Raw genomic sequence first — 114,688 nt, 5'->3', positions numbered from 1 at the left:
GTAACTTAAGCATCACTCAAAATGGCATTTCCAAAAGCTATACCATCCCGACGGGCGCTACCCTGGCGTCGGTGGTCAAGCAGATCAACGCTGACACCAGTACCACCAATATCAGCGCCAATATCATCACCGATGACAAGGGCTCGCGCCTGGTGCTCGGCTCCACGGCCACCGGCGCCGGTTCGGAAATCTCTACCACCAGCGACATCACCGGGTTCACCATTGGCGCGAACACCGCCCTCGACCCGACCTCGACAACCTCGGCCGGCTACATTGGCTCGGCACCTGTCAGTGCGGAAGTGACCATCAACGGTCTGGCGGTGACCAGCAAAAGCAATGTCATCGACAAAGCGCTGGGCGGCATGAGCATGACGCTTGTGGCAGCGGGCACCTCGACGGTCAATGTCTCCACCAACACCGATGGCCTGAAAGCGTCGCTGCAAACCTTCATCGACGCCTACAACACGGTGGTGAAAGCCATCAGCACCGTCACAAAGGCCACGGTCAGCGATACACCTGATCCCACCACCGGCGCTACAGTGACGCCCGCTGCCCTGACCGGTGACTCGATGCCGCGTTCGATTCTGGCGGCCATGCGTAATGAACTGGTCACGACGGGGGCGTCGGGGAGCTTGTCTGTGTTGTCGCAGCTGGGCATCTCCACCTCGCAATCGGACGGTACGTTGTCCATCGACGATGCCAAATTCACGACCGCGATGACCGACAAAGGCCTTGCCGGCGACGTGCAGCAGTTGTTTTCCGGGACCGACAGCACCAATGGCTTGCTTTCCCGGATGAGCGCCGCCATCACCCCGTATGTTCAGACAGGCGGCATCTTCGACACGCGCAAGACCAGTCTCAACAAGCAGCAAAGTGATTTGACCAGTCAGCAGACGGCGCTGGATTTGCGGGTCAAGACATTGACCACGACGCTGACCGCCAAATACAACGCGATGGACTTGATCGTCGGGCAACTGAAGGCTTCAGCCTCCAGCATCACCTCGTTCTTCGACTCGTTGAATGCGCAACAGTCCGGCTGATTTTTCCTTGTAAAACAAAGACCCGGCCACTGCCGGGTTTTTGGCATGTGGACTAAAGTTTGTCGGCGCAGAGTCGATAACAGGGTTATACGAATTTTGAGTTGTGAGGAAAGAACATGAACCGGATGGCAGCCCTTCGGCAGTATCAGAAGGTCAATTCCCACGCCCAGACCTCCGAGGCCACGCCTCATCGCCTGGTGCAGATGTTGATGGAAGCGGGGCTGGACCGGATCGCCCAGGCCAAGGGGGCGATTGCACGCAAGGACGTCCCCGCCAAAGGCTTGCTGATCGGCAAGGCCATTGAAATCGTCGGCGGTCTGCGTGAAGGCCTCGACATGGAAAAGCAGGCCAAGGCATTGGCCCATGTCGACAACCTTTACGTGTACATGATGCAACGTCTGGCGCAAGCCAATATCAAGACCGACCCAAAAATCCTCGATGAAGTCAGCGGCTTGCTGCTCACCGTCAAGGAAGGCTGGGACGCGATCGCCGTCCAATAGCCAGCTGCTTCCCAGGAGATCACCATGACTGCCGCACTCAAGCGCATCGAACAAACCCGTGAAGCGTTGACCCATGCTCTGGCCGAGCGTGACTGGGAGGCGATCGGCAAGCTGGATCTGGCGTGCCGCGCTTGCGTTGACGAGGTGATCAGCGATGCGCCGAAGAACGAACCTGAGCTGCGCAGCAATCTGGAAGAGTTGTTAGGCGTTTACCGTCAGTTGATAGATGTAGCCTCCGGAGAGCGTCAGGCGATTGCCGATGAAATGTCTCAGATGCAGCGAGCGAAAAGCGCGGCAAAGGTTTACCATCTGTTCGGTTGACGCTAGTGATGAAAATTGTGCGCCATAAATTTGACTGTGTACGGTTTTTTGACTTTACTAGTGATGTTCACTAATTTCTTGGTTTCTGACGGGCCATTCGGCCATTGAATGCTGAGCTTGCCCGATCGATGGGCATCGAGTTGACTAGGGAAGTTGCTATTGCATGTGGCGTGAAATCAAAATTCTGCTAATCGATGACGATAGCCAGCGCCGCCGTGATATGGCGGTAATTCTGAATTTTCTCGGTGATGAGAACCTCTCCTGCTCCAGCACGGACTGGCAGCAAGTGGTCGGGTCTTTGACGTCGACTCGGGAGGTTCTGTGCGTCATGGTCGGCACCGTCAGCGGACCGGGCAGTTTGCAGGGTCTGCTCAAGACCATCGCCGCCTGGGATGAATTTCTCCCGGTGCTGCTGATGGGCGATCACGCCGCCGCCGACCTGTCCGAAGACTTGCGCCGTCGGGTGTTGTCCACCGTCGAAATGCCCCCCAGCTACAGCAAACTCCTCGATTCGCTGCACCGCGCCCAGGTCTATCGTGAAATGTACGATCAGGCCCGGGAGCGGGGACGCCAGCGCGAACCCAATCTCTTCCGCAGTCTGGTCGGCACCAGCCGGGCCATTCAGCACGTGCGCCAGATGATGCAGCAAGTGGCCGACACCGACGCCAGTGTGTTGATCCTGGGCGAGTCCGGCACCGGCAAGGAAGTCGTCGCGCGCAACCTGCACTACCATTCAAAACGACGTGACGGGCCTTTCGTGCCGGTCAACTGTGGCGCGATCCCGGCCGAGCTGCTCGAAAGCGAGTTGTTCGGACACGAGAAGGGCGCATTCACCGGCGCCATTACCAGCCGCGCCGGCCGCTTCGAGCTGGCCAACGGCGGCACGCTGTTTCTCGATGAAATCGGTGACATGCCACTGCCGATGCAGGTCAAGCTGCTGCGGGTGCTGCAGGAACGCACGTTCGAGCGCGTCGGCAGCAACAAGACCCAAAGCGTCGACGTGCGCATCATCGCCGCGACCCACAAGAATCTCGAAGAGATGATCATCACGGGCAGCTTCCGTGAAGACCTCTACTACCGCTTGAACGTGTTCCCGATTGAAATGGCTCCGCTGCGCGAGCGCGTGGAAGACATCCCGTTGCTGATGAACGAACTGATCTCGCGCATGGAACACGAAAAGCGTGGCTCGATTCGGTTCAATTCGGCGTCGATCATGTCGCTGTGTCGCCATGCCTGGCCGGGCAACGTGCGCGAGCTGGCCAACCTGGTCGAGCGCATGGCGATCATGCACCCGTACGGTGTGATCGGCGTGGTCGAGCTGCCGAAGAAATTCCGCTACGTGGACGACGAAGACGAGCAACTGGTGGACAGCCTGCGCAGCGATCTGGAAGAGCGCGTGGCCATCAACGGTCATACGCCGAATTTCGCTTCGACCGCGATGCTGCCGCCTGAAGGCCTGGACCTGAAGGACTACCTCGGTGGTCTGGAACAGGGCCTGATTCAGCAGGCGCTGGACGATGCCAACGGCATTGTGGCCCGAGCGGCAGAACGTCTGCGCATTCGCCGCACCACGCTGGTGGAGAAGATGCGCAAGTACGGCATGAGCCGCCGAGACGGTGAAGAACCCCTCGAAGACTGACATCAGATTGACGCGTCAATAAACAAACCCCTGAATTTTCAGGGGTTTGTTTTTGGGCACGGGGATTGCTATGGCTCTTGCAACCTACCGTTTACTGACGGTCCGTCACGCGAGAGATGATTTATGCCCCAGGCCGCCCAGATGTCGTCCGAGCCAGGTTCCGTTCCAGGCCTGGAAGTTGGTTTAGCCGCCAAGCCGTCCCTAGAGCTGGAAAGCCGTCAGGGCCTTGAGCAAGCGTTCTCGCTGTTCAATCAGATGTCGACGCAGCTGACGGACTCCTACAGCCTGTTGGAAGCGCGGGTCACGGAGCTCAAGGGCGAGCTGGCAGTGGTCAGCGCCCAGCGCATGCAGGAACTGGCTGAAAAGGAACGTCTGGCCAACCGCTTGCAGCATTTGCTGGAAGTGCTGCCCGGTGGCGTGATCGTCATCGACGGCACCGGCCGGGTCCGCGAGGCCAACCCGGCGGCCTGCGACCTGCTGGGTCAGCCGCTGATCGGCATGCTCTGGCGTGAGGTGATCGCCCGCTGCTTCGCCCCCCGCGAAGACGACGGCCACGAAGTCTCACTCAAGGACGGCCGTCGGCTGTCTATCTCCACCCGTTCGCTGGATGCCGAGCCCGGCCAGCTGGTGCTGCTCAACGACCTGACCGAAACCCGACAGCTGCAAGGGCAGCTGGCGCGTCACGAACGCCTGTCTTCACTGGGCCGGATGGTGGCCTCGCTGGCTCACCAGATCCGCACGCCACTGTCGGCCGCCATGATTTACGCCAGCCACTTGGCCGAGCAGGTGCTGCCGGCCGAGACCCAGCAGCGCTTTGCCGGACGCTTGAAAGAGCGTCTGCACGAGCTGGAGCATCAAGTGCGGGACATGCTGGTGTTCGCCCGTGGCGAATTGCCGCTCAACGACCGCGTCACACCCGCCGCCTTCTTTGAGGCGCTGCAAGCCGCCGCGCAGACTCACGTGCAGACGGCGACCGTGCGCTGGCAATGCGACAGCGACGACGGCGAATTGCTGTGCAACCGCGACACGCTGGTGGGCGCTGTGCTCAACCTGATCGAAAACGCGGTGCAAGCCAGTCCCCCCAATGCCCGGATCAAGGTCCACGCGTACAGCCGCGGCGACACCCTGCGCCTGTGTGTCAGCGACAACGGCAGCGGTATCGACGCTGCGGCACTGGCGCGGATCGGCGAACCTTTCTTCACCACCAAGACCACCGGCACCGGCTTGGGCCTGGCGGTGGTCACGGCGGTCACCCGCGCCCATCAGGGCCAGGTGCAATACCGCTCGCGCCCGGGCCGTGGCACCTGCGCCATGGTCTCGCTGCCGTTGATTCCGGGTGCCCGCACGGCGAGTAACTTCACATGACCCTCAAGGTGCTCTTGGTCGAAGACGACCCCTCGTTGCGCGAAGCCCTGGGCGAAACCCTGCTGCTGGCCGGCTACGAATACGAAGCCGTCGGCTCGGCGGAAGACGCGCTGGTCGCAGCGGGCAAGCAGGCCTTCAGCCTGGTGGTCAGCGACGTCAACATGCCGGGCATGGACGGTCACCAATTATTGAGTCAACTGCGCAGCCGTTACCCGCAATTGCCGGTGCTGTTGATGACCGCCCACGGCGCGGTGGAACGGGCGGTGGACGCCATGCGCCAGGGCGCGGCGGATTATCTGGTCAAGCCCTTCGAGCCCAAGGCGCTGTTGGCCTTGGTCGCACGGCATGCGCTGGGCAAACTCGGTCCGGCAGACGGCGAGGGCCCGATTGCGGTCGAGCCGGCCAGCGTGCAGCTGCTGAACCTGGCCAGTCGCGTGGCCAAGAGTGATTCCACGGTGTTGATTTCCGGCGAGTCCGGCACCGGCAAGGAAGTGCTCGCGCGCTTCATTCATCAGCAATCCCCCCGTGCAGACAAACCCTTCATCGCGATTAACTGCGCGGCGATTCCGGACAACATGCTGGAAGCGACCTTGTTCGGCCACGAGAAGGGCTCGTTCACCGGTGCTATCGCGGCCCAGGCCGGCAAGTTCGAACAGGCCGACGGCGGCACGATCCTGCTCGATGAGATTTCCGAAATGCCCATGGGCCTGCAAGCCAAGCTGCTGCGGGTCCTGCAAGAGCGAGAAGTTGAGCGGGTCGGCGCGCGCAAGCCCATCGCCCTGGACATCCGCGTGCTGGCTACCACCAACCGCGATCTGGCGGGTGAAGTGGCGGCGGGGCGCTTTCGCGAAGATTTGTTTTACCGGCTGTCGGTGTTCCCTCTGGCGTGGCAATCGCTGCGCCAGCGCCCCGCCGACATTTTGCCGCTGGTGGACCGCTTGATGGCCCGGCACGTCAATAAAATGAAGCACGCGCCGGTGCGACTGTCGGCGCAAGCCCAGGCGTGTCTGGTGGCGTACGCCTGGCCGGGCAATGTGCGTGAGCTGGACAACGCCATTCAACGGGCGCTGATCCTGCAACAGGGCGGGGTGATTCAGGCTGAAGACTTCTGTCTGGCCGGTCCCATCACCTTTGCACCAGCTGTCAATGCGGTGGCGCCTCCATCCCCGGCGGCGCCTGCGTACGCTGTCAGCGAATCGGCACCCGCCGAATCGATGAACGGCGAAATGGCTGGCGCGCTGGGTGAAGACCTGCGCCGCCGCGAGTTCCAGATGATCATCGACACCCTGCGTGCCGAGCGCGGTCGTCGCAAGGAAGCCGCCGAACGCTTGGGTATCAGCCCGCGTACATTGCGCTACAAACTGGCCCAGATGCGCGATGCAGGCATGGACGTTGAAGGGTATTTGTTTGCCAGTTGATGGGCGCGGTTCATGCCCTTGTAGGAGCGCGCTTGCCCGCGATGGCGGTCTTCCAGGTAAAGAATAGTCGCCTGAAACATCGCCATCGCGGGCAAGCGCGCTCCTACACAAAGTCCTTCATTTGTAACCCTCCCTCTACTTTCTCGTACCCGTGGCATTGCGCCGCTACGCGACTGGCACTCTTGTTGCTACTACACAGATAACCGATGAATCAGTGTCAAAAATTGCGCGCCCTTTGAGAGAAACGTCCATGAGCCAAGGTGTTGAATTTAATCGCTTGATGTTGGACATGCGTTCCATGCAGATGGACGCCATGGCCAAGCCCAAGGCTGTGCAGGCTCCGGAAGTGGGCGCCAGCAGCTTCTCCGACATGCTGGGCATGGCCGTGAGCAAGGTCAACGACACCCAACAGGCCTCCAACCAGTTGTCGAGCGCTTTCGAAATCGGCAAAAGCGGCGTGGATCTGACCGACGTGATGATCTCCTCGCAGAAAGCCAGTGTGTCGTTTCAGGCGCTGACCCAGGTACGCAACAAGCTGGTTCAGGCGTACCAAGACATCATGCAAATGCCGGTTTGAGGGCGATTTAAGTCATGGCTGAAGCCGTCGTCGACAACGTACCCGCCAAAACGGGTACGCCAGGAAGCAAGCCTCCGGTGTTCGGGCTGGCGTTCCTGCAAAATCTTTCCGAGATGACCATGCTGCGTCAGGTCGGCCTCATGGTCGGTCTGGCCGCGAGCGTGGCGATTGGTTTTGCCGTCGTGCTGTGGTCACAACAACCGGACTACAAGCCGCTTTATGGCAGCCTGACCGGCATGGACACCAAGCAGATCATGGACACCCTGGCGCAGGCGGACATTCCGTACACCGTCGAGCCGAACTCCGGCGCGCTGCTGGTCAAGTCCGACGACCTGTCCCGTGCCCGCATCAAGCTGGCCGGCGCCGGTATCGCGCAGAACGACGGCAACGTCGGCTTCGAAATTCTCGACAAGGATCAGGGCCTGGGCACCAGTCAGTTCATGGAAGCCACGCGGTATCGCCGGGGTCTGGAAGGCGAACTGGCGCGTACGATTTCGAGCCTGAACAACGTCAAGGGCGCCCGCGTTCACCTGGCGATTCCCAAGAGTTCGGTGTTCGTCCGTGACGACCGCAAGCCCAGCGCTTCGATTCTGGTGGAGCTGTACGCCGGCCGTTCGCTGGAGCCGAGTCAGGTGCTGGCCATCGTCAACCTGGTGGCGACCAGCGTTCCCGAGTTGAGCAAGTCGCAAATCACCGTGGTCGACCAGAAGGGCAACCTGCTGTCGGACATGGGCGAGAACTCCGAGCTGAGCATGGCCGGCAAGCAGTTCGACTACACCCGTCGCATGGAAGGCATGCTGACCCAGCGCGTGCAGAACATCCTGCAACCGGTACTGGGCAACGACCGCTATAAAGCCGAGGTCTCTGCCGACGTTGATTTCAGCGCCGTGGAGTCCACCGCCGAAAGCTTCAACCCTGACCAGCCTGCACTGCGCAGCGAGCAATCGGTCAACGAACAACGCAGCAGCAGCAGCGGTTCACAAGGCGTCCCTGGCGCCCTGAGCAACCAGCCGCCAGGCCCGGCCACCGCGCCGCAGGCCCCGGGCGCCGCTGCCGGTGCCGCCGGAGCGATTGCCGCAGGCCAACCGCTGCTGGACGCCAACGGTCAACAGATCATGGACCCGGCCACCGGTCAGCCGATGCTGGCGCCGTTCCCGGCCGACAAGCGTGTGCAGTCCACCAAGAACTTCGAGCTCGATCGCTCCATCAGCCACACCAAGCAGCAGCAGGGCCGTATCAATCGCCTGTCGGTTGCGGTGGTGGTCGACGATCAGGTCAAGCTCAACCCGGCCAACGGCGAAACCACGACAGTCCCGTGGACCGCCGATCAATTGGCGCGCTTCACCCGTCTGGTCCAGGACGCCGTCGGTTTCGACGCCAGCCGTGGCGACAGCGTCAGCGTAGTCAACGTGCCGTTCTCCACCGAGCGCGGCGAAGTGATCCCCGATATTCCGTTTTACTCGCAGCCCTGGTTCTGGGACGTGGTCAAGCAGGCCATGGGTGTGCTGTTCATCCTGGTGCTGGTCTTCGGCGTGCTGCGTCCGGTGCTCAACAACATCACCAATCCGAAAAGCAAATCGGCTGACAGTGATGTGGAACTGGGCGGCATGGCCGGTCTGGATGGCGAGCTGGGCAGTGACCGCGTCACCCTCGGCGGGCCGCAAAGCATCCTGCTGCCAAGCCCGAGCGAAGGCTATGACGCTCAGTTGAACGCAATTAAAAGTCTGGTGGCAGAAGACCCGGGTCGTGTGGCCCAGGTCGTAAAAGAGTGGATCAACGCTGATGAGTGAGATTCGTGCTGCGGTCAAATTGACCCGTGTCGACAAGGCTGCGATTTTGCTGCTTACCCTGGGCGAGACCGATGCGGCGCAGGTGCTGCGGCACATGGGGCCCAAAGAGGTTCAGCGCGTCGGTGTGGCGATGGCGCAGATGCGCAACATTCACCGCGAGCAGGTCGAGCAGGTGATGAGCGAGTTCGTCGACGTGGTCGGCGATCAGACCAACGTCGGCGTCGGCTCGGACACCTACATCCGCAAAATGCTGACCCAGGCCCTGGGCGAAGACAAAGCCAACGGCTTGATTGACCGCATTCTGCTGGGCGGCAACACCAGCGGCCTGGACAGCCTGAAATGGATGGAGCCGCGCGCCGTGGCCGACGTCATCCGTTTCGAGCACCCGCAGATTCAAGCCATCGTGGTCGCGTACCTCGATGCCGACCAGGCCGGTGAAGTGCTCGGCCATTTCGATCACAAGGTCCGGCTGGACATCATCCTGCGCGTGTCGTCGTTGAACACCGTGCAGCCGGCCGCGCTGAAAGAACTCAACCAGATTCTCGAGAAGCAGTTCTCGGGCAACGCCAACACCTCCCGAACCAGCCTGGGCGGTATCAAGCGCGCGGCCGACATCATGAACTTCCTGGACAGCTCCATGGAAGGTCTGCTCATGGACTCGATCCGCGAGGTGGACGAAGATCTGTCGACGCAGATCGAAGACCTCATGTTCGTCTTCAACAACCTGTCCGATGTCGACGACCGGGGTATTCAGGCGTTGCTGCGCGAGGTGTCTTCGGACGTACTGGTGCTGGCCCTCAAGGGGTCGGACGAGGCGATCAAGGAAAAGATTTTCAAGAACATGTCCAAGCGTGCCGCCGAACTGCTGCGCGACGACCTGGAGGCCAAGGGCCCGGTCCGTGTCAGCGACGTGGAAACTGCCCAGAAAGAAATCCTCACCATCGCGCGCCGCATGGCCGAGGCCGGGGAAATTGTTCTCGGCGGCAAGGGTGGCGAGGAAATGATCTAAGGATTGAAGGTGACCGATGTACAGCTCCGACAAAGAACCACCCAGTGAGCTCATCCGCGCCAAGGACGTGAACACCCTCAATGTCTGGTCGTTGCCCAGCTTCGATCCGCACGTTGATGTCCCTGAGCCGGCGCCGGTCGCTGAGCCCGAGCCTGCCGAAAGCGAAGAAGTGCCGCTTGAGGAAGTCCAGCCCCTGACCCTCGAAGAACTGGAAAGCATCCGTCAGGACGCCTACAACGAGGGCCTGGCACTGGGCGAAAAGGAGGGCTTTCACAGCGCCCAGCTCAAGGTTCGCCAGGAAGCCGAGGTCGCGCTGGCGGCCAGGCTTGAAACCCTGGAGCAACTGATGACGCACCTGTTCGAGCCCATCGCCGACCAGGACGCACAAATCGAGAAATCCCTGGTTCAACTGGTGGAGCATATCGCCCGCCAGGTGATTCAGCGCGAACTGACCACCGACTCGAGCCAGATCGGCAGCGTGCTGCGTGATGCCTTGCGCCTGTTGCCCATGGGCGCGAGCAATGTCCGCATCCTGATCAATTCCCAGGATTTTGCGCAGATCAAAGCCCTGCGTGAGCGCCACGAGGAAAGCTGGCGGATCCTGGAGGACGACACCCTGATGCCCGGTGGCTGCCGCGTTGAAAGCGAACACAGCCGTATTGATGCCACGGTGGAGAGCCGCATCAGCCTGGCCATCGGCAAAATGTTCGATCAGTTGCACGAGCAGGCGCTGCACCCTGCGCTGCCGGACGTGAGCGTGGAGCTGGAAGCGGCGATCCAGAGCGCTGAAAAAACCATCTACCCGCTGGGTGCCACCGATGCTTCTTGAGCGCACCAGCTTCGGCAAACGCCTGAGCACCTACGCCGAGGCCATCACCTTGCCGGTGCAGCCGACGGTCGAGGGCCGTCTGCTGCGCATGGTCGGCCTGACCCTCGAAGCCGAAGGCCTGCGCGCCGCCATGGGCAGCCGCTGCGTGGTGATCAACGACGACAGCCATCAACCGGTTGAAGTCGAAGCCGAAGTCATGGGCTTTTCCGGCAGCAAAGTGTTTTTGATGCCGGTGGGCAGCGTGGCCGGTATTGCACCGGGCGCCCGGGTGGTGCCGTTGCCGGACACCGGTCGCCTGCCCATGGGCATGACCATGCTCGGGCGGGTGCTTGACGGCGCCGGCCGACCATTGGACGGCAAGGGCGGCATGAAGGCCGAAGACTGGGTGCCGCTGGACGGCCCCACCATCAACCCTCTCAAACGCAACCCCATCAGTCAGCCCCTCGACGTCGGCATCCGCTCCATCAACGGTTTGTTGACGGTCGGCCGTGGCCAGCGGCTGGGCCTGTTCGCCGGTACCGGCGTGGGCAAGAGTGTGCTGCTGGGGATGATGACGCGCTTCACCGAGGCCGACATCATCGTCGTCGGGCTGATCGGCGAACGGGGTCGTGAGGTCAAGGAATTCATCGAGCACAGCCTGGGCGAAGAAGGCCTCAAGCGCTCGGTGGTGGTGGCCTCGCCTGCGGACGATGCGCCGCTCATGCGTCTGCGTGCCGCGATGTACTGCACGCGGATCGCCGAATATTTTCGCGACAAGGGCAAGAACGTCCTGTTGCTGATGGATTCGCTCACCCGTTTCGCCCAGGCCCAGCGGGAAATCGCCCTGGCCATCGGTGAACCGCCTGCGACCAAGGGCTATCCGCCGTCGGTGTTCGCCAAGCTGCCCAAACTGGTGGAACGCGCTGGTAATGCCGAGGCCGGCGGTGGCTCGATCACGGCGTTTTATACCGTGCTCTCCGAAGGCGACGACCAACAGGACCCGATTGCCGACTCGGCCCGGGGCGTACTCGACGGCCACATCGTGTTGTCTCGTCGGCTGGCCGAAGAAGGGCACTACCCGGCCATCGACATAGAAGCGTCCATCAGTCGGGTCATGCCATCGGTGGTGGACCCGGCGCACATGGGCCAGGCGCAGCATTTCAAGCAACTGTGGTCGCGTTACCAGCAGGCCCGGGATTTGATCAGCGTTGGCGCTTACGTGGCGGGCGGTGATCGTGAAACCGACATGGCCATTGCCTTGCAGCCGCAACTGGTGAAATACCTGCGTCAGGGGCTCAACGAGAACCAGAGCATGCCCGCCAGCCGTGATCAACTGGCGGCCATTTTCAACCCAGCGGCGAGCGGCTGATAACCCATGGCGCAGACGCGTGCAGGGCGACTGGCCCCCGTGGTCGATATGGCCGAAAGCACCGAGAAGGCTGCGGCGCAGCGCCTCGGGCATTTTCAGGGGCAGGTGCGTCTGGCAGAAGCCAAGCTGGGAGAGCTTGAAAAATTCCGCATGGATTACCAGCAGCAGTGGATCGACAAAGGCGCTCATGGCGTGTCGGGGCAATGGCTGATGAACTACCAGCGCTTCCTCAATCAGCTGGAAACGGCGGTGAGTCAGCAGCGCCAGAGCCTGGCATGGCATCAACAGAATCTGGAAAAGGCCCGCGGCGTCTGGCAGAAGGCCTACGCCCGTGTCGAAGGCCTGCGCAAACTGGTGCAGCGCTACATCGACGAAGCCCGCGCCATCGAAGACAAGCGCGAGCAGAAGTTGCTGGACGAACTGTCCCAGCGCCTGCCGCGGCATGAGCAGTATTGATGCCAGCGCACGCTGGGGGAACAAGACGGGTGGGAGGGCGCTTGCTCGCGAAGGCTGTGTTCCATCCGACACAGGGTAAGCGGTTGGAAACCTATTGCGAGCAAGCTCCCTCCCACCGGTACGGCATCCGCCAGCGCTTCATTTGCCGCACCCACAAACCCCTGCTACACCTTTAAGCGTCTGACGTCGTTCATATAAAAGGATCGTTTTATGTCAGTAACCTCCGATCTCTCCGAAGACGGACAAGAGTTGACCATCAAGATCCGGGGGCGCTTCGATTTTGCGGCGCATCAGGGTTTTCGCAGCGCCTATGAAGACACCAAAGACGTCAGCCGTTTCGTCGTCGATTTGCAGGGCGCCAACTACCTGGACAGCTCGGCGCTGGGCATGCTCCTGCTGCTGCGCGATCACGGCGGGGGAGAGCGGGCCGATGTCCGGCTGATCAACTGCAATGACGATGTCCTCAAGATCCTCGCGATTTCCAATTTCAACAAACTGTTCCGCATAGGCTGATCGGTGAAACCGGCGCCGGAGCGGCTGTGCATTCTCATTGCCGATGACAACGCCAGCGACCGCTTGCTGCTGTCGGCCATCGTCGGTCGTCAGGGCCACACGGTCCTCTGCGCCAGCAACGGCGTCGAAGCGGTGGAGCTGTTTCAGGCTCAGCGTCCGCAATTGATCCTCATGGACGCCATGATGCCGGTAATGGACGGCTTCGAAGCGGCGCGCCGGATCAAGCAGATGGCCGGCGAGTCACTGGTGCCCATCATCTTCCTGACCTCGCTCACCGAAGGCGAGGCGCTGGCCCGGTGTCTGGACGCCGGCGGCGACGACTTCATCGCCAAGCCCTACAACCAGCTGATTCTCGCGGCCAAGATCAACGCGATGAATCGCCTGCGCCTGCTGCAGGACACCGTTCTGCAGCAGCGCGACATGATCGCCCGGCACCATCAATATCTGCTCCACGAACAGCGTGTGGCCAAGGCCGTGTTTGATCAGGTGGCGCATTCCGGTTGCCTGAGCGCGCCCAACATTCGCTACCTGCAATCGCCCTATGCGCTGTTCAACGGTGATTTGTTGCTCGCCGCGTGGACGCCCACCGGCAATATGCACGTGCTGCTGGGGGATTTCACCGGCCATGGCTTGCCGGCGGCAGTGGGGGCGATGCCGCTGGCCGAAGTCTTCTACGGCATGACCGCCAAGGGGTACGGACTGCCGGAAACCCTGCGCGAGATGAACGCCAAGCTCAAGCGCATCCTGCCGGTGGACATGTTCTGCTGCGCGGCGCTGCTGTGCGTGAATTTCAATCAACAGTCGGTGGAGGTGTGGAACGGCGGTCTGCCCGACGGCTACCTGCTGCACGCCGACGGCCGACCGCAGACGCCGCTGGTGTCCAGCCATCTGCCGCTGGGCATCCTGAGTGCCGCCCGGTTTGACGACAACACCCACGTTTACCCCTTCGCCCACGGCGACCGAATCTTCCTGTTGTCCGACGGGGTGGTCGACAGCACCGACAACGACGGAGAGCTGTTCGGCATGGACCGGCTGCAGGAGGTCTTCGCGGCCAATCGTCAGCCGGAGCGCCTGATCGAAGAGGTGCAGTGGGCGGTCACCCGCTTCCGCGGCAAGGCCCGCGATGACGTCAGCATGGTGGAAGTGTCCTTCATTGAACCGGAACTGCTCGGCCCCCAGGCCGTGATTTACTCGGACAGCGGCGCGTCGAGCCCGCTGGACTGGTCGGCCACCTTCGAATTTCGCGGCTCGACGCTCAAGCGTTTTTATCCGCTGCCTTATCTGCTGCAGGTGCTCCAGGAAGTCCACGGCCTGCGCCTGCAAAGCAGCGCGCTGTATATCGTGCTGTCGGAGCTGTACAGCAATGCGCTGGAACACGGCGTGCTGGGCCTGGATTCGTCGCTCAAGCGCGATGCCGAAGGGTTTGCCCGCTACTACCAGCAACGAGGCCAGCGGCTGGACGAGCTGGTCTCGGGTTTCATCCGCGTGCACCTGCAGGTGGTGCCGGAGGGTTCGGGCGGACGCCTGACCCTTCGCGTGGAAGACAGCGGCCGCGGCTTTGACCCCCAGCAAGTGCTGTCCCGCCCGCCTGCGGTGGATGAGCTGTCCGGGCGCGGCTTGTCCCTGGTGCAGCGCCTGAGCAATCAATGCAGGTGGTCGTCGGATGGTCGGACCGCGTGTGTGGAGTTTGTCTGGGAGGGTCTGGCATACTCCAGCGATTCTTGATCAGGGAGTGAACAAGTGTCGGTTATTCATCTGGACGATAACGTCCTGAGCACCTTGCGCGACGTCATGGAAGATGAATTCCCGACGTTGCTGGAAGTGTTCCTCAAGGACTCCGACGAGCGCATCGTCGCGCTCCATCAATCCCTCAACCCCACCGACGCGGCCGCCCCCGCCGCGCAGCTGCCCCTGCCGGACCTCTTGGCGCTGGGCCTCAACGCCCACAGCTTCAAGGGCAGCAGCAGCAACATGGGCGCCGTGCACCTGGCCGACCTGTGCCGCCAGCTCGAAGAACTCGCCCGCAGCCCGCATCCCGTCGCCACCCCGGACCTGCTCGCATCGATCCAGGCGATCGAATCCGAGTACCGGTTGGTGCGCGGCCTTTACGAGGCCGAGCGGCGGTTGTTTGCGGTTCGGGACTGACTTCAGATTTTTGACGTCCTGGATTCGCGCGCTTCGGCTGTTGCTAGCCGCTTGCGCCCAGTTGGCACTTCTTGATGTAGGAATTTGCCCCCGCATTTCACAGACAGCGCCTACCGCGTCAAACGCCTTAAACGCCAATTGATACATCACGCCTGCAATCACCATAGCCGTCTCGACCTCCCTGTGCGCTCGGCGACAGGGACTCAACGTCACCACGGCTATGGACCTTCAACATGCACCCACCCTTGCCCCCGCTGTACACCAACGACGCTTCCCCTGAATTTCTGCGCAACCTGGATGAATCGACGTTCACGGAGGCGGAGGTCGCCGGTTTCGCCGAAGAGTCCCGGGAGGCTTATCGAAAAAACGAAGCCTACATCGCGGCCCATCCTGCCATTGGCATTCACCGACCTGCCACTGAAGGCAGCCAAAGCCGCGAAGGCGGCGTGATTACGCAAGCCTCATCGGCGCTTAGTTTCTCACTCGACGACGGCCGGGAACTGCGCATCGCCCGTAAAGGCGATCGCGTCACGTATCCCGATGGCCGCACGGCGCACATCGTCACCGGTGCAGGTGAAGCCAACAGCGATCTCGCGCTGGTGGGCAGCCGGCTGAGTAACGGTGACGAGATCATCAACACCCTGCACGCAGGCTTTGTGATGGTCGTCCGTGATGGCGTTCCCAAGGCGGCAGACTTTCTGCCACCCGTCGACGCCTAGCCAGCTGAATAAAAAGCTTCAGCGCGGCGCCGTTCAAACGGCTTTGCCGCTGGCGTTCGCTACAACGATCAATCGCATGGACGCGCAAGAAAAGCATGGATGGGATAAGCAATGACGCTCGGATATTTCCTTGGACTGGGTGACAAAACCACCTGCGGTGGCGTGGTTCTCGATGGACACGACGGCATCATGTGGGGTGATCTGCTCCATGCTCGCCAAGGCGACAGGGTGACCTGCGGGAAGGACGGCAAGATTTATCACATTGCCGGAGGCGTTTGGCATTACACCAGTGATGGAATACCGGTGGCCGGTACATTGGATAGCTTCAGCACGTGCCCCTGCAAAGCCGAACTGGTCCCGTCCTATTTCAATGCCACTTACACCCATGACGACGGCCCTGCACCACAAGCCAGCCCGAAGACTTCGGCCGCCGCGCCGCGCTCTGTTTTAGCTGCGCCATCACCCCCTGCAACCGCCCATGCCCGGTCGCCTGCGGAGGATTTGGCCGAGATCGAAGAAGAGGAAGAAGAAGTCGAGCAGGAGCAACTGATCACCGTGCGTATCGGCATGTTCTTCGACGGCACCGGCAACAACCGGGACAACACTGAAAAGGTCCAGGACTGCTTTGCCCGCGACGTGAATCTGGGGGAGTCGGCTCAAGCCATTCGCCAGTTCTGCTTGAACAATGGTTATGACGGCAACGGCGGTGCGCCTGAAGACAGTCATGGGAATGACAGCAGTAATGTGGCCAAGCTGTTTGAGCTTTATACAGATGACCGTCAAAGAAAATTATCCAAGGATGAGGATGAGGCATCACTGCCCGTCTACGTTGAGGGCATCGGTACCAGCAGCACCGCGGCCGACTCTAAATATTCCGGAAGCACTGGGCTTGGCGCACAAGGGGTCAGAACCCGAGTAGAAGAAAGTCCGGCTCGGCTTCTTGAAAGCTTACGGATCTTTCGGGGGAACAATCCCGACAAGCGCATCAAACGCGTCGAGTTCGACATTTTCGGATTCAGCCGGGGCGCAGCAGCGGCAAGGGATTTTGCCAATGAGGTACTAAAAGGTGAACGCAGTATTCTGGGCAAAGCCCTGCCTGCCGGATCGCCCGTTCTTGCGGACAACTTCTCCTGGAAGCCGCAAACAGACTTCTGCATCAACTACATCGGCATCTTCGACACGGTCGCGGCAATTGCCGGCTGGATGCACGGCGACTTCAGCGGCAATAACGGCAACAACCCCGGCATCAATATTCGCTTGTCACCTGGCGCCGCGAAAAAGATCGTCCACCTGGTTGCCAAAGACGAACGCCGCTACAACTTCTCGCTGAACAAAGCAGGTGCTGCCGACATCGTGTTGCCGGGTGTGCATTCGGACTTGGGCGGCGGCTACCGGCCTGACATGGTCGAGCGTGTGCTGCTCAGTAAACCCAGCTACAACGAAGTGCTGCACCCGGCGCCAAAGACCAGCAGCACCAGTTACACAGTCGCCAAGGCGCAATTGGAAAAACTCCGGGCGCGCTATTCCCGTTACGACCTGCCGCTGGAAATAAGCCTGTGGGACGAAGACATCGTTTCAAACGTCAGGGGTGACCGCTCCCGCGCCACACGGGTGCATGCCGCTGTCAGTGTTCAGCGCGAAGTGCGTAACGACTTGTCTTTGGTCTACCTGCGCATCATGCGCGAACTGGCGGTGCAGCACGGCGTGCCTTTTGATGCTATCGACGAAAGCGACACGAGACTGGCACTGCCGGCAGAGCTTGAGCCCATCGCCCAGAAGCTCATGGCTTACGCCCAAGGTAAAGCCAGTACCTACGGCCTGAGCGAGGCAGAAGAGCGTCTGCTTTATAAGCGCTACGTCCACCTTTCTTCGCACTGGAACCCGGTCACTCACCGCAACGCACAAAGGGATCTGGTGTTCATCAACCGCCCCGGCGACAACGACCTGCGCACAGAACATCCCAATGAATAAGCTTCTGTCGGTCATCCTCTGCGCATTGATACTCAGCGGCTGTGCCTCCGGGAACCGAAGCTCGTTGCCCTATGAAGCTTGGCACCTCAGTTTTTTTGCCCCTGATTACATGGAGGTCTGGATCGAGACCGCCGATGCCTATGGCATAAACGGAATGGTCCGCATCCAGGCAGGTAGCGGGATTCCCGCTATAGGCTATCCACGAGCCTTCAGCAAAGGTATCCCGGAAGTATTTAGAGGCGATCCGAAAGGGTGGGATGAAAGTCCGAGTCGGGGCAAAGGCAAATACGTCAAGGGCGCCGACCTGCCCAAGCAGATATACGTCCGCTGGCAATCCCTGGTCGAACCGCAGACCTATCACACGCGCATCGATATCCCGGAATCGACCCGGGAAGTCATGCGCAAGGGAGAAAGAGCGTTTTGTCGTGCTGACGGAAAATGGATCACCGACTACCGCAAAGCTATCGTCATCGGCCTGGCACCAGGTGGTATTGCCAAGGCATGGGTGACGGGCCCCTGCTTGTCGCCCATTGAGGTGACGAGGGTGCACGCCAAGGTCGATCCGACTGGGCCTTATGATGGAAAATCGGGCGGCAAGCATCGGCCGTTGTCTCCTACCTCAAAGGCTTACGTTGAGAAATTCGGCGTTCCCTATGGCTCGTGGTGATAGCTGAATGAATAAGCCTCTATCGCTAGTCTTAATAGCGCTGATACTCAGCGGCTGTACCACCGGCAACCGGAGCTCATTGCCCTATGACGCGTGGCGCTTGGGTTTTTTTGCACCGGATTACATGGAGGTCTGGATTGAGACCGCCGACGCGTATGGCATCAACGGAACGGTCCGTGTCCAGGCAGGTAGCGGGACAGCGTCAATAGGTTACCCACGGGCCCTCAGCAAAGGTATCCCAGAGGTATTTAGAGGAGATCCAAAAGGGTGGCCGGATCGTGTTGGGTGGGGGGCAGGCAAATACGTCAAGGGCGCCGACCTGCCTAAGCAGATATACGTCCGCTGGCAATCGCTGGTCGAACCGCAGACCTATCACACGCGCATCGACATCCCGGAAGCGATCCGAGAAGTCATGCGCACGGGAGAAAGAGCGTTCTGTCGGTTTACCGGAAAAACAGAAGTTCAGTACCGCAAAGCCATCGTCATCGGCCTGGCACCCGGAGGCATCGCTAAGGTCTGGGTGACAGGCCCGTGCCTGGATCCCATCGAGGTGACGAGGGTGCAAGCCAAGGTCGATCCAACCGGGCCAAATGACGGCGAGTCAAATGGCCAATACGATCCACCCTCAGCGGAATCGAGGGCGTACATCGAGAAATTCGGCGTCCCTTATGGCTCGTGGTAAATGTTCCGCCGGGCAAACTACATCGGGTTAAATCAGCGAATTTCCAAAGTGGCCCGGCAATTGCTATGTATCAACGTAATCGTGCTTTTGCGGAGATCATCATGGCCCTTGCCACCAATCCATTGCTTCAGGCTCTGACGGCTGCCAAAGCCCAGAAAGCCAGTGCCGTTAACGCGGCAAAGGCCCCAGACCCCTTGAAGCACAAAGCGTCCAGCTTTTCGGACGTCTACGCCAAACAGGCCAGCGCCAAGCCTGCGGCCTTTGATAACAGCCCGTCGAAGCCGGCAGCCGCCAAATCTTCGGCAGCCGACAACAAGCCTGCCGCCAGCGAAACGTCTGCCGCCCCTGACAAGGCCGTTGCCGGAAGCGGCAATGCATTGCCTGACAAGGCGGTGGGCGGTGCTGCCGACAAATCCACTGCCGATGGCGACGCCGACAAGCAGGACGATGCCGAGGACGCGACGGATCCGGCGCTGGCCCAGGCAGACCCAACCCTCGACCCGACGCTGCCCCCTGTGGCCGTTCAGGCCGTTGCCGATCCAGCAGCAGTGACTGATCCCGCAGCGCAGACGCCACCGGTAGATCCCTCGTTGCTGGTGGCCGGCATGCCTCAGGCAGTGCCCGCGCCGCTGGTGGAAGCGACGACCGATGATCCGGGTTTCGATCCGGACGCCGACCCACTGGAAGGCCTGACGGCGGTTCAGGTGGCGCTGCAAAACAAGGCTGAACAAAGCGCCCAGAATGGCAAAGCCGCTGCTGATGCCAGCAAGACCGGCAAAACCGATGACGCGAACACCGATGCAACGCAGGCGCTTGCCGGGAATCTGGCGGCGCTGGGCGACCAGCCTGTGGACAAGGACGGCACGCAAAGCGGCGATGACAAGGGCTTTGCCGGTTTGATCGCCGATGGCCTCAAGGACGTGAAAGCGGCGGCCGGTGACACGCGCATGGACAACTTCGCGGACCGACTGGCGGCGCTGTCGCAAGCGGCCCAGGCCAAAACCAGTGCGGCGCCGTCTGCCGCCTTGCTCAACCAGCCACTGCCGATGAACCAGAGCGGCTGGACCGAAGGCGTCGTCAACCGCGTGATGTACCTGTCGAGCATGAACCTCAAGCAGGCCGATATTCAGCTGGAGCCGGCGGAATTGGGGCGTCTGGACATCCGCGTCAATATGGCGGCGGACCAGCAGACCCAGGTCACGTTCATGAGCGCCCACGTTGGCGTGCGTGAAGCACTGGAAAGCCAGATGTCCCGCCTGCGCGACTCGTTCACGCAACAGGGCATGGGCCAGGTGGACGTCAACGTATCCGACCAGTCCCGCGGCTGGCAGCAACAGGCTCAGCAGCAGTCTGACGACAATTCCCGTGGCAACGGCAGCCGTGGCACCGGTCGCGCAGGGGGTGTGGACAGCATTGCCGACGGCGCACCGGCCGATGCCGCCGCCATCGCCGCCAGTCAGCCGTTGAGCGTGGTGGGTTCAAGCGCTGTGGATTATTACGCCTGACTTCGTCAGGGAGCTGAAAGCTATAAGCTTCAAGCCGCAAGCTCAGGAGCCGTTCGCGATGGACTTGGAGGAGTGAGCTTGCTCGCGATGAGGTGTGTCGGGCCTAGTGGATTTGGCTGACAGAATGCAATCGCGAGCAAGCTCACTCCTACATTGATTTTCCGGCCGGACCAATACAGGCGGCGAGTCGCGCAAGGGACCATGGAACCCTACGCAACCCGCCGCTTTTCTCTTTCAGCTTGAAGCTTAAAGCTCACAGCTGCTTTTATGGCACAACCCTTGCTCTCCCTCTGTCACGCATCAGCGAACCCTTGAATTGTGACGGATTATTGGCATGGCGAAGAGTGACGACGCAGCAGCAGTGGCAGGCCCCGCAAAAAAAGGCAAGCTCAAGCTTATTCTTATGGTGGTCGTGGCATTGCTGTTGGCGATCGGTCTGTCCGTTGGCGCGACCTGGTTCTTCATGCACAAAGCGCAAAGCAAGCCCGACGAGGCTGCAGTGGCGGCGGCTGCGGCCAACACCAAGAAAGAAGCGATCTTCGAGCCCCTGACCCCCCCCTTTGTTGTGAACTACAACGTCAACGGCCGTCAGCGCTACATGCAGGTCAGCATTACCATGCTGGCCCGCGACAAAGCTGACCTCGAAGCACTCAAGGTTCACATGCCGGTCATCCGCAATAATCTGGTGATGATGTTCTCCGGCCAACCCTTCGATACCATTGCGACGTCGGTCGGCATGGAAATGCTGCGCCAGAAGGCGACAGCCAGCGTGCAGGAAGTGGCGCAGAAAGAACTCGGCAAGACCGTGATCGATCAGCTGCTTTTCACTAACTTCGTATTGCAGTAGGACCACGACATGGCCGTGCAAGACCTGCTGTCCCAGGATGAGATCGACGCGCTGTTGCATGGCGTGGACGATGGTCTGGTGCAGACCGAAAGTATCGCGGAACCGGGCAGCGTCAAAAGTTATGACCTGACCAGCCAGGACCGGATCGTGCGGGGACGCATGCCGACCCTGGAAATGATCAACGAGCGTTTCGCCCGCTACACCCGCATCAGCATGTTCAACCTGCTGCGCCGTTCGGCGGATGTGGCGGTGGGCGGCGTGCAGGTGATGAAGTTCGGCGAGTACGTGCATTCGCTGTACGTGCCCACCAGTCTGAACCTGGTCAAGATCAAGCCGTTGCGCGGCACCGCACTGTTCATCCTCGACGCCAAGCTGGTGTTCAAGCTGGTGGACAACTTTTTTGGCGGCGATGGCCGTCACGCCAAGATCGAGGGTCGTGAATTCACGCCGACCGAGTTGCGGGTGGTGCGCATCGTCCTCGATCAGGCCTTCATCGATCTGAAGGAAGCCTGGCAGGCGATCATGGAAGTCAACTTCGAGTACATCAACTCCGAAGTGAACCCGGCCATGGCCAACATCGTCGGCCCCAGCGAAGCCATTGTCGTGTCCACGTTCCACATCGAACTCGATGGCGGCGGCGGGGACCTGCACGTGACCATGCCGTATTCGATGATCGAGCCGGTGCGGGAAATGCTCGACGCCGGTTTCCAGTCCGACATCGACGATCAGGACGAACGCTGGGTCAACGCCCTCAAGCAGGACGTGCTGGATGTGTCGGTGCCGCTCAACGCCACCGTGGCCCGTCGTCAGCTCAAGCTGCGCGACATCCTGCACATGCAGCCGGGCGACGTGATCCCGATGGAATTGCCCGAAGACATGATCATGCGCGCCAATGGCGTGCCAACCTTCAAGGTCAAGCTGGGTTCGCACAAGGGCAATCTCGCCCTGCAAGTGATCGAACCCATAGAGCGCCGCTGAGCATCACCGTCAGCGTCAGAATGTAGCGTGTAAATGAATCAATGTTCACCGAGGACACCATGGCTGATGATAAAGATATGACTTCCGCAGAAGACCAGGCCCTGGCCGATGAGTGGGCCGCTGCATTGGGTGAATCCGGTGATGGCGGTCAGGATGACATCGACGCCTTGCTGGCCGCCGATGCCGGGCATTCGTCCTCCAGCCGTCTGCAGATGGAAGAGTTTGGCGGCATGCCCAAGCACAACGGCCCGGTGACGCTGGACGGTCCGAACCTGGACGTGATCCTGGACATTCCCGTGTCGATTTCCATGGAAGTGGGCAGCACCGACATCAACATCCGCAACCTGCTTCAGCTCAACCAGGGCTCGGTGATCGAACTCGATCGCCTGGCCGGTGAGCCGCTCGACGTGCTGGTCAACGGCACCTTGATCGCTCACGGTGAAGTGGTGGTGGTCAACGAAAAGTTCGGCATCCGCCTGACCGACGTGATCAGTCCGAGCGAACGCATCAAGAAGCTGCGTTAAGTGAAGGGTTTCAAGAACGCCGTGTGGGCCTTGCCGCTCTGGGCGCTGTCGTTCGCCGCGCTGGCGGCGGAACCGGCGACGGCCCCGGCGGCCGCTGCCCCACCCGTTGCGCCCGCGACGCCGGCACTGACCGCCGCCAGCAGTGCGATGAGCACCGGCATCGGCGGTCAACTGGTGCAACTGATGCTGGGCCTGCTGTTGGTGGTCGGCCTGATTTTCGTGCTTGCCTGGCTGATGCGCCGGGTACAGCGCGCCGGGCCTGCGGGCAATCAGGTCATCGAACTGCTGGGTTCCCGCGCCTTGGGTCCCCGGGATCGGCTGGTGCTGGTGCAGGTCGGCAATGAACAGATTCTGCTGGGCGTGACGCCCGGTCGCATCACCCCGCTGCATGTGATGAACGAGCCGGTGCACGTGCCTGAATCGCAATCCGCCACGCCCGAGTTCGCGCGGCGCCTGATGGACGCGCTGGGCAACAAAGGCACGGGCGGCAAGGGCGTGAGCAACAAGGGCACGGACAACAGGTTGTGATTAGCCCGCTGTGGTTAATTTGCTTTGATCAAAGGGTTCAGAAGGAAGAGAGCTGATGCGCATTGTTTTGACGCTGCTGCTGGTGTTGGCAGCGCCGCTGGCGTTTGGCGCCGACCCGTTGTCGATTCCCGCGATTACCCTGGGCACGGGCGCCAACGGTCAGCAGGAGTATTCGGTCAGCCTGCAAATCCTGCTGATCATGACCGCGTTGAGCTTTATCCCGGCGTTCGTGATGCTGATGACCAGCTTCACGCGGATCATCATCGTGTTTTCGATCCTGCGTCAGGCCCTGGGCCTGCAGCAGACGCCGTCCAACCAGATCCTCACCGGCATGGCCCTGTTTCTGACCATGTTCATCATGGCGCCGGTGTTCGATCGGGTGAACGTGGACGCGTTGCAGCCGTACCTGGCCGAGAAGCTCAGCGCCCAGGATGCGGTGGCCAAGGCCGAAGTGCCGATCAAGGATTTCATGCTCGCCCAGACACGCTCCAGCGATCTTGAGCTGTTCATGCGCCTGTCCAAGCGCACCGACATCGCGACCCCGGATCAGGCGCCGCTGACGATTTTGGTCCCGGCGTTTGTCACCTCCGAACTCAAGACCGCTTTCCAGATCGGCTTCATGATCTTCATTCCCTTCCTGATCATCGACCTGGTCGTGGCCAGCGTGCTGATGGCCATGGGCATGATGATGCTGTCGCCGCTGATCATTTCGTTGCCGTTCAAAATCATGCTGTTCGTGCTGGTGGATGGCTGGGCGCTGATTATCGGAACGCTGGCCGGCAGTTTCGGTGGCGTATGAACCCGTTTGACGAGGAGCACCTGGCATGACCCCGGAAGTAGCAGTTGACCTGTTCCGTGAGGCGTTATGGCTGACTACCACCATGGTGGCGATTCTGGTGGTGCCCAGTCTGATCGTCGGCCTGCTGGTGTCGATGTTTCAGGCCGCGACCCAGATCAACGAACAGACCCTGGGCTTTCTCCCCCGTCTGCTGGTGATGCTGATCACGCTGATCGTGGTGATGCCGTGGTTGATCCAGACGTTCATGGAGTACATCACCACTCTGTACACCAGCATTCCGCAAGTGATTGGCTGACCGGCGATGGATCCCGTGCTGGCGCTCACCGACACCCAGATCAGTACCTGGGTGGCCACGTTCATGCTGCCGATGTTCCGCATCGCCGCATTGCTGATGACCATGCCCATCATCGGCGGGACCCTGGTGCCGACGCGGGTTCGCCTGTACCTGGCGCTGGCGATGACTGTGGTGGTGGCGCCCACCTTGCCGCCGATGCCCGAAGTGCATGCCCTGGACCTCAGCGGGCTGATCCTGATCGCCCAGCAAATCATCATCGGCGCGGCCCTGGGCCTGTCGCTGCAGTTATTTTTTCAGTCGTTCGTGATTGCCGGGCAGATCGTCGGGATCCAGATGGGCATGGGTTTCGCGTCCATGGTCGACCCGGTCAACGGTGTGTCGGTGGCGGTGGTCGGGCAGTTCTTCACTATGTTGGTGACGTTGCTGTTTCTGGCCATGAACGGGCACCTGGTGGTGTTTGAAACCCTGATCGAAAGCTTCACCACCCTGCCGGTGGGCGAGGGGCTGCTGACCGCCAACATCTGGGACCTGGTGCTGCGGCTGGGCTGGGTCCTGGGCGCAGCGCTGGTGCTGGTGTTGCCGGCGATCACGGCGCTGCTGGTGGTCAACATCGCCATGGGCGTGATGACCCGGGCGGCGCCGCAGTTGAACATCTTCTCGATTGGTTTTCCGGTGACACTGGTGCTGGGGATGGGGATTTTGTGGGTCACCCTCGGCGACATTCTCAATCAGTACCAGCCGCTGGCGGTCGACGCCTTGCAGTTGCTACGCGACATGGTCAGGGCGCGCTGATATGGCCGAAAACGAGAACGGTCAGGACAAGACAGAAGACCCCACGGACAAACGCAAGAAGGACTCCAGGGAGAAGGGCGAGATCGCCCGCTCCAAGGAGCTCAACACCGTCGCGATCATGATCGTCGGTGCCGGCGGTCTGCTGGCGTTCGGCGGCGCCCTGGCCGAGATGATGATGCAGCTGATGCGCGACAACTTCACCATCACCCGCGAAGCGCTCATGGACGAAGGCTCCATGAGCCGGATGCTGATGGTCTCCGGCAAGGCGGCGTTGCTGGCCATGCAGCCGCTGTTGTTGTCACTGATGCTGGCGTCGATCATCGGCCCGATTTCCCTGGGCGGCTGGCTGTTCGCCGCGGGCTCCATGGCCCCGAAATTCAGCCGCATGAACCCGGCTGCGGGCCTCAAGCGGATGTTTTCCCCCAAGGCGTTGATCGAACTGGTGAAGTCGTTCGCCAAGTTTCTGATTGTGCTGGCGGTGGCGATTGTCGTGCTGGCCAAGGACAAGGATGACCTGGTCGCCATCGCCCACGAACCCATCGAAATGGCGGTGATCCACAGCCTGCAGCTGGTGGGCTGGAGCACCCTGTGGATGGCGTTCGGGCTGATCATCATCGCGGCGGTGGATGTGCCGGTGCAGCTGTGGGAAGCGCACAAGAAACTGCTGATGACCAAGCAGGAAGTGCGCGACGAGCACAAGGACAGTGAAGGGCGCCCCGAGGTCAAGCAGCGGATTCGCCAGTTGCAGCGCGATATGTCGCAGCGACGCATGATGTCGGCCATTCCCGAGGCGGACGTGATCATCACCAACCCGACCCACTACGCCGTGGCGCTCAAATACGACGCGGAGAAGGGCGGGGCGCCGATCCTGCTGGCCAAGGGCAGCGACTTCGTTGCCCTGAAGATCCGCGAAATCGGCGGGCAGCACGGCATCCTGCTGCTGGAGTCCCCGGCGCTGGCGCGTTCGATCTACTACAGCACCGAGCTGGATCAGGAAATCCCGGCCGGGCTGTACCTGGCGGTGGCGCAGGTGCTGGCGTACGTCTACCAGATCCGCCAATACCACGCCGGCCGCGGCAAACGCCCCAACCCCCTGGGCGACACCCTGCCCATTCCGCCCGATTTGCGGCGTGATGAGTGATCGCGATGGTCGCCGATCGCCTGAAGAACTGTGTGGGAGGGCGCTTGCTCGCGATGATCATCCCGACGCCGCAGATGTGTCGGACGTACTACCGCCATCGCGAGCAAGCTCCCTTCCACCATTAAATGACTGTCGCACAGGCTGTAGGAGCGAATTCATTCGCGAATCGGTGTTATGGGCGTCGGCTCTTGGTCGCTCCCGCGCTCCGCGTGGTAGCGCCTCGAATGACGCTCCGCGTCAAGGGGCGCGGAGCGTCCGGGGCTGCATTCCCACGCGGAGCGTCCGGAACGATCAGTGTCAGGCCGGACCTCTGATGATCGCTCCCGCGCTCTGCGTGGTAGCGCTTTGAATGACGTTCCGCGTCAAGGGACGCGGAGCGTCCGTGGCTGCATTCCCACGCGGAGCGTGAGGAACGATCAGTGTCAGGCCGGACCTCTGATGATCGCTTCCACGCTCTGCGTGGTAGCGCTTCGAATGACGTTCCGCGTCAAGGGGCGCGGAGCGTACGGGGCTGCATTCCCACGCAGAGCGTGAGGAACGATCAACGTTTCGCGAATGAATTCGCTCCTACAGGGATGCTTCCCCGGCTGGGCCGTCTGTGGGAGGGAGGATTCGCGCCTGCAGGTAGGCATCATGCTGGGCTGCATTGCCTCCGCTCCATTTTCTGAATACTGGCATTCTGATATTTTTTTCGGCGCGCCAGAAGTTGGACCCCTTCTTGCAATATCCGCGTTAGGTCGCCCTACGGCGTCAAAAGTTTGATTTAGCGCGCAGGTAACGAATTGGATCGCTCTCAATTACTCAGCAGTGCCCGCAGCAACCTGTCCGGTTTAGGTCGCGGGCAATTGGGTGTGCCGTTGCTGTTGCTGGTCATGCTGGCAATGATGATGTTGCCGATGCCGCCGTTTCTGCTGGACGTGTTCTTCACGTTCAACATTGCGCTGTCCATCGTGGTGTTGCTGGTCTGTGTGTACGCGTTGCGCCCGCTGGATTTCTCGGTGTTCCCGACCATCCTGCTGGTGGCGACCCTGTTGCGTCTGGCGCTGAACGTGGCGTCGACCCGCGTGGTGATGCTTCACGGCCAGGACGGTCACGCCGCCGCTGGTAAGGTGATCCAGGCCTTCGGTGAGGTGGTGATCGGCGGTAACTACGTGGTCGGTATCGTAGTGTTTGCGATCCTGATGATCATCAACTTCGTGGTGGTGACCAAAGGTGCCGGCCGGATCTCCGAGGTGAGCGCGCGGTTCACCCTCGACGCGATGCCCGGCAAGCAGATGGCCATCGACGCCGACCTCAACGCCGGTCTGATTGATCAACCGCAAGCCAAGGCCCGTCGCCTTGAAGTCGCCCAGGAAGCCGAGTTCTACGGTTCCATGGACGGCGCCAGCAAATTCGTGCGCGGTGACGCCATCGCCGGTTTGCTGATCCTCTTTATCAACCTGATCGGCGGCATGCTGGTCGGTATCTTCCAGCACAACATGACTTTTGCCGACGCCGGCAAGGTCTACGCGCTGCTGACCATCGGTGACGGTTTGGTGGCGCAGTTGCCGTCCCTGCTGTTGTCCACCGCTGCCGCCATCATGGTGACCCGTGCGTCGGGTTCCGAAGACATGGGCAAGCTGATCAATCGCCAGATGTTCAGCACGCCCAAGGCGCTGGCAGTGTCGGCGGGCATCATGATCGTCATGGGCCTGGTGCCCGGCATGCCGCACTTCTCGTTCATCAGCCTCGGGCTCTTGGCGGCCGGTGGCGCGTACCTGCTCTGGAAAAAACAGGATCAGGTCAAGGTCATGGCGTTGCAGGAGGTCAAGCGTCAACAGGAGCTGCTGCCGTCGCCGACCCGCTCGCAGGAATCCAAGGAGCTGGGCTGGGATGACGTGACCCCCATCGACATGATCGGCCTGGAAGTGGGCTACCGCCTGATTCCGCTGGTGGACCGCAATCAAGGCGGTCAACTGCTGGCGCGGATCAAGGGCGTGCGCAAGAAGCTGTCTCAGGAACTGGGCTTTCTGATGCCCACTGTCCATATTCGCGACAACCTCGACCTGGCGCCCAGCGCCTACCGCCTGACGCTGATGGGCGTGACCCTGGCCGAAGCCGAGATTTACCCGGACCGCGAACTGGCGATCAACCCCGGCCAAGTGTTCGGCAGCCTCAATGGCATCAACGCCAAAGACCCGGCGTTCGGCCTGGAAGCGGTGTGGATCGAAATCAGCCAGCGAGCGCAAGCGCAATCCCTCGGCTATACCGTGGTAGATGCCAGCACGGTGGTTGCCACTCACTTGAACCAGATCTTGTACAAGCACTCCCATGAATTGATCGGGCATGAAGAAGTGCAGCAGTTGATGCAATTGCTGGCCAAGGGCTCGCCCAAGCTGGCTGAAGAGCTGGTTCCGGGCATTCTGTCGCTGTCGGCGCTGCTCAAGGTGTTGCAGGCGTTGCTGGCCGAGCAGGTGCCGGTGCGCGACATCCGCAGCATCGCCGAAGCCATCGCCAACAACGCTGCGCGGAGTCAAGATACCGCCGCGCTGGTGGCGGCCGTACGGGTCGGTTTGTCCCGAGCAATCGTGCAAAGCATTGTGGGCATTGAGCCGGAGCTGCCAGTTATCACGCTGGAGCCAAGGTTGGAACAGATATTGCTCAATAGTCTGCAGAAGGCCGGTCAGGGTCAGGAAGAAGGCGTTTTGCTGGAACCGAGCATGGCGGAAAAGCTGCAGCGTTCGTTGATCGACGCAGCGCAGCGCCAGGAGATGCAGGGCCAGCCGGTTATTTTGTTGGTTGCAGGCCCGGTTCGCGCCATGTTGTCCCGCTTTGGACGCCTGGCTGTACCGAACATGCATGTATTGGCGTATCAGGAAATTCCTGACAACAAGCAAGTCACCATCGTAGCGACTGTCGGGCCGAACGGCTGAGGTAGTGAGTCATGCAAGTTAAGCGTTTTTTCGCCGCCGATATGCGACAAGCCATGAAACTGGTTCGTGATGAATTGGGCGCCGAAGCGGCCATCATCGGGAACCGGCGGATTGCCGGTGGCGTGGAACTGACTGCCGCGCTCGATTACAAACTGTCGGCGCTGGCGCCGCGTGTCCCGAACATCGAACTCGAAGACGAGCTGCGCAAGACCCAGTCGCGCATCGTCTCGGCCCAGGCCGAACTCGGCACCCGTGGCGAACTGGATACCTCGTCGACCAACCGCCAGCTGTTCGCCGGCCTGCCGTTGAGCGACGACGAAAAACACATCGAGCCGACGCTGGATGAACCGTTCCGTCCCTCGGTCCACGCGGCTGTCGCGGCGGACCGTGCAGAGCGTGCAGCGTACGCAGAACCCGCGGGCGGGCAGCGTGCCTTTGAGTCGATGCGCTCCGAATTGAATGGCCTGCGCGAGTTGCTCGAAGTGCAACTCGGCTCTCTAGCCTGGAACCAGCTGCAAGGCAGTCGCCCGGCCCAGGCCAACCTGTGGCGTCGTCTGCAACGCGTCGGCCTGTCGGGCCCGTTGTCCCGCGACCTGCTGGCGATGGTGCCCAACACCGATGACCAACAGCACGCCTGGCGCATGCTGCTGGCGAACCTGGCGCGGATGATCGCGACGCCGGACGAAGAGCCACTGGAAGAGGGCGGTGTGATCGCCATGGTCGGCCCTGCCGGCATGGGCAAAACCACCACGCTGGCCAAGCTGGCGGCCCGGTACGTATTGAAATACGGCGCACAGAACATCGCGCTGGTGAGCATGGACAGTTTCCGGATCGGCGCCCAGGAGCAATTGAAAACCCTGGGCCGGATCCTGAATGTGCCCGTCACCCACGTCGATCCGGGGCAATCCCTGGCTCAGGCGCTGGAACCTTTACTGCGCAAGCGCGTGGTGCTGATCGATACCGCAGGCCTGCAGGCCAGCGATCCAGCCCTGCGTTTGCAACTCGAAAGCCTTGCGGGGCGCGGCATCAAGTCGCGCAACTACCTGGTACTGGCAACCACCAGCCAGAAGCAAGTGCTCTCGGCGGCTTATCACAGCTACAAACGTTGCGGTCTGGCCGGGTGCATCCTGACCAAACTGGATGAAACAGCCAGTCTCGGAGAGGTGTTGAGTTTGGCGATCAGTCATGAATTGCCTGTGGCCTATCTAACCGATGGACCGCGGATCCCGGATGATCTGCATTTGCCGCGTCGGCACCAGTTGGTGAGTCGAGCGGTCAGCGTGCAGATGCAGGAGGAGCCAAGCGAGGAAGCGATGGCGGATATGTTTGCGGATCTTTATCACAGCCCTGGCAAGCGCGTGGGTTAGGTGAAGAATATGACACTGGAATGCACCCACTTCGCTGGTCTGCCAGGCATTGTTCGTACCACGAACGTGCAGCCCGACATGTGGCTTAGGTCTAAGCAAGACAAGGTAAACAATTAACATGGGCAGCATGCATCCCGTACAGGTTATTGCAGTGACCGGTGGCAAAGGTGGCGTAGGCAAGACGAACGTGTCGGTGAACCTTTCACTGGCGCTGGCCGAGCTTGGACGCCGCGTCATGTTGCTGGACGCCGATCTGGGTCTGGCCAACGTCGACGTGCTGCTGGGGCTTACGCCAAAACGCACCCTTGCCGACGTCGTTGAAGGTCGATGCGAGCTGCGCGACGTCCTGCTGCAGGGCCCGGGCGGTATCCGCATCGTGCCGGCGGCGTCCGGCACCCAGAGCATGGTCCACCTGACCCCGGCGCAACACGCAGGGCTGATTCAGGCGTTCAGCGACATCGGCGACAACCTGGACGTGCTGGTGATCGACACCGCTGCCGGGATCGGCGAGTCGGTGGTGAGTTTCGTGCGCGCCGCCCAGGAAGTGCTGCTGGTGGTGTGCGACGAGCCGACCTCGATCACGGACGCCTACGCCCTGATCAAGTTGCTCAACCGCGACTACGGCATGAACCGTTTCCGGGTCCTGGCCAACATGGCACAGAGCCCGCAGGAAGGTCGCAACCTGTTCGCCAAGCTGACCAAGGTCACCGACCGCTTCCTCGACGTCGCCCTGCAGTACGTAGGCGCGGTGCCGTACGACGAATGCGTGCGCAAGGCCGTGCAGAAACAACGCGCGGTGTACGAAGCGTTTCCCCGTTCCAAGTGCTCGCTGGCGTTCAAGGCCATCGCGCAGAAAGTGGACACCTGGCCGCTGCCGGCCAATCCGCGTGGGCATCTCGAATTTTTCGTCGAACGCCTGGTGCATCAGACCAGCGCAGGGCCAGTGTCATGACAGCAAGTGGGTATCGCATGTACAGCAAATCGTCCCGTGATTCCCAGTATGAGCTGATCGAGCGCTATGCGCCCTTGGTCAAGCGGATTGCCTATCACTTGCTGGCGCGTCTGCCAGCCAGCGTGCAGGTCGAAGACTTGATCCAGGCCGGCATGATCGGGCTGCTCGAAGTGTCGACCAAGTACGACTCCACCAAAGGCGCCAGCTTTGAAACCTACGCCGGGATTCGTATCCGTGGCGCGATGCTCGATGAAGTGCGCAAGGGTGACTGGGCGCCTCGCTCGGTGCACCGCAACACGCGCATGGTCAGCGACGCGATTCGTTCAATCGAAGCGAAAACCGGGCGTGACGCTAAAGATCACGAAGTTGCGGCCGAACTCCAATTGAGTCTCGACGATTACTACGGGATTTTGAACGATACCTTGGGCAGCCGGCTGTTCAGTTTCGACGACCTGTTACAGGACGGCGAACATGAAGGGCTGCACGAGGACGGCGCAAGCCAGTCGCTCGAGCCGTCGCGGGATCTGGAAGACGAGCGTTTCCAGAGCGCGTTGGCCGAGGCCATCGCCAATCTGCCAGAGCGTGAACGCCTGGTGTTGGCGCTGTACTACGACGAAGAGCTGAACCTCAAGGAAATCGGTGAGGTCCTGGGTGTCAGCGAATCACGGGTCAGCCAGTTGCACAGCCAGTGCGCCGCGCGTTTGCGAGGGCGTCTGGGAGAATGGCGAGCACGTTGACAGACCCGCAACGCACGTTGCGTGTCGTGTTCTGCCGCATTTATTTGCCAAGCCCGTCGTGGTTTCGTGCAGCCCGGTCAGCGAGCTGTGCCGGTATTGATTGAACGCGCGTCCAGGTGCTGGACGCGTTAAAGACTGCTTGGAGGTCGAATTGGACAAGAACATGAAAATCCTCATCGTTGATGACTTCTCAACGATGCGGCGGATCATAAAAAACCTGTTGCGTGACCTTGGGTTCACCAACACGGCCGAAGCAGATGACGGCATCACCGCCTTGCCGATGTTGCAAAGCGGCTCGTTTGATTTTCTGGTGACCGACTGGAACATGCCGGGCATGTCCGGCATCGACCTGCTGCGTCAGGTGCGTGCCGACGAGCGCCTGCGCAGTCTGCCGGTGTTGATGGTCACCGCTGAAGCCAAGCGTGAGCAGATCATCGAAGCCGCACAGGCCGGTGTCAACGGGTACGTCGTCAAGCCTTTCACAGCGCAAGTACTGAAAGAAAAAATCGAGAAGATATTCGAGCGCGTCAATAGCTGATGTTCGCTGCGAGGGCGCTATGGATTCCAAAGATTCGACAATGGGTGACTTTGAGTCAACCCTGAAGAAACACGCACAGCAGCTGGTCGAAAGCCTTGAAAAAGGCAAGTTCGGCGACGCCGTGCAACTGATCCATGAGCTGAACCAGACCCGGGATCGCGGCCTGTATCAGGAAGTCGGCAAGCTGACGCGTGAGCTGCACAGCGCCATCGTCAACTTCCAGATCGACCCGAGCATGCCCCAGGCCGAAGAGGTCTCTCAGATCACCGACGCGACAGAGCGCTTGTCGTACGTGGTCCGGCTGACCGAGAACGCAGCCAATCGGACCATGGATCTGGTGGAGCAAAGCACCCCGTTGATGAACGGGCTCACCACCGACGCCCAGGCCTTGAGCGCCGACTGGGGCCGCTTCATGCGGCGCGAGATCAGTGCCGAAGAGTTTCGCGACCTGGCCCGCCGTGTCGACACGTTCCTGACCCGCAGCGAGCAGGAGACCCACGAAGTGGCGGGCCACCTGAACAACATTCTGCTGGCCCAGGATTACCAGGACCTCACCGGTCAGGTGATCAAGCGCGTGACGCAGTTGGTGACCGAAGTCGAGAGCAACCTGCTCAAGCTGGTACTCATGGCCAGCCAGGTCGACCGCTTCGCGGGCATCGAACACGACCAGGAAGTCTTCCGTCAGCAAAAAGAACAGGAAAAACTTCACTCCAAGGGTGAAGGTCCGCAGATTCATGCCGATAAACGTGAAGACGTCGTATCCGGTCAGGATGATGTAGACGATCTGCTATCCAGCCTGGGTTTCTAGGTTCTGAGTCAACAGCGGTGGTGAGCCGGCGGCGTGATGTTTGACCGCCCCCGGATCACCCCCACTGACGGCTTAGCCCACGACCTGGATCGGTTGACGGTTAAATTTTAGGAGCACCCCCCCAATGAGCTTCGGCGCCGATGAAGAAATCCTTCAGGATTTTCTGGTTGAGGCCGGCGAGATTCTGGAGCAACTGTCCGAGCAACTGGTCGAGCTGGAAAGCCGCCCGGATGACGCTGACTTGCTCAATGCAATTTTTCGCGGTTTTCACACTGTAAAAGGGGGCGCCGGCTTCCTCCAGCTCAATGAGCTGGTTGAATGCTGCCACATCGCCGAAAACGTCTTCGACATCCTGCGCAAAGGTGAGCGCCGGGTCGATTCCGAGCTCATGGACGTGGTGCTTGAAGCCCTGGACGCGGTCAACGCCATGTTCGGCGAAGTCCGTGAACGCACCGAAGTCACCCCGGCAACGCCGGAGTTACTGGCTGCGCTGGCGCGTCTGGCCGAGCCTGCTGCTGCGGACGAAGTGGCCGTCGCCGCTCCCGTAGCTGCCGAGCCTGTCGCCGACCCGTCGGACGACATCACCGATGACGAATTCGAGCAATTGCTGGATTCGCTCAACGCCGTCAAGGCCCAGGCCGCCGGCGGCAAAGTATCCGCGCCGATCGCCGCGCCGGTTGCCCCTGCGCCGCCCGCTGCCGCACCGGCTGCCAAAGCCAGCGACGACATCACCGACGCCGAATTTGAATCGCTGCTGGATCAACTGCACGGCAAGGGCCAGTTCGCCGTGGATGCGGTGGCAACCCCTGCGCCGCCAGCCCCGGCGGTCAGCACCTCGTCCGATGAAATCACCGACGACGAATTTGAATCGCTGCTGGACCAGTTGCACGGCAAAGGCAGCTTCTCGGTCGATTCTACCGTCACCGACTTGCCAGTTGCTGACGCCCCGGTAGCCCCACCTGCACCTGCCGCCAGCGGTGGCAAACCGTCGGACGAAATCAGCGACAACGAATTCGAAGACCTGCTGGACCAACTGCACGGCAAGGGCAAGTTCGAGCCTGACGCCATTGCCAGCGCCCCGGCTGCGGTCTCGGCACCGGCCAAAAAAGCCGAGCCTGCAAAATCGCCGGCGCCTGCTGCACCCCCTGCGGCCAAGGCGGCTGCGCCTGCCAAAGCCGCTGCGCCTGCGGCCGAGAAGTCCGAAGCCGAAACCACTGTGCGGGTTGACACCGCGCGGCTGGACGAAATCATGAACATGGTCGGCGAACTGGTGCTGGTGCGTAACCGCCTGGTGCGCCTGGGTGCCAACAGCGCAGACGAAGCCATGTCCAAGGCCGTGTCCAATCTGGACGTGGTCACCGCTGACTTGCAGACCGCGGTGATGAAGACGCGGATGCAGCCGATCAAGAAAGTCTTCGGCCGCTTCCCGCGACTGGTCCGCGATCTGGCGCGTCAGTTGAAGAAAGAAATCGCTCTGGAACTGGTGGGTGAAGAAACCGACCTGGACAAGAACCTGGTCGAGGCACTGGCCGATCCGCTGGTCCACTTGGTGCGCAACGCGGTCGACCACGGCATCGAGTCGCCGGAAGAGCGCGAGGCATCGGGCAAGCCCCGGGGCGGGCGCGTCATTCTCTCGGCCGAACAGGAAGGCGACCACATCCTGCTGTCGATTTCCGATGACGGCAAGGGCATGGACCCGGCTGTGCTGCGAGCGATCGCGGTCAAGCGTGGGGTGATGGACAAGGACGCCGCCGACCGCCTGAGCGACAGCGACTGCTACAACCTGATTTTCGCGCCGGGCTTCTCGACCAAGACCGAGATTTCCGACGTGTCGGGCCGTGGCGTGGGCATGGACGTGGTGAAAACCAAGATTTCCCAGCTCAATGGCTCGATCAACATCTACTCGACCAAGGGCCAGGGCTCGAAGATCGTGATCAAGGTGCCGTTGACCCTGGCGATCATGCCGACGCTGATGGTGATGCTGGGCAACCAGGCGTTCGCCTTCCCGCTGGTCAACGTCAACGAGATCTTCCACCTGGACCTGTCGAGAACCAACGTCGTCGACGGTCAGGAAGTGGTCATCGTGCGCGACAAAGCGCTGCCGCTGTTCTACCTCAAGCGCTGGCTGGTCAGCTCCGCCGCTCACGAAGAGCAGCGCGAAGGCCACGTGGTGATCCTCTCGGTCGGCACCCAGCGCATCGGCTTTGTCGTCGATCAACTGGTGGGTCAGGAAGAGGTGGTGATCAAGCCGCTGGGCAAGATGCTGCAAGGCACGCCGGGCATGTCGGGCGCCACCATCACCGGTGACGGTCGCATCGCCTTGATCCTTGATGTACCGAGCATGCTCAAGCGTTACGCCGCACGGCGTATTTGATTCTGAGCGAGCGGGGCCCTTCGGGGCTCACGCGTTCTATGGAGTGGTTATGGCAGTCAAGGTTCTTGTCGTTGACGATTCGGGGTTTTTCCGTCGACGCGTCTCGGAAATTCTCTCTTCGGACCCGACCATTCAAGTGGTCGGTACTGCGACCAACGGCAAGGAAGCCATCGAACAAGCCCTGGCGCTCAAGCCTGATGTGATCACCATGGACTACGAAATGCCGATGATGGATGGCATCACGGCGGTTCGTCACATCATGCAGCGCTGCCCGACGGCGGTTCTGATGTTCTCTTCACTGACCCACGAAGGCGCCCGGGTGACCCTGGATGCGTTGGACGCCGGTGCCGTGGATTTCCTGCCGAAGAATTTCGAAGACATCTCGCGCAACCCCGAGAAGGTCAAGCAGATGCTGTGCGAGAAAGTGCACAGCATCTCTCGCAGCAATCGGCGTGTCGGCGGCTATGCCAGCACGCCTGCCGCAGCGCCTGCACCGGCGAGCGCCGCGCCTTCTACGGCCAGTGCTTCTCACAGCACGCTGGCCACGCCGCGTCGTGTGCCAGCCCCTGCGCCACGCACGGCTTCGCCGGCTGCAAGCGCTGCGCCCGCCCATCACGCGCCGTCTTCGCCACCGCCCAAACGCAAAGCCTACAAGCTGGTAGCGATCGGCACGTCCACGGGCGGCCCGGTGGCGTTGCAGCGCGTATTGACGCAACTGCCGGCAAACTTCCCGGCGCCCATCGTGTTGATTCAGCACATGCCGGCGGCGTTCACCAAAGCGTTCGCCGAGCGGCTGGACAAGCTGTGCCGCATCAGCGTCAAGGAAGCCGAGGACGGCGACATTTTGCGTCCGGGCCTGGCCCTGTTGGCCCCCGGCGGCAAGCAAATGATGGTGGACGGGCGCGGCGCGGTGAAAATCCTGCCGGGTGACGAACGCCTCAATTACAAGCCGTGCGTGGACATCACCTTCGGCTCGGCGGCCAAGTCCTATGGCGACAAAGTGCTGGCGGTGGTCTTGACCGGCATGGGCGCCGATGGTCGCGAAGGCGCGCGTCTGCTCAAGCAGGGCGGCAGCCACATCTGGGCGCAGGACGAGGCCAGTTGCGTGATCTACGGCATGCCGATGGCCATCGTCAAAGCCGACCTGGCCAACGCCGTCTACCCGCTCGATGACATCGGTCGCCACCTGGTCGAGGCGTGCATCTGATGGATGTGCTCAGCCTGATCGGGATCATCCTCGCGTTCGTCGCCATCATCGGCGGCAACTTTCTGGAAGGCGGGCACCTGGGCGCGTTGCTCAATGGCCCGGCGGCCTTGATCGTACTGGGTGGCACCCTGGCGGCGTGCCTGCTGCAGACGCCCATGAGTGCATTCAAACGGGCGATCCAGATTTTCGGCTGGATTCTGTTCCCGCCGCGCATCGACATGCCGGGCGGCATTGACCGGGTGATCAACTGGAGCCTGACCGCGCGCAAGGAAGGCCTGCTGGGGCTGGAATCCATCGCTGATTCCGAGCCTGATCCGTACGCGCGCAAAGGCCTGCAACTGTTGGTGGACGGCGCCGAGCCGGAAGCTATTCGCGGCATTCTGGAAGTGGATTTCATCACCCAGGAAACCCGCGACATCCAGGCGGCCAAGGTGTACGAAAGCATGGGCGGCTATGCGCCGACCGTGGGCATCATCGGCGCCGTCATGGGCCTGATTCACGTCATGGGCAACCTGGCCGACCCCAATCAACTGGGCAGCGGCATTGCCGTGGCCTTCATCGCCACCATCTACGGCGTGGCCTCGGCCAACCTGCTCCTGCTGCCGGTGGCCAACAAGCTCAAGGCCGTGGCCATCCGTCAATCGCGCTACCGCGAAATGCTGCTCGAAGGCCTGCTGTCGATTGCCGAGGGTGAAAACCCGCGCTCCATCGAACTGAAGCTGCAAGGCTTCATGGAATGACGGACTGACCATGGCCCGACGCCGGCGACACGAAGAACACGAGAATCACGAACGCTGGCTGGTGTCCTACGCGGATTTCATCACCTTGCTGTTCGCGTTTTTCGTGGTCATGTACTCGATTTCTTCGCTCAACGAGGGCAAGTACAAAGTGCTGTCCGAGGCGTTGGTCGGGGTATTCAACGAGGCCGAGCGCAGCGTCAAGCCGATTCCCATCGGCGAGCAGAAACCGCAGACGGTCAGGCCCGCCGACCCGCTGGTGGTCGAGAGCGAGCAGAGCGACACCGCCATCGGCCAGGCCGCTGACGATCCGCTGAAGAAGATCGCCGACGACGTCAACACCGCGTTCGGCGACCTGATCGCGTCCAAGCAAATGACCGTGCGCGGCAACGAGCTGTGGATCGAGATCGAGCTCAATTCCAACATGCTGTTCGGCAGCGGCGACGCCATGCCCAGCGACAAGGCCTTCGACCTGATCGACCGGGTGGCGACCATCGTCAAGCCGTTCGACAACCCGATCCACGTCGAAGGTTTCACCGACGACAAGCCGATCAACACCGCGCAGTTCCCGAGCAACTGGGAACTGTCCTCGGCCCGCTCTTCGAGCATCGTGCGCATGCTGGCCATGGACGGCATCAATCCTGCCCGCCTGGCCTCGGTGGGGTATGGCGAATTCCAGCCGCTGGCGCCCAACACCACGGCCGACGGGCGAGGCCGCAACCGGCGCGTGGTGCTGGTGATCTCGCGCAACCTGGACGTGCGTCGCAGCCTGACCGGTTCCGGCGCTGCGGCCAATGCAAAACCCGATGCCGCGTTGCGCCGTGCTGGCACACAAACTGCACCGGCACCCGCCAAAGCACCGCAGGGCGTCAAATCTTCGTCATCCGCCCCTTAATAGCCTCGGTCGTCGTTTGACCAGCCGGAATCACGAAACATGAGAGTGTGGGCAGTCGCCAACCAGAAAGGTGGAGTCGGGAAGACGACCACCTCCATCGCCTTAGCCGGTTTGCTGGCCGAGGCGGGCAAGCGTGTGGTCGTTGTCGACCTCGATCCCCACGGCTCAATGACCAGCTACTTCGGCCACAACCCCGACGAACTCGAACAGAGCTGTTTTGATCTGTTCCTGCACAAGGGCGTGGTGCCGGCCGGACTGCCTGCTCAGTTGCTGCTGCCCACCAGTGACAAACGTATTTCGCTGCTGCCTTCCAGCACCGCGCTGGCCACCCTTGAGCGTCAGTCCCCGGCCCAGGGCGGACTGGGGCTGGTGATTGCCAAGAGCCTGGCCCAGCTGTGGCAGGAATTTGATTACGCCATCATCGACAGCCCGCCGTTGCTGGGCGTGTTGATGGTCAACGCGCTGGCCGCCAGCCAGCAGCTGGCGATTCCGGTGCAGACAGAATTTCTGGCCGTCAAAGGGCTGGAGCGCATGGTCAACACCTTGGCGATGATCAACCGCTCGCGCAAGGTGCCGCTGCCTTACACCATCGTCCCGACCTTGTTCGACCGCCGCACCCAGGCGTCGATGAGTACGCTCAAGCTGCTGCGCGACAGCTTTGCCGAGCATGTCTGGAACGCCTACGTGCCGGTGGACACGCGCTTGCGTGACGCCAGCCGGGCAGGGGTGACGCCGTCGCAGTTCGATAATAAAAGCCGGGGCGTGCTGGCCTATCGCGCGTTGCTCAAGCACCTGCTGACCGAGCAACTCGTCGGGCAGGTGGCTTGACGTGGCCGCTGATCATTTAATGCCTCGCCAGGTGCTGTCGCATTCAAGTCCGCAGTCCTTGCAGCCGATACAGGATTCAGGCGGCACTCGCATCACTTTTTCTCGGGCTCCACTATGAACCGCCCTCTGGACATTGCATCACGGCCACAACTGGCGCTGCAGAACTACCTCGACGCGTTGCTTCAGGACGCGACCGAGGAGTTGCTGGCGGAGCCAGAGGTTGTCGACGATTTTGAAGCGGCCGTGCGCGAAGAGCAGGCCTATGACGCACGCCTGCGCCTGGTGCCGAAACCGCTGGCGCTGGCCGTCGCCGTTGCCACGCCTGCCCCGGTGGCTGTGGCTATGGCTGAGCCTGCGGTCGCCCAGGTGATGGAAGCGCCGGTGATCATCAGTCCGGTCGTCATGCCGGTGATGGACGTACCTGCGCTGATCGAGCCGGTGGCCGATGTTCATCTGCCGTCCCAGCGCAACCCGACGCCACCGCCGACGCCGGATGCCCGGCCGGCCTGGGCCGCCGAGCCGTTCGAATGCCTGCTGTTCGACGTTGCCGGTCTGACCCTGGCTGTGCCGCTGGTGTGCCTGGGCTCGATTTATCCGCTGGCCGGCCATGAGCTGACGCCGCTGTTCGGTCAACCGGACTGGTTCCTGGGGATTCTGCCCAGCCAGGCCGGCAACCTGAAGGTGCTGGATACAGCGCGCTGGATCATGCCGGATCGCTACCGCGACGACTTTCGTCAGGGGCTGCAATACGTGATTTCGGTGCAGGGTTACGAATGGGGACTGGCGGTGCATCAGGTCAGCCGTTCGCTGCGTCTGGATCCCGATGAAATCAAATGGCGCTCCCATCGGGGCCAGCGACCATGGCTGGCGGGCACGGTGATCGAACACATGTGCGCGCTGCTGGATGTTTCCGAATTGGCCGAGCTGATTGCAAGTGGCGCGGTCAAGCAGATGAAAACGCTCAAGTGACAAACCATCGATTAAACACAGGCCGGCGTGAACACGTCGTCCGTACAGCGCAATAGGCAAGGGGTTGGGTTTATGAATAAGTCGTCAGCACAGGGTTCCGAAGATCCGATCCTGCAGTGGGTCACCTTCCGCCTGGACAACGAGTCGTATGGCATCAACGTGATGCAGGTCCAGGAAGTGCTGCGTTACACCGAGATCGCGCCGGTCCCGGGTGCGCCGAGCTACGTGCTGGGCATCATCAACCTGCGCGGTAATGTCGTGACCGTGATCGACACCCGTCAGCGCTTTGGTCTGCCGCCGGTTGAAGTCAGCGATAACACGCGTATCGTGATCATCGAGGCCGACAAGCAAGTGGTCGGGATCATGGTCGACAGCGTCGCCGAGGTGGTTTATCTGCGTCAGTCGGAAGTCGAAACCGCGCCAAACGTTGGCAACGACGAGTCGGCCAAGTTCATCCAGGGCGTCTGCAACAAGAACGGCGAACTGCTGATCCTCGTCGAACTGGACAAGATGATGTCCGAAGAAGAGTGGTCCGAGCTGGAGAGCATCTGATTGATTCTCGAGGTCGCGGTAATCTTTCTGGCGGTGTTGTGGGTGGTGAGCGTTGTCATGTTCATGGCCCACACCAAGCGCCAGCGCACATTGGCCACGCAGCAGCTCGAAGCCGATTCGCTGCGTGATCAACGCATCCGCGAATTGGCCCGGCGCCTGGAAAACTACCAGGGCGGGACGGTCAGGATGGGTGAGGAACTGCATGATCTGCGGGCCATCGTCGCGCCGTTGCCGGACAAGATCACGATCCTCGAACAGCGCGATCCGTCCACCTTGTCGTTTGCCCAGGCGGCCCGCCTGGTCACCATGGGCGCCAGCGTCGACGAACTCACCCAGGCCTGCGGCCTGACCCAGGCCGAAGCACAACTCATGACCCGGGTTCACGGCAACGGTTGATTGCCCTGAGCCTGCGATCCCTGTAGGAGCTGCCGAGCCCGTGCGAGGCTGCGATTGATCGTTCCCACGCTCTGCGTGGGCACGCCGCCCGCGACGCTCCGCGTCATCCTTGGACGCGGAGCGTCCGTATCGGCATCACCACGCGGAGCGTGGGAACGATCACCGAATTCTTCTCGCAGTATGACGAACCTGTAGGAGCTGACGAGCCCGTGCGAGGCTGCGATGGCGGCGTGACAGAAGCACCGGATCGGTAAAACTTGATCGTACCCACGCTCCGCGTGGGCGCGCCGCCCGCGACGCTCCGCGTCATCCTTGGACCCAGAGCGTCCGTATCGGCATTACCACGCGGAGCGTGGGAACGATCACCGAGGATCAGTCATAACGCTTCGCGAACACGTCCGCTCCGCCAGATCGGGCATCGTCCGGCTTATCGCGAGCAAGCTCCCTCCCACACCGGCGTTAGGGTGCCGGCGACCGTTTCGGGTCACGTCTCAACGCGGAGTGATATCCCGCTCCACCGGCCCGGCATCGGGGTCAAAGCCTTCCGGGACTTTGCCTTTCAGGCGCCAGGCGAAGGCGATGATTTCGGCGATGGTCAGGTAGAGCGCTTCGGGGATGCTGTCGCCCAGTTCCATGCGTGCGAGCAATTTCACCAGTTCGGCGTTTTCGTAGATGGGGACTTTGTATTCCCGGGCGATGGCCAGGATGGCTTCGGCCAGGGCGTCGTCGCCCTTGGCGGTCAGGGTCGGGGCTTGCTGGCCGTCGTAGTTGAGGGCGACGACTTGGCGGGGAGGGGCGTTGGGCGTACTCATCAGGCGTTCTCGTCGATCCAGCGTTGTTCGAGCACGGTGCGTGCGCCTTGGGGCGGGGTGCCGGTGTTGCACGCCAGGTCGCCGACGTTCAAGCCGCAGGCCACCAGCCTCGCGCGCAAACTCCCCAGCTCGCTGTCGATCAAGGCCGCGCTGGCTGCACGTTCCGCCCACAGCTGGCTGGACAGATGGCCGCCCACCAGTTGCGCCTGCACATGCAGCGGCCCCAGCGGTTCCAGATCGAATGCCAGTTCCACCCGCCACAATTTTTCCTTTTCCCTCACCTCGCGTTCGTCCCGGGCTTCTTCGCGCTCCGGCGGGTCTTCGCGCTGCAATTTGACCTGCAACGGCACGATGTCGTGGGCGTTACGCATGGGGATTTCCAGCTGCCAGGTCGTGACCTGAGTGCCATCCGAGGCCGTGCGGGTCTGCTCCAAACCGCCGAGCTGGTGGCTTTGCAGGCGCGACACCGCTGCCGCCGCGAGCTTGAGCAGGGTTTCCAGGTCGTCTTCGTTTTCAGGGTTGCCCATCGAGCGGGCCGGCAGCGGAAAACTGGTCGGCGGGGTACGTGCCGCGACCTGGCCCAGCATGCCCAGCGCACTCCTGAGCATGTTCGGCATCGCCCGGGCCAGGGTGTTGGCGGCCGCAGCGGCGTCGTAATTTACGTTGCCCGGCAGGCCGGGCAACAGTTGCGAAATCAGGCGCAGCAGGTTGGTCTTGGTGTCGGGCACCAGCGCAGGGTTCAACCCGGCCAGCAACCGCGACTCCATGAATAACCCGCTGCCGCTGAGGGCCTGGGCCACGCCTTTGGGGGTGGTCATCTGCTGGAGATCCGGCAGATCGGCCAGCAACTGATCAATGCTCGCCCGCAGGGGGGCTGGCATGCTGTTGTCGGTGTCCGGGAGATTCTGCAACGCGACCAGCAAGCCCTGCAGCGACCCCTGACGACTCTGTTGGGTGGACAACTGCTGGGCCAGCGCCAACTGATCGAAACGGTCGGGCAACGCCACGAAATTCAAGGCTTGGCTGTTTTGCACCTGGGCGCTGAGCAGACTGCCCGCGCGCAGCGGCTGCGGGCTTTCGATCTCCAGATTGCTCCCCGCCAGCGCCGTATTGAGCAGGCTGACGAGGGAGCGATAGACGCCGGGCTGACCGGTCACTTGGCTGACGAGCTGGGTGGTCAGGACCTTGGCTTGCAGCAGGCTGCCCACCGGCAGTTGTCGCGTGTCGATGCTGGTCAGGGTGTTGGCGCTGGATTTTTGCAGGGCCGCCAGGCTGATGGTCAGTGTGTCCGCCGAACCCTGGGCGACGTTGACGCTGGTTCCGGGGGACAACGGCAACGAGCTGGTGACCGGAAACGTCGTCTGCCGACCGTTGTTCAGGGTCAGTTTGAGCAACAGTTGAAAGTCCTGATCCAGCTGTTTGAGGCTCACCACTTGCGCGTCGGCCGTCTGTCCGGCGGGCAGCAGCCCCTCCCGCGGTTGCAGCAATTGCAGCACTTGCGCCGGTGGTACGCCTGCGCGCAGCAGGGCCGCCGCAGGGTTGACCGCGGAGAGATTGGGAATGTCGCCTGTCATCAAATACCGACCTGTGAAAAATTTGCCATCTTGGTGCCCGGTGATGGCATGTATAATCGCGCCGTTCGCACCCGCGCAGGCCTGCGTGGGCCCGCGGAGTCCGCGTGAATCTGCACCACTATAACGGCCGTCCGGATAGCGACTTGAACCGTTCGTGCCACCCCCGACGAGAAAAGAAGGTCTGCATGCCGATCCCTGTCCTGGAAGCCTCGGCGCTTGCTTGCGAGCGCGACTGGCGAATGCTGTTCGAGCATCTCGAACTGCGTCTGGCGGCGGGCGACATGCTGCAGATCAGCGGCCCCAACGGCAGCGGCAAAACCAGCCTGCTGCGTCTGCTGTCCGGCCTGATGCAGCCCACCGCCGGCCAGGTGCTGCTCAACGGTCAGCCCCTCAATCAGAACCGAGCCGACCACCTGCTGTGGATCGGCCACGCCGCCGGGATCAAGGACCTGCTGACCCCAATCGAGAACCTGACCTGGCTCTGCGCGCTGCACAGCGGCGCCGAGAACGCGGCCCTCTGGACGGCGCTCGATGCCGTCGGCCTGCGTGGCTTCGAAGACGTGCCGTGCCATACGCTGTCGGCGGGGCAGAAGCGCCGCGTCGCGCTGGCCCGTCTGTATCTGCCGGGCCCTGCGCTGTGGATTCTCGACGAGCCCTTCACCGCGCTCGACAAGCAGGGCGTCGCGCAACTGGAGCGGCATCTGGCTGAGCACTGTGAGCAGGGCGGCGCCGTGGTGCTGACCACCCATCACACGCTGAGCCACGTCCCGGCCAGTTACACAGACCTCGATCTGGGGCAATGGGCCGTATGAGTCACGTGTTTACCCTGTTGATCGCCCGCGAAGCCCGCTTGCTGTTTCGTCGTCCTGCCGAGTTGCTCAACCCGCTGGTGTTCTTCGCCATCGTCATCGCGCTGTTCCCGCTGGCGGTCGGTCCCGAGAGCCAATTGTTGAAAACCCTGTCCCCCGGGCTGGTCTGGGTCGCGGCCCTGTTGTCGGTGCTGTTGTCGCTGGACGGGCTGTTTCGCAGCGACTTTGAAGATGGTTCACTTGAACAGTGGGTGCTTTCGTCGCACCCTTTGGCGCTGCTGGTGCTGGCAAAGGTGCTGGCACATTGGGCGTTTTCCGGCCTGGCGCTGGTGTTGCTGGCGCCCTTGCTGGCCCTGATGCTGGGCCTGCCGAGCGAATGCCTGCCGGTGTTGCTGCTGTCATTGCTGCTGGGCACGCCGGTGCTGAGCCTGCTGGGCGCGGTCGGCGCAGCGCTGACGGTGGGGCTCAAACGCGGCGGGCTGCTGCTGGCGTTATTGATACTGCCGCTGTACATCCCGGTGTTGATTCTGGGCAGCGGCGCGTTGCAGGCGGCCCTTCAAGGCATGCCCGCGACCGGTTATCTGCTGTGGCTGGGCAGCCTGACGGCCCTGGCGGTAACCCTGACACCCTTTGCCATTGCGGCTGGATTGAAGATCAGCGTCGGCGAATAATCGGCTTATGACTGGGCGGACATGTTGAGTCCGTCGCCGTAACCCTGACAGCTTCGTTAAAAGAAGCGTCATCAAGAGCACCGTGATGAACACAACCGCCAAAGTTAAAAATGGCATCAGTTGGGCCTGGTTTCACAAGTTGGGCTCACCCAAATGGTTCTACGGCATCAGCGGCCGTCTGTTGCCGTGGCTGAGCGTCGCCGCCGTTTTGCTGATCGGCATCGGCGTGGTCTGGGGCCTGGCGTTCGCGCCGCCGGACTACCAGCAGGGCAACAGCTTTCGCATCATCTACATCCATGTGCCGTCGGCCATGCTGGCGCAATCGTGCTACGTGATGCTGGCAGTGTGCGGCGTGGTCGGGCTGGTCTGGAAGATGAAAATGGCCGACGTCGCGCTGCAATGCGCGGCGCCCATTGGCGCCTGGATGACCGCCGTGGCGCTGGTCACCGGTGCCATCTGGGGCAAACCGACCTGGGGCTCGTGGTGGGTGTGGGATGCACGCCTGACCTCCATGCTGATTCTGCTGTTCCTGTACTTCGGCCTGATTGCGCTGGGCAATGCGATCACCAACCGCGACAGCGCTGCCAAGGCCTGCGCGGTACTGGCCATCGTCGGCGTGATCAATATCCCGATCATCAAATATTCCGTGGAATGGTGGAGCACCCTGCACCAGGGCGCGACCTTCAGCCTCACCGAAAAGCCGGCGATGCCTGCCGAAATGTGGCTGCCGTTGCTGTTCACCGTGCTGGGGTTTTACTGCTTCTTCGGCGCGGTGCTGCTGCTGCGGATGCGCCTGGAAGTGCTCAAGCGCGAAGCCCGCGCCAGTTGGGTGAAAGACGAAGTGCTCAAAAGCTTGAACGGACGTGCCTCATGAGTTTCGATTCGTTTGGCGACTTCCTCGCCATGGGCAGGCACGGCCTGTTTGTCTGGACCGCCTACGGCATTTGCCTGACGGTGCTGGTTATCAATGTGGCGTCGCCGTTGCTGGCACGTCGGCGTTACCTGCAACAAGAGGCGCGTCGTTTGCGCCGGGAGAGCTCCACGTGAATCCGCTGCGCAAAAAGCGACTGTTGATCATCCTGGCGATTCTGGCCGGTGTCGGCATCGCCGTGACCCTGGCGCTCAGCGCGCTGCGGGAAAACATCAACCTGTTTTACACCCCCAGCCAGATCGCCAGCGGCGAAGCGCCCCGCGACACGCGGATTCGCGCCGGCGGCATGGTGGAAAAGGGCTCGCTAGAACGCTCCAGCGACTCGCTGGACGTCAAATTCGTGGTCACCGATTTCAACAAGTCGGTGACCATCACCTACCGTGGCATCCTGCCGGACCTGTTCCGCGAAGGGCAGGGCATCGTCGCCCTCGGCAAGCTCAACGCCGAGGGCGTGGTGGTCGCCGATGAAGTGCTGGCCAAACACGATGAGAAGTACATGCCCCCCGAAGTCACCAAAGCACTGAAAGACAGTGGCCAATCCGCGCCGGGTTCGCCCTCCATTCCAGTCAAGCAGGGTTAACCGATGATTCCTGAACTCGGCCATCTGGCCATGATTCTGGCGCTGTGTTTCGCCATCGTGCAGGCCATCGTGCCGCTGTTCGGCGCCTGGCGCGGCGACCGCCTGTGGATGAGCCTGGCGCAACCGGCGGCGTGGGGGCAGTTTGCGTTCCTGCTGTTTTCGTTCGGCTGCCTGACCTACGCGTTCATGGTCGACGACTTTTCCGTGGCCTACGTCGCGGAAAACTCCAACAGCGCGTTGCCGTGGTATTACAAATTCAGCGCCGTGTGGGGCGCCCACGAAGGCTCGTTGCTGCTGTGGGCGCTGATTCTCGGCGGCTGGACCTTCGCGGTGTCGGTGTTTTCCCGGCAGCTGCCGCAAGTGATGCTGGCCCGGGTGCTGGCGGTCATGGGCATGATCAGCATCGGCTTTTTGCTGTTTTTGATCCTCACCTCCAACCCCTTCAGCCGCATCCTGCCGCAGATTCCGCAGAACGGACGTGACCTCAATCCGCTGCTGCAGGACATCGGCCTGATCGTGCACCCGCCGATGCTGTACATGGGCTACGTCGGGTTCTCGGTGGCGTTCGCCTTCGCCATCGCTGCGTTGCTCGGCGGTCGGCTCGATGCAGCGTGGGCTCGCTGGTCGCGGCCCTGGACCATCGTCGCCTGGGCATTCCTCGGCATTGGCATCACCCTCGGTTCCTGGTGGGCCTATTACGAACTCGGCTGGGGCGGCTGGTGGTTCTGGGACCCGGTGGAAAACGCCTCGTTCATGCCTTGGCTGGTGGGCACGGCGCTGATTCACTCGCTGGCGGTCACTGAAAAACGCGGCGTGTTCAAGAGCTGGACGGTACTGCTGGCAATTGCCGCGTTTTCCCTGAGCCTGCTGGGCACCTTCCTGGTTCGCTCCGGGGTGCTGACGTCGGTGCACGCGTTCGCCTCGGACCCGGCGCGCGGCGTGTTCATCCTGATTTTCCTGCTGATGGTGGTCGGCGGTTCGCTGACCCTGTTCGCCATCCGCGCCCCGGTGGTCAAAAGCCACGTCGGTTTCAGCCTCTGGTCCCGGGAAACGCTGCTGCTGGGCAATAACCTGGTGCTGGTGGTTGCCGCGTCCATGATCCTGCTGGGCACGCTTTACCCGCTGGCGGTCGATGCCCTGAGCGGGGCGAAGATGTCCGTGGGCCCGCCGTATTTCAACGCGATGTTCGTGCCGTTGATGGCGCTGTTGATGGCAGTCATGGCGGTGGGTGTGCTGGTGCGCTGGAAAACCACGCCGGTCAAATGGCTGCTGAGCATGCTCGCGCCGGTATTGGTGGGCAGCGCGGTACTGGGCGCCATCGCCGCGTTTGCCATGAGCGACTTTCATTGGGGCGTGCTCGCGGCTTGCATGCTCGCCGCCTGGGTGTTGCTGGCCGGGGTGCGTGACCTGCTGGACAAGACGCGGCACAAAGGTTTGATCAAGGGCGCACGCGCCATGACCCGCAGTTACTGGGGCATGCAAGTGGCGCACATCGGCATCGCGATCCTGGCGCTGGGCGTGGTGTTGTCCAGCCAGAACAGCTCTGAGCGCGACCTGCGCCTGGCCCCTGGCGAGTCCATGGAGCTGGGGGGCTATATGTTTGTGTTCGAGGGCGCGCAGCATTATCAGGGCCCGAATTTCACGTCTGATCGCGGCACCATTCGCGTGCTAAAAGACGGCAAGGAAGTCACCGTGCTGCACCCGGAAAAACGGCTGTACACCGTGCAGCAATCGATGATGACCGAGGCCGGTATTGACGGCGGGTTCACCCGCGATCTGTACGTCGCCCTGGGCGAACCGCTGGACAACGGTGCGTGGGCCGTGCGCGTCCACGTCAAACCGTTCGTGCGCTGGATCTGGTTCGGCGGCCTGATCACCGCACTGGGCGGTGTGCTGGCGGCGCTGGACAAGCGTTATCGGGTCAAGGTGCGCAGCAAGGTCCGTGATGCATTGGGCCTGTCGGGAGCGGCGGTATGAAGCGCTGGGTGTTGTTGATTCCGCTGGTTTTGTTTCTGGGCGTGGCGGCGTTTCTGTATCGCGGGCTGTACCTGGACCCGGCCGAGCTGCCGTCGGCGTTGATCAACAAGCCGTTCCCCGAGTTTTCACTGCCGGCGGTGCAGAGCGACAAGGTCATCACCCGCGCCGACCTGCTGGGCAAACCGGCGCTGGTCAACGTCTGGGGGACCTGGTGCGTCGCCTGTCGCGTCGAGCACCCGGTGCTCACCAAACTGGCGCAACAGGGCGTGGTGATTTACGGCATCAACTACAAGGACATCAACCCCGACGCGCAAAAGTGGCTGAAGGATTTCCAGGATCCCTACCAGATGAACATCCGCGATGAAGCGGGCACGCTCGGCGTGAACCTGGGCGTATACGGCGCCCCGGAGACCTTCCTGATCGACAGCAAGGGCATCATTCGCTACAAGCACGTCGGCGTGATCGACGAAACCGTCTGGCGCGACAAACTGGCCGGTCAGTATCAGGGCCTGGTTGATGAGGCCCGGCAATGAAGCGTCTGCTGCTGGCCGCGATGTTCGCCCTGGCTTGCGTGGGGACCGCCCACGCCGCCATCGACGCCTACACCTTCAAGAACGAAGCCGAGCGGGCGCGTTACAGCGAATTGACCAAAGAGCTGCGCTGCCCCAAGTGCCAGAACCAGGACATCGCCGACTCCAACGCGCCCATCGCCGCGGACTTGCGCAAAGAGATCTACCGCATGCTCGGCGAAGGCCAGAGCAATCAGCAGATCATCGACTTCATGGTCGATCGCTACGGCGAGTTTGTGCGCTACAAGCCTGAGCTCAGCGCCCGGACTTGGTTGTTGTGGTTCGGCCCCGCTGGCCTGTTGCTGGGCGGTGTGCTGCTGATCGGCGTGATCGTCGTGCGTCGGCGCAGCAAACGAACCGCCGACACCCAAGTGCTTTCCGACGAGGAGCGTCAGCGCCTCGCCCACCTGTTGGATAAAAACCACGAATGATTGATTTTTGGCTAGCCGCTGGCCTGCTGTTGCTGGTCGCCCTTGGTTTTCTGCTGATTCCCGTGGTGCGGGGTCGTCGCCTGCAAAGCGAAGAAGACCGCACCGCCCTGAACGTCGCGTTGTATCAGGAACGCCTGGCCGAGCTGCAAAGCCAGCAGGAGGAGGGTGTGTTGACCTCCTCGCAAATGGACACCGGCCGCGCCGAGGCGGCGCGTGAGTTGCTGTCGGACACCGAAGGCGCCGACGTCCAGCCGGTCTCGCGGCTGGGCAAACCGTTGCCGTTGCTGGCGGCGCTGCTGGTGCCGGTGTTCGGGTTTGCCTTGTACCTGCACTTCGGGGCCAGCGACAAGGTCGAGCTGACCCGTGAGTTCGCCCAGCCGCCCGGTTCGATGGTGGAAATGACCCACCGTCTTGAACGCGCGGTCAAAGCCCAGCCGGACTCGGCCAAAGGTGTTTACTTTCTGGCGCGTACCTACATGGCCCAGGATCGCCCGGCGGACGCCGCCGCCCTGTTCGAGCGCGCGGCGAACCTGGCCGGCCGTCAGCCGCAATTGCTGGGGCAATGGGCGCAGGCGTTGTACTTTGCCGGGAACAAGCGGTGGTCGCCGCAGGTTCAGGCGCTGTCCGATGAAGCCCTGAAGCTGGACCCCAGGGAAGTCACCAGCCTGGGCCTCAAAGGCATCGCCGCGTTCGAGGGCCAGCGCTATCAGGAAGCGGTGGATTACTGGAAGCGTCTGCTGGCGGTGCTGCCGGCCGATGATCCATCCCGTGCGGCGCTTGAGGGCGGTATAGCCCGGGCCGCCGACAAGGTGACGGCCAATGGCGGTACGTTGACGCAGACGCCGGTGGTCGCGGAGCAGGGCGCCACGCTGAAAGTGCGGGTGACGCTGTCCGCTGCGCTCAAGGCCAAGGTGCTGCCGGGTGACACTGTGTTTGTCTTCGCGCGTGCCGTGACCGGGCCGCCTGCGCCGTTGGCGGTCAAGCGCGTGACGGTTGCCGATCTGCCGGTGGACGTGGAGCTGACGGACGCCGACGCGATGATGCCGCAGCTGAAACTGTCCAACTTCCCCGAAGTCCAACTCGTTGCCCGGGTCTCCCGCGCAGGCCAGCCCACCGCTGGCGAGTGGATTGGTCGCAGTGCGCCGTTGCCCAGCAACGTGACGGCGCGCCAGGCCCTGACCATCGACAGCCCCGACAAGTAGCCCCGACCGTTGAGAGTTTTGCTTATGTATCGCGTCGCACGTTTTGCCTTATTGACCGCAGTGGTTGCCCTGAGCACGGCCTGCGCTGTGCATCACCCGGGTCCGCAGTCCTCAGAGCCGATCCCGACCATCCCCGGCACCCCGTCGCCGACGCCGCAGCCGGGCACGCCGCAAACCCCTGCGCCGGGCAAGCCCGCCCCGAAAACCTCCGCCCACTTCGCCCCGCCGCCCGGTGGCAACAGCCATTGGGACGCCAGCCTGGGCGTGCACGTGCTGGACAACGTGCCTAACACCTTCTACCGCCAGCGCACCTATTACCGCTGGAGCGACGGCTGGACCTGGTCCACCTCGCCCAACGGCCCGTGGCAGGAAACCGACAGCAGCGGCGTACCGCCAGGGTTGAGCAAACAGTTCGGGAATTGAAACCCTGACCGGAGCGGACACCCGCACACTGATCGTCCTACGCTGCGCGTGGTAACCGCAATCCGCACGCTCCGCATCCCAGTGACGCGGAGCGTCATGCACGGCGTGCCCACGCAGAGCGTGGGTACGATCAAACCCGAACGCCCGATTGTGTAGGAGCGCGCTTGCCCGCGAATGCGTTCCGTCAGCCAACGCATCTACCACAGACCCACCGCAATCGCGGGCAAGCGCGCTCCTACAGTAGGGCGAGAGCGATCAACAATCTGCGGTTCCACGCCGAACGTCAGCTTTTGCAGGTCCGGGGCTGACGGGAAATCCGCGTCGTATGCAAACCCGTGGAAGCGGACCTGTCCGCGAAGGCTGTAGTACAGCCGACAGAAATGCATCGTCTGGAACGGCCTCTTCGCGGACAGACGGAACGCCGCCCGGTCTGCTCCCACAAAATCTACGTTCGCCCCCGGATCATTGATCGTGCCCTCGCAGAGCGTGGTCCTGGCATGTTTCGCAATATGTAGGAAAGTTTCTGGCGTAAAAGTAGTCCCGTTCTGAAAATGCCGAAACTGTGCTGAATTGGACTACGTCGCTTATACCCAATCCCCCTACCACCGCCTTATGTTTCAGCTTTCTGTTTTCTCAAGGGAGCTGAGATTCCGCCATGTCCAGGCCACATGTATTTCTTAACCAGTCCGTCCAGTGTTCAACACGGCTCAAGGCAAGTTTGTCATTGGGGGTGAATGCCAGGGCAAAGTTTGACGTGCTCAATTTGCACATCAGAAACGTCGTGGTTTTCCCCGGACAGATCATCATCGTGGGGGATGATTCAACACCCTCCTGTACTGCCGAGGAAGCCCAACTGATGAACATGGCACGGCAGGTCAATCAGGCGATCTACCGGAACTCGGTGGGCAGCGATGGCTTTATTGTCCAGAATTACGATCTGCTGCAGAGTGTGTTGGGCAACACCTCTCTTGGCATCGGCAGCGCGACCGGAGCATGGGGTAAACATCTGGATGGAGTGACTGCCACGCTTGAAGACATTGAAGCGCTGCATAAACACTCGCTGCGCAACGGTGGCACGGCAGGACATCAAGGATTCCTGACACAGCGACAGCAACTGTTTCAGCGACTCGATCAACAACTCAAAGGATTCGCTCAACATGGCACCGGAATGCGCGGTGGGGGCTCCATCGAAAAGATGTTAGGTATTTCTACCAAGAGTTATCTGCACAGCGGTGAAATAAAACATTACGCCAATACGCTGGATCACGTAGCCAAGACGGCTGGTTACATGAAACGCGGGACGCCGATTGGCATTGCACTGGATACCACGGTTTCGGCACTGGAAATTAAAGAAGCATGTTCGACGGGACGCGAAGAGATGTGCACCAAGGCTAAGTATGTTGAGGGGAGTAAGTTAGTGGGGAGTGTCTATGCAGGCAGCGTTGGTGGTCATGCAGGATTAGGTGCGGGAATATTTGTTTGCGTCGCAGTGCTCGGTGTACCCACCGGCGGCGCGGGGGCCCTGGCATGCGGCGTGATAGGTGGGGGCTTGGGTGGGCTCGCCGGCGGCGAGTTAGGCGGTGCTCTGGGTGAGCGCTTCGGCGAGGCCATTTTTGGAGTGTTCAACTAAATGGATACCTTGGGACTGTTCGCGGGCGTTGCATTGGTATCTCTTGTCATGAGCTTCAATGTCGTGATTTACGTCAGCTATACGAAGCTAGCCGATATTCGGTCGCGTCTGGAAAATTGCTTATTGATCCGCGGCAGTGGTGCTTCATTCCGCTCTATGGGTTTTGGCGGAAGAGTCGCCATGCTGTACCTGATAAGCCTAATGTTCGTGTTTGATCAGCACTGTGCACGTCGTGGATTGGCCAGTCTCACAGATGTTGCCAAATTTCCCGCACCTCTTAAGCGTTGGATCCAGATTCCTGTCGGCATCACGCTGATGTCCATGCTCGTGATGATCATAGTGTGGAGTCTCATTGTGGTCTGCGGGGTGTAACGAAATCGTGAGCAAGCTCCCTCCCACAGTCAGCCCCACAACAGTGACTCCCCTGCAGCACAAACAAAAACGGCGACCTCTTCAGGTCGCCGTTTCAGGATCAGCTCAGCCGGTTATTTCCCGGGGTAGATCTGGTCAAACACCCCGCCATCATTGAAGTGGGTCTTTTGCACGGTGCGCCAGTCGCCGAAGGTTTTTTCCACGGAGAGGAAGTCGACTTTCGGGAAGCGGTCGGTGTATTTGGCCAGCACCGCTGGGTCACGGGGGCGCAGGTAGTTGGCGGCGGCGATTTCCTGGCCTTCCGGGGACCACAGGTATTTCAGGTAGTCTTGCGCCAGGGCGCGGGAGCCTTTCTTGTCGACGACTTTGTCCACCACGCTCACCGGCGGTTCGGCTTCGGCGGAGACGCTGGGGTAGACCACTTCGAACTGATCGCGACCGAACTCGCGGGCGATCATTTCGGCTTCGTTTTCGAAGGTGATCAGCACGTCGCCGATCTGGTTGGTCATGAACGTGGTGGTCGCGCCGCGTCCGCCGGTGTCCAGCACCGGGACGTGCTTGAACAGCTGGCCGACAAACTGCTTCGCAGCCGCCTCGTCGCCCCCGTTCTTCAGGGTGTAGCCCCACGCCGACAGGTAGGTGTAGCGGCCATTGCCCGAGGTTTTCGGGTTGGGGACGATGACTTCCACCCCGTCCTTGATCAGGTCGTTCCAGTCTTTCAGGGCCTTGGGGTTGCCTTTGCGCACGATGAACACCGTGGCCGAGGTGAACGGCGCGCTGTGGTTCGGCAGGCGCGTCACCCAGTCGTTCGGCACCAGCTGCCCGTTGTCGGCGAGGGCGTTGATGTCGGTGGCCATGTTCATGGTGATCACGTCCGCCGGCAGGCCGTCGATGACCGAACGCGCCTGTTTGCTCGAACCGCCGAAGGACATCTGCACCGCGACCTTTTCCTGGTGCTCGGCTTCCCAGTGCTTCTGGAACGCGGCGTTGTAGTCCTTGTAGAAGTCGCGCATCACGTCGTAAGAGACATTGAGCAGGGTCGGCGCAGCCTGGGCGGCGCTGCCGAAGGCCAGCCCTGCGGCGAGCAGAGAGGCGGCGAAGAGTTTGTTCACTGCAAGTTCCTTTTGAGAGTCGGGTGGTTGTGTTCAGGTGGAAGCGCCACGTCTGCGATGGCCAATGGCCGGGGACTATAACCAAAGTCCGTCCGCCGTTTAAAGACTAAAAACTCATGTGCTTAGGTCGGATTTGACGGAGCGTCGGCGGCGATGCTGTCGGCTCTGGCAAACAGGGGATTGCCGCAACGCGAGCAGAACGCCGCCGCCGGTTCATGGCTGTCCTTGGCACACACCGGGCAGGCGTGCTGCAACTGTTTACCGCGCATGGCGTTGGACAGTTCAGCGGTGAAAATCCCGGTGGGCACGGCGATGATCGAATAACCCATGATCATCACCAGCGACGACAGGATTTGCCCCAGCGGCGTCTTGGGCACGATGTCGCCAAAACCCACAGTCGTCAGCGTGACGATGGCCCAATAGATGCCCTTGGGAATGCTGGAAAACCCGTGCTTCGGGCCTTCGATGACGTACATCAAGGTGCCAAACACCGTGACCAGGGTCGAGACCGTCAGCAGGAAGACCGTGATCTTCTGCCGGCTGCCGCGCAGGGCTGACAGCAGGTAGTTGGCCTGTTTCAGGTACGGACTGAGCTTGAGGATCCGGAAGATCCGCAGCATCCGCACCACCCGCACAATCAACAGGTACTGCGCATCGGCGTAGTAGATCGCCAGCACCCCCGGCAGAATCGCCAGCAGGTCGATCAGCCCGTAGAAACTGAACGCGTATTTGAGCGGTTTTTCGGAGGCATACAGGCGCGTCAGGTATTCGAGGGCGAAGATGAAGGTGAAGAACCACTCCATGTAGGTGAACAGACGGCCCGCTTCCCGATGGATCGACTCGACGCTGTCGATGACCACGATGAACAGGCTGCAGAAAATGATCACCAGCAGGATCTTGTCGAAGCGCCGGCCGGCCGGGGTGTCGCTTTGAAACACGATGATGCGCAAACGCTCGCGCCAGCTTGTGTTGCTGTCCATGGGGATTTCCGATTGGTAGATCGGGTGAGCCTAGGGGCTTTCGGTTCGCCAGTGCAACCGGAGATCGTTTGCGCGGCCCAGCGACGGTTGATGGGTGTAGGAGCGCGCTTGCCAGCGACAGGGGTGTGTCTTTCGCATCATCTACAGCTGACACACCACCATCGCGGGCAAGCGCGCTCCTACACAGCTTGTTCAGTTGTCACACCCGAAACTGGCGCAACAACCCGTTCAACTGCTCGCTCAGCCCTTTGAGGTGCACGCTGGCCGCGGTGGATTGCTCGGCCGCCATGGCCGTGCTTTGCGACAGTTGCGCGGCCTGGGTGACGTTGGCGTTGATGTCTTCGACCACGTGGGACTGCTCCAGCGTCGCGCTGGCAATCGAGGCGTTCAGGCCATTGAGGTTACGCAGTGCCTGACTGATGGACGTCAGGCTCTGGCCGGCCAGGTGCGCCTGTTCGATGGTCAGTTGCGAGGCACGGCTGCTGTCGCCGATGACTTTTACTGCGGCGTCGGAATGGGTTTGCAGGCGTTCGATCATGCCCTGGATTTCCGCCGTGGATTTCTGCGTGCGTTGAGCCAGCAGGCGCACCTCGTCCGCCACCACCGCAAAGCCCCGACCCTGGTCACCGGCGCGGGCCGCCTCGATGGCGGCGTTCAGCGCCAGCAGGTTGGTCTGTTCGGCAATCGAACTGATCACCTCCAGCACGCTGCCGATCTGCGTGCTTTCGCGGGACAAGGTGCGAATCACCTCAACCGCCTGATCGATGGTGCCGGACAGGTAATCGATCTGCTTCAGGCTGCTGTCGATGTTGGCCTGGCCCTGTTGCGCCTGGGACTCGGCGTCGCGCATTTCACTGGCCGCGTGCTCGGCGTTCTTGGCCACGTCCTGCACGCCGTAGGTCACCTCGTTGACCGCCGTTGCCACCAGATCCATTTGTTGCGATTGCTGTTGGCTGCGGGCCTGCGCCTGATCGGCACTGCTGCCCAGCTCCGTCGACGCCTGGCCGAGGCCGACCGCCGACGCCTGCAGCTGGGTGATGACCTGGCGCAGTTTGGCGGTGAAGGCGTTGAAGTGCCGGGCCAGTTGCGTGACCTCGTCATTGCCGTCGGTGTGCAGGCTGCGGGTCAGGTCGCTTTCGCCGCTGGCAATGTTGGCCATGGCCTGGACCGTGGCGTTGAGCGGACCGACGATGCTGCGGGCAATCAGGATCACCAGCAGGGCCATGATTACGACGATGCTGAGGCTGATCGCCGCGGCTTTCACCACCTGTTGCTGGAACTCGGCCTCTACGTCATCGACGTAAACCCCGGAGCCGATGATCCAGCCCCAGGGCGCGAACAGCGAGATGTAGGAGGTCTTGGCCACTGCATCGGTCGCGCCCGGCTTGGGCCAACGGTAGTTGACCATCCCGGCGCCCTTGGCCTTGGCCAGGGTGACCATTTCGTTGAACACCTGAAAGCCGTCCGGGTCCTTGATGGCGGACAGGTCCTGACCCACCAGTTTGGGGTTGGCCGGGTGCATGATCATCACCGGGCGCAGGTCGTTGATCCAGAAATAGTCGGTCTGGTTGTAGCGCAGGCCGCGTAACGCATCCATCGCCTGCTTCTGCGCCTGCTCGGTGGTCAGGCTGCCGGCGGTTTCCAGGCCATGGTAGTAATCCAGCAGTCCGCTGGCGGTCTGGACCACGTGCATGGTCTTGAGCGCCTTGGCGGCATACAGGTCGTCGTGGACCTGTTTGAGCATGGCCACGGCCATGGTGCAGAGCATTAACACAGCGACGATAAGGATCAGCCATAGCCGCCGGCTGATCGAGAGGTTGCGCATGTTCATAACCGTCACTCCGTTTGTTTTATTGTTGTGTGCCCGTGGCCCGAAGGGTTGCCTGATGACCGCGTCAAAAGGCGCTGCCCATAATGGGTTGGTTCTCTACAGGCTCTCGGCGTCTGGCGGAGAAACCTGAGGCCGGCGCCCGGTTTTTCCTACGCAACTCCCGGCAATGGCGTAATTGCCCTAAGCGCTTTCAGGAAGCCAGCGACAAACACGCGGGTATGGCGAATCGCTTACACGAAGTCGAGAGCTTCGCTCTATGGCGCACGCCGGCAACCCGGTAGATTTGGATCCATCAACTGCAGCGAAGGAACCGCCGCAGGATCAAGGACGATCGACCATGGCCCGGAGGGCTGCCGACAGGATGTTGGGATGGTCTTGGAAAAACCCGCTTCGGCGGGTTTTTTGTTGCCTGCGACAAAGTGACACCAGGCACTCATTTGCCCGCAGAACAGGGTCATCCACCGCTCTGTTGTCAGTCTTCCGACCGATTGTCATCAGGAAATGGAATTTCCTGACTTTCTGCCGCTCACAGTACGGACACAACCCGTGTCCAGGACAGGGCCGGCCGGGCAGGCATTGGGAAAATTAATTGTGGATGCAACGTCAATGGCAGCATTAGAGCAGAACAAAGGACTTATCCTCGTCGTTGAGGACGAGTCCATCATTCGCGATTTCGTATGTGAAATCCTTGGCGACGAGGGCTTCGCCACGTATGCGTTGGAAAGCGCCGACGCCGCCAAGACGTACCTTGATGAGCACGCCGACAGTGTTTCGCTGTTGTTGACTGACATCTTGATGCCCGGCGCCATCAACGGTGCCGAACTGGCCAATCTGTCAGGCACCCAGTGGCCGCAGATACCGATCCTGATCATGTCCGGCCATGAAACGCCCGAAAGCTCCGGCGTGGTTCATGAAGTCACGTTCATCCGCAAGCCCTGGAGTTTCGGCCAGCTGCTGGACGGCGTCGACAAAGCCCTGCAGATGCAGAAAACCAGTTAAGCAGTCGGCGCTGTCGATCAGTCCAGCGCCTGCGTATCCGGTTCGCATCCCTTTAGCACCAGCCGAATGATTGTTTCGGCTGCCGCCTCGTAATCACTGTCTTCCAGTTTTGCCTTGCCCGTCACTGTCGAAATCTGCCAGTCGAAGTCGGCGTACGTCTGCGTCGCGGCCCAAATGCTGAACATCAGGTGATGAGGGTCCAGCGGCGCGATCAATCCCCTGTCAATCCAGCCCTGAATACACGCGATGTTGTGTCGGGCCTGCCCGTTCAACTGTTCAATCTGATCGGCTGTCAGGTGCGGCGCGCCGTGCATGATTTCGCTGGCGAAGACTTTCGAGGCAAAGGGCAGGTCGCGGGAGATGCGGATCTTGGAGCGGATATAGCCACTGAGCACGTCGGCCGGAATCCCTTCGCGATTGAAGGGCGTCGACGCCTGGAGGATGGGCTCGATGATGCTTTCCAGCACCTCGCGGTACAGGTTTTCCTTGGATTTGAAGTAGTAGTAGACGTTGGGCTTGGGCACCCCGGCCTTGGCGGCGATGTCGCTGGTCTTGCTGGCGGCGAATCCCTTGTCGGCGAATTCTTCACTGGCCGCGCGCAGGATCAGGGCTTTGTTGCGCTCGCGAATGCTGCTCATAGACCGGAATGTTCCTTGCCTGTTCGGCGGTCGCGCATGGTAGCACCGGCCTCGCGGCGGGCTCAAGATTGGTGCACGGGCACACCGGCAACGTTGCACAGGTTATGCTCGGGCCAACTCTCTACAGGAAACACCCCATGGCAGGAAGCAGCTTGCTGGTCTTGATCGACGACATCGCCACCGTGCTGGACGACGTTGCACTGATGACCAAAATGGCGGCGAAGAAGACCGCCGGTGTGCTGGGTGATGACCTGGCGCTCAATGCACAGCAGGTCTCCGGGGTCCGCGCCGAGCGCGAGTTGCCCGTGGTGTGGGCGGTGGCCAAGGGCTCGTTTATCAACAAAGTGATCCTGGTGCCCACTGCGCTGGCCATCAGCGCGTTCATTCCCTGGGCGGTCACGCCGCTGTTGATGATTGGCGGCGCTTATCTGTGTTTCGAGGGCTTTGAAAAGCTCGCCCATAAATTCCTTCACAGCCCTGCAGAAGACGATGCCGGCCACGCAAAGCTGAGCGAAGCCGCCGCCGACCCCGCGACCGATCTGGTGGCGTTCGAAAAGGACAAGATCAAGGGCGCGGTGCGCACCGACTTCATTCTTTCGGCGGAAATCATCGCCATCACCCTGGGCACCGTGGCCGATGCGCCGCTGATGCAGCAAGTGATCGTGCTGTCCGGCATCGCCATCGTCATGACCATCGGCGTCTACGGGCTGGTGGGCGGCATCGTCAAGCTCGACGATGGCGGGCTGTACCTCAGCGAACTCAAGGGTGAGGGCGGCACGCGCCGGGCGCAAAGGGCGATTGGCCGCGGGGTGCTGGTGGCCGCGCCGTACATGATGAAAAGCCTGTCGGTGATCGGCACGGCCGCGATGTTTCTGGTGGGCGGCGGCATCCTCACCCACGGCATCCCGGCGGTGCATCACTGGATCGAAGAAGTGACCCACGCCACGGCCGGGGCCATTGGCGGGTTTTCGGTGGTGATCCCGACCCTGCTCAACGCGGTGGCGGGCATTGTTGCCGGAGCCCTGGTGTTGCTGGTGGTGTCGGTGGTCGGCAAGGTCTGGCGCAAAATCAAAGCCTGAACGGCACCTGAAATCGCGAGGATGGGACGTCGATGACGAGTAACAGCCCTTTGTTTTCCAGCGTGGTTGCCTATGCCCAGCACTGCGAACGGCAGCTGGTGGAAATCCTGCACCGCAGGCCCAACCTCGATCGCCAGCAGGTGATGACGTGGGTGGACGAACAAAGCCACGCCATGACCGACCGTGACCCGCTTGACCTGCTGCGCTCGATCAATGCCAGGGTTCGGGCGGGCAAGCCGCTGCCGTGGGAAGAGCGCTAGAGCAGGCGCGCCGACGTCCCGAACCCGCGCCGCTGCGGTTGATGGCGCCCAGACCGTATGTCGTGTCCAGGGTTACGTGAGCGCCGGGTTGTCTAGTCTCAATTGAACAGAGACAGGACGTCCGGCGCACATGAAGCTCCATTCCCATACCCCCACGCTGTCCATTGCCGACCCCCGTGGCCTTTCTGTGCGGCAGGTTGCCTACTGCCGTACGGCAATCGGTTCGCGCGCCGAGCCACGTATCGTGCGTCAGTCTTTCGATGTTTCCAGTCGATTGGTTTGCTGTACGGATCCCCGCCTTGATCAGCCCAGTTTGTCAAAGGTGTACACCCTGTCTGGGGACGTCGTGTTTGAAGACTGCGCCGATGCTGGCTGGCGGCTGAGTCTTGCGGCGGTTGGCGGACATACGCGCCGGTCATGGGACAGTCGCGGTAGCCACTCAATGACCGAGCATGACGCGTTGCTACGGCCAACGGCCGTTACCGAGCAGTTGAAAGACGCGACGGGTCGGGTGGTTGAACGTTTTTGCTATGGCGACAGCAGTGAGCAATCAGCCGCGCACAATCGCTGCGGGCGGTGGGTGCGACATGATGATCCGGCGGGCTGCACCGACATTCTGGATTATGGACTGGCGGGCCAGCCCGTGATGGAGGCGCGGCGTTTTCTCGCCGACCTGGAGATCCCTGACTGGCCGGCCGCACTCCAAGAGCGGGACCGTTTGCTGGAGGCCCAACAGTATCGCTCGGCAACAGTGTTCGACGCCTCGGGCGCGATGATCCGCCAGCGGGATGCACTGGGTCATGGGCAGGCGCTTGAGTACACCTGTGCCGGACAGCTCAAGGCCATGCATTTGCATTTGGCGGGCGCGCAGGTCGAGCAAACGCTGATCAGCGACATTCGCTACAACGCGCAGGGCCATGTCGAACGCGAGACCGCAGGCAACGGCGTGGTCATCAGCGCATGTTACGAGAAGACAACCGGCCGGCTGAGCAGATTGCTGGCGCAGTCGGCCGACGGCAAAAAACACCAGGACCTCAACTATGGCTACGACCCCGTCGGTCATGTCGTGAGCATTGAGGATGCGGCTCAAACCAGGGCGTTCTACGCCGGCCAGCAAACGTTTCCAGTCAATCGCTATGCCTACGACAGTCTGTATCAGTTGCTCGAAGCCACCGGCCGCGAGTCGGCGGCGACGCGCCAGGGGCCGGATTTTCCCCTGGCACGTCAATCCCTGGACCCCGATAACCTGGTCAACTACACCCAGCGTTTCGACTATGACGCCGCAGGCAACCTGCTGGCCAGGCATCACACCGGCACCGAGACCTGGCGTATGGCCGTGTCGGCAACCAGCAACCGAAGCCTGCCGCAACGGGCTGACGGCTCGCTGCCGACCGATGACGAGATCGCGCAGGCATTCGATGGCAATGGCAATCTTAAGACGTTGCAACCCGGTCAGCTCATGACATGGGACGCGCGAAACCAGCTCAGCGAAATCACCGCCGTGGTCCGTGAGGATGGACCGAACGATAGCGAACTTTATCGTTATGACGGCAACGGGCAGCGTGTGCGCAAGGTCCGGTTCAGTCAGGCCAAAAACCGCAGCCTGACGGCCGAAGTGCGTTATTTGCCCCACCTTGAAATCCACCGCAACGCGGCGACGGCGCAAGTGTGGCAGGTGCTGACGGTGGGCGTCGGGCGCTGCAGCGTGAGGTTGCTGCACTGGGAATCCGGCAAGCCCGAGGGCATCGATAACGATCAGTTGCGCTACAGCCTGGGGGATCACCTGGGCTCAAGCACACTGGAACTGGACCATCAAGCGAAGCTGATCAGCCATGAAGGCTATTACCCCTTCGGCGGCACGGCCTGGTGGGCGGCGCGCAACGCCCTGGAAACCCGCTACAAGACAGTGCGCTATTGTGGCAAGGAGCGCGATGCAACGGGGCTTTATAACTACGGGTTCAGGTACTACGCGCCGTGGCTGCAGCGGTGGATAAGCCCGGATCCTGCCAGGAACGTGCAGGGACTTAATCTTTATCAGTTTGTCGGTGGCAATCCGCTTTGCAACATCGAGAAAGATGGACGTGTTTATGAGGGCGTCGATGACATATACGAGCGCAAGATGAAGTCCGATGGCGACGCTATTCAATGGAGAGGACTGGATCAGTCGACTTTCCACAATCCTGAAGCTTACGGGATTGTAAAGCGCGCGCTTGCAGAGGGTCGGCAGGTATTTGAGGACGCGGTCAGCATGGCGAACGAGGATCCGACGACAACTGCACAAATCATGCGGCGCTACTTCGGTTACTACCACCGTGAGGCATCACCGGCTGTGATCCAGGCGTGGACTCAAACCGGGAAGCTGATGAACCATTACGCTTCCGACGCGGGGGATGCGAAGTTTGTTGGCGTAGTGCCTGCCTCTCAGGGCGAGCTGGCTGCAGTGTTTCCAGGCGATCGGCTGGGTCGGGTTGTCTTGAATACGGCCGAGCTGCATAACGCCGATTTTCCGGTGACATTGGCCCATGAGATGACCCACCTTGGGGTCGTAGACAGTTTTGCCAACGATACCGGGGCGCGCACCCAGGATAATTTTTATCTCGTAGGGCAAGGGTACAAATGGCTGACAGGCCGATCTTCTAATCCTTTTCAGGTCCCGGCAGAAGGTGTGTCTGAAGTGCTGGTCAATGGCGGAATGCGCGACCTTTATTTCAAGTACTCGAGAAGTTCTCAAGCAAAATTTACCGCCCGGGTTCGTCTACTGCATCACGCACCGCAAGCAGTGACCGATTTCAGTTCAGCGGTTAAAGCGTTTAATCAGAATTCGAATATTGCCTCGGTAATGGCCTCCGAAAATGCGGACAGTATTACTTTCTCCGCCTACAGCCTGCATCACCACTACCGAAGTCGATATCCCGGCAGATTAAATGCGCCCACCGATAACCTCAGGTGAAGGGGGTGCTGGCATCGACATGCCGCACCCTTGAGTCATTAGAAAAACACTTTCACCAGCAAACTCGCGGTGTTCTGGTCGGTGTCGAAGTAGCGGGTGTCGTTGATCCCGTACTTGTTGCTCCAGTAGTCATATTCGATACCCACGTACAACTGGCGCTCGGGCAGGTTGATGGCTTTGCCCAGGTCGTATTTGATCTGCGGGTTGAAGTGCAGGTTGGAGTGGTAGTCGCCGTGTTTGGTAGAAGATTTATTGTCCACGACCCAGTCCATGAAGCCGTCGATCAACACGTCCGACTTGCCCACCGGAATGGTGTACGACCAGACCGGGGTGATCTGCCAGGTGCCATTGCCAGCGCGCTGACCGTCGTGATACCGCTTGTAAAAGTTGAGCTGGAAGTAATCGAAGCCGGGAATATTGAAATCAAAACCGGGGCCGATCAGGTAAGACTCGACATCGCCTTCACCGAACTCGTACGTGGTGGCCAGCAGCACATCCTTGATCGGACCCAGTTCGAACTTGCGGTCGAAGATCTTTCCCATCGATAAGCGCGGGGAAATCTCGCCGTAGGTGGTCGCGTTACCGACGCCTGCGTCTGCCTTGCCGTTGTAGCTGATGTAATCCAGAAACACGAAGTTGTCCCCGTACTTCCAGCCATCGGCGTGTTCGTAAGTAAACGTCTGCTGTGTCTCAGGGTTGACTTCGAAGTTCTTGCCGTAGAGATACGTCAGGCTGTTGCTTTGCCATTGCAGCAGATCGTCAGCCATGGCGGGCCCGGCTGCCAGCACACTGCCGGCGACCATCAGGCTGGAAAACGTACGGTTCATGCGGTGCTCCCTTGTGTGTAAGTTGCCGGCTTTTCATTAAGCGGCCTGGTGTAGGGCGCTCTGTTCCGGCGCCTTGTCTGTTGCAGGTAATGCTGTCTGGTTGGTCAGCTTTGTATGCATAGCAAGAGCTGCGCCAATACCTTGAAAAAAGACGAAAAAGTGCCACGGCCCGCTGTTGGTGCGGACGATTCACGGGTTTGTTCGGTTAATCACGACGCGCAGGGGACGGGCCGGAGAGTTGTCCGCTCAGTCAGCTTGTTTCAGTCGGCGAAAGTGCCCCGGTTTCGAGCGGCGGCGGAGGATACCCATGGGCGGCTCAACCCTCAAGTGCGCCGCGACAGCGCACGTGTGACAAAAACGGGCAGGGCGGCTCGAGCGTCTTCACTGGGTATGGACGGGGCCGGCCATCGCCGCGCGTTCGGCACCGCCCAGCACGTTGAACAACAGGTTCAACAGCACGGCGCTGAGGGTCGCCATGGCGATGCCGCTGTGGGTGATGGGCCCCATCCAGTAAGGCATGTGGCTGAAGAACTCCGGGCGCACCACCGGAATCAGGCCCATGCCGATGCTCACGGCCACCAGCAACTGGTTGCGCCGGTCGCCGATGTCGGCCTCCTGCAGAATCTTGATGCCGGTGGCCGCGACCATGCCGAACATGGCGATGGCCGCGCCACCCAGCACGGCAGGCGGGATCGAGGCCACCAAAAAGGCCGCCTTTGGCAACAGGCTCAGGATGATGAGCAACGCACCGGCCACGGCCGTGACCGAGCGGCAGCGCACACCGGTCATCTGCACCAGGCCGATGTTCTGGGCGAAAGACGAGTGGGTGAAGGTGTTGAGGAAGCCGGCAAGGAATGAGGCGGCGGCGTCGCACAGCAAGCCGCGCCGCAGCATGCCGGGGGTGACCTCGCGGTCGGTGATCTTGCCCAGCGCCAGGAACATCCCGGTGGACTCCACGAAAATAATCACCACCACCAGGCACATGGACAGGATCGGCGCGAGGTGAAACTGCGGCAGGCCGAAGTACAGCGGCGTGACCACCTTGAGCCACTGCGCCTGGGCCAGACCGTTGAGATCCACCATGCCGACCAGGCCTGACAGCAGGTAACCCAGGCCCATGCCGATCAGCACCGAGATATTGACCCAGAACCCGCGCATGAAGCGGTTGATCAGCACGATGGTCATCAGCACCAGCGCAGCGACGCCCAGGTACATCGGGTTACCGAAATCGGTCGCCTTGCTGCCGCCCCCGGCCCAGTTCACCGCCACCGGGAACAGCGACAGGCCGATGGACGTGATCACGGTGCCGGTCACCAGCGGCGGGAAGAAGCGCACGACTTTCGACATGAACGGCGCCACCAGCATCCCGAAAAAGCCGGCGGCGATGGTGGCGCCAAAGATGCCTGGCAAGCCGACGCCGTCCATCCCCGCCATCGCCACCATGCTGCCCACCGCCGCGAAGCTGGCACCCATCATGATCGGCATGCGGATGCCCAGCGGGCCGATGCCGAGGGATTGCACCAGCGTGGCGATGCCGGCGACGAGCAGGTCGGCGTTGATCAGAAAGGCGATCTCTTCCCGGGAAAGCCCGGCGGCCTGGCCAATGATCAACGGCACCGCGACCGCGCCGCCGTACATCAACAGAACGTGTTGCACGCCCACCAGCATCAACTGCAGAAGGGACAGCGGCTGTCTTGGCGGCGCGGCAGGGATGCGCGCGTGAGTGGACTCGGACATGCAACACCTCATTGTTGTTATTTTGGGGTAGCAGGCTGGGACGCCTGGCGCTGTAGGAGCGCGCTTGCCCGCGATGGCGTCGTGTCAGCCGATGAATCTGTTATTGATCCACCGCCATCGCGGGCAAGCGCGCTCCTACAGGTCAATCATCGAACCGCAGCAATGCGGCCGATCGGTCAGTTCGTTCGCGCCCCCTTATCAATCCACTGCCCAATCAAATCGCGTTCCTGTTGGGTCATCTGGGTGATGTTGCCCAACGGCATGATCTGCGCGGTGACGGCCTGGGCTTGGATGCGCGGAGCCAGTTGTTGGATCTGTTGCGGGGTGTCGAACATGATGCCGCCCGGCGCGGTGCTGAACAGCGGGCTGGTGGGCTTGGCCGAATGACACACCGCACAGCGCTCCTGAATCACGCTGTGGACCTTGTCGAAATCGGCGCCGCCTGCCTGGGCCACTTCAGTCTGCGCCGGCGCAGCAGGGGCGGGCGCGGGTGCGACGTCAGGCTTGGGCTCGTCGGCGCGGTGGCCGCCAATCGCCGTCCCCGGCAATGGCTGATATTCAATCTTCGCCGGACCTGCGGTTTCCGGGCCACGGGGCATTTGCGCGGGGCCGGTGACGTACGCCAGGCAAATCATCCCCAACGCGCCCACCGGCAACGCCCACGCGTATTTATGGCTGTTGTGACGGGTGTTGAAATAATGCCGCACCACCACCGCGACCACCGCGATGCCGGCCAGGATCAGCCAGTTGTACTGACTGCCGTAAGTGCTCGGGAAGTGGTTGCTGATCATGATGAACAGCACGGGGAGGGTGAAGTAGTTGTTGTGCCGCGAGCGCAGCAGGCCTTTGGCGGGCAGCGACGGGTCCGGCGTGCGGTTTTCGGCAATCGCCGCGACCAGGGCGCGCTGGGCCGGCATGATGATGCGGAACACGTTGCCGACCATGATGGTGCCGATGATCGCGCCGGTGTGCAGGTACGCGCCGCGCCCGCTGAACACCTGGCTGAAGCCGAAGCACGCGGCGATGATCAGCACGAACAGCACCAGGCCCAGCAGGCCGGGGCGTTTGCCCAGTGGAGAATCACAGAGCAGGTCGTAGATGAACCAGCTGGCGATCAGCGAGCCGATGCCCAGCGCTACGCCTTCCGGGCCGGTCAGGGTGCTGCCGGGTGCAAGCAGGTACAAGACCGGGTTGGCGTAGAACACGACGCAGAGCAGCGCGACGCCTGACATCCAGGTCCAGTAGGCTTCCCATTTGAACCAGTGCAGGTTGTCCGGCATGGTCGGTGGCGCGAGTTTGTATTTTTCCAGGTGGTAGATGCCGCCGCCGTGAATCGCCCATAAGTCGCCGGACAATCCATCCCGCGGGTTGACCCGATTAAGGTTGTTCTCCAGCCAGACGAAGTAGAAGGATGCGCCGATCCAGGCGATCCCGACGATCATGTGAACCCAGCGCACGGCCAGGTTCAGCCATTCCATCAGATGTGCTTCCACAGTGTTTACCTCGGCCTGTCGCTACTTGCGAGCGCTCAGGCCCTTTCTTATCAATGGGGATCGAGCATCATCAGCTGATGCTCTTCGAAGAAATGCTCATCGCAGTTATTGCCTTCTCCACTGCGATCAACCACCAGGAAGTCATCCCGCTTTTCGATCGTCAGCACCGGGTGGTGCCAGACGCCGCGATGGTAATTAATGCCCTGCCTGCCGTTGGTGACGAAGGCGCGGGCCAACTCTGAGTCAGGTGCATCGCCACGTGGCGCGACCACGATCAGAAAGGGGTTGCCGAGCAGCGGGATGAAAGCCTGGCTGCCCAGCGGATGGCGTTCCAGCATGCGAATGGTCAGCGGCATCGGCAGCGATTCTGCGCGGAAGATGCTGATGATCGCCTTGTCGTCCGGCGTGGCGGTGTCCACCTCGGCCAGATGGTGAAAGCGCATGGTCGAGCCGTTGTTGATCATGAAATGGTCGCTGCCATCGGTTTCGATGACATCACCGAACGGGGCAAAGGCTGCTTTGGTCAACGGCTCGATAGTCAGTGTGCGCATGCTGGGGTCTTCTGTATTCATGATGAGTTGATAAACACCTGTAGGAGCGCGCTTGCCCGCGATGCGGTGTGCCAGCCGATGAACGTGTCACAGGCATATTGCAATCGCGGGCAAGCGCGCTCCTACAGACTCGGCATTACTTCGCAACCTTCCCCAACACCCGCAACCGGCTCACGCCGCCGTCGGGGAAGACGTTGAGGCGAATATGGGTGATCGGGCCAAGTGCTTTGATCTGCTCGGCGAAGCTGTGCTCGGCGTGCATCTCAAGCTTCTGGCTGGGCAGCAATTCGCGCCAGAACAGGCTCTGGGTTTCGATCTGGCTGTCGGTGCCGCCTTTGACGAATGCACCCTGGATCGAGCAGCTGTCCGGATAATTGCCCTTGAAGTGCAGCGTGTCGACGATCACCTGTTCCACCTCGCCAGCATGCCCCAACGCGACGATCACCCAGTCGTTGCCCGGCGTGCGCCGACGTGCGGTTTCCCAGCCATCGCCCATGTTGATGCCGCGGCCCGGGTTGAGGATGTTGCTCATGCGCCCGAAGTGCTCGTCGGAACAGGCCAGGGCACGGCCGCCATTGAGCGCCGCCGCCAGATCGATCTGCTCGTTGTCGCCGACGGTGGACCAGTCACGGTGCGGCACGCCGTACACCCGCAAGCGCGCCACGCCGCCGTCCGGGTAGATGTTGAAGCGCAGGTGGCTGTACGCCTGTTGGTCACCGATCTCGTGGTAGTGATGGCTGTCGCCTTTGAGCTCCACGGCCGGCAGCACTTCCGTCCACCGGGTGTGTTCGTCCGGTTCGCCGGAGGCCAGGAAGCAGGCTTCCAGCGACGCCGACGGCGGGTAATTGCCGGTGAAGAACGAGGTGTCGATGTCCACGCCCTTGATCGAACCGGCCACGCCCAGGCGGATTACCGCGCTGTCATACCCTTCAAAGCGCTTGCGACGCGACTCCCAGCCGTCCATCCACTTGCCGTTATCGTCGAACACCCCCTCCTTGAACACGGCCGGGGTTGGCTGGAACAGGCGGTTGGCATCGGCGAACCAGTCGTCGGTGACGGAAATGATCCTGGTGCCCAGGCGTGCGTCGGCCAGGTTGACGAATTTCTCGAAGGGTGCGGCGTAAGCTTTCATTCTTTTTGTCTGCCTTTTAATGGGTGGCGTGGGAGAGGGCGGTCAGAGGGCTTGCAGGCGAAACAGGGCAATCTTGTTGATCTCGGCCAGGGCGCAGGCAAATTCGGTGTCGGCCGAATGGTGAATGCGCGTCTCGAACGCGGCGAGGATCTGATGCCGGTTGCTGCCTTTCACCGCCATGATGAAGGGAAACGCGAACTTCGCTTTGTAGGCCGCGTTCAGCGCCGTGAAGCGCTGGAACTCCTCGCGCGTGCACTGATGAATGCCGGCGCCGGCCTGCTCGCTGGTACTGGCTTCGGTCAGTTGGCCTTGCACGGCAGCTTTGCCGGCAAGGTCCGGGTGGGCGTTGATCAATGCCAGTTGCGCGGCGTGATCAGCGCTCATCAGGATGTCGCTCATGCGGGCGTGCAGCGTGTCGATGTCGTCGAGGTCCGGACCCTGGCCGGCGTCCCAGGCTTTTTCAGCCACCCACGGCGAGTGCTCGTATATGTCGGCGAAGGTCGCCACGAAGGCTTCGCGGCTCAGTCGGGAGGGGGTGAGGGTCTGGAAGCGGCTCATTGGGCGTCTCTCTTGAACGGGTGCACAGCGTGCCAGTGGCGGGCGATGTCCACGCGGCGGGTGATCCACACCTGCTCGTGGCCTTTGACGTATTCGAGGAAACGTTGCAGCGCGGCCAGTCGGGCAGGGCGGCCGATCAGCCGACAATGCAGGCCGATGGAAAGCATCTTCGGCGCCTCGGCTCCTTCGGCGTAGAGCACGTCGAAGGCGTCTTTGAGGTACTCGAAAAAGTCATCGCCCTTGTTGAAACCCTGGGCCTGGGTGAAGCGCATGTCGTTGGTGTCCAGCGTGTACGGAATCACCAGGTGCGGCTTGCCGGTGGGGGTGTTCGGTTCCCAGTAGGGCAGGTCGTCGTCGTAGGTGTCGCTGTCGTAGAGAAAACCGCCTTCTTCCATCACCAGGCGCCGGGTGTTGGGCCCGGTGCGGCCGGTGTACCAGCCCAGCGGACGCTCGCCGGTCAGCTCGGTGAGGAGGCGAATGGCCTCCTGCAGGTGCTCGCGTTCCTGCGCTTCGTCCATGTACTGGTAGTCGATCCAGCGATAGCCGTGGCTGCAGATCTCGTGCCCGGCCTGGACCATGGCGCGGATCACATCGGGGTGACGCTGCGCGGCCATGGCCACGGCGAAGACCGTCAGCGGGACATCGAATTGCTTGAACAGCTTGAGCACGCGCCACACGCCGGCCCGGCTGCCGTATTCGTAGAGCGATTCCATGCTCATGTTGCGCACGCCTTGCAGCGGCTGGGCCGACACCATCTCGGAGAGGAACGCCTCGGACTCTTTATCGCCGTGCAGAATACTGCGCTCGCCGCCTTCCTCGTAATTGAGCACGAAGGACAGCGCGATACGGGCATCGCCTGGCCAGTGAGGATGGGGCGGGGTAGGGCCATAACCGATCAGGTCGCGAGGGTAGTCGGCGCTCACTGCAAGATTCCTTCTGTGCGTATTGTCTGCGGCTGTGCTCTCTGTTTCTGCATGAACCGATGCAGGGCCAGCCGCCGCGATGAAAAGATTGTATACAACTTTATTCACGTTTTGTAAGCCCGTTTTTTGCTTTTCTTGCCTGGACGGTCATTGCAATAAACCTGCCTGACCGGTCAGGATCCACGGAAAAACTTCAATACTTTCCGCAAGCCGCCGCCAGTCAAGGGTTTCAGCAGCGCGACGCGCGGACAGCGGTTGGAAACCACATTTATTGTGTACAAGTTTCTTTGAAAGTGTCTTAATCGTGCATCGCCCGCACCGTCCGAGCACTGCAACGGTGCGTGCAGATACTTTCCTCACTCAAGCGAGGCGCTGACACAAATGGGACGACTCACCACACACGTACTGGATGCCGCGCACGGCTGCCCCGGCAGTGCCATTCACATTGCCCTGTATCGGGTCGACGGCGAACGGCTGGACAAGATCGCCGAGGCCGTCACCAATGCCGACGGTCGCTGCGACGCACCGTTGTTGCAAGGCGATGATTACCGTTCCGGGGTCTACCAACTGCAGTTTCAGGCGGGGGATTATTACCGCGCCAAGGGTGTTCAACTCCCCGACACGGCGTTTCTCGACGTGGTGGTGCTGCGCTTTGGCATCGACGCCGCGCAGGAGCACTACCACGTGCCACTGCTGATTTCGCCTTACAGCTACTCGACCTATCGCGGCAGCTAGACCGCCCGCTCTCGATGACCCCTCGCCAGCCCCTGGAGACAAGCGGCCATGACCCTGTTGAAGATCACTGCCGGCGGGTATGAATTTCTCGCCCAGACCCATCCCGATGCGCCGCACACCGTGGCGGCTTTTCTCAACCTGTTGCCGTATCGGCAGAAACTCATCCATGTGCGCTGGAGCGGCGAAGGCTGTTGGGTGCCACTGGGTGAATATCAGTTGATCAAGGATGATCAACCCATCGGTTTCGAAAACCACACCAGTCACCCGTCAGTGGGGGACATTCTTTTTTATCCCGGTCCCTATAGCGAGACCGAAATATTAGTGGCCTATGGCTCGTGTTGTTTTGCCAGCAAGATGGGGCAATTGGCGGGTAATCACTTTTTGACCGTGGTCCAGGGTCAGGAAAACCTGCGGGCCCTGGGCGTCAAGACATTATGGGAAGGCGCCCAGGAAATCCTATTCGAACGGGCTTAAAACCTGACTCAATCAGGGTGGGTAGGTGGGTTACCCGTCGCCCCATGATCGAGTCAATTTGGTGCGGACCGCTCTGGCCTGCACCTTGGGCGCGCATCGCTGGCCGATGGCCGTCCACCTATTTATCTCCGGTGTCCGTTGCGCGATACCCATGGGGCTTTGCGCGACAGACAGCACCGCCGCAAGCGCGTAGTTTGCAGCACATCACTTATTAGTTTGCGTTAATTATTCGCTTAATATTCTGGAAGACGCTCGGAAGTATTGACCGTGGGCGAAGGTTTTATCCCGGAAAGTTAATGGGTGAGTGACAGTCATGTGCGGGAGAAAGTAAGCCGTTAGTTGCGGGCATTGGCATGCGGCTTGCTGATGGTCAGGTCACGATAAACCCACTTTCGAGCCCAAGACTATGAGCAGTGATCAAATCGCTATTGAAGGCGGCCGCGCCCAGGTCGGGACCGCGCGCTGGCATCAACTGGTCATCGGCGTTGTGTGCATGATGGCGATTTCCAGTCCGCAGTACGTGTGGACGCTGTTTACCGGGCCGCTGACGGCAAAGCTCGGTGTGTCGCTGGCGCAGATCCAGGTCACGTTTTCCCTGTTGATCATCCTGCAGACGTTCTTCTCCCCCGTGCAGGGCTATCTGGTGGACCGCTTCGGTATCCGCACGCTGGTGGGCCTGGGCTGTGCGTTGTCCGGCCTGAGTTGGGTGCTGGCCAGCCAGGCTTCTTCGCTGAGCATGCTCTACCTGACGTACGGCGTGGTCGGCGGTCTCGGCACGGGGATTGTCTACGTCGGCATCGTCGGCCTGATGGTGCGCTGGTTCCCTGACCGTCGCGGCTTTGCGGCGGGCGCCGTGGCTGCCGGTTACGGCATGGGCGCGATGATCACCACCTTTCCCATCAGCAACAGCCTGCAAAGCGCCGGCATGGAACACACCATGCTGGTGTTCGGCCTGATCCTGGGCGTGGTCGGGCTGCTGGCGTCGCAGTTTCTGCGCCAGCCACCGGCGCTGGTGCGTGATCACACCGTGGCGGAAATCCCGCAGACCGTTTCCGATATCACGCCCAAGGAAATGCTCAAGACGCCGGTGTTCTGGCTGATGTTTTTGATGTTCAGCCTGATGTCCACCTCGGGCCTGATGGTCACGTCGCAGATGGCCAGTTTCGCCAAGGATTTCGGCATGACCACGGTGTTGGTGATGGGCATGGCAGCGCTGCCACTGGCCCTGACCATCGACCGTATCTGCAACGGCCTGACCCGGCCGTTGTTCGGCTGGATCTCCGACCACATCGGCCGGGAAAACACCATGGCGGTCGCCTTTCTGTTCGAGGGCGTGGCCATGACCCTGTGGTTGCTGACCAGCGATAACCCGGTATTGTTCGTGCTGCTGTCGGGCGTGGTGTTCCTGGGCTGGGGTGAAATCTTCTCGCTGTTCCCCTCGACGCTGACCGACACTTTCGGCACCCGCCACGCCACCACCAACTACGGTTTCCTGTACATGGCCCAGGGGATCGGCGCAGTGTTCGGCGGCCCGGTCGCGGCGCTGCTGCACCAGTACACCGACAGCTGGTACCCGGTGTTCGCGGTGGCCATCAGTTTTGACATCATCACCGCGTTTTTGGCCTTCTTCGTCCTCAAGCGCATGCGCATGAACTGGCTGGCCAGGCACGCTGTGTAATGTCAATCGGGCGGCTTCTTCTGTAGGAGGGAGCTTGCTCGCGATTCAATGCACGTAATCCGGAGATGCGGCGGATGTACGGGCCTCATCGCCAGCAAGCGCCCTCCCACAAAGGGTGATGTTTATCTGCATCTCGCTGCTTCTCTCAATAACAAGGACTGAATCATGCTCAACACCACACTGGCCGCGCGCGGCATCGCCGTTGCGCCTCACAGCCTTGCGGCACAATCGGCGCTGGCGGTGTTGCGCGAAGGCGGCAACGCGATCGAGGCCATGGTCGCGGCGGCGGCCACCATTGCGGTGGTCTACCCGCACATGAACAGCCTGGGCGGCGACGGCTTCTGGCTGGTCATGCCGGCCAGTGGCGATCCGGTAGCCATCGACGCCAGCGGCCCAGCCGGCAGCCTGGCGACCCTGAATCGTTACGCCGGCATGAGCAAGATTCCCATCCGGGGCGTGGACGCGGCACTGACCGTGGCCGGCACCGTCGGCGGCTGGCAGGAAGCCCTGGCGGTCGCCGCCGAGCTGGGCGGCAACACGCCGTTGCCGCGCTTGCTGGCAGACGCCATCCACTATGCCCAGGCGGGCATCCCCACCACCGTCTCCCAGTTCAACGCCACGTCCAGTAAGCGAGCGGAACTGCAGAACATCCCGGGTTTCGCTGAAACCTTTTTGCCGGACGGTGCGGTGCCGCTTGCTGGCAGTCTGTTCCGCCAGCCGCGCCTGGCGGTCACTCTGCAAACCCTGGCCGACAAGGGCCTGGACAGTTTTTATCGCGGGGCGCTGGCCGATTCCATTGCCCGCGACCTGAAGGCTCTGGGCTCGCCTGTCACCGCTGACGACCTGGCCGGTTATCGCGCCAAACGCGTACGCCCGCTGGAACTGAGCCACAGCGCCGGGACGGTCTACAACCTGACGCCGCCCAGCCAGGGTCTGGTCTCACAGCTGATTCTCGGGATTTCCGATCACGCCGGGCTGGCGCGACACAACGCGGACGAAGCGGACCACATCCACACCCTGGTGGAAGCGACCAAGCTGGCGTTCGCGCTGCGTGATGACCACATCACCGACCCGGAACACATGAGCATTGATCCGCAAAGCTGCCTGACCGCCGACAACCTGCAGGCGATGGCGGCGTGCATCGATCCTCAGCGCGCCGCGCCGTGGGGGGAGGGCAAGGGGCCCGGCGACACCATCTGGATGGGCGTGATCGACAACGACGGGCTCGCCGTGTCGTTCATTCAAAGCATCTACCACGAGTTCGGCAGCGGCGTGGTGCTGCCGGCATCCGGCCTGAACTGGCAGAACCGGGGGGCGTCGTTCAGCCTCGACCCCGACCACCTGCTGACATTGAAACCGGGGAAAAAGCCCTTCCACACCCTCAACCCTGCCGCCGCCCGCTTGAAAGACGGGCGCGCCATGGTCTACGGCACCATGGGCGGCGACGGCCAGCCCCAGACCCAGGCGGCCGTCTTCAGCCGTTACGCTGTCTTTGATCAGCCGTTGCAGCAGGCGGTGACCGCGCCGCGCTGGTTGCTCGGGCGCACCTGGGGCGATACCTCGGACACCCTCAAGCTGGAATCGCGGTTTGATCCGTCGGTCATCGCCGAACTCAAGCGCCGTGGCCACGAAGTCGAGCTGCTGGAGGCCTTCACCGAAACCATGGGCCATGCGGGCGCAGCCGTGCGGCTGGTCAACGGCAGCTTCGAAGGCGCTTTCGACCCACGGGGTAACGGTGCCGCCGCCGGTTACTGATTCGGGCGGTTCGTCCGCCGTTCATTAATGCGTCGGCACTACATATGTATGCCGGCGCGCCGCGTGAACTGTGAACACTCCAACACTCTTATTGCGTTGGAGAACACACCCCATGACCCCTGAATTAAACCCGGTCGACCTGCTGTCGACCGACATCCCCGTCGATCAAACGCTGCTGGAAATCACCTCGCCGCTGCCCGACTGGCTGCTCAACGCCAGCGATACAGTGCGTGAAAACTATCGCGAGCGCCTGATCGCCTACCACGCGTCGGCTGCACGGCTGGAGGCGCACCTGGATGCGGTGCTGCCCTCGTTCGAGACCTTCACCGACGAGCTCCTCGCCGCGCGCATCAAGGCGGATCTGGGCCTGGACATCGCCCCGGAAACCATCGTCCTGGACCTGCCCAAAAGCGTTCACCGCGACTACGACATCGACCCGCAATTCGGCCGGGTCACAAGCTACGCCGCGCCCTGGGTGGCCAGCACCGAGCGCGAGTTGATCGGCCTTGGCGAGCTGGCGCGCCTGAATGTTGCCGCCGATGACGAACAGATGGCCGAGCGCCTGGTGCTGGCCAGGTCCGAACTCGACGCGCCCCATTACGTTGAGGCCGGCCTGACCGCCCGCTACCTGCATCGCCTCATTGCGCAACTGGACGTCACCCAGGCTTACCGCACCTTGCTCACGAGCGTGTTTCACGTGCCGGGGCCAGTCTCCGGGCAACCGGCGGAACAGGCGCAGCGTGATGCCGATCTGCTGCTCGAACCCTACGAGCAAAAGCTGTCGCTGGAAGGCTTTTGCGGGTTTGCCCGGCACCGCCTGAGCGAGGCCGGTTATCAGCTGTTCCAGATGGCGGTCCAGGCTCGCTCCCGCGTGGAAACCGACGCCGCCGGGATCGAGATGAACTGGGTGCTGTTCAAACCGGGAGTGGCGGTGACCGGCGAACGCGACGGGCACACACTGAGCGGGCTGTGCGCGATCCGTGATCGCCAGACCGACCGGACGCTGATTTATCTGCCAGAAGCGCCTGGCGACCTCACCTTGATCGAAGGAGACAACCCGGCAGAGGCCAAATCCCGGCTGATTCAAAAGCTGATCCGCGACCCGGCCCTGGTCGATTACCTGGCCGAGCGCACCCTGGACTCGGCCCATCAGGCCCGTCACGCCAGCTACATCCATCAGGCCTTGGCGCGCCGGTTCGAGGGCTTCATCGACTTCGCCCCGGCGCTGGACCTGCAAGTGGCGGCGCAGCAGTTGCACACCCGCGCCTGGCAGTTGCAGCGGATGACCCAAGCCGGCGCCCGCAGCCGGTTTGATCTCGCCCGCGAGCGCTCCAGGGCGCAGAACGACAGCTACCTGATGTACTTTCGGGCGCTGCTGAGTCTGTTACCCGGCATCGGCACCCTGATCAGTCTGCAGGAGGGCTTGAGCAGTGCGCGTCAGGCGTCGGACGCGTTCGGCAGCGGCCGACTGGACGACGGGCTGCTGGCCTCGGGCGGCGTGGTGTTGAGTGTGCTGGATCTGGCGCTGTCGATTGTGCCGGGGGCGGCGGGCCTCCGCGTGCTGGCGCGAACGGGTCGGCGCAGCGCCGCTGTCAGAGTCGCTGCATCGGGGGGCCGGTCCCATGTGCTCACGCCGTTCGAAGGCTACGAAGTACAGGTGTCGTTGGTGGACGCGGTGGCGCAAACCGGTCGCGACGTCGGCACCTACCTCAAGGACGGCCAGCTGTGGATCGCTCGCAAGGGCGTGGTGTACGGCGCCTATCGACGCAGCGGCGAGCAGACGTTGCGGCTGAAGAAAACCCCCGGCCATGGGTACGAGCCGCCGCTGCGCCTGGAAAACGGCAACTGGGTGTACCACACCGACGTCGGTCTCAAGGGCGGGGTGAAGTCGACCATCGCCGAAACCCTGATCGCCAAGGCCCACGCGGACCCGGCGTTCAATAATCGACAGGCTCGGGCGCTGCTCGATCAGTTCGACTTTCCTTCCGAGAGCCAGCGTCGCCTGGAGCTGGACGCGGCGGTTCACTACCAGAAGCACCGGGCGTTCCCCGACTGGGTCCAGACCTACCGCCGTCCAGTGCCGGACACCACCGTGCAGCCTGGCCCCAGCGGCGTCAAACGCAAGCAAGCGCCGACCGCCGACCCCCAGGCCAAGCGCACCCCTGACGCGGGAGCGTCCACGTCGGCAGGTCCGTCCCGTGGCCCTGACAGCTGGAAACGCTGGGCGCAGCCGCTGGACGAGACCGTCCAGATCAAGCAGGTAACCCTGCATCCGCCGGTCTTTCGGGTCGAAGGCGAGCAGGGCAGGGACTTCATTCGAATGGACGGGGCGCGCTACGACATTCTGCCGAGCGGCGGCACCGTACACCCGACGATCGTGTTCCTGAACAACCCGAACCGGTTGGAGGACAGTTTTTCCGGGCTCAACGAAACCATCCGGCTTAATCACTTCGAGCAGCCGGTCATGGCGTCCTTCAGCGAGGGGCAATGGACCGTGCACGGCCCGCTGTTCAAACGCAAGATTCAGCAGCTGGTTGAGCAGGCACGACCGGGCATGACGCCGGCCAGCTACCGGATTCTGGCGGAGAAAATCTTTGATCGCGCCGATCCGGCCCACAGTGGCATGACCTCGACCCGGCTGATCAACCTGCGGGCCACGCTCAATGCCTGGCAACGCGGCCAGCCGGCGCCGCTGCCGGGCCTGAACGACCCGCTGCTGATGCTCGAAGGCACGCACCTGACCGGCGTCGGCACGCTGACCGCGCGGCTTAACGTTAGTTACGGCCCGTCGTTGCAGACGTTCACGCGCCTGGATTTCTCGGCGCAGGAACCGTCGTTGCTCAACCTGCTGACCACGGCCGCCGCCCATGGCCATGTGGGCGTAGAGGGCAAGAAAAGCCTGCGTGACTACCTGTCGGCGCTGTTGACGCACGCTGGCTACAACGTGGTGTCGGCGGATGAGGCCGTGTTGCACACCCGCTCCATTCTGTTGTTCCGCCGCCCCGGGCAGGAGCCGCTGTACCTGCTGAAAATGATGCGGGTGTCGACCTCGGTGCCCCGGTTTAACCTGCCCAGCGTGGACAGTGCGTTCCCGCTGTCCAACCGCTGGATCGACGAGTGGCTGGGGGCGCATGCCGGTGACCGTGCACTGGATGCCGTGGTCGAGGCCCGCCAGGACGGGCGCCTGGTGAAGTTGATTGGCGGGATCAGGGTCAGCAACAGTGCCGAGAGCGGCATCCAGGTGTTTGTAGAACGAATCGCCAGCGATTTCTGATCTGTCCGTGTAGGAGCGCGCTTGCCCGCGATGGCATTGTGTCAGTGATGGGTCTATTCACTGACACACCTCAATCGCGGGCAAGCGCGCTCCTACAGGGTTCGGTGACGCGTATCGGGCTACAGGAAGACAAACTTGGCGATGAAGATCGCGCACAGCGCCCACAGGCTGATCGATATCTCTTTGCACTTGCCGGTTCCGGCCTTGAGCACCACGTAGGTGATGAAGCCCAGTGCGATGCCGTCGGCCACTGAGAAGGTCAGCGGCATCATGATCGCCGTGACAATCGCCGGAATGCTGTCGGTCGCCTCGTCCCAATTGATGTGCGCCATGCCGCTCATCATCAGCATGGCCACGTAAATAAGCGCGCCCGCCGTCGCGTACGCCGGGATCATGCCGGCCAGCGGCGCAAAGAACATCGCCGCCACAAACAACAGCCCCACCGTCACCGCCGTCAGCCCGGTGCGCCCGCCCGCCGCCACCCCGGAAGCGCTTTCGACGTAACTGGTGACCGGCGGCACACCCACCATCGCCCCGAACACGCTGGAAGCGCTGTCGGCCTTCAAGGCCCGCGACAGGTTTTCAATGCGCCCGTCTTCCCGTACCAGCCCCGCGCGCTGTGCCACCCCCATGAGGGTGCCGGCGGTGTCGAACATGTGCACGAACAGAAACGCCAGCACCACGCTGATCATGCTGACGTTGAACACCCCGGCGAGGTCCATCGCCATCCAGGTCGGCGCCAGGCTCGGCGGCATTGAATAGAGGCCGTTGTACTGCACCAGGCCCAGGCCCCAGCCGGCCAGGGTCACGGTGATGATGCTGATCAGGATCGCGCCGAACACCCGGTGGTAGCTGAGCACCGCGATCATCAGAAAGCAGACGGCGGCCAGCAGCGGCGCAGGTTCGCGCAACGAGCCGAGGCGGATCAGGGTGGCCGGGCTGTCGACCACGATGCCTGCGGTCTTCAGGCCGATCAACCCGAGGAACAGCCCGACCCCCGCACCCATGGCATAACGCAAACTGACCGGGATGCTGTTGAGCAGCCATTCACGGATGCGCGACAGGGTCAGGACCATGAAGATCACGCCGGAGACGAACACTGCGCCCAGCGCCGTTTCCCAGCTGTAGCCCATGGTGCCGACCACGGTGTAGGTAAAGAACGCATTGAGCCCCATCCCCGGCGCCAGGCCGACCGGCCAGTTGGCGTACAGGCCCATCAACAGGCAACCCAGCGCTGCCGCGATGCAGGTGGCGACGAACGCGGCGCCGTGATCGATGCCGGCGTCGGCCATGATGTTGGGGTTGACGAAGATGATGTAGGCCATGGTGATGAAGGTGGTCAGGCCCGCCAGCAACTCGGTCCGGACGGTGGTGCCATGCAGGCTGAGCTTGAACAGGCGCTCAAGCAGGCCGCTGCGGGGCGGGGTGAGGTCCAGCGGAGACGCTTCGGATTTGCGGCTTTGCACAGTGAAATTCCTCGGTACGTTTTTGTTGTTTTTCCCGGGTGCCGGCAGCAGCGCTGTGAGGCCGGAGGACCGCTCAGTCAGATTTGTTGACTGATAGGTCAGGAACGCGCACGAGTGGGATTATGCTTTTGTATACAAATAATGCAAATAATGTTTTATCCATTGTTTTGGATAAATCGCGGATTGTGTGCATAACGAGTGGGGCACCGGGACGGTGTCTGGAACCTGTGCACTGTGTACAATGCGCCGGTACTTTTACTGTGAGTTTGCGGCGATATCTGCTATTGATTCGCGGCACAGCAATCACCGTTACGGCCGTGCGCCGGATTCAATTCTCACGAGTGCCCATGAACGAACAGTTGCAGCCCCTCAAGAAACAGCCACGCACCGTCAAGGCGGGTCGCAGCGGCACCCAGGACGATATCGTCTACGCCCATATCTTCGAGGCCATTCTCGAGCAGCGACTGGCGCCGGGCACCAAGCTGAGCGAAGAAGCACTGGGCGACATCTTCGGGGTCAGCCGCACCATCATTCGTCGCGCCCTGTCACGATTGGCCCATGAAGGGGTCGTGCTGTTGCGGCCCAATCGCGGCGCCGTGGTGGCCAGCCCCAGTGTCGAAGAGGCGCGTCAGGTGTTCTTCGCCAGACGGCTGGTGGAAAAGGCCATTACCGAGCTTGCCGTCGAGCACGCCAGTGCCGAGCAACTGGCTGAGCTGCGCAAGATGGTGAGTGATGAGCGAGACAGTTTTGCCAGGGGGGATCGCGGGGCGGGCATTCGTCTGTCCGGGGAATTCCACCTGAAACTGGCGGAAGCGGCGAAAAACGCCCCGCTGATCAGCTTTCAGCGCAGCCTGGTGTCACAGACCTCATTGATCATCGCGCAGTACGAAAGCGGCAACCGCTCGCACTGTTCCTACGATGAACACACCCAACTGATCGACGCCATCGAAGCGCGGGATGCGCCGCTGGCGGTGAACCTGATGATGCACCACATGGATCACATCGACAGCAAACTCAACCTCGACGAAGACAGCGCCTCCGACGACCTGCACGCGGTGTTCTCGCACCTGATGCTGCCGAAGAAAAAGCCGGGGCGTAATTCGGTGGTTTGACGCATGCGAATGCACTACAAAACTGTAGGAGCGACCCTGTTCGCGAAGCTTTTTAGCTGACACTGCTTCGCCAACAAGTTGGCTCCTACAGAGGTTTTTTTGATCGCACTTTAACGCCTGTGCACCAACACCCCCGCCGAATAGGTTTCGCTCACCGTCCGGTCATCCCCCAGCGTCATCAGCACAAACAACCGCTCTTCGATGCTGCTCGCCTGCTTCATGCGGTACGCCAGCAGCGGGGTGGCGTTGTAATCCAGCACCACGAAATCCGCCTCGTTGCCCGCCTGCAAACTGCCGATCCTGTCATCCAGTCGCAGCGCCCGCGCGCCGCCCAGTGTTGCCAGGTACAGCGACTTGAACGGGCTCAGCTTCGCGCCTTGCAGCTGCATCACTTTGTAGGCTTCGTTCAGCGTCTGCAGAATCGAAAAGCTGGTGCCGGCGCCGATGTCAGTGCCCAGTCCTACGTTGACCTTGTGCCGCTCTGCCATCGGCAGGTTAAACAGCCCACTGCCGAGGAACAGATTGGACGTCGGGCAAAAGGCAACCGCTGACCCGGTTTCGGCCAGGCGCGCACATTCCTCGTCGCACAGATGCACGCCGTGTGCGAACACCGAGCGTTCCCCCAGCAGCTTGAAATGGTCGTACACGTCCAGGTAGTTCTTCCGTTCCGGGAACAGCGCCTTGACCCACTCGACCTCCTTGAGGTTTTCGCTGATGTGGGTCTGCATGTACAGGTCCGGGTATTCGGTCAGCAGTTGACCGGCCAGGGCCAGTTGTTCCGGCGTGCTGGTGGGGGCAAAGCGTGGGGTCACGGCGTAATGCAGGCGGCCTTTGTCATGCCAGCGCTCGATCAGCGCCTTGCTGTCGGCGTAGCTGGATTCGGCGGAGTCCACCAGATAATCCGGCGCGTTGCGGTCCATCATGACTTTGCCGGCGATCATCCGCAGGTTGAGCTTTTCGGCGGCGCTGAAAAACGCCTCTACCGATTCCTTGTGCCGGCTGCCGAACACCAGCGCCGTGGTGGTGCCGTTGCGCAGCAGTTCTTCCAGAAACAGGTCAGCCACCTCAGCCGAATGCGCAGGGTCTTCGAACTGCTTCTCGCAGGGGAATACGTAGGTGTTGAGCCAGTCCAGCAACTGTTCGCCGTAGGACCCGACCATGCCGGTCTGCGGCAAATGGATGTGGGTGTCGATGAAACCGGCGCTGATCAGGGCGTCCTGATAGGTGAGCACCTGTACGTCGTCAGCCAGCGTGCCCAGCAAGTCAGCGGCGTGACCGACAGCGGTGATCCTGCCGTTCTCGACGACCATCAGCCCGTCTTCGAAATACGCGTATGAATCCTCGATCGCCATCTCGGCCGGGTCGCCGAGGCTGTGGACGATGGCGGCGCGGTAGGCTTTCTTGCTGGCAGAGTCAGGGGTCATGGGGTTCTCGTTAAAAAGGGTTCAGGCGGTAAAGGCCCGTAGGAGCGAATTTATTCGCGAAGGGCCAGCGCAGGCGCTACATCTTCATCAGCCTGAACTATCGCCTCGCGAATAAATTCGCTCCTACAGGGGGGCGATCCGGCAGCAGCCTGGCAATCGGTTGGGCGCCTGCACTGTGCTCGCCGAAGCGTGCGTTGTAAGTGGCGATGACTTCGGCGGCGATGGACACGGCGATCTCAATGGGCAACTTGCCTTTCACCTCGGTCAGGCCCATGGGGCAGCGCATGCGTTGGACCAGCGCAGGGTCGAAACCGCGATCACGCAGGCGGTGCTCGAATTTTACACGTTTGGTTTTGGAGCCGATCAGGCCGAAATAGGTGAAGTCGCCGCGGGTGAGGATGGCCGCGGTCAGTTCCAGGTCCAGCTGATGCTTGTGGGTCATGACGATGCAATAACTGCCCGTGGGCAGCCGCTCGACTTCCTCAATGACCTCATCGTTGAGGATCGTCGTCACACCTTCGGGGATCTGCGCCGGGAATTCCTGCTCACGGGAATCGATCCAGCGCACCCGGCAGGGCAGGCTGGCCAGCAGCGGCACCAACGCCCGGCCGACGTGGCCGGCGCCGAACACCGCGATCTGTGCCTGGGGCTGACCCATGGGCTCGAACAGCACTACATTCACGCCGCCGCAGCACTGGCCCAGGCTGGCACCGAGGCTGAAGCGCTCCAGCCGGGTCTGCTGGCTGCCACTGGCGAGCATCTCGCGGGCGATGGCCATGGCCTTGTATTCCAGATGACCGCCACCGATGGTGTCGAACATCCGCTCGGCGCTGACCACCATCTTCGAACCGGCATTGCGCGGCGTCGAGCCACGCTCCTCGATGATGGTCACCAGCACGCAGGCTTCGCCCCGGGTCTGCAGATCGGCGAGGGCACTGATCCAGTTGTTCATGTGTGTATCCTTGCCGTCAGCGGTCAATTGTTGGAGCGAGGCTTGCCCGCGAAGAGGCCGGTACGTCTGAAGCATCTTTGGCGGCAAGAATAATGCCTTCGCGGGCAAGCCTCGCTCCAACAGGGTCTTGGGCCTGATTCACCCTGCGCATCTGCTCACACCCCCACAACACCCGCTCCGGGGTGGCGGGCGCGTCGATCTTCGGCTGGTGCTTGTAGTCAGCCAGGCTCGCCACGGCGTCCTTGATCGCACACCACGCGGCGATCCCCAGCATGAATGGCGGCTCGCCCACGGCCTTGGAATGGAACACCGTGTCTTCCGGGTTCTTGCGGTTTTCCACCAGCTTGACCCGCAAATCCAGCGGCATGTCCGCCACGGCCGGGATCTTGTAGCCCGCCGGCCCGTTGGTGACCAGTTTGCCCTTGGCGTTCCACACCAGTTCTTCGGTGGTCAGCCAGCCCATGCCTTGAATATAGCCGCCCTCGACCTGGCCGATATCGATGGCCGGGTTCAGCGACGCGCCCACGTCATGGAGGATGTCCGTGCGCAGCATTTTGTACTCGCCGGTCAGGGTGTCGATGATCACTTCGGTGCAGGCCGCGCCGAAGGCGAAGTAATAGAACGGCCGACCCCGGGCCTGACTGCGGTCGTAGAAAATCTTCGGCGTTTTGTAGTAGCCGGTGCTCGACAGCGACACCTGGCCCATCCACGCCTGCTGCGCCAGGGTATCGAACGCAATCACCTGTTCGCCGACCCGCACATGGCCGTTGCGAAACTCGACCTGTGACGCCTCGACGGCGTAGTGCCGGGCGGCGAACTCCACCAGCCGCGCCTTGATGATCTCGGCCGCGTTCTGCGCCGCCTTGCCGTTCAGGTCCGCGCCGCTGGAGGCCGCGGTCGGCGAGGTGTTCGGCACCTTGTCGGTGTTGGTCGCGGTGATCTGCACCCGGTCAATGTCCACCTGAAACACCTCGGCCACCACCTGAGCGACCTTGACGTTCAGGCCCTGGCCCATTTCGGTGCCGCCGTGGTTCAAGTGAATGCTGCCGTCGGTGTAGATGTGGATCAGCGCACCGGCCTGATTCAGAAAGCTGGCGGTGAAGGAAATGCCGAATTTGACCGGGGTCAACGCCAGTCCTTTCTTGAGGATCGGGCTCTGGGCGTTGTAGGCCGTGATCGCTTTTCGGCGCTCGGCGTACTGGCAGCTGTCCTCCAGCTCGGCGGTCATCTCTTCGAGCATGTTGTGCTCGACGGTCTGGTAGTAGTGGGTGACGTTGCGCTCGGTCTTGCCGTAGTAATTGACCTTGCGCACCTCCAGCGGGTCCTTGCCCAGATGGCGGGCGATGGCGTCCATCACTTCCTCGATGGCGACCATGCCCTGCGGCCCGCCGAAGCCGCGATAGGCCGTATTCGAGGCAGTGTTGGTCTTGCAGCGGTGGCCGTTGATCGTCGCGTCACCCAGGTAATACGAGTTATCAGCGTGGAACATCGCGCGGTCGACGATGGACGCCGACAGGTCCGGCGAGTAACCGCAATTCCCGGCCAGTTCCAGGTTGATGCCGTGCAGACGACCGCTGTCATCGAACCCGACGTCGTACTCGACATAGAAGGGGTGGCGCTTGCCGGTCATGAGCATGTCTTCGACCCGGGGCAGGCGCATCTTGGTCGGTTGCCCGGTGAGGCGCGCCACCACGGCGCACAGGCACGCGGGGCTCGCGGCCTGGGTTTCCTTGCCGCCGAAACCACCGCCCATGCGGCGCATGTCGACCACGATTTTGTTCATCGACACGTCCAGCACTTCGGCCACCAGCTTCTGCACTTCGGTGGGGTTTTGCGTGGAGCAGTAGACGATCATGCCGCCGTCTTCGGTGGGCATCACCGACGAAATCTGCGTCTCCAGATAAAAATGTTCCTGGCCGCCGATGTGCAGCGTGCCCTGAATCCGCTGGGGCGCGCTGTTCAACGCGGCCACCGAATCGCCCCGCTGATGAGTGTGGCTGTCGAGCACGAAATGCCGGTTGCGCAGCGCTTGCACCACGTCCAGCACCGGCTCCAGGTCTTCGTATTCTATGATGGCGGCCATCGCCGCCTGGCGCGCGGTTTCCAGGTCCCGCGCCGCCACGGCGATCACCGGCTGGCCGACGAACTCGACGGTGTCGATGGCCAGCAGCGGATCGCCCGGCAGCAGCGGGCCGATGTCTTTGAGGCCGGGGATGTCTTCGTGGGTGATGGCGATCCGTACCCCCTCGAAGGTGTAGCACGGCGCCGTGTCGACGCGGATGATGCGCGCGTGGGCGCGGTCGGACAGGCGCGCATAGACGTGCAACTGATTGGGAAATTCCAGGCGGTCGTCGATGTACACCGCTTCGCCCGAGACGTGCTTGTCGGCGCTGTCGTGCTTGACGCTGCGGCCGACGCCGGTGGTCAGGTCCTGCTGAAACAGCGCAACCATTTCAGCCTGGGATTTGGGTTGGTGATGGTTAGACATAGTCAGTCACCCGCGTTTCGATGTGGGGCGTTTGCAGCTCGATGAAGTATTTACGCAGCAGGTTCTGCGCGCTGAGCAGTCGATACTCCTTGCTGGCGCGGAAATCCGACAGCGGCGTGAAATCCTCGGCCAAGGCGGCGCAGGCGCGCTCGACGGTCGCGGATGTCCACGGCGCGCCGATCAGCGCCTGCTCGCAGGCAGTCGCCCGTTTTGGAATGGCCGCCATGCCGCCGAACGCGGCACGGGCATCGACGATGGCGCCGTTTTCCACGTGCAGGCGAAAGGCCGCGCAGACGGCCGAGATGTCATCGTCCAGCCGTTTCGACACCTTATAAGCGCGGAACATCTGTCTGGCGTTGGCCTTGGGCACGATGATCTTCTCGATGAACTCGCTGTCCTGGCGGGCCGTCACCCGGTAGTCGATGAAGTAATCCTCCAGCGCCAGGGTGCGGGTCTGACGGCCTTTGCGCAGGACAAGTTGTGCGCCCAGGGCGATCAACAGCGGCGGCGAGTCGCCAATGGGCGAGGCGTTGCCGATGTTGCCCCCCAGCGTGCCCTGATTGCGGATCTGCAGTGACGCAAAACGGTGCAACAGCTCGCCGAAATCCGGGTATTGCTCGCTCAGGGCGCCGTAGCAATCGGTCAGCGCAGTGGCCGCGCCAATCTCGATGCGGTCGTCGAAATGCTCGATGTTCTTCATGTCGGCGACGTTGCCGACGTAAATCATCACTGGCAACGGGCGGTGGAACTGGGTGACTTCCAGCGCCAGGTCGGTGCCGCCGGCCAGCAGGCGGGCGTCGGGGTACGTGTCGTACGCATCGGCCAGATCGGCCACGGTCATGGGCACCAGACAACGCTTGTCGCCGCTATTGAGTTCGGCGGTGCCGGTGGGGGCGATGGCCTTGAGCTGGGCGAGGGTCTGCGCCTGGCGTTCATCGAACTGATCGGGCTGGCGCTGACGGCAGGACTGCTCGGCCGCCGCCAGAATCGGACGGTAACCGGTGCAGCGGCACAGATTGCCGGCCAGGGCTTCGTGGGCCTGGGCTTGCGCTTCACGGGGTGTGTGGGTTTCGGTGCTGTTCTTTTGCAGGGCAAACAGCGACATGACAAAACCGGGGGTGCAGAACCCGCATTGCGAGCCGTGGCAGTCGACCATGGCCTGTTGCACGCTGTGCAGCTGGCCCCGGTGCTTGAGGTCCTCGACGCTGATCAGCTGTTTGCCGTGCAACGAGGCGACGAAGGTCAGGCACGAATTGAGGCTGCGGTAACTCAGCGTCTCCTGGCCCTGGGCATCCACCGTGCGTTCGCCCACCACCACCGTGCAGGCGCCGCAGTCGCCGCTGGCGCAGCCTTCTTTAGTGCCCGGCTTGTGCAGGTGCTCGCGCAGGTAATTGAGCACGGTCAGGTTGGGGTCCAAAGCGTGCTCGGTTTTCAGCTCTTGGTTCAGTAAAAACTGGATCACGGCGCGTGCCTCGATGTTCTTGTCGTTGGAAGGGTGGTGCACAGGTGTCATCGAACCTGCCGATGAATCTATCAGCTGTGACTATCGGGTCAATAATTTTCTGACCGAAAAGTCAGGAAATGCGAGATTTCTTCCATTTGCCGATTAGCGGCGCCGCCGACCTGAAATAAAGTGTGCGGCACGGCCTCAGGCTATTTGCTCGTTTCGTGCCAGATTCCACACACGTGGCCCTGCGCCATGGGGGTTCAGTGCGATACACTTCGCCGCTTCTGTGCAGTTAGGGTTTAAGGGAAAGACATGACGTTCAAGGCACCGGACAGCCTCGCGGAGCAAATCGCTCATCACCTTGCCGAGCGCATCATTCGCGGGGAGCTCAAGCCCGCCGAGCGGATTCAGGAGCAGAAGGTCACGGCCGCACTCAACGTCAGCCGCGGCTCGGTGCGCGAAGCGTTGCTGATCCTCGAGCGCCGCCACCTGATCGTGATCCTGCCGCGCCGGGGTGCGCAGGTGTCGGTGCTCACGCCGCACAACGTCGAAAGCCTCTGCGCCCTGATGAGCGAGCTGTACATCCTGCTGGCCATTGCTGTGGGCCAGCGCTGGAAGGACGAGACCGAACTGGCGCCGTTCCTGCAGATCCAGCAGCGCCTGATTGCCAGCTGCGAGCAGCAGGACGTGAAAACCTTCGTTGAAGACAGCTTCAATGTCATGCGCGCGGCCTATCCGTTCGCCAACAACCCGTACCTGGAAGAAACCATCGAGAACCTTCAGCCGTCCATGAGCCGCTTCTATTTCCTGGCGCTGGAACAACGCAAGGCGCAGATGAGCGAGTACCTGACGCTGTTCGGGCAGTTGCTCGAAGCGGTGATCGCCCGCGACGCCGTGCAGATTCGCGTCGTGCTCACGCAGTATGGCCAGCGCAGCTGTCAGTCGGTCCTCGCTGCGCTGGCGGCTGGCTGACCCATGCGCCTTAAATGCATCAAGCTGGCGGGGTTCAAGTCCTTCGTCGATCCGACGACGGTCAACTTCCCCAGCAACATGGCGGCCGTGGTCGGCCCCAATGGATGCGGCAAATCCAACATCATCGATGCCGTGCGCTGGGTCATGGGCGAAAGCTCGGCCAAGAACCTGCGCGGCGAGTCGATGACCGACGTCATCTTCAACGGCTCCACCAGCCGCAAGCCGGTGAGCCAGGCCAGCATCGAGCTGGTGTTCGACAATTCGGACGGCACCCTGGTCGGCGAGTACGCCAGTTACGCCGAGATCTCCATCCGCCGCAAAGTCACCCGCGACAGCCAGAACAGCTATTACCTTAACGGCACCAAATGCCGTCGTCGGGACATCACCGACATCTTCCTCGGCACCGGCCTGGGGCCGCGCAGCTACTCGATCATCGAGCAGGGCATGATCTCCAAGTTGATCGAAGCCAAGCCTGAGGACCTGCGCAATTTCATCGAAGAAGCCGCCGGCATCTCCAAGTACAAGGAGCGCCGCCGCGACACCGAAAACCGCATCCGCCGCACCCACGACAACCTCGCGCGCCTGACCGACCTGCGCGACGAACTGGGCCGCCAGCTGGAACGCCTGCAGCGCCAGGCCCAGGCCGCCGAGAAGTATCAGGAATACAAGGCCGAGGAGCGTCAGCTCAAGGCGCAGCTGTCGGCGTTACGCTGGCAGGCGTTGAACGCGCAGGTCAGCCAGCGCGAGGCGGTGATCGGCACGCAGGAAACCGGCTTTGAAGCGCTGGTGGCCGATCAGCGCAGTGCCGATGCGTCCATCGAGCGGCTGCGGGACGGTCATCACGACCTGTCCGAGCGCTTCAACCTGGTGCAGGGCCGCTTCTATTCCGTGGGCGGCGACATCGCCCGGGTCGAGCAGAGCATCCAGCACGGCCAGCAGCGCCTGCGCCAGTTGCAGGACGATCTGCGCGAGGCCGAACGCGCCCGTCTGGAGACCGAATCGCATCTGGGCCACGACCGCACCTTGCTCGCGACCCTGGGTGAAGAGCTGGAAATGCTCGAGCCCGAGCAGGAGATGACCCTCGCCGCCGCCGAAGAATCCGCCGCCTCTCTGGAAGACGCCGAAACCCTGATGCGCGGCTGGCAGGAGCAGTGGGACAGTTTCAACCTGCGCTCCGCCGAGCCCCGGCGTCAGGCCGAAGTGCAGCAGTCGCGGATTCAGCAGCTGGAAACCAGCGTCGAACGTCTGGCCGAGCGTCAGCGTCGTTTGAGTGAGGAGCGGCAATTGCTGGCGGCCGACCCGGAAGACGCCGCCATCCTTGAGCTCAGCGAAGACCTCGCCGCGCGCGAGATGGCCATCGAGGAACTGGCCGCTGAGGAAGAGCAGGCCATCGAGCGCCTGGAGCAATTGCGCGTCGAGCTGCAACAGGCCGGGCAATCCCAGCAACAGGCTCAGGGCGACTTGCAGCGCCTGAACGGGCGACTGGCCTCGCTGGAAGCGTTGCAGCAGGCGGCGCTGGACCCCGGCACCGGCACCGCCGAGTGGCTGCGCGACCAGCAACTGAGCGAACGCCCCCGGCTGGCGGAAGGCTTGCAGGTTGAAGCCGGTTGGGAGCTGGCAGTGGAAACCGTGCTGGGCGCTGATCTGCACGCCGTGTTGGTGGACGACTTCAGCGGCCTCGATCTGGCCGGTTTCGAGCAGGGCGATTTGCGGCTGGTCACGCCGGCTGCCGACATTGCGCGTGTGCCCGGCAGCTTGCTGGACAAGGTCGACACCCACGTTGACCTGACCCATTGGCTGGGCCAGGTTCGGCCGGTTGAAAGCCTGGACGACGCGCTGGCCCTGCGCAGCCAACTGGCGGTCGGACACAGCCTGATCAGTCGCGACGGCTACTGGGTCGGTCGTGATTTTTTGCGGGTCCGTCGCGCCAGCGAAGCCGAAAGCGGGGTGCTGGCCCGTGGTCAGGAGTTGCAACGGCTGGCCCTTGAGCGCGAGGAGCGCGAAGCGACCCTCATGACGCTGGAAGACCAACTGCTGAACCAGCGCGAGCAGCAGCGCGTTCAGGAAGATAACCGTGAACAAGTGCGCCGCCGCCTGCAGGACGAAGCCCGTCAGCAGAGCGAGCTGAACGCCCGACTGTCCGCCGCCCGCGCCAAGGTCGAGCAACTGACGTTGCGTCGCACGCGCCTGGACGAAGAACTCACCGAGCTGGCCGAGCAGCGCGCCATCGAACAGGAAAGCGTCGGCGAATCCCGCCTGCAGTTGCAGGACGCGCTGGACGCCATGGCCCTGGACACCGAACAACGGGAACTGCTGCTGGCCCGGCGCGACAGCCTGCGCGAGCGACTGGATCGCGTGCGCCAGGAAGCCCGTCAGCACAAGGACCACGCCAACCAGCTGGCCGTGCGTCTCGGCTCATTGAAGGCGCAGCACGATTCGACGCGTCAGGCGCTGGAACGGCTGGAGATGCAGTCCGAGCGCCTGACCGAGAAGCGCGAGCAGCTGGATTTGAATCTGGAGGAGGGCGCCGCTCCGCTGGAAGAGCTGCGCATGAAGCTCGAAGAAATGCTCGAAAAGCGCATGGTCGTCGACGAGGAAATGCGCACCGCGAAAAACGCCCTGGAAGACGCCGACCTGCAATTGCGCGACGCCGAAAAGCGCCGTAACCAAGCCGAGCAGCAATCACAGCTCCTGCGTGGCCAGCTGGAGCAACAGCGCCTGGAATGGCAATCGCTGACCGTGCGCCGCAAGACTCTGGAAGATCAGCTGCTCGAAGACGGCTACGATTTGCAGGGCGTTTTGGCCACGCTCACCGACGAAGCCAGCGAGAAAGCGGCGGAAGACGAGCTGGAACGCATCGCCGCGCGGATCCAGCGGCTGGGGGCGATCAACCTCGCGGCCATCGATGAATATCAGCAGCAGTCCGAGCGCAAGCGCTACCTGGATGCGCAGAACGCGGACCTGGTGGAAGCGCTGGACACCCTGGAAAACGTGATCCGCAAGATCGACAAGGAAACGCGCAACCGTTTCAAAGAGACCTTTGATCAGATAAACAGCGGAATTCAGGCACTTTTTCCAAAAGTTTTCGGTGGCGGCAGCGCTTATTTGGAACTGACGGGCGAAGATTTACTCGATACAGGGGTGACAATCATGGCGCGCCCTCCCGGCAAGAAGAACAGCACGATCCATTTGCTGTCCGGCGGTGAAAAAGCCCTGACAGCGCTGGCTCTGGTTTTCGCGATCTTCAAGCTCAATCCCGCACCTTTTTGCATGCTCGATGAAGTCGATGCGCCGTTGGACGATGCGAACGTAGGACGCTATGCCCGGCTGGTGAAGGAAATGTCCCAGACCGTTCAATTCATCTACATCACCCACAACAAGATCGCCATGGAAATGGCCGATCAACTGATGGGCGTCACCATGCACGAACCCGGTTGTTCACGGTTGGTGGCGGTGGACGTAGAGGAAGCGATGGCACTGGTAGACGCGTGAACGCGTGACAGGCTCGCTGGGAAATGTGGTCATTTGGATAGGCAGTGCAGGCAAACGTACGGTACCGGTACAGACGCCCCTGCATGGCAGATGTACGAGACGGTGTAAAGTTGCCTTTGGTCGTGCTAGCTTAATGGCCACTTTTCTTTTTTTCGCGTGGGAAAACGCCATTCAGAACAGAGAGTTGGCGCCACGTTTTAAAGGGGTTTAACGCCCTTAATTTTCAGATTTTTTACTAGAGGCACGGGATTACATGGAAATCGGTCTGCGCGAGTGGCTGATCGTCATCGGCATCATTGTCATTGCCGGTATTCTTTTTGATGGCTGGCGCCGGATGCGCGGCGGCAAGGGTAAATTGAAATTCAGGCTGGACCGCAGTTTCTCCAACCTGCCGGACGACGAAGAGCCTTCTTCGGCCGAAGTGCTGGGCCCTGCGCGGGTACTGGACAACCAGAAGGAGCCCCAGCTGGACGAGCACGATTTGCCGACCATGAGCGCCGCACGTGAACGCCCGGAACGCGAATCCAAACGCAACAAGCGCAAGGACGAGCCCCAGCAGGGCGACCTGAACCTGGACATGGGCGGCCCCGGCCTGTTCACCGGCCGGGACGATGATTTCCCGGACGACAAGCCGTCGCAGCGCATCACCGAAGACAAGGATCTGCCACCGGTGGAAGAAGTGCTGGTGATCAGCGTGATCTGCCGGGACGAAAGCGGCTTCAAAGGCCCTGCGTTACTACAGAATATTCTGGAAAGCGGCCTGCGGTTCGGCGAGATGGATATCTTCCATCGTCACGAAAGCATGGCGGGTAACGGCGAAGTGCTGTTCTCGATGGCCAACGCGGTCAAGCCAGGCGTGTTCGATCTGGACGATATCGACCATTTCAGCACCCGGGCCGTGAGCTTCTTCCTCGGCCTGCCGGGCCCGCGTCACCCGAAACAAGCGTTCGACGTCATGGTGGCCGCAGCGCGCAAACTGGCCCATGAGCTCAACGGTGAATTGAAGGACGACCAGCGCAGCGTCATGACCGCGCAGACGATCGAGCATTACCGCCAGCGCATCGTCGAGTTCGAGCGTCGTGCGTTGACGCAGCGTCGTTGATTGGTTGGTCTGCGAAATTTTTAATTTGTAGGAGCGCGCTTGCCCGCGATAGCAATCTGTCTTCACCCCATGCGGTGACTGACAAAACTCAATCGCGGGCAATGCGGATCGCCGCCCCGGGCGCTCCCACAGTGTCAAACGCAATATCGATTGAGCAGCCACGGCTGCTTTTTTGCTTTTCGAGATACCACCCTATGAAAGCCGCCGAAACCCGAATCCTGGCATTGCGTGCCGAGCTGGATCAGCACAACTACCGCTACCACGTGCTCGACGAGCCGAGTATCCCCGACGTCGAATACGATCGCCTGTTCCATGAGCTCAAGGCGCTGGAAGCGGAAAATCCTCATCTGGTGACGCCGGACTCCCCCACCCAGCGGGTCGGCAGCGCGGCGCTCTCGGCGTTTACGCAAGTGCGCCACGAAATCCCTATGCTGAGCCTGGGCAACGCGTTCGAAGAAAACGACATGCTCGAGTTCGACCGGCGGGTCACAGAAGGCCTCGACCTGCCCATGAAGGACGCGGGGGCGAAAGTCGAATACAGCTGCGAACCCAAGCTCGACGGCCTGGCAGTGAGTCTGTTGTATCAGAACGGCGCCTTGGTGCGCGGCGCCACACGCGGGGACGGCTCCACCGGCGAAGACATCAGCGTCAACGTGCGCACGGTGCGTAACATCCCGCTCAAGCTCCACGGCAAAGGCTGGCCCGAGACCCTGGAAGTGCGTGGCGAAGTGTTCATGTCCAAGGCCGGCTTCGAGCGCCTGAATGCCAGCCAGCTCGAAGTCGGCGGCAAGACCTTCGCCAACCCGCGTAATGCCGCCGCCGGCAGCCTGCGCCAACTGGACTCGAAGATCACCGCCAACCGGCCGCTGGAATTCTGCTGCTACGGGCTGGGCCAGGTGTCCGCCGATATTTCCGACACCCACATCGGCAACCTCAAGCAGCTCAAGGCGTGGGGCATGCCGGTCAGCCGTGAGCTGAAAGCGGCCAATGGCATCGAAGACTGCCTGGCGTACTACCACGACATCGGTGAGCGGCGCTTGGCCTTGCCCTACGAAATCGACGGCGTGGTGTTCAAAGTCAACAGCATTGCAGCGCAGCGTGAACTGGGTTTCCGCGCCCGCGAACCGCGCTGGGCCATCGCCCACAAATTCCCGGCCATGGAAGAGCTCACCGAGCTGCTCGATGTCGAGTTCCAGGTGGGGCGAACCGGTGCGGTGACACCGGTGGCCAGGCTCAAGCCGGTCAAGGTCGCGGGGGTCACCGTCGCCAATGCCACGCTGCACAACATGGATGAAGTGGCGCGTCTGGGCCTGATGATCGGCGATACCGTGATCATTCGCCGGGCCGGCGATGTGATTCCGCAGGTGGTGCAAGTGGTGCTGGAGCGTCGGCCTGAAGACGCACGCCCCGTGCAGATCCCGGAAACGTGCCCGGTGTGCGGCTCCCATGTCGAGCGCACGCAGCTGATCAAGCGCAGCAAGGGCAAGGAAACCGTCAGCGAAGGCGCGGTTTATCGCTGCATCGGCCGTCTGGCCTGCGGTGCGCAGCTCAAGCAAGCGATCATTCATTACGTGTCACGCCGGGCGATGGACATCGAAGGGCTGGGCGACAAGACCATCGAGCAACTGGTGGACGAAAAACTCATTGGCTCGCCGGCCGATCTGTACAAGCTGAAGTTCGAGCAGATCATCGACCTAGAGGGCTTCGCCGAGATTTCCAGCAACAAGCTGCTCAAGGCCATCGCCGACAGCAAGACGCCGACCCTGGCGCGGTTCATCTACGCGCTGGGCATTCCGGACGTCGGCGAAGAAACGGCCAAGGTGCTGGCGCGTTCATTGGCGTCTCTGGATCGGGTCAAACAGGCGCTGCCTGAAGTGCTCACCTATCTGCCGGACGTCGGGCTGGAAGTGGCGCATGAGATTCACAGTTTCTTCGAAGACGCCCACAACCAGGACGTCATCGGCGCACTGCTGGGCGAGTGTGGCATGGTGCTGCAGGACACCGGCGACCTGGGCGCGGAGTTTGCGGCCAGCGCGACACTGGGCGGGATGCTCGACAAGCTGAACATCCCGTCGGTAGGGCCGGGCGCTGCGCAGAAGCTGGCAGACAAATTCGGCTCGCTGGACGGCGTGATCGAGGCTGACTGGCTGGACATGCGTCAGGCGCTGCCGGAGAAGCAGGCCAAGGCGGTGCGTGATTTCTTTGACGTGAAAGCCAATGCCGAGCGTGCTGTCGCCATCGAGCAGCAGCTGCGCGACTTCGGCATGCACTGGCAGAGCGAGAAGAAAGTGGTCGAAGGCCTGCCGCTGGCGGGACAGACTTGGGTGCTGACCGGTTCGCTGGAGCTGATGAGCCGTGACGTCGCCAAGGACAAGCTGGAAAGCTTGGGCGCCAAGGTGTCGGGCTCGGTCTCGGCCAAGACCCATACCGTGGTGGCTGGGCCGGGCGCCGGTTCGAAGTTGACCAAGGCCAATGAGCTGGGGTTGAAGGTGATGGATGAAGAGGGGTTTGTTGCGTTCCTGAAAAAGCACGACATTTCAGTCGAGTGACGTTGTAGGAGCGCGCTTGCCCGCGATGGCGTTCGGTCAGTCGGTGGATGTGTCACAGACCGATCGCTATCGCGGGCAAGCGCGCTCCTACACGCAATCTGTCTTCAGCCCACAAAATCCACGGAACCGCGCCAAACGCCGATGATCTAGTGCTTGCACCTTAAAAGGAGATCGTCATGTTCCAGTTCTTCGAACAGCTCAGCTCACGAATTGCCGCGCCTTTTGTCGGTGAAACCAAACGAAACAGCAAGGTCTGGCAATGCCGCTGTGGACAGTCGATCTTCTTTCGCAACAGCCAGTGCCTGGCGTGTTCGGCCGCGTTGGGCTACCTGCCTGAACAGGGGAAAGTGGCCGCGCTGGACCCGGGGCCTGACCTGGGCACCTGGCGCCTGAGCGACGAACCCGGAGCAGGCCTGTACCGGCGCTGCGCCAACCTCGACACACCGGCGGCGTGCAACTGGCTGTTTCCAGCACACAACCTCGGAGACTTCTGTGTTGCCTGTAGCCTCAACAAGACGATCCCCGATCTCTCCGTCCCGGAAAACCCTGAGCGCTGGCTGAAAATCGAAACCGCCAAGCGGCGCATGGTGGCTCAACTGATCACCCTGGGGTTGCAGGTCATCCCCAAAAGCGTCGATGAAGAGCGCGGCCTGGCGTTCGAATTCCTCGGTACGGACCTCGAAGGCCAGACCCCGACCACGGGCCACGCCAACGGCTTGATCACACTGAACGTCGACGAAGCTGATGACGCGCTGCGTGAGAAAGCGCGGGTTCAGATGCACGAACCGTATCGCACCCTGCTCGGGCATTTCCGTCACGAAGTCGGCCATTATTACTGGGACCGTCTGATCGCCAACACCTACTGGCAGGATGGGTTCCGCAACCTGTTCGGCGATGAGCGCGCCAGTTACGCCGATGCGCTCGATCATCACTACAAGAACGGCGCACCGGCGGACTGGCCGCAGCATTTCGTCAGTGCTTACGCCACCATGCACCCGTGGGAAGACTGGGCCGAAACCTGGGCCCATTACCTGCACATGATGGACGCGGTGGACACGGCGCTGAGCCTGGGCATGAGCGCCCGGGACATGGAACTCGATTACCTGCCGTTCCCGCTGGAGACCCTGTACGACCCGCAACACCCCGGCGGCCCGGCGTTCCTGGCGTTCGTCAATGCCTGGATCGAGTTGGCGGGGATGCTCAACGAACTGTCCCGCGCCATGGGCCAGCCGGATTTTTATCCGTTCGTGGTGCCCCCGGCCGTGGTTACCAAGCTGCACTTCATACACCTGGTGATCCAGGGTGCGGGTGGCAAGGCGGATGAAGTGCTACAAGTTTCCTAAGATGCCGTCGAACCTGTAGGAGCGGACTTGTTCGCGAAGAGGGTAGGGCTGATACGCCAGATAGTCCGCTTCGCCAACAAGTTGGCTCCTACAGAGGTACAGCCCGGTAACTCACAACGCCAACACCATCCGCCGCTCATACGCCGAGCGCCCGCGATAGGCCGTGCCGCTGTCGACCCAGCCGAGCTTCGAATAAAGCTGTATGGCCGGCTGGTTTTCCGGGTCCACGGACAGCATCAGTTGCCGAACCTGCGGCCACACCGCCTGCACTAAATCGGGTAAACCCTGCAGGCAGTACTTGCCCAGTCCGCGGCCTTGCCATTCGACGTCCACCATCAGCGCGTGCAACGTGGCCGCATCATCGTCGGCCCACGGTGGCAGTAACCGCCCACGCTTGAGCAGGAAAAACCCGCGCGGCGTGTCATCCACCAGCAACGCAAAGCCCCGGACATGATCTTCCGACGCCGACACCAGCGTGTTCAACGCGCCGAAAATATCCCCGGCGTACAGCTTTTGCGCGTGGGGCAACTCCAGCAATTCAAGCTCTTCCCGCTGAACCGCCCTCAGCGCCTCATGACCTACCACTTCCAGTTTCATGTACGGCCTTCACGTTGTGCGCAGGCGGGCATTATGACGTGGCCGTCGCTGCTCTGTGCAAACACCTCTTTGCGATTGGCTGCACCTTGGGTAACGATGCGTGCACAGGGAAGGGCAGACTGTCCAGCGCGAAACCCACGGCACACAAGTGCTTGAGCCCTATCAAATTTTAATCCGACACCAACGGTTGTAACTTCTTGTGAGACCGGTACAATGGCGCGGCTCGCCGGATGGCGAGCGTCGTTATGGTGACCCCATCGGTCCCCCCGCAACGATTACCCGTGAACCTGGTCAGATCCGGAAGGAAGCAGCCACAGCGGGAACATTGTGTGCCGGGGTGTGGCTGGTGGGGTTGCCTCCATAACGCTTCTGCTTGGCCCATCTCCTTCTGCATATCCACCCAGCGCCGGATTCACCTCAGCGTCGGGTTCTCTCGTGTCTGTCCTTCAGGCCGCCGACGCACCGTTGCGCCAAGCACTTATGCACTCAATGTACTGCCCGCCGGCGTCAGGCCGTCGCTCAGCGCCGTCAGCAGCGCGTGGACTTTCGGCAGCGCCTGACGGCTCTTGAGCCAGACCAGGTTCATCGGCAGGCCCTCAGTCGCCAGGTGCGTGAGCACTTCCACCAGCGTGCCGTCCTCAAGCTGGCGTTTGACGGCCCACGTTGGGAGTTGCGCGATGCCGTGTCCTGCGACCACCGCCACCACTTGCGCTTCACCGTCACCGATGGCCACCCGACCGCTCAATACCCTGCGCTCCATGTCTCCCGCCTGTGTCCCGGCGATGTGCCAGGGATTAACCAGACCATCACTTCGTCCGTAGACCACGCAGCTGTGGTGTTCCAGATCGCGGTCGGTGCGCGGTTCGCCGCGTTGGCGCAGGTACGCGGGCGATGCGCAAAAGATCAGCCGCTCGGCGCCCAGATAACGGTGCCCCAATGCCTGCGGCCAGACATCCGGACCGCCAATGCGCACGACGATGTCGATGCCTTCTTCGACCGGGTCGACAAAGCGATCGGAAAACGAGATGTGCGGGTGCAGCAGCGGATGGTCTTCCACGAACCTGAGGATGACCGGCAGGGCGTGCAGTCGGCCGAACGAGGCGGGGAGGTCGATGCGGACCTTGCCGTGGGGGGCCGCGCTTTCGGCGTGCAACGAAAGTTCGGCTTCCTCAAGATCGGCCAGCACGCCGGTGCAGGTGCGGTAGAACACCACGCCTGCGTCGGTCAGGGAAAGACGCCGCGTGGTGCGCTGGAACAGGCGGGTCTGCAAGCGGGCTTCCAGGCGCGCGATGCCCTTGCTGACCGCAGAACTGGTCAGGTTCAGGCGCTCGGCCGCAGCGGTGAAACTGCCCAGATCCGCGACGCTGACGAACACATCGATGCCCTTGAGTCGTTCTGACGAAAACATCGCGCGCGCCTTATTGGTGAATACGTTTCCCGGGAAGCGAAAGAATATAGCTGTAACGCGCGATGAATTCGTTAATTTATACGCGCACTGAATCGATTCCGGTTCTGGTCCGAGGGCTAATTTGCCTCGTGCCGCTTCTCGGTGCCGGCAGAGATCGTCTGCGCAGAGTATTTCAACGTGTTTCCGGTTGTTGAGACGTATTGGCGCTGTTCGCAGTGCTAGCCGGATGCCACAATACGCGCCTTCGTGTCCTCATGATCGGGCGGATCAAATGGATTGCCTTGAAATTCAATGTGACCCGGATTCCCTTATCGCGGAGCAGGTTCGTACCGATCGATTGCAGCAGCTGTTTCGCCAATCGGTGTATGCAGTGGCCGGCAGCTACATGGCCGCGCTCATGCTGGCCTGGTTGTGCTGGGAGCGCTTTGACCCTGTTGCCGTGGAGGGATGGCTGTTCCTCCTTACGGTGTCGACGCTGCTGCGTGTTTGGATGTTCGTTTCCTACCTGCGCGTCCCCGAAAGTGATCGAACGCCCCAACGCTGGGAAATGAGGTACTGGCTGACGCTGGTGTTCTCGGCGAGTGTCTGGGGCATCGGGGCGCTGGTGGTGATGCCGCCGGACGACCTGCTGGCGCAAGCCCTGGTGATGCTGTTTACCGTGGGCATGTCGGTCGCCGCGGTCTCGTGCTATTCGGCCTATCGCTACATGACCCTTGTGTCCATGGGCCTGGTGCTGCTGCCTTGCACGGTCTGGCTGTTGTTTCAGCCACTGGCGATGCAAGTGGGCATGGCGCTGTCGACGCTGGTGTTTGCCTCCTTCGTGATCAGCGCGACGCGCAAGCTGTCCGACGCGCTGGAGCAGGCATTTCGGCTGACTCGTGAAATGGAGCGGGCGCACAGCATTTCCAACTATGCCGCGCAAACCGACGAGCTGACCGGCCTGAAAAACCGCCGGGCTTTCTTCGAGGGGGCGCAGCAATTGTTCGGCGACTGCAAGCAGGGCCAGCGGCCTTTGTGCGCGTTGATGCTGGACATGGACCATTTCAAGCAGATCAACGACACCTACGGCCATCAGGCCGGCGACCGGGTGTTGCGGCAAATAGGTGCCGTCATCGCGGCGTCGTTCCGCGCCGCCGATCTGCACGGCAGGATGGGCGGCGAGGAGTTCGCGGTGCTGTTGCCCGACACCTCGCTTGAGGTCGCACGGGACATTGCCCAGCAGGTGGTACGCATCATTGCGGACCTGAAGAGTGAACAGGTTCAGCGCATGACTGCCAGTGTGGGTGTGGCGTCCACTGAGTCCGGCGATAAAGACCTGTATCACTTGTTGAATCGTGCCGATGAAGCGCTTTACCAGGCCAAGGCGCTGGGCCGCAATCAGGTGGCGATCGCTTTATAGAGGCACCGCCCACGCCATGAAAAATCGCCCCGAGGGGCGATTTTTTTATGCGGAAACATCTGCGGGTGACGCCTTCGGCGCGCTTGATTCAGACCTCACCGGCAGTTTCCACTGCGGCCGGATGAAGTGGCAGGTGTAGCCGTTGGGGATGCGCTCGAGATAATCCTGATGCTCGGGCTCCGCTTCCCAGAAATCACCGGCCGCCGCGATCTCGGTGACCGCCTTGCCGGGCCAGAGGCCTGACGCATCGACGTCGGCCACGGTGTCCTCGGCGATGCGCTTTTGCGTTTCATCGAGGTAGAAAATCGCGGAACGGTAACTCACGCCCCGATCATTGCCCTGCCGGTTCGGCGTGGACGGGTCGTGGATCTGGAAGAAGAACTCCAGGATTTGCCGGTAGCTGATCTGGCTTGGATCAAACACGATTTCGATCGCTTCAGCGTGGGTGCCGTGGTTGCGATAGGTGGCATTGGGTACATCGCCGCCGCTGTAACCGACGCGGGTGGAGGTGACACCGGGGTAGCGCCGAATCAGATCCTGCATGCCCCAGAAGCAGCCGCCGGCGAGGAGGGCGGTCTCGGTTTGCGTTGTCATTTTTTTCAATCCTTCCATCAGTGAACGTAACGGCCGAATGCATGAGTCGTCAGCCAGTGTGCTCGCGGGTAATCGATTCGTGCAAGCGCAGGCGCGTGTCGTTGGGCAGACCAGACTGGCGCCTGCGGTCCATGTAGGACTGATCTCTTAACTTCCTCAGACCGTTCTTGATCGTCTTTTCGCCATGGAATTTCGGCCGGTGCACGCTTATTTTTCTCTGCGAAAACGAGCACCGCATTGTTCCGCTCGTGAGCCGTTTGGGGCCGGTGTGCGTCCCTCGCAGGAGCGAATTGATGATGTTGAAGTGGTTAAAAAACGAATTGTTTGGCGGTGGCGAAACCGAACGGCAGCAACGTCGGCAAGCGCGTATGCCGATACTGCCGACCCCTGACGGGCGTCCGGTTCCTTTGCCTATAGCTGCCGAACCGCAGGCTGACACTCTGCCGCCGGTCAAGCGCTGGAGCCATCCGTTCCGCGACAAAAACCACCCGCTCCATCAACTGACCCACCTGGCCAAGGCTGCCGCCGGTTATTACCCGCTGGGCATCAGCGGCTTGTGGCACGGCGGTGTGCATTTCGATGGCGGCACGGCGGGGACTGTCGACCAGTCCAGCGTGCACTGTCTGGCGGATGGCGAGGTGGTCGCCTATCGCATCGACCAGCAGACGCCGACCACCGGCTTCTGGGTTCACACGTTGCCCGTGAACAAACCCTTCTCCCGCAGCTTTGTATTGGTCCGCCACCGGCTGCAGCCGCCGAAGATCGAAGGCAGCCCGGACACTCCGCCAAGCTTGACGTTTTACAGCCTGTACATGCACCTGCAGGACTGGGCTGCTTATCAGGACGACGCGAAGGTGGCGCGTCCCTTATTTTGGCCAGAGGGCGCAACCCGTCAGGTCGGGGAGTCGGCCAACGATGCCAATCCCAAAAAGCTCAAAGAGCGCGGCCTGAACATCCGAAACCAGGCCAAAAATGGCGCGGTGATCGGGTTCCTGCCCCATGGTGCGCAGGTCGCTGTCAGCGGGGCTGGGGATTTCCGCAAACTGGAAAACACCCAAGGTCCGGAAACGCTGCAAAACTCTGATGGCTCGCTGAAAGGTTATGTCGCGGCCAGTTTTCTGCAGCCCATTGCAGACGGCCAATACCGCGTCGTGACGCAGAAAGGCCCGCTTAACGTCCGCGCCGAAGGTCGCCGTGAGAGTCAATCCATCGGCCAGTTGCACAGCGGCACCGAAGTGACCGTCAGCGGCGACGGCGAATACCGCAAGCTGGAGCGCATAAACCAATACGTGCATTTCGCTTCGCTGCAAGGCGCGCGCGAGCCCGAGGCGGATCGAGTGGTCGTGCTCGAAAAGCCGATTGCCGTCAAGGCAGGCGATCTGATCGGCCACATCGGCTGGTATCAGGACAGCGCCGTCGAACACCCCGAACAGCGTCTACATCTGGAAGTCTTCAGCCCCGAAGTGGTGGACAGCTTCATCGAAGCCAGCCGCGCCTGGGCACAGCGTCTGCCCCCGAGCAGCAAGACCTGGCTCAAGCTGGCCAAAGGCACCCCCGTCATCGCGCATCAGGACCGTTTCAACGCCCAACAGCCTCCAAGCCTGAAAGCGCCAAACACACCCAGCGCCGGTGAGGCGTTGCTGCCGAAAACCCTGCTCGATGGCCTGCCCGCCGACAAGAAAATCAAAGTCTGCGCCACAGACGGAAACAACGCCTGCACTTGGTACCGGGTCGACGGCGTGCTGCACGACGCCGAAAACAACCTGCTCAACGGCTGGGTCTGCGAAGACAGTGCCACCACTTGGGTGAGCCCCTGGTCGTGGGAAAACCACGAGGTCATCTACAACTGGGACGGGCCCCGCACCATGCTGGCCTCCTTCCGCCGCGCCACCGGCCAGATGAACGAAGCCGAGCTGCAACGCTTTGGATCAACGGCCGATCTGGGCGATACAGGCCCGTTGAAAACCCGCCTGCACGACCTCATCGACCGCAACGGCGACGGCGTCATCACCGCCAAAGAACTGCAAGCCGCCCTCAGCCTGCCGGCCCTCGCCCAATCGATTTCGCAACTGATCATCTACGCCGAAAGCGAGTGGAAATACACACCGTACAAATGGGACGGACTGGATGAACTGGTCGGCTACAGCAACTCGACGCCGCTGCGCAACTGGCTGGCGGAAAAGGAACGGGTTCAGCAGATCTGCTGGTGGGATGAGGTCGCCGGAAAACTCGGGTTGCCGGAGGATGGGAAGGTATACCACCTTCATCCGGTGGGGTTGGTGGGGTGTTTTACAGCGTCGGATCCTTTGGCTCTAACTTCGGAACAGCTGAAACAGATTTTTCCGAGGGCAGCCCACGCTGATATCGACAGTGTTTTGAACGAAATAAATGATCGACTATTTGAGTTCAAATTGGATACCAGGCTCAGGCAGCGTCATTTTTTTGCTCAGATCAAGGGAGAAGTTGGGGACGCTATGAAGGGAGTCACCGAAAGCTGGGAATACTCCCCGGCTGCATTGCAATCTTTCAGTTCTTATTATCTTTCTCGTCCCGTCGAAGCGGCGAGTGATGGCTACTTGAAAGACAGCAAGGGAAATTTCATCCGTCGATCAAATCAGCAAGCAATTGGACGAAAACACTTTCAGAGACTGAACGGCAATAGAGCATCACACCCAGATGACGGTTTTAATTTCCGAGGGCGCGGGCTCATTCAAATCACGGGCTATGAAAAATATTCTGGATATAAGCGTGATTACAATAAATATTGGAAAGGGGAACAACCAAATACAGTGGATTTCCCAGAGCTAATTAACGAGATGCCCACGGCGATCAGAAGTGCGATCTGGTTTTGGATTGAGTTTAAGGTCTATGCCTCTGTGAAAGAAGGTGGAGCGCTCGATGTCGAAAGGGTCACGAAAAAGGTAAATGGAGGAAAGATGGGCCTTGAAGAGCGAACGGCGGCATACGAAGTTTGTGAGAAGGTATTAATATGAACAAGACGTGGTTATCAGCGTTTTTTTGTCTATTCCTGAGTATGAACGTCGCCGCGCAAGTATCGAAAACTACCTTGTGCCAACAAGAAGAAATTATGATTGCATCATGCCAAATAGATGAAAATCTGAAGAGGATATTATCTATTTGCTCCAGCGGCGATAGAAAGAGTATTGCATACCGGTTTGGAACTGAATCGAAAATTGAAATGGAAGTCGATTTTTCAAGACATAGGCGAGTGAGTCGATGGGATGACAGTTGGACACACACAATTCATTTTGGATTCAGAAATGGAGAATACGGCTATATTTTCGGTGTTCCACAAGAAACCTACGGAGCCAAGGCATTTTTAGATGTGACGAAAGGCGATACCCTGATTAAAAGTAGCCAGTGCTTGGAGAACTCTTTTGGAGAGAAAGCATTGCTCAGCGAGGCCATTGTCGAAATACCAGATGCCGCAGTCAGAGGCAGTGGATTCATATTTCCTCCGAAGCTCGATCAAAAATAGATATTTAGCGTCGGCGGTGCGTCAGATGAGCGCAGTCTGCAGCGCTCGCAGATAGCAGCCACACAAATATGATGTGAAAAAAATACACTCAAAACTACATGCCTGGGTGTTTGCAACATGCATCAGCTCATTTTCGCAGCGTTAATGATTTTTATGTTTGAAACCGCCAATGCCGACAGTCGCGCGTGTAGCGAAGTGGACCTGGAACAGGCGCACGAGGCTATGAGATTTAATCAGGCAACCCTATGCTTTTTATTTACACCTATAAGTGCCAGTGCGGAGAATTCGCTATCAGCTGACCCCTTTGGGATATCACTCTATGTATTGGGTGACCGCGGGGCGCCGACAATTGTTCATGAGCTACCCGACGCAGGTACAGCTGGAAAAATACAAGAAGCCTTTCTCATGCCTGGCAATGGAACGCGTGATGACAAACTGATCGTTATTCAAAGCATGGAGGCACCATCGTCATTGGATGCTAGCGGCGATATCTATGCTGTTAGCGTATTTAGTCTGCAAGATGGGAACTTGCTGCATGACTATAAAGCGTCACGCTATTTCGACATGGGTGCAGATATGGAAAACGGCCACGAGTTACGTGCATTTATATACCCTTATAAAACTCGAGCGCAGATAGAAAATGCTTGGCGCTCCCGAGCATTTCAAGCGATACATGCTTCGTCTTCAATCGATGGCGCGATAAAGAAGAAAACATTTTTGTATGATGGTGATGCGGAACCCATTTTGCAGGCTACAGGCAAAAGCTATCTAATAAAAGGGGATGTGGTGAAGGTAAGAGATTCTGTGGCGGGCTGGTGTAAGGCCAGCTATAACACTGGAAAACGCGCGTTGATCAAGTGGGTAGATTGTTCTTCTATCAAGTTTTTGGAAGAAAAACATGGATATGCGGCATGCATTGACGGAGCCGGTGGAGTTCATGTAGAAATGACGACCTGCATACGCGACGAGATAGATAGGATAAATATAATTATTGAAAATCATCTGACTACTGCAGGGCAGGAGCAATCTATAAAAGAACTTTGGGAGGCGCTCAGCGAAAGCACAAAGATTTGGTTTAATTCCATGAATGCCAGTTGTAATATTTATCAAGTGATGGGCGGCCAAAGAGCGGAACTGCTTAATAAGATATGTATTCTGGAAGAGGTGAAGTTTCGTGAAAGCTTCATTAAGTCCATATTGATTGAGGCTCAGATCTGATTTGGAGCGCTGAAAGCCTTGGCTAGCACGTAGCCGGGAAGCAGCTTCGCAGCCTCGCACGGGCTCGTCAGCTCCTACAGGAACGGTGTTCGATGTCCTTGGTTTGGAGCGCAAAACACGACCTCACCCCACACTAAACCCCCCATCCAGCGTCAGCGTTATCCCGTTGATCATCGCTGCATCATCGCTCAACAGAAATGCGATGGCGGCGGCGACGTCGGTGGGTTGGGCGAAGCGGCCGAGGGGGATGCGCGCGAGCAGGGGGGCGGATTTGGTGGGGTCGCGCCAGGCTTTGTCGGCCATGGCCGTGAGGGTGACGATGGGGTTCAGGCTGTTGACGCGGATGCCGTGGGGGCCGAGTTCCAGGGCCATGACCTGGGTGATGGCGTCAAGTGCTGCTTTGGAGGCGCAGTAGGCGAGGTGGTCACGGGTGGCGACTTTGGCGGCGAGGCTGGAGACGTTGACGATGGACCCTGGCTGGCCACGTCGGACGAGATCCTGCGCGACCAGTTGCGCCACCAGCAAGGGCGCGCGGGTGTTGATCGCCAGGGTTCGGTCGAAGGTCTCCAGCGTCGTGTCGAGTACGGGCTCCAGTTCGACGATGCCGGCGCAGTTGACCAGCAGGTCGATGGGCAGCATCGACGTCACCGCTGCCCGGGTCGCCTCGTCATCCGCCAGATCCACCACCAGTGGATAGGCGCTGTAGCTGAGGTCGGCGGCGCTGCGGCCAAGGGCGATGACGTCAGCGCCGAAGCGCGCCAACAGCTGCGCGGTCTCGCGGCCGATGCCTTTGCCTGCACCGGTGACCAGCACCCGTTTGCCGCTGAAATCATGCACGGCCATCGATATCACTCCAGATTGGTGTGCCGGGCGCGCATGGCCTCGGCGCTGATGCCCAGATGCTCGCGCAGACGCAGCAGCAGGATTTCGAACATCACATACTGCGCGCCTTCGAACGCGCTGCCCATGGACAACACGGTGCTGGCGCTGGGGCCGGTGTCGTTGAGCATGGTCTGGGCCGGCAAGGTCAGGACCAGGTCGGCAAAGATCGCCGCCGCGCCGTCCGGCTGCGCGGTGATGACGGCGACGCGGGTGCCCGCCGCGCGGGCGGTGTGGATCAACGCCGACACGGTGGAGAAATCCCCTGGCCCTGCGCTGGTGATGAACAGATCGCCCGCAGCCAGCGGCGGGGTGGTCATGTCGCCCACCGGGTGCGCGTCCAGGCCCGCGTGAAACAGGCGCATGGTCAGCGCGCGCAGCATCAGGCCTTCACGGCCTACCCCGTACAACGCGATCCTTCGCGCGTCGAGCATGGCCTGCACCAGCGCGGCCACCTGGCCCTCGTCCACGCGTTCAAAAGTGGCGGCTATCTCGGCACAGGCCAGCTGTGCCAGTTGAGCGACAGAAGAAGGCATTTCAGATCCCTCGATCAGAGAGTTGCTGGGCGGTGGCCTCATCGATCACCAGTTCGTGTACGAAATTGCGCAGCAGCACGGCGCGAATGATGTCGGTCTTATAGGGCCCGCCGGAGACCAGCACCACTTTCTTGATGCGCTTGAGGTCTTCCAGTGCCAGGGAAATGGCCCGGTGGTTCAACGGGTGATTGACCTCGACGCCGTCCTGATCGAGCCATCGGCCAAGTAAATCGCCCACAGCGCCCGCGGCCCTGAGGCCTTGACGGTCCGCGGGGCTGACCATCCCCAGTTCAAAGATCAGCGAACGTTCGGTCAGGTCGCCAACGGTGACCAAGGCCAGGTCGGCTTTTTTGGCCCTGTCGAGGACGTCCTGCGCGGCGGCTTCGGCCAGGATCATGTCGCGGTATTGGGCGGACGGCGCATAGATCGGCGCCGCCAGGTAGTAATAAGCGCCGCCGAACAGGCTGGCGAAACTGGAGGCGATCTCCACGGTGTTGTTCGCCGAGCCGTAATGCATGCCGCCCAGCAGTGACACCACCGTCATGCCGTGCAGCGTACGGCTCTGGGTTTCCAGCACCGCCTGGCGCAAGGTGCGGCCCCAACCGACGGCCACGGTGCAGCCGTCGAACAGTTGCTCGTGGATGGTCGGAGCGACGCCGACCCCCAGCACCCGGAAAATCATCCGCGGGTCATCCGGGGTGGGCACCACGGTCACGCGGTTCAGGCCGAACAACGCTTGCAGGCCGTGTTCGAGTTCGATGCAGGAGGTCAGTTTTGAGTTGATGCGGATCTGCACGATCCCGGTTTCGCGGCTGCTGGCCAGTGCTTTGTTGACGCGCAGCCGGGTGATGTTCAGCCGGTCGGCGATCTGCTGCTGGGTCATGCTGTTGACGTAGTAATACCAGGCGATACGCACCGTCAACTGGTGCTCGGCACCCAGCCGGTCGGCATCAGGTTCAAGCGCTGGAGGAGGGTCTTGCACGGCCGTTTTCCCTTTGCATTCATCGAGTGTCGGACGCTCATTTCACAGCGCCCATGGTCAGTCCTTGTACCAAATGCTTTGAAACCATCAGCGCGAAGATGATCACCGGAAACACAATCAGCGTCCCGGTGGCCATGATCTCGCCCCAGGGCAAGTCATAACCGCTCATGAAACTGGTCGCCGTCACCGGCGCGGTGCGGGCGACGTTTCGCGTCAGTACCAGCGCGTACAGCAACTCGTTCCACGAGAAGATGAATGAGAAGATGGCCGACACCGCGACCCCCGGCATCGCCAGCGGCAGGGCGATGCGCCAGAAAATGGTGAAGCGCGAGGCCCCGGACAAGCGCGCCGCCTCATCAAGGTCCTTGGGCACGCCGCGAAACTGGTCGGTGCAGATCCACACCACAATGGGCAGGTTGAAGGTCAGGTACACCAGGATCAGTACCAGCCGCGTGTCGATCAGGCCGAGAGTGCGCGCCATCAGGAATATCGGCAGCGCGACCACAATCGGGCTGAGCATGCGGTTGGTGATGAACCAGAACCACAAGTCTTCCTTGCCTCTGAACTCGAAGCGCGCCAGCGCATAGGCCGCCGGGGTGCCGAGCCCCACCGCCAATGCCGTGGTGGACGCCGCGACGATCAGCGAGTTGGCCAGGCTGGACAGCACGTCGCGGTTGAACAGCACCTGCACGTAATTATCCAGGTGCGGCGTGAACAGCCAGATCGGCGGCGAGGCCAGGGCTTCGGCCTGGGTCTTCATGCTGGTGGCCACCATCCAGTAGAACGGAAACACCGCAAACAGAAAGATCGCCAGCAGCCCTACCAGGTGCCAGGCGTTGACCCGTCGGCGTGGCTTGGCCAGGGCGGGGGTGGGCGCGGAAATCACGCTGGGGTTGGCCATGTCAGATTTCCTTGTAGACGAATTTGATGTACAGCCTCGCCAGCACGATGGTCAGGATCAGCAGCAGAATCGCCTGGGCCGAGGCCACGCCCTGATCGAACACCCGAAAACCGATGCGCTGGATGTACACGCTGACGAATTCGGTGGCGGCGCCCGGCCCGCCGCGGGTCATGGTGAACACGGTGTCGAACATCTTGAGGATGTCAGCGGTGCGCAGGATGAGGATTACGGTGACGCTGGGCAGCAAAAACGGCAGCTGCACATGACGGATGATTTGCCAGCGGCTGCGGGTTTCCAGGCGCGCGGCTTCTTCGATTTCGGTGGGCACCATGGTCAGCCCGGCGAGCAGTACCAGGGCGCAGAAGGGCGTCCATTGCCAGACATCCATCAGCGCCACGGCGATGAACGCGTTGGTGGTTTCTCCCAGCCATTCCACCGGGCCGGCGTTGACCAGCGCCAACAGCGCATTGGCCACGCCGAAGTCTCGGTTGAAAATCAGCCGGCCAATCAGCCCCGCCACGGCAGGTGCGGTGGCCAGGGGGATCACCAGGCTCATGCGCGCCAGCAGTTTGAAGCCGGACAGCCCGGGCTTGTGCAGCATCAGCGCGATGATCAGCCCCAGGGCCAATTGGATCGGCACCACGCTGGCCAGAAACACAAAGGTGCGGCCCAACGAGGCCCAGAACGACGGATCGTTGAACACGCTGATGTAGTTACCCAGACCAATGAACGGCGTCGGGTCGCGGGGGCGCGCCAAGTTGTACTGGCGGAATGAATTGACCAGCGCAAACACGGTGGGGAATATCCCGATCAACGCCAGCGCCACCGTGGCCGGTGCCAGAAAGGCGAAGGCGACCCGGGCGTTGTTCCACAGGGTGGGGAAGACCTTTTTGTTGGGGGTGGGCATGGTGGTCGGACGCTCCTGCATACGGCGGGCTCGGCTTTTGTAGGAGCGCGCTTGCCCGCGATGGGGTTGTGTCAGGCGATCAGGCGGTCGCAGGTACACCCTTATCGCGGGCAAGCGCGCTCCTACAGTGGCTCGGTTACTTCAGCAGCTTGGCCTTGCCGTCGTAATACCCGGCCTTGTTCAGGATGTCTTCCATCTTGCTGCCAATGGTCTTGGCCCCGGCCTCGACGCTGGTCTTGCCGAGCATGATGGCGGTGCCGTTTTCGCCGACCACTTCGGAAATTTCCGGCCACTGCGGGAAGCGTGGGCGGTAGTCAGGCACGCCGCCTTCCCACGAGGCGACCATGGGCTGAACGAAGGGGTATTTCTTCTGCACGTCCGGGTCTTTGTAGACTGAAGTCCGGCCACTCACGCCGCCCGCGTCCAGGTAGGTCTTGGCCATGGCTTCGGAGGTGACCCACTGGATGAACAGCCATGCGGCGGCTTTTTTCTCGTCCGTGGCACTGGCGTTCACGCCAAGCGAGAAGCCGCCCAGTGCCGGTTTCAGCCCGGCCGGGCCCTTGGGTTCGGTGGCGACGGCCAGACAGTCGGTGATTTTCGATTTCTTCGGATCGGCCAGGGTGCTGTAGAACGCCGACCACTCGGTGATCATCGCCACATTGCCCTGGGCCAGCGCGTTGACGGCTTCGTTGTGGTCATAGTCGACGATGCCGGGCGGCATGAACTTCATCAGGTCTTGTCGGAATTGCAGCCCGGCCTGGGATTCCTTGGCATTGAGATTGGATTTGAACTCGGCATTGAGCAGCGAACCGCCGAATGGCCACAGGAAACGCATGAAACTGTCCGCCGATTGGGTTTCGCCGCGCCGGGACTGCAGGGCGTAGGCGTATTTGCCCTTGGCCGCATCGGTGAGCTTGGGCGCGTAGGTCTTGAGCAACTCGTCCCACGTGGCGGGGGGCTTGTCGAACCCGGCGTCCTTGAGCATGCATTTGTTGTAAAACAGCAGGCCCGAGTAGTTATCAAACGGCAGGCCGTAAACCTGTTTGTCCCACGTGCCGAACGACTCCAGCAGGATCGGGAAGAAGCCGTCCAGCTTGAGGTCCGGGTCGGCCAGTTTTTTGTCGTCGGTGAAGGTCGAGATCGGTTCCAGCCAGCCGTTGCCCGCGAACTCGCCAATCCAGACCACGTCAGTCAGCACCACGTCCTGCTCTTCACCGGAGGTGAACGTCAGCACTTGGCGCTCGCGGCTGTTTTCGTAAGGGATGGTTTCGTAACTGACCTTGATGCCGGTCCTCTTTTCGAAGTCCGGAAGCATTTTGATGGCGGCGGCGTAACCGGGGCGATCAAGGAAAATGGCTTTGATCGTCGTGCCTTTGTACGGCGCTGCCGCTTCCTCCAGCGTCCACGCCTGCGCAGCGCCCGAGGTCAGGATTGTCCCCGCGCCAACGGCCACCGACAGGGCAAGCGCGTTCCATACCAGCTTCTTTTTCATACGTGACCTCATTGTTTTTGTTAGCGAGGAGTACGTCGTCGGCACGTCAGGCGCGCCTTTTCTCTACAAACATAGCCGTAAACCACGACCCGGCAAGATCAGCGGTTCATGGTGGGTTGTGAAGTCCATTTCCGGAAAACACGCAGCGCTATGAGCCAGGCGGAATCTGACTGGCTGCTACCGCGCCTTGACATTTGTAAACGGTGAATTACAAATGATCGTAGAGCGAAAACGCTGACTGTCAAGCGTCACATGTCCTACTGTATTTGTACTCGCTACCCACATTCGGCACACCCCCGTGGCGCCGGAATGCACAACAATAATCAAGGGGAAACGGTTTTGACTGAGCTCAGATTGACCGGCGTCGAAAAGGCGTATGGCGACATCAAGGTCCTGCATGACATTCAGCTGGAGATCGAGAGCCGCGAGTTCGTGGTGTTCGTCGGGCCGTCGGGCTGCGGCAAGTCCACGCTGCTGCGCTCCATCGCCGGGCTGGAAAGCATCACCCAGGGGCAAATCATCATCGGCACGCGGGACGTGACGTACCTGGAACCTGCCGATCGCGGCGTGGCCATGGTGTTTCAGTCCTACGCGCTGTACCCGCACATGTCGGTCTACGACAACATCGCCTTTGGCCTGAAGATGCAGAAGCTGCCCAAGGCGGACATCGACGCCAAGGTGCTCAACGCCGCGCGGATTCTGCAACTGGAGCCCTTGCTCGATCGCAAGCCCAAGGCCCTGTCCGGCGGGCAGCGCCAGCGGGTGGCGATCGGTCGCGCCATCGTCCATGAGCCGGAAGTGTTTCTGTTCGACGAGCCGCTCTCCAACCTCGACGCCTCGCTGCGGGTGCAGATGCGCATCGAGATCGCCAAACTGCACGCGGACCTGCAGGCCACTATGATTTACGTGACCCACGATCAGGTCGAAGCCATGACCCTGGCCGACAAGATCGTGGTGCTCAAAAAAGGTCGGATCGAGCAGGTGGGTTCGCCACTGGAGCTGTACCACCACCCGCAGAACCGCTTTGTCGCCGGGTTTATCGGTTCGCCGCAGATGGGTTTCCTGCCGGTTCAGGCCGAGGCGGTCGGTGCCGACGGCGTGCAAGTCAGCCTGCCCGGGGGTGAGCGGCTGTGGGTCCCGGTGCAGTCCGCCGGTATCGCGGTCGGCACGCCGCTGACCTTGGGCCTGCGCCCGGAACATTTGTCGGAGCTGGGCCAGGGCGAGGCGCACATTCACGCCGAGGCGCTGGTGGTGGAGCACTTGGGCGGCGAAACCTTCACCCATGCGCGCACGGCCGAGGGGCATGCGGTGATGGTCAAGGGTGAGGGCCATTCCCAGGTCAAGGCGGGGCAGACGCTGGCCATTGGGGTGTCCGGCGCGCGCTGTCATTTGTTCGACGAGCACGGCTCGGCGTTGCGCCACCTCACGCACTACAGCGCCACTGCGATCCCGGCGCAGGCGGCGGGCTGATTTCTGCACCCCTTCTCCCCAGGCCTGCATGTCTAGCGTCGGCCTGTCTCCCTTGATTCGCTCGTGAAATAAATGTGAAAAATGTGTTATCGCCTGATAACAATTTGCAATCACGACTGCTAATATTTCCCGCTTATCAATGAATCGCATCGCCAGGGAGGCGCTCACCTATTTATGTTCGCCTAGGAACTCGCCCCATGGTCTTCCCTTTCCCGTCACGCCCGACGTTGCTCGCCCTCTGCTGCTCCATCAGTTTCACGGCTCAGGCTGCTGCCCCGCTTGAACTGGGCGCCACCGATGTCAACGCCGATGCCGTCAAAGCCAATTCCAACACCTTGCCGGAAGCCTTCGCCGGCGGTCAGGTCGCACGGGGCGGGCAGATGGGTGTGCTGGGCAATCAGGACAACATGGACGTCCCGTTTGTGATGACCAGCTACACGTCAAAGCTGATTGAAGACCAGCAAGCGGAAGACGTCGGCGATGTACTTACGAATGACCCGTCGGTGCGACAGTCCTACGGTTTCGGCAACCAGGCGCAGGTGTTTGTAATTCGGGGCTTGCCACTGGCTGGCGACGATATTTCCTACAACGGCCTGTATGGCGTACTGCCGCGCCAGATCCTGTCCACGGACGCCATCGAGCGCGTGGAAGTCTTCAAGGGCCCGAACGCGTTCATCAACGGCGTCAGCCCGACGGGGACCGGGCTGGGCGGCAGCGTTAACCTGCAACCCAAGCGCGCCGGTGATATACCAACCCGCCGTTATACCCAAGACATCAGCACCGACGGCCGAATCGGCGAGCACCTGGACCTGGGCCAGCGCTTCGGCGAAGGCAATCGCTTCGGCGCACGGGTCAACCTGAGTCAGCGCGAAGGCGAAACCGCCGTCAATGACCAGGATCAGCGCAGCAAGCTGTTCGTGGCCGGGCTGGACTATCGCGGTGACGATTTCCGCGTCTCCACCGATTTCGGTTATCAGAAACAACGCGTCAACCACCTGCGCAACACCGTGCAATTGGGCAGTGCGACCAGCATCCCGACCGCTCCCGACGCTGACCATAACTACGGCCAGGACTGGACCTACACCGAAACCGAAGACACCTTCGGCATGATGCGCGGTGACTACGACCTCAATGACAGCTGGACCGCGTACCTGGCCGGTGGCGTCAAGCACACCCGGGAAACCGGCGTGTACGGCACCCCTGCGTTGGTCGGCAATAACGGGACCGCGACCATCAGCGGCTCGGAAATTCCGCACAACGAAGACAACACCAGTTTCGCTGCGGGCCTCAATGGTCGTTTCCAGACCGGTCCGATCAGCCATCAGATCGCGATCGGCGCCACGACCCTCTGGACCCAGCAGGAAAACGCCTACGAGTTCTACCGGCCTAATCCGGGCAACACCAACATCTACAACAGCAACAAGCTGGCCAAACCCACCGACGCTTACTTCACCGGCGGCGACATGGGCGATCCAGGCGTGACCGGCAAAACCCGCAACCGCAGCGTGGCGGTTTCCGACACTTTCGGCCTGTTTGACGACACCTTGCTGCTGACCTACGGCGTGCGTCGCCAGCAACTGCGCGTGGAAAACTACTTGTACGACGGCGGTTCTTTCAACGGTGTGGCCAACGCCGCCAACGATGGCAGCCGCAGCTCACTGTACGACGAAGCCATCACGACGCCGGTCTACGGCATCGTCTACAAGCCGATCGACATGGTCTCGCTGTACGCTAACCGCATCGAAGGTCTCGCCCAGGGCCCGGTCGCTTCGGGTACTGGCATCACCAACATCGGTGAAGCGTTCCCGCCGGGCCGCACCAA

At 61.4% G+C, this 114,688-nt stretch carries 101 protein-coding genes, 1 other RNA gene and 1 pseudogene (2 of these 103 cut by a window edge); 76 read left to right on the top strand and 27 right to left on the bottom strand.

The window, feature by feature from the left end; genetic code table 11:
• The 42 genes and pseudogenes from fliD to ABQX22_RS09885 all read left to right on the top strand — a co-directional run.
• A protein-coding gene (gene fliD, locus ABQX22_RS10090) for a flagellar filament capping protein FliD (protein WP_349799010.1) crosses the window boundary here: on the top strand, positions 1-1,040 show its 3' portion. The gene continues 391 nt to the left of window position 1, outside the view; 1,040 of the gene's 1,431 nt are visible here — the last part of the coding sequence; the start codon falls outside the window, past its left edge; the stop codon is at positions 1,038-1,040.
• A gap of 116 nt (positions 1,041-1,156) precedes the next feature.
• The gene (fliS, locus tag ABQX22_RS10085; protein ID WP_349799008.1) at positions 1,157-1,540 is read left to right on the top strand and encodes a flagellar export chaperone FliS; all 384 of its coding nucleotides are present in this window, start codon (positions 1,157-1,159) and stop codon (positions 1,538-1,540) included.
• 24 nt (positions 1,541-1,564) lie between these two features.
• Complete coding sequence (gene fliT / locus ABQX22_RS10080; protein ID WP_349799006.1) at positions 1,565-1,861, top strand: flagellar protein FliT; 297 nt, start codon at positions 1,565-1,567, stop codon at positions 1,859-1,861.
• Between the two features lie 163 nt (positions 1,862-2,024).
• Entirely contained in the window at positions 2,025-3,500 is a 1,476-nt protein-coding gene (locus tag ABQX22_RS10075; protein WP_349799004.1) for a sigma-54 dependent transcriptional regulator, read from the top strand.
• A 123-nt stretch (positions 3,501-3,623) separates the two neighbouring features.
• A complete protein-coding gene (locus tag ABQX22_RS10070; protein ID WP_349799002.1) occupies positions 3,624-4,865 on the top strand; it encodes a sensor histidine kinase in 1,242 nt (413 codons plus the stop codon).
• Positions 4,862-6,283 (top strand): sigma-54-dependent transcriptional regulator, encoded by a 1,422-nt coding sequence (locus tag ABQX22_RS10065; RefSeq protein ID WP_349799000.1) that lies wholly within the window; start codon positions 4,862-4,864, stop codon positions 6,281-6,283. Before ABQX22_RS10070 ends, ABQX22_RS10065 begins: the two co-directional genes overlap by 4 nt.
• A gap of 250 nt (positions 6,284-6,533) precedes the next feature.
• A complete protein-coding gene (gene fliE, locus ABQX22_RS10060) occupies positions 6,534-6,860 on the top strand; it encodes a flagellar hook-basal body complex protein FliE (RefSeq protein WP_349798998.1) in 327 nt (108 codons plus the stop codon).
• Positions 6,861-6,874: 14 nt separating this feature from the next.
• Positions 6,875-8,650, top strand: coding sequence for a flagellar basal-body MS-ring/collar protein FliF (gene fliF, locus ABQX22_RS10055; protein ID WP_349798996.1), 1,776 nt, complete (start codon positions 6,875-6,877; stop codon positions 8,648-8,650).
• A gap of 19 nt (positions 8,651-8,669) precedes the next feature.
• Entirely contained in the window at positions 8,670-9,659 is a 990-nt protein-coding gene (fliG, locus tag ABQX22_RS10050; protein ID WP_441005267.1) for a flagellar motor switch protein FliG, read from the top strand.
• 16 nt (positions 9,660-9,675) lie between these two features.
• Entirely contained in the window at positions 9,676-10,488 is an 813-nt protein-coding gene (gene fliH / locus ABQX22_RS10045; RefSeq protein WP_349798992.1) for a flagellar assembly protein FliH, read from the top strand.
• A complete protein-coding gene (gene fliI / locus ABQX22_RS10040) occupies positions 10,478-11,836 on the top strand; it encodes a flagellar protein export ATPase FliI (protein WP_349798990.1) in 1,359 nt (452 codons plus the stop codon). Before fliH ends, fliI begins: the two co-directional genes overlap by 11 nt.
• A 6-nt stretch (positions 11,837-11,842) precedes the next feature.
• Positions 11,843-12,292, top strand: coding sequence for a flagellar export protein FliJ (gene fliJ, locus ABQX22_RS10035; RefSeq protein WP_349798988.1), 450 nt, complete (start codon positions 11,843-11,845; stop codon positions 12,290-12,292).
• A 210-nt stretch (positions 12,293-12,502) separates the two neighbouring features.
• The gene (locus tag ABQX22_RS10030) at positions 12,503-12,805 is read left to right on the top strand and encodes an STAS domain-containing protein (protein ID WP_349798986.1); all 303 of its coding nucleotides are present in this window, start codon (positions 12,503-12,505) and stop codon (positions 12,803-12,805) included.
• A 3-nt stretch (positions 12,806-12,808) separates the two neighbouring features.
• Positions 12,809-14,530: an ATP-binding SpoIIE family protein phosphatase gene (locus ABQX22_RS10025; protein ID WP_349798985.1), complete on the top strand. Its 1,722-nt coding sequence runs from the start codon at positions 12,809-12,811 to the stop codon at positions 14,528-14,530.
• Between the two features lie 15 nt (positions 14,531-14,545).
• Positions 14,546-14,950: an Hpt domain-containing protein gene (locus tag ABQX22_RS10020; protein ID WP_349798983.1), complete on the top strand. Its 405-nt coding sequence runs from the start codon at positions 14,546-14,548 to the stop codon at positions 14,948-14,950.
• Between the two features lie 233 nt (positions 14,951-15,183).
• Positions 15,184-15,669, top strand: a complete 486-nt coding sequence (locus tag ABQX22_RS10015) for a PAAR domain-containing protein (RefSeq protein WP_349798981.1) — start codon at positions 15,184-15,186, stop codon at positions 15,667-15,669.
• 111 nt (positions 15,670-15,780) lie between these two features.
• Positions 15,781-17,640: a phospholipase effector Tle1 domain-containing protein gene (locus tag ABQX22_RS10010; protein WP_349798979.1), complete on the top strand. Its 1,860-nt coding sequence runs from the start codon at positions 15,781-15,783 to the stop codon at positions 17,638-17,640.
• A complete protein-coding gene (locus ABQX22_RS10005) occupies positions 17,633-18,307 on the top strand; it encodes a DUF2931 family protein (RefSeq protein WP_349798978.1) in 675 nt (224 codons plus the stop codon). Before ABQX22_RS10010 ends, ABQX22_RS10005 begins: the two co-directional genes overlap by 8 nt.
• A gap of 7 nt (positions 18,308-18,314) precedes the next feature.
• Positions 18,315-18,989, top strand: coding sequence for a DUF2931 family protein (locus tag ABQX22_RS10000; RefSeq protein WP_349798976.1), 675 nt, complete (start codon positions 18,315-18,317; stop codon positions 18,987-18,989).
• 101 nt (positions 18,990-19,090) lie between these two features.
• Entirely contained in the window at positions 19,091-20,494 is a 1,404-nt protein-coding gene (locus tag ABQX22_RS09995) for a flagellar hook-length control protein FliK (RefSeq protein ID WP_349798974.1), read from the top strand.
• A 334-nt stretch (positions 20,495-20,828) separates the two neighbouring features.
• Positions 20,829-21,341 carry a flagellar basal body-associated protein FliL gene (gene fliL / locus ABQX22_RS09990; protein ID WP_349798973.1) on the top strand — a complete coding sequence of 171 codons (513 nt, stop codon included), beginning with the start codon at positions 20,829-20,831 and terminating at the stop codon, positions 21,339-21,341.
• 9 nt (positions 21,342-21,350) lie between these two features.
• On the top strand, positions 21,351-22,319 hold the full coding sequence (gene fliM / locus ABQX22_RS09985; RefSeq protein WP_349798971.1) for a flagellar motor switch protein FliM: 969 nt from the start codon (positions 21,351-21,353) through the stop codon (positions 22,317-22,319).
• 269 nt (positions 22,320-22,588) lie between these two features.
• Positions 22,589-22,843 (top strand): annotated as a pseudogene (gene fliN, locus ABQX22_RS09980) (flagellar motor switch protein FliN); the annotation flags it as partial.
• Positions 22,844-23,371 carry a flagellar biosynthetic protein FliO gene (gene fliO / locus ABQX22_RS09975; protein ID WP_349798970.1) on the top strand — a complete coding sequence of 176 codons (528 nt, stop codon included), beginning with the start codon at positions 22,844-22,846 and terminating at the stop codon, positions 23,369-23,371. It begins immediately after the preceding pseudogene.
• Positions 23,372-23,426: 55 nt separating this feature from the next.
• The gene (gene fliP / locus ABQX22_RS09970; protein ID WP_349798969.1) at positions 23,427-24,170 is read left to right on the top strand and encodes a flagellar type III secretion system pore protein FliP; all 744 of its coding nucleotides are present in this window, start codon (positions 23,427-23,429) and stop codon (positions 24,168-24,170) included.
• Between the two features lie 25 nt (positions 24,171-24,195).
• Positions 24,196-24,465, top strand: coding sequence for a flagellar biosynthesis protein FliQ (gene fliQ, locus ABQX22_RS09965; RefSeq protein WP_349798968.1), 270 nt, complete (start codon positions 24,196-24,198; stop codon positions 24,463-24,465).
• Between the two features lie 6 nt (positions 24,466-24,471).
• Positions 24,472-25,257 carry a flagellar biosynthetic protein FliR gene (fliR, locus tag ABQX22_RS09960; protein ID WP_349798967.1) on the top strand — a complete coding sequence of 262 codons (786 nt, stop codon included), beginning with the start codon at positions 24,472-24,474 and terminating at the stop codon, positions 25,255-25,257.
• A 1-nt stretch (position 25,258) separates the two neighbouring features.
• Complete coding sequence (flhB, locus tag ABQX22_RS09955) at positions 25,259-26,398, top strand: flagellar biosynthesis protein FlhB (protein ID WP_349798966.1); 1,140 nt, start codon at positions 25,259-25,261, stop codon at positions 26,396-26,398.
• 782 nt (positions 26,399-27,180) lie between these two features.
• A complete protein-coding gene (gene flhA, locus ABQX22_RS09950) occupies positions 27,181-29,310 on the top strand; it encodes a flagellar biosynthesis protein FlhA (RefSeq protein ID WP_441005262.1) in 2,130 nt (709 codons plus the stop codon).
• An 11-nt stretch (positions 29,311-29,321) separates the two neighbouring features.
• Positions 29,322-30,677, top strand: a complete 1,356-nt coding sequence (gene flhF, locus ABQX22_RS09945) for a flagellar biosynthesis protein FlhF (RefSeq protein ID WP_349798965.1) — start codon at positions 29,322-29,324, stop codon at positions 30,675-30,677.
• Between the two features lie 118 nt (positions 30,678-30,795).
• Positions 30,796-31,629 (top strand): flagellar synthesis regulator FleN, encoded by an 834-nt coding sequence (gene fleN, locus ABQX22_RS09940; RefSeq protein ID WP_349798963.1) that lies wholly within the window; start codon positions 30,796-30,798, stop codon positions 31,627-31,629.
• Positions 31,626-32,366 carry an RNA polymerase sigma factor FliA gene (gene fliA, locus ABQX22_RS09935; RefSeq protein WP_349798962.1) on the top strand — a complete coding sequence of 247 codons (741 nt, stop codon included), beginning with the start codon at positions 31,626-31,628 and terminating at the stop codon, positions 32,364-32,366. Before fleN ends, fliA begins: the two co-directional genes overlap by 4 nt.
• A gap of 151 nt (positions 32,367-32,517) precedes the next feature.
• Positions 32,518-32,904, top strand: a complete 387-nt coding sequence (cheY, locus tag ABQX22_RS09930) for a chemotaxis response regulator CheY (RefSeq protein WP_349798960.1) — start codon at positions 32,518-32,520, stop codon at positions 32,902-32,904.
• A gap of 40 nt (positions 32,905-32,944) precedes the next feature.
• Positions 32,945-33,712, top strand: coding sequence for a protein phosphatase CheZ (locus ABQX22_RS09925; RefSeq protein WP_349798958.1), 768 nt, complete (start codon positions 32,945-32,947; stop codon positions 33,710-33,712).
• Positions 33,713-33,836: 124 nt separating this feature from the next.
• Positions 33,837-36,086, top strand: a complete 2,250-nt coding sequence (locus ABQX22_RS09920) for a chemotaxis protein CheA (RefSeq protein ID WP_349798956.1) — start codon at positions 33,837-33,839, stop codon at positions 36,084-36,086.
• 49 nt (positions 36,087-36,135) lie between these two features.
• A complete protein-coding gene (locus ABQX22_RS09915) occupies positions 36,136-37,293 on the top strand; it encodes a protein-glutamate methylesterase/protein-glutamine glutaminase (RefSeq protein WP_349798954.1) in 1,158 nt (385 codons plus the stop codon).
• Complete coding sequence (locus ABQX22_RS09910) at positions 37,293-38,033, top strand: flagellar motor protein (protein ID WP_349798953.1); 741 nt, start codon at positions 37,293-37,295, stop codon at positions 38,031-38,033. The genes ABQX22_RS09915 and ABQX22_RS09910 overlap by 1 nt, the downstream gene beginning before the upstream one ends.
• A gap of 10 nt (positions 38,034-38,043) precedes the next feature.
• Positions 38,044-38,925 (top strand): flagellar motor protein MotD, encoded by an 882-nt coding sequence (gene motD / locus ABQX22_RS09905; RefSeq protein ID WP_349798951.1) that lies wholly within the window; start codon positions 38,044-38,046, stop codon positions 38,923-38,925.
• Between the two features lie 39 nt (positions 38,926-38,964).
• Positions 38,965-39,753 (top strand): ParA family protein, encoded by a 789-nt coding sequence (locus tag ABQX22_RS09900; protein ID WP_349798949.1) that lies wholly within the window; start codon positions 38,965-38,967, stop codon positions 39,751-39,753.
• 114 nt (positions 39,754-39,867) lie between these two features.
• On the top strand, positions 39,868-40,722 hold the full coding sequence (locus ABQX22_RS09895; RefSeq protein WP_349798947.1) for a chemotaxis protein CheW: 855 nt from the start codon (positions 39,868-39,870) through the stop codon (positions 40,720-40,722).
• Positions 40,723-40,794: 72 nt separating this feature from the next.
• Entirely contained in the window at positions 40,795-41,274 is a 480-nt protein-coding gene (locus ABQX22_RS09890) for a chemotaxis protein CheW (protein ID WP_349798945.1), read from the top strand.
• On the top strand, positions 41,275-41,670 hold the full coding sequence (locus ABQX22_RS09885; protein WP_349798943.1) for a DUF2802 domain-containing protein: 396 nt from the start codon (positions 41,275-41,277) through the stop codon (positions 41,668-41,670).
• 491 nt (positions 41,671-42,161) lie between these two features.
• Here the strand turns inward: ABQX22_RS09885 and ABQX22_RS09880 are convergent, their stop codons facing one another.
• Both ABQX22_RS09880 and fliK read right to left on the bottom strand, forming a co-directional pair.
• Complete coding sequence (locus ABQX22_RS09880) at positions 42,162-42,482, bottom strand: EscU/YscU/HrcU family type III secretion system export apparatus switch protein (RefSeq protein ID WP_441005261.1); 321 nt, start codon at positions 42,480-42,482, stop codon at positions 42,162-42,164.
• Positions 42,482-44,056: a flagellar hook-length control protein FliK gene (gene fliK, locus ABQX22_RS09875; protein ID WP_349798941.1), complete on the bottom strand. Its 1,575-nt coding sequence runs from the start codon at positions 44,054-44,056 to the stop codon at positions 42,482-42,484. Before fliK ends, ABQX22_RS09880 begins: the two co-directional genes overlap by 1 nt.
• Before the next feature lie 185 nt (positions 44,057-44,241).
• Here fliK and ccmA point away from each other — a divergent pair, with 185 nt between their 5' ends.
• From ccmA to ABQX22_RS09815, 12 genes are all read left to right on the top strand, one after another.
• Complete coding sequence (gene ccmA / locus ABQX22_RS09870) at positions 44,242-44,868, top strand: cytochrome c biogenesis heme-transporting ATPase CcmA (protein ID WP_349798939.1); 627 nt, start codon at positions 44,242-44,244, stop codon at positions 44,866-44,868.
• Positions 44,856-45,536, top strand: coding sequence for a heme exporter protein CcmB (gene ccmB / locus ABQX22_RS09865; protein WP_441005260.1), 681 nt, complete (start codon positions 44,856-44,858; stop codon positions 45,534-45,536). Before ccmA ends, ccmB begins: the two co-directional genes overlap by 13 nt.
• Before the next feature lie 85 nt (positions 45,537-45,621).
• Complete coding sequence (locus ABQX22_RS09860) at positions 45,622-46,410, top strand: heme ABC transporter permease (protein ID WP_349798935.1); 789 nt, start codon at positions 45,622-45,624, stop codon at positions 46,408-46,410.
• Complete coding sequence (gene ccmD / locus ABQX22_RS09855; protein ID WP_349798933.1) at positions 46,407-46,583, top strand: heme exporter protein CcmD; 177 nt, start codon at positions 46,407-46,409, stop codon at positions 46,581-46,583. The genes ABQX22_RS09860 and ccmD overlap by 4 nt, the downstream gene beginning before the upstream one ends.
• Entirely contained in the window at positions 46,580-47,047 is a 468-nt protein-coding gene (ccmE, locus tag ABQX22_RS09850) for a cytochrome c maturation protein CcmE (RefSeq protein ID WP_349798931.1), read from the top strand. The genes ccmD and ccmE overlap by 4 nt, the downstream gene beginning before the upstream one ends.
• 3 nt (positions 47,048-47,050) lie before the next feature.
• Positions 47,051-49,024, top strand: a complete 1,974-nt coding sequence (locus ABQX22_RS09845; protein ID WP_349798929.1) for a heme lyase CcmF/NrfE family subunit — start codon at positions 47,051-47,053, stop codon at positions 49,022-49,024.
• Entirely contained in the window at positions 49,021-49,557 is a 537-nt protein-coding gene (locus ABQX22_RS09840; protein WP_349798927.1) for a DsbE family thiol:disulfide interchange protein, read from the top strand. The genes ABQX22_RS09845 and ABQX22_RS09840 overlap by 4 nt, the downstream gene beginning before the upstream one ends.
• On the top strand, positions 49,554-50,024 hold the full coding sequence (locus ABQX22_RS09835; protein ID WP_349798925.1) for a cytochrome c-type biogenesis protein: 471 nt from the start codon (positions 49,554-49,556) through the stop codon (positions 50,022-50,024). Before ABQX22_RS09840 ends, ABQX22_RS09835 begins: the two co-directional genes overlap by 4 nt.
• Positions 50,021-51,226, top strand: coding sequence for a c-type cytochrome biogenesis protein CcmI (ccmI, locus tag ABQX22_RS09830; RefSeq protein WP_349798923.1), 1,206 nt, complete (start codon positions 50,021-50,023; stop codon positions 51,224-51,226). Before ABQX22_RS09835 ends, ccmI begins: the two co-directional genes overlap by 4 nt.
• Positions 51,227-51,250: 24 nt before the next feature.
• The gene (locus tag ABQX22_RS09825) at positions 51,251-51,649 is read left to right on the top strand and encodes a hypothetical protein (protein ID WP_349798921.1); all 399 of its coding nucleotides are present in this window, start codon (positions 51,251-51,253) and stop codon (positions 51,647-51,649) included.
• A gap of 655 nt (positions 51,650-52,304) precedes the next feature.
• Positions 52,305-53,279 carry a hypothetical protein gene (locus ABQX22_RS09820; protein ID WP_349798919.1) on the top strand — a complete coding sequence of 325 codons (975 nt, stop codon included), beginning with the start codon at positions 52,305-52,307 and terminating at the stop codon, positions 53,277-53,279.
• A complete protein-coding gene (locus ABQX22_RS09815; protein WP_349798917.1) occupies positions 53,280-53,651 on the top strand; it encodes a hypothetical protein in 372 nt (123 codons plus the stop codon).
• A gap of 113 nt (positions 53,652-53,764) precedes the next feature.
• Here ABQX22_RS09815 and ABQX22_RS09810 read toward each other — a convergent pair whose 3' ends face one another.
• From ABQX22_RS09810 to ABQX22_RS09800, 3 genes are all read right to left on the bottom strand, one after another.
• A complete protein-coding gene (locus ABQX22_RS09810; protein WP_349798915.1) occupies positions 53,765-54,763 on the bottom strand; it encodes a sulfate ABC transporter substrate-binding protein in 999 nt (332 codons plus the stop codon).
• Positions 54,764-54,885: 122 nt separating this feature from the next.
• The gene (locus tag ABQX22_RS09805; protein ID WP_349798914.1) at positions 54,886-55,743 is read right to left on the bottom strand and encodes an ion transporter; all 858 of its coding nucleotides are present in this window, start codon (positions 55,741-55,743) and stop codon (positions 54,886-54,888) included.
• Positions 55,744-55,942: 199 nt separating this feature from the next.
• A complete protein-coding gene (locus ABQX22_RS09800) occupies positions 55,943-57,574 on the bottom strand; it encodes a methyl-accepting chemotaxis protein (protein WP_349798912.1) in 1,632 nt (543 codons plus the stop codon).
• Between the two features lie 606 nt (positions 57,575-58,180).
• Between ABQX22_RS09800 and ABQX22_RS09795 the strand changes: the two genes are divergently transcribed.
• A complete protein-coding gene (locus ABQX22_RS09795) occupies positions 58,181-58,573 on the top strand; it encodes a response regulator (protein ID WP_349798910.1) in 393 nt (130 codons plus the stop codon).
• A 17-nt stretch (positions 58,574-58,590) separates the two neighbouring features.
• Here ABQX22_RS09795 and ABQX22_RS09790 read toward each other — a convergent pair whose 3' ends face one another.
• Entirely contained in the window at positions 58,591-59,211 is a 621-nt protein-coding gene (locus ABQX22_RS09790; protein WP_349798908.1) for a TetR/AcrR family transcriptional regulator, read from the bottom strand.
• Positions 59,212-59,348: 137 nt separating this feature from the next.
• Between ABQX22_RS09790 and ABQX22_RS09785 the strand changes: the two genes are divergently transcribed.
• The 3 genes from ABQX22_RS09785 (at position 59,349) to ABQX22_RS09775 (ending at position 63,500) form a co-directional block, all read left to right on the top strand.
• Positions 59,349-60,290: a DUF808 domain-containing protein gene (locus ABQX22_RS09785; protein WP_349798906.1), complete on the top strand. Its 942-nt coding sequence runs from the start codon at positions 59,349-59,351 to the stop codon at positions 60,288-60,290.
• Positions 60,291-60,322: 32 nt separating this feature from the next.
• Complete coding sequence (locus tag ABQX22_RS09780) at positions 60,323-60,550, top strand: hypothetical protein (RefSeq protein WP_349798905.1); 228 nt, start codon at positions 60,323-60,325, stop codon at positions 60,548-60,550.
• 130 nt (positions 60,551-60,680) lie between these two features.
• The gene (locus ABQX22_RS09775; RefSeq protein WP_349798904.1) at positions 60,681-63,500 is read left to right on the top strand and encodes an RHS repeat domain-containing protein; all 2,820 of its coding nucleotides are present in this window, start codon (positions 60,681-60,683) and stop codon (positions 63,498-63,500) included.
• A 38-nt stretch (positions 63,501-63,538) separates the two neighbouring features.
• Here the strand turns inward: ABQX22_RS09775 and ABQX22_RS09770 are convergent, their stop codons facing one another.
• From ABQX22_RS09770 to puuE, 7 genes are all read right to left on the bottom strand, one after another.
• A complete protein-coding gene (locus ABQX22_RS09770) occupies positions 63,539-64,327 on the bottom strand; it encodes a hypothetical protein (RefSeq protein ID WP_349798903.1) in 789 nt (262 codons plus the stop codon).
• Between the two features lie 381 nt (positions 64,328-64,708).
• Positions 64,709-66,064 (bottom strand): nucleobase:cation symporter-2 family protein, encoded by a 1,356-nt coding sequence (locus tag ABQX22_RS09765; RefSeq protein ID WP_349798901.1) that lies wholly within the window; start codon positions 66,062-66,064, stop codon positions 64,709-64,711.
• 176 nt (positions 66,065-66,240) lie between these two features.
• The gene (locus ABQX22_RS09760) at positions 66,241-67,557 is read right to left on the bottom strand and encodes a urate hydroxylase PuuD (protein ID WP_349798899.1); all 1,317 of its coding nucleotides are present in this window, start codon (positions 67,555-67,557) and stop codon (positions 66,241-66,243) included.
• Positions 67,558-67,607: 50 nt separating this feature from the next.
• Positions 67,608-68,108 carry an ureidoglycolate lyase gene (locus ABQX22_RS09755; protein WP_349798897.1) on the bottom strand — a complete coding sequence of 167 codons (501 nt, stop codon included), beginning with the start codon at positions 68,106-68,108 and terminating at the stop codon, positions 67,608-67,610.
• 136 nt (positions 68,109-68,244) lie between these two features.
• Positions 68,245-69,240, bottom strand: a complete 996-nt coding sequence (gene alc, locus ABQX22_RS09750) for an allantoicase (RefSeq protein ID WP_349798896.1) — start codon at positions 69,238-69,240, stop codon at positions 68,245-68,247.
• Between the two features lie 42 nt (positions 69,241-69,282).
• Positions 69,283-69,798 (bottom strand): 2-oxo-4-hydroxy-4-carboxy-5-ureidoimidazoline decarboxylase, encoded by a 516-nt coding sequence (gene uraD / locus ABQX22_RS09745; protein WP_349798894.1) that lies wholly within the window; start codon positions 69,796-69,798, stop codon positions 69,283-69,285.
• Positions 69,795-70,721 (bottom strand): allantoinase PuuE, encoded by a 927-nt coding sequence (puuE, locus tag ABQX22_RS09740; RefSeq protein ID WP_349798892.1) that lies wholly within the window; start codon positions 70,719-70,721, stop codon positions 69,795-69,797. Before puuE ends, uraD begins: the two co-directional genes overlap by 4 nt.
• A gap of 381 nt (positions 70,722-71,102) precedes the next feature.
• On the opposite strand from puuE, the gene uraH reads away from it, so the two are divergent.
• From uraH to ABQX22_RS09715, 5 genes are all read left to right on the top strand, one after another.
• A complete protein-coding gene (gene uraH / locus ABQX22_RS09735; RefSeq protein WP_349798890.1) occupies positions 71,103-71,456 on the top strand; it encodes a hydroxyisourate hydrolase in 354 nt (117 codons plus the stop codon).
• A gap of 48 nt (positions 71,457-71,504) precedes the next feature.
• Complete coding sequence (locus ABQX22_RS09730) at positions 71,505-71,930, top strand: DUF3830 family protein (RefSeq protein WP_349798888.1); 426 nt, start codon at positions 71,505-71,507, stop codon at positions 71,928-71,930.
• Between the two features lie 406 nt (positions 71,931-72,336).
• A complete protein-coding gene (gene oxlT, locus ABQX22_RS09725) occupies positions 72,337-73,608 on the top strand; it encodes an oxalate/formate MFS antiporter (RefSeq protein ID WP_349798886.1) in 1,272 nt (423 codons plus the stop codon).
• A gap of 165 nt (positions 73,609-73,773) precedes the next feature.
• On the top strand, positions 73,774-75,363 hold the full coding sequence (locus ABQX22_RS09720; protein WP_349798885.1) for a gamma-glutamyltransferase family protein: 1,590 nt from the start codon (positions 73,774-73,776) through the stop codon (positions 75,361-75,363).
• A gap of 112 nt (positions 75,364-75,475) precedes the next feature.
• A complete protein-coding gene (locus tag ABQX22_RS09715; protein WP_349798883.1) occupies positions 75,476-78,637 on the top strand; it encodes a dermonecrotic toxin domain-containing protein in 3,162 nt (1,053 codons plus the stop codon).
• A 119-nt stretch (positions 78,638-78,756) separates the two neighbouring features.
• On the opposite strand, the gene ABQX22_RS09710 is transcribed toward ABQX22_RS09715, so the two are convergent.
• Complete coding sequence (locus ABQX22_RS09710; protein ID WP_441005266.1) at positions 78,757-80,046, bottom strand: NCS2 family permease; 1,290 nt, start codon at positions 80,044-80,046, stop codon at positions 78,757-78,759.
• Positions 80,047-80,450: 404 nt separating this feature from the next.
• Here ABQX22_RS09710 and ABQX22_RS09705 point away from each other — a divergent pair, with 404 nt between their 5' ends.
• The gene (locus tag ABQX22_RS09705; RefSeq protein WP_349798879.1) at positions 80,451-81,215 is read left to right on the top strand and encodes a GntR family transcriptional regulator; all 765 of its coding nucleotides are present in this window, start codon (positions 80,451-80,453) and stop codon (positions 81,213-81,215) included.
• A gap of 110 nt (positions 81,216-81,325) precedes the next feature.
• Here the strand turns inward: ABQX22_RS09705 and guaD are convergent, their stop codons facing one another.
• The 4 genes from guaD to xdhA form a co-directional block, all read right to left on the bottom strand.
• Positions 81,326-82,639, bottom strand: a complete 1,314-nt coding sequence (gene guaD / locus ABQX22_RS09700) for a guanine deaminase (protein ID WP_349798877.1) — start codon at positions 82,637-82,639, stop codon at positions 81,326-81,328.
• Between the two features lie 97 nt (positions 82,640-82,736).
• The gene (xdhC, locus tag ABQX22_RS09695) at positions 82,737-83,591 is read right to left on the bottom strand and encodes a xanthine dehydrogenase accessory protein XdhC (RefSeq protein ID WP_349798875.1); all 855 of its coding nucleotides are present in this window, start codon (positions 83,589-83,591) and stop codon (positions 82,737-82,739) included.
• Positions 83,592-83,607: 16 nt separating this feature from the next.
• On the bottom strand, positions 83,608-86,079 hold the full coding sequence (xdhB, locus tag ABQX22_RS09690) for a xanthine dehydrogenase molybdopterin binding subunit (protein ID WP_349798873.1): 2,472 nt from the start codon (positions 86,077-86,079) through the stop codon (positions 83,608-83,610).
• Positions 86,072-87,592 (bottom strand): xanthine dehydrogenase small subunit, encoded by a 1,521-nt coding sequence (gene xdhA, locus ABQX22_RS09685; protein WP_349798871.1) that lies wholly within the window; start codon positions 87,590-87,592, stop codon positions 86,072-86,074. The genes xdhB and xdhA overlap by 8 nt, the downstream gene beginning before the upstream one ends.
• A 246-nt stretch (positions 87,593-87,838) precedes the next feature.
• On the opposite strand from xdhA, the gene ABQX22_RS09680 reads away from it, so the two are divergent.
• The 5 genes from ABQX22_RS09680 (at position 87,839) to ABQX22_RS09660 (ending at position 96,984) form a co-directional block, all read left to right on the top strand.
• Positions 87,839-88,498 carry a GntR family transcriptional regulator gene (locus ABQX22_RS09680; protein ID WP_349798869.1) on the top strand — a complete coding sequence of 220 codons (660 nt, stop codon included), beginning with the start codon at positions 87,839-87,841 and terminating at the stop codon, positions 88,496-88,498.
• A 3-nt stretch (positions 88,499-88,501) separates the two neighbouring features.
• Positions 88,502-91,990 (top strand): chromosome segregation protein SMC, encoded by a 3,489-nt coding sequence (gene smc, locus ABQX22_RS09675; RefSeq protein WP_349798867.1) that lies wholly within the window; start codon positions 88,502-88,504, stop codon positions 91,988-91,990.
• A gap of 253 nt (positions 91,991-92,243) precedes the next feature.
• The gene (zipA, locus tag ABQX22_RS09670) at positions 92,244-93,092 is read left to right on the top strand and encodes a cell division protein ZipA (protein ID WP_349798865.1); all 849 of its coding nucleotides are present in this window, start codon (positions 92,244-92,246) and stop codon (positions 93,090-93,092) included.
• Positions 93,093-93,286: 194 nt separating this feature from the next.
• On the top strand, positions 93,287-95,641 hold the full coding sequence (ligA, locus tag ABQX22_RS09665; protein ID WP_349798863.1) for an NAD-dependent DNA ligase LigA: 2,355 nt from the start codon (positions 93,287-93,289) through the stop codon (positions 95,639-95,641).
• A gap of 176 nt (positions 95,642-95,817) precedes the next feature.
• Positions 95,818-96,984 carry a zinc-binding metallopeptidase family protein gene (locus ABQX22_RS09660; RefSeq protein WP_349798861.1) on the top strand — a complete coding sequence of 389 codons (1,167 nt, stop codon included), beginning with the start codon at positions 95,818-95,820 and terminating at the stop codon, positions 96,982-96,984.
• 111 nt (positions 96,985-97,095) lie between these two features.
• On the opposite strand, the gene ABQX22_RS09655 is transcribed toward ABQX22_RS09660, so the two are convergent.
• Positions 97,096-97,581 (bottom strand): GNAT family N-acetyltransferase, encoded by a 486-nt coding sequence (locus tag ABQX22_RS09655; protein WP_349798859.1) that lies wholly within the window; start codon positions 97,579-97,581, stop codon positions 97,096-97,098.
• Positions 97,582-97,836: 255 nt separating this feature from the next.
• Between ABQX22_RS09655 and ffs the strand changes: the two genes are divergently transcribed.
• An RNA gene (gene ffs / locus ABQX22_RS09650) (signal recognition particle sRNA small type) lies at positions 97,837-97,933 on the top strand.
• Between the two features lie 126 nt (positions 97,934-98,059).
• On the opposite strand, the gene ABQX22_RS09645 is transcribed toward ffs, so the two are convergent.
• Entirely contained in the window at positions 98,060-98,989 is a 930-nt protein-coding gene (locus ABQX22_RS09645) for a LysR family transcriptional regulator (protein ID WP_349798857.1), read from the bottom strand.
• Between the two features lie 271 nt (positions 98,990-99,260).
• Here ABQX22_RS09645 and ABQX22_RS09640 point away from each other — a divergent pair, with 271 nt between their 5' ends.
• Positions 99,261-100,388 carry a GGDEF domain-containing protein gene (locus ABQX22_RS09640; RefSeq protein WP_349798856.1) on the top strand — a complete coding sequence of 376 codons (1,128 nt, stop codon included), beginning with the start codon at positions 99,261-99,263 and terminating at the stop codon, positions 100,386-100,388.
• 45 nt (positions 100,389-100,433) lie between these two features.
• Here the strand turns inward: ABQX22_RS09640 and msrA are convergent, their stop codons facing one another.
• A complete protein-coding gene (gene msrA, locus ABQX22_RS09635) occupies positions 100,434-100,982 on the bottom strand; it encodes a peptide-methionine (S)-S-oxide reductase MsrA (RefSeq protein WP_349798854.1) in 549 nt (182 codons plus the stop codon).
• A gap of 293 nt (positions 100,983-101,275) precedes the next feature.
• Here msrA and ABQX22_RS09630 point away from each other — a divergent pair, with 293 nt between their 5' ends.
• From ABQX22_RS09630 to ABQX22_RS09620, 3 genes are all read left to right on the top strand, one after another.
• Entirely contained in the window at positions 101,276-103,975 is a 2,700-nt protein-coding gene (locus ABQX22_RS09630; RefSeq protein WP_349798852.1) for a hypothetical protein, read from the top strand.
• Positions 103,972-104,481: a hypothetical protein gene (locus ABQX22_RS09625; protein WP_349798850.1), complete on the top strand. Its 510-nt coding sequence runs from the start codon at positions 103,972-103,974 to the stop codon at positions 104,479-104,481. Before ABQX22_RS09630 ends, ABQX22_RS09625 begins: the two co-directional genes overlap by 4 nt.
• Positions 104,482-104,598: 117 nt before the next feature.
• Complete coding sequence (locus ABQX22_RS09620; RefSeq protein WP_349798848.1) at positions 104,599-105,699, top strand: hypothetical protein; 1,101 nt, start codon at positions 104,599-104,601, stop codon at positions 105,697-105,699.
• A gap of 123 nt (positions 105,700-105,822) precedes the next feature.
• On the opposite strand, the gene ABQX22_RS09615 is transcribed toward ABQX22_RS09620, so the two are convergent.
• The 6 genes from ABQX22_RS09615 to ABQX22_RS09590 all read right to left on the bottom strand — a co-directional run bounded on the left by ABQX22_RS09615 (position 105,823) and on the right by ABQX22_RS09590 (position 111,396).
• Positions 105,823-106,542, bottom strand: a complete 720-nt coding sequence (locus tag ABQX22_RS09615; protein ID WP_349798846.1) for an SDR family oxidoreductase — start codon at positions 106,540-106,542, stop codon at positions 105,823-105,825.
• A 5-nt stretch (positions 106,543-106,547) separates the two neighbouring features.
• On the bottom strand, positions 106,548-107,114 hold the full coding sequence (locus ABQX22_RS09610; protein WP_349798844.1) for a hypothetical protein: 567 nt from the start codon (positions 107,112-107,114) through the stop codon (positions 106,548-106,550).
• A 1-nt stretch (position 107,115) separates the two neighbouring features.
• Positions 107,116-108,096: a sugar-binding transcriptional regulator gene (locus ABQX22_RS09605; RefSeq protein WP_349798842.1), complete on the bottom strand. Its 981-nt coding sequence runs from the start codon at positions 108,094-108,096 to the stop codon at positions 107,116-107,118.
• 37 nt (positions 108,097-108,133) lie between these two features.
• Entirely contained in the window at positions 108,134-108,997 is an 864-nt protein-coding gene (locus ABQX22_RS09600; RefSeq protein WP_349798840.1) for a carbohydrate ABC transporter permease, read from the bottom strand.
• 1 nt (position 108,998) lies between these two features.
• A complete protein-coding gene (locus tag ABQX22_RS09595) occupies positions 108,999-109,904 on the bottom strand; it encodes a carbohydrate ABC transporter permease (RefSeq protein WP_349798838.1) in 906 nt (301 codons plus the stop codon).
• A 136-nt stretch (positions 109,905-110,040) separates the two neighbouring features.
• Entirely contained in the window at positions 110,041-111,396 is a 1,356-nt protein-coding gene (locus ABQX22_RS09590) for an ABC transporter substrate-binding protein (protein ID WP_349798836.1), read from the bottom strand.
• 339 nt (positions 111,397-111,735) lie between these two features.
• On the opposite strand from ABQX22_RS09590, the gene ABQX22_RS09585 reads away from it, so the two are divergent.
• A complete protein-coding gene (locus ABQX22_RS09585; protein WP_349798834.1) occupies positions 111,736-112,866 on the top strand; it encodes an ABC transporter ATP-binding protein in 1,131 nt (376 codons plus the stop codon).
• 197 nt (positions 112,867-113,063) lie between these two features.
• Positions 113,064-114,688, top strand: partial view of a TonB-dependent receptor gene (locus ABQX22_RS09580; RefSeq protein WP_349798832.1) — the 5' portion only. 574 nt of this gene lie beyond the right edge of the window; only the first 1,625 of its 2,199 coding nucleotides appear in the window; it begins with the start codon at positions 113,064-113,066; its stop codon lies beyond the right edge, outside the window.

The sequence above is a fragment of the Xanthomonas sp. WHRI 1810A genome (genome assembly GCF_040202885.1).
Classification (GTDB): Bacteria; Pseudomonadota; Gammaproteobacteria; order Pseudomonadales; family Pseudomonadaceae; genus Aquipseudomonas.
Note: the sequence above shows the minus strand (reverse complement) of the source record. Positions and strands in the feature narration are given on the sequence as shown.

What these genes read in the sequence shown, in the direction of transcription:
- ABQX22_RS09860 (WP_349798935.1), top strand. Translation starts at nt 45,622, where the DNA reads ATGAACACAACCGCCAAAGTTAAAAATGGCATCAGTTGGGCCTGGTTT.
- ABQX22_RS09795 (WP_349798910.1), top strand. Translation starts at nt 58,181, where the DNA reads ATGGCAGCATTAGAGCAGAACAAAGGACTTATCCTCGTCGTTGAGGAC.
- ABQX22_RS10015 (WP_349798981.1), top strand. Translation starts at nt 15,184, where the DNA reads ATGCACCCACCCTTGCCCCCGCTGTACACCAACGACGCTTCCCCTGAA.
- ABQX22_RS10000 (WP_349798976.1), top strand. Translation starts at nt 18,315, where the DNA reads ATGAATAAGCCTCTATCGCTAGTCTTAATAGCGCTGATACTCAGCGGC.
- oxlT (WP_349798886.1), top strand. Translation starts at nt 72,337, where the DNA reads ATGAGCAGTGATCAAATCGCTATTGAAGGCGGCCGCGCCCAGGTCGGG.
- ABQX22_RS09590 (WP_349798836.1), bottom strand. Translation starts at nt 111,396, where the DNA reads ATGAAAAAGAAGCTGGTATGGAACGCGCTTGCCCTGTCGGTGGCCGTT.
- ABQX22_RS09640 (WP_349798856.1), top strand. Translation starts at nt 99,261, where the DNA reads ATGGATTGCCTTGAAATTCAATGTGACCCGGATTCCCTTATCGCGGAG.
- ABQX22_RS09895 (WP_349798947.1), top strand. Translation starts at nt 39,868, where the DNA reads ATGAACCGCCCTCTGGACATTGCATCACGGCCACAACTGGCGCTGCAG.
- fliE (WP_349798998.1), top strand. Translation starts at nt 6,534, where the DNA reads ATGAGCCAAGGTGTTGAATTTAATCGCTTGATGTTGGACATGCGTTCC.
- ABQX22_RS09880 (WP_441005261.1), bottom strand. Translation starts at nt 42,482, where the DNA reads ATGAGTACGCCCAACGCCCCTCCCCGCCAAGTCGTCGCCCTCAACTAC.
- ABQX22_RS09730 (WP_349798888.1), top strand. Translation starts at nt 71,505, where the DNA reads ATGACCCTGTTGAAGATCACTGCCGGCGGGTATGAATTTCTCGCCCAG.
- ABQX22_RS09705 (WP_349798879.1), top strand. Translation starts at nt 80,451, where the DNA reads ATGAACGAACAGTTGCAGCCCCTCAAGAAACAGCCACGCACCGTCAAG.
- fliL (WP_349798973.1), top strand. Translation starts at nt 20,829, where the DNA reads ATGGCGAAGAGTGACGACGCAGCAGCAGTGGCAGGCCCCGCAAAAAAA.
- ABQX22_RS09995 (WP_349798974.1), top strand. Translation starts at nt 19,091, where the DNA reads ATGGCCCTTGCCACCAATCCATTGCTTCAGGCTCTGACGGCTGCCAAA.
- fliA (WP_349798962.1), top strand. Translation starts at nt 31,626, where the DNA reads ATGACAGCAAGTGGGTATCGCATGTACAGCAAATCGTCCCGTGATTCC.
- ABQX22_RS09780 (WP_349798905.1), top strand. Translation starts at nt 60,323, where the DNA reads ATGACGAGTAACAGCCCTTTGTTTTCCAGCGTGGTTGCCTATGCCCAG.
- ABQX22_RS09845 (WP_349798929.1), top strand. Translation starts at nt 47,051, where the DNA reads ATGATTCCTGAACTCGGCCATCTGGCCATGATTCTGGCGCTGTGTTTC.
- ABQX22_RS09630 (WP_349798852.1), top strand. Translation starts at nt 101,276, where the DNA reads ATGATGTTGAAGTGGTTAAAAAACGAATTGTTTGGCGGTGGCGAAACC.
- ABQX22_RS09770 (WP_349798903.1), bottom strand. Translation starts at nt 64,327, where the DNA reads ATGAACCGTACGTTTTCCAGCCTGATGGTCGCCGGCAGTGTGCTGGCA.
- ABQX22_RS09720 (WP_349798885.1), top strand. Translation starts at nt 73,774, where the DNA reads ATGCTCAACACCACACTGGCCGCGCGCGGCATCGCCGTTGCGCCTCAC.
- fliF (WP_349798996.1), top strand. Translation starts at nt 6,875, where the DNA reads ATGGCTGAAGCCGTCGTCGACAACGTACCCGCCAAAACGGGTACGCCA.
- ABQX22_RS09890 (WP_349798945.1), top strand. Translation starts at nt 40,795, where the DNA reads ATGAATAAGTCGTCAGCACAGGGTTCCGAAGATCCGATCCTGCAGTGG.
- ABQX22_RS09835 (WP_349798925.1), top strand. Translation starts at nt 49,554, where the DNA reads ATGAAGCGTCTGCTGCTGGCCGCGATGTTCGCCCTGGCTTGCGTGGGG.
- smc (WP_349798867.1), top strand. Translation starts at nt 88,502, where the DNA reads ATGCGCCTTAAATGCATCAAGCTGGCGGGGTTCAAGTCCTTCGTCGAT.
- ABQX22_RS09840 (WP_349798927.1), top strand. Translation starts at nt 49,021, where the DNA reads ATGAAGCGCTGGGTGTTGTTGATTCCGCTGGTTTTGTTTCTGGGCGTG.
- ccmD (WP_349798933.1), top strand. Translation starts at nt 46,407, where the DNA reads ATGAGTTTCGATTCGTTTGGCGACTTCCTCGCCATGGGCAGGCACGGC.
- ABQX22_RS09915 (WP_349798954.1), top strand. Translation starts at nt 36,136, where the DNA reads ATGGCAGTCAAGGTTCTTGTCGTTGACGATTCGGGGTTTTTCCGTCGA.
- ABQX22_RS09820 (WP_349798919.1), top strand. Translation starts at nt 52,305, where the DNA reads ATGTCCAGGCCACATGTATTTCTTAACCAGTCCGTCCAGTGTTCAACA.
- ABQX22_RS09785 (WP_349798906.1), top strand. Translation starts at nt 59,349, where the DNA reads ATGGCAGGAAGCAGCTTGCTGGTCTTGATCGACGACATCGCCACCGTG.
- fliI (WP_349798990.1), top strand. Translation starts at nt 10,478, where the DNA reads ATGCTTCTTGAGCGCACCAGCTTCGGCAAACGCCTGAGCACCTACGCC.
- ABQX22_RS09615 (WP_349798846.1), bottom strand. Translation starts at nt 106,542, where the DNA reads ATGGCCGTGCATGATTTCAGCGGCAAACGGGTGCTGGTCACCGGTGCA.
- ABQX22_RS09715 (WP_349798883.1), top strand. Translation starts at nt 75,476, where the DNA reads ATGACCCCTGAATTAAACCCGGTCGACCTGCTGTCGACCGACATCCCC.
- flhF (WP_349798965.1), top strand. Translation starts at nt 29,322, where the DNA reads ATGCAAGTTAAGCGTTTTTTCGCCGCCGATATGCGACAAGCCATGAAA.
- fliS (WP_349799008.1), top strand. Translation starts at nt 1,157, where the DNA reads ATGAACCGGATGGCAGCCCTTCGGCAGTATCAGAAGGTCAATTCCCAC.
- ABQX22_RS09805 (WP_349798914.1), bottom strand. Translation starts at nt 55,743, where the DNA reads ATGGACAGCAACACAAGCTGGCGCGAGCGTTTGCGCATCATCGTGTTT.
- ABQX22_RS09765 (WP_349798901.1), bottom strand. Translation starts at nt 66,064, where the DNA reads ATGTCCGAGTCCACTCACGCGCGCATCCCTGCCGCGCCGCCAAGACAG.
- msrA (WP_349798854.1), bottom strand. Translation starts at nt 100,982, where the DNA reads ATGACAACGCAAACCGAGACCGCCCTCCTCGCCGGCGGCTGCTTCTGG.
- ABQX22_RS10005 (WP_349798978.1), top strand. Translation starts at nt 17,633, where the DNA reads ATGAATAAGCTTCTGTCGGTCATCCTCTGCGCATTGATACTCAGCGGC.
- ABQX22_RS09800 (WP_349798912.1), bottom strand. Translation starts at nt 57,574, where the DNA reads ATGAACATGCGCAACCTCTCGATCAGCCGGCGGCTATGGCTGATCCTT.
- ABQX22_RS10030 (WP_349798986.1), top strand. Translation starts at nt 12,503, where the DNA reads ATGTCAGTAACCTCCGATCTCTCCGAAGACGGACAAGAGTTGACCATC.
- guaD (WP_349798877.1), bottom strand. Translation starts at nt 82,639, where the DNA reads ATGACCCCTGACTCTGCCAGCAAGAAAGCCTACCGCGCCGCCATCGTC.
- ABQX22_RS09600 (WP_349798840.1), bottom strand. Translation starts at nt 108,997, where the DNA reads ATGGCCAACCCCAGCGTGATTTCCGCGCCCACCCCCGCCCTGGCCAAG.
- ABQX22_RS09815 (WP_349798917.1), top strand. Translation starts at nt 53,280, where the DNA reads ATGGATACCTTGGGACTGTTCGCGGGCGTTGCATTGGTATCTCTTGTC.
- ccmA (WP_349798939.1), top strand. Translation starts at nt 44,242, where the DNA reads ATGCCGATCCCTGTCCTGGAAGCCTCGGCGCTTGCTTGCGAGCGCGAC.
- ABQX22_RS09825 (WP_349798921.1), top strand. Translation starts at nt 51,251, where the DNA reads ATGTATCGCGTCGCACGTTTTGCCTTATTGACCGCAGTGGTTGCCCTG.
- ABQX22_RS09595 (WP_349798838.1), bottom strand. Translation starts at nt 109,904, where the DNA reads ATGCCCACCCCCAACAAAAAGGTCTTCCCCACCCTGTGGAACAACGCC.
- ABQX22_RS10070 (WP_349799002.1), top strand. Translation starts at nt 3,624, where the DNA reads ATGCCCCAGGCCGCCCAGATGTCGTCCGAGCCAGGTTCCGTTCCAGGC.
- fliH (WP_349798992.1), top strand. Translation starts at nt 9,676, where the DNA reads ATGTACAGCTCCGACAAAGAACCACCCAGTGAGCTCATCCGCGCCAAG.
- ligA (WP_349798863.1), top strand. Translation starts at nt 93,287, where the DNA reads ATGAAAGCCGCCGAAACCCGAATCCTGGCATTGCGTGCCGAGCTGGAT.
- fliQ (WP_349798968.1), top strand. Translation starts at nt 24,196, where the DNA reads ATGACCCCGGAAGTAGCAGTTGACCTGTTCCGTGAGGCGTTATGGCTG.
- ABQX22_RS09625 (WP_349798850.1), top strand. Translation starts at nt 103,972, where the DNA reads ATGAACAAGACGTGGTTATCAGCGTTTTTTTGTCTATTCCTGAGTATG.
- ABQX22_RS10010 (WP_349798979.1), top strand. Translation starts at nt 15,781, where the DNA reads ATGACGCTCGGATATTTCCTTGGACTGGGTGACAAAACCACCTGCGGT.
- ABQX22_RS10065 (WP_349799000.1), top strand. Translation starts at nt 4,862, where the DNA reads ATGACCCTCAAGGTGCTCTTGGTCGAAGACGACCCCTCGTTGCGCGAA.
- fliR (WP_349798967.1), top strand. Translation starts at nt 24,472, where the DNA reads ATGGATCCCGTGCTGGCGCTCACCGACACCCAGATCAGTACCTGGGTG.
- xdhC (WP_349798875.1), bottom strand. Translation starts at nt 83,591, where the DNA reads ATGAACAACTGGATCAGTGCCCTCGCCGATCTGCAGACCCGGGGCGAA.
- ABQX22_RS09645 (WP_349798857.1), bottom strand. Translation starts at nt 98,989, where the DNA reads ATGTTTTCGTCAGAACGACTCAAGGGCATCGATGTGTTCGTCAGCGTC.
- ABQX22_RS09790 (WP_349798908.1), bottom strand. Translation starts at nt 59,211, where the DNA reads ATGAGCAGCATTCGCGAGCGCAACAAAGCCCTGATCCTGCGCGCGGCC.
- ccmI (WP_349798923.1), top strand. Translation starts at nt 50,021, where the DNA reads ATGATTGATTTTTGGCTAGCCGCTGGCCTGCTGTTGCTGGTCGCCCTT.
- ABQX22_RS10075 (WP_349799004.1), top strand. Translation starts at nt 2,025, where the DNA reads ATGTGGCGTGAAATCAAAATTCTGCTAATCGATGACGATAGCCAGCGC.
- ABQX22_RS09920 (WP_349798956.1), top strand. Translation starts at nt 33,837, where the DNA reads ATGAGCTTCGGCGCCGATGAAGAAATCCTTCAGGATTTTCTGGTTGAG.
- fliP (WP_349798969.1), top strand. Translation starts at nt 23,427, where the DNA reads ATGCGCATTGTTTTGACGCTGCTGCTGGTGTTGGCAGCGCCGCTGGCG.
- ABQX22_RS09755 (WP_349798897.1), bottom strand. Translation starts at nt 68,108, where the DNA reads ATGCGCACACTGACTATCGAGCCGTTGACCAAAGCAGCCTTTGCCCCG.
- fleN (WP_349798963.1), top strand. Translation starts at nt 30,796, where the DNA reads ATGGGCAGCATGCATCCCGTACAGGTTATTGCAGTGACCGGTGGCAAA.
- motD (WP_349798951.1), top strand. Translation starts at nt 38,044, where the DNA reads ATGGCCCGACGCCGGCGACACGAAGAACACGAGAATCACGAACGCTGG.
- ABQX22_RS09620 (WP_349798848.1), top strand. Translation starts at nt 104,599, where the DNA reads ATGCATCAGCTCATTTTCGCAGCGTTAATGATTTTTATGTTTGAAACC.
- xdhB (WP_349798873.1), bottom strand. Translation starts at nt 86,079, where the DNA reads ATGTCTAACCATCACCAACCCAAATCCCAGGCTGAAATGGTTGCGCTG.
- ABQX22_RS09655 (WP_349798859.1), bottom strand. Translation starts at nt 97,581, where the DNA reads ATGAAACTGGAAGTGGTAGGTCATGAGGCGCTGAGGGCGGTTCAGCGG.
- zipA (WP_349798865.1), top strand. Translation starts at nt 92,244, where the DNA reads ATGGAAATCGGTCTGCGCGAGTGGCTGATCGTCATCGGCATCATTGTC.
- ABQX22_RS09925 (WP_349798958.1), top strand. Translation starts at nt 32,945, where the DNA reads ATGGGTGACTTTGAGTCAACCCTGAAGAAACACGCACAGCAGCTGGTC.
- uraH (WP_349798890.1), top strand. Translation starts at nt 71,103, where the DNA reads ATGGGACGACTCACCACACACGTACTGGATGCCGCGCACGGCTGCCCC.
- ABQX22_RS09610 (WP_349798844.1), bottom strand. Translation starts at nt 107,114, where the DNA reads ATGCCTTCTTCTGTCGCTCAACTGGCACAGCTGGCCTGTGCCGAGATA.
- fliK (WP_349798941.1), bottom strand. Translation starts at nt 44,056, where the DNA reads ATGACAGGCGACATTCCCAATCTCTCCGCGGTCAACCCTGCGGCGGCC.
- ABQX22_RS09775 (WP_349798904.1), top strand. Translation starts at nt 60,681, where the DNA reads ATGAAGCTCCATTCCCATACCCCCACGCTGTCCATTGCCGACCCCCGT.
- alc (WP_349798896.1), bottom strand. Translation starts at nt 69,240, where the DNA reads ATGAAAGCTTACGCCGCACCCTTCGAGAAATTCGTCAACCTGGCCGAC.
- ABQX22_RS09660 (WP_349798861.1), top strand. Translation starts at nt 95,818, where the DNA reads ATGTTCCAGTTCTTCGAACAGCTCAGCTCACGAATTGCCGCGCCTTTT.
- fliT (WP_349799006.1), top strand. Translation starts at nt 1,565, where the DNA reads ATGACTGCCGCACTCAAGCGCATCGAACAAACCCGTGAAGCGTTGACC.
- uraD (WP_349798894.1), bottom strand. Translation starts at nt 69,798, where the DNA reads ATGAGCCGCTTCCAGACCCTCACCCCCTCCCGACTGAGCCGCGAAGCC.
- fliJ (WP_349798988.1), top strand. Translation starts at nt 11,843, where the DNA reads ATGGCGCAGACGCGTGCAGGGCGACTGGCCCCCGTGGTCGATATGGCC.
- flhB (WP_349798966.1), top strand. Translation starts at nt 25,259, where the DNA reads ATGGCCGAAAACGAGAACGGTCAGGACAAGACAGAAGACCCCACGGAC.
- ABQX22_RS09680 (WP_349798869.1), top strand. Translation starts at nt 87,839, where the DNA reads ATGACGTTCAAGGCACCGGACAGCCTCGCGGAGCAAATCGCTCATCAC.
- fliM (WP_349798971.1), top strand. Translation starts at nt 21,351, where the DNA reads ATGGCCGTGCAAGACCTGCTGTCCCAGGATGAGATCGACGCGCTGTTG.
- ccmB (WP_441005260.1), top strand. Translation starts at nt 44,856, where the DNA reads ATGGGCCGTATGAGTCACGTGTTTACCCTGTTGATCGCCCGCGAAGCC.
- ABQX22_RS09900 (WP_349798949.1), top strand. Translation starts at nt 38,965, where the DNA reads ATGAGAGTGTGGGCAGTCGCCAACCAGAAAGGTGGAGTCGGGAAGACG.
- ABQX22_RS09910 (WP_349798953.1), top strand. Translation starts at nt 37,293, where the DNA reads ATGGATGTGCTCAGCCTGATCGGGATCATCCTCGCGTTCGTCGCCATC.
- xdhA (WP_349798871.1), bottom strand. Translation starts at nt 87,592, where the DNA reads ATGACACCTGTGCACCACCCTTCCAACGACAAGAACATCGAGGCACGC.